The 114099-nt window shown below is 64.3% G+C and carries 103 protein-coding genes and 2 tRNA genes; 60 read left to right on the top strand and 45 right to left on the bottom strand.

Translation table 11 applies throughout. The features are described 5' to 3' along the window. Window positions 1-2: 2 nt before the first annotated feature. The 12 genes from AC1RR3_RS27875 to AC1RR3_RS27820 all read left to right on the top strand — a co-directional run bounded on the left by AC1RR3_RS27875 (window position 3) and on the right by AC1RR3_RS27820 (window position 12172). Window positions 3-818 (top strand): sugar phosphate isomerase/epimerase family protein, encoded by an 816-nt coding sequence (locus AC1RR3_RS27875; RefSeq protein ID WP_492826657.1) that lies wholly within the window; start codon window positions 3-5, stop codon window positions 816-818. 30 nt (window positions 819-848) lie between these two features. Next, window positions 849-2486 carry an ABC transporter substrate-binding protein gene (locus tag AC1RR3_RS27870; protein WP_492826655.1) on the top strand — a complete coding sequence of 546 codons (1638 nt, stop codon included), beginning with the start codon at window positions 849-851 and terminating at the stop codon, window positions 2484-2486. Between the two features lie 3 nt (window positions 2487-2489). Next, window positions 2490-3473, top strand: a complete 984-nt coding sequence (locus AC1RR3_RS27865; RefSeq protein ID WP_492826653.1) for an ABC transporter ATP-binding protein — start codon at window positions 2490-2492, stop codon at window positions 3471-3473. Beyond that, window positions 3470-4462, top strand: coding sequence for an ABC transporter ATP-binding protein (locus AC1RR3_RS27860; RefSeq protein ID WP_492826651.1), 993 nt, complete (start codon window positions 3470-3472; stop codon window positions 4460-4462). Before AC1RR3_RS27865 ends, AC1RR3_RS27860 begins: the two co-directional genes overlap by 4 nt. After that, a complete protein-coding gene (locus AC1RR3_RS27855; protein WP_492826808.1) occupies window positions 4462-5391 on the top strand; it encodes an ABC transporter permease in 930 nt (309 codons plus the stop codon). The genes AC1RR3_RS27860 and AC1RR3_RS27855 overlap by 1 nt, the downstream gene beginning before the upstream one ends. After that, the gene (locus AC1RR3_RS27850) at window positions 5388-6248 is read left to right on the top strand and encodes an ABC transporter permease (protein WP_492826649.1); all 861 of its coding nucleotides are present in this window, start codon (window positions 5388-5390) and stop codon (window positions 6246-6248) included. The genes AC1RR3_RS27855 and AC1RR3_RS27850 overlap by 4 nt, the downstream gene beginning before the upstream one ends. Window positions 6249-6522: 274 nt before the next feature. Beyond that, window positions 6523-8373 (top strand): dihydroxy-acid dehydratase, encoded by a 1851-nt coding sequence (ilvD, locus tag AC1RR3_RS27845; protein WP_492826648.1) that lies wholly within the window; start codon window positions 6523-6525, stop codon window positions 8371-8373. A 342-nt stretch (window positions 8374-8715) separates the two neighbouring features. Further along, complete coding sequence (locus AC1RR3_RS27840; protein ID WP_492826806.1) at window positions 8716-9039, top strand: hypothetical protein; 324 nt, start codon at window positions 8716-8718, stop codon at window positions 9037-9039. A gap of 290 nt (window positions 9040-9329) precedes the next feature. Further along, window positions 9330-9419: transfer RNA gene (locus tag AC1RR3_RS27835), tRNA-Ser, on the top strand. 201 nt (window positions 9420-9620) lie between these two features. Beyond that, the gene (locus tag AC1RR3_RS27830; protein WP_492826646.1) at window positions 9621-9905 is read left to right on the top strand and encodes a hypothetical protein; all 285 of its coding nucleotides are present in this window, start codon (window positions 9621-9623) and stop codon (window positions 9903-9905) included. A gap of 177 nt (window positions 9906-10082) precedes the next feature. Continuing rightward, complete coding sequence (locus AC1RR3_RS27825; RefSeq protein ID WP_492826644.1) at window positions 10083-11240, top strand: hypothetical protein; 1158 nt, start codon at window positions 10083-10085, stop codon at window positions 11238-11240. A gap of 188 nt (window positions 11241-11428) precedes the next feature. Beyond that, window positions 11429-12172 (top strand): DUF7168 domain-containing protein, encoded by a 744-nt coding sequence (locus AC1RR3_RS27820; protein WP_492826642.1) that lies wholly within the window; start codon window positions 11429-11431, stop codon window positions 12170-12172. Between the two features lie 285 nt (window positions 12173-12457). Here the strand turns inward: AC1RR3_RS27820 and AC1RR3_RS27815 are convergent, their stop codons facing one another. Beyond that, window positions 12458-13984, bottom strand: coding sequence for an alpha/beta hydrolase (locus tag AC1RR3_RS27815; RefSeq protein WP_492826640.1), 1527 nt, complete (start codon window positions 13982-13984; stop codon window positions 12458-12460). Between the two features lie 212 nt (window positions 13985-14196). On the opposite strand from AC1RR3_RS27815, the gene AC1RR3_RS27810 reads away from it, so the two are divergent. From AC1RR3_RS27810 to AC1RR3_RS27780, 7 genes are all read left to right on the top strand, one after another. After that, the gene (locus AC1RR3_RS27810; protein ID WP_492826638.1) at window positions 14197-16305 is read left to right on the top strand and encodes a tyrosinase family protein; all 2109 of its coding nucleotides are present in this window, start codon (window positions 14197-14199) and stop codon (window positions 16303-16305) included. 47 nt (window positions 16306-16352) lie between these two features. Then, window positions 16353-18617, top strand: coding sequence for a LodA/GoxA family CTQ-dependent oxidase (locus AC1RR3_RS27805; RefSeq protein WP_492826636.1), 2265 nt, complete (start codon window positions 16353-16355; stop codon window positions 18615-18617). Then, window positions 18614-19030, top strand: a complete 417-nt coding sequence (locus AC1RR3_RS27800) for a hypothetical protein (protein ID WP_492826634.1) — start codon at window positions 18614-18616, stop codon at window positions 19028-19030. The genes AC1RR3_RS27805 and AC1RR3_RS27800 overlap by 4 nt, the downstream gene beginning before the upstream one ends. Before the next feature lie 2 nt (window positions 19031-19032). Then, on the top strand, window positions 19033-20157 hold the full coding sequence (locus AC1RR3_RS27795) for an NAD(P)/FAD-dependent oxidoreductase (RefSeq protein ID WP_492826632.1): 1125 nt from the start codon (window positions 19033-19035) through the stop codon (window positions 20155-20157). Next, window positions 20154-22355 carry a multicopper oxidase family protein gene (locus AC1RR3_RS27790; protein WP_492826630.1) on the top strand — a complete coding sequence of 734 codons (2202 nt, stop codon included), beginning with the start codon at window positions 20154-20156 and terminating at the stop codon, window positions 22353-22355. Before AC1RR3_RS27795 ends, AC1RR3_RS27790 begins: the two co-directional genes overlap by 4 nt. A 29-nt stretch (window positions 22356-22384) precedes the next feature. Further along, the gene (locus tag AC1RR3_RS27785) at window positions 22385-23032 is read left to right on the top strand and encodes a DJ-1/PfpI family protein (protein WP_492826628.1); all 648 of its coding nucleotides are present in this window, start codon (window positions 22385-22387) and stop codon (window positions 23030-23032) included. 116 nt (window positions 23033-23148) lie between these two features. Continuing rightward, on the top strand, window positions 23149-23340 hold the full coding sequence (locus AC1RR3_RS27780; protein ID WP_492826626.1) for a hypothetical protein: 192 nt from the start codon (window positions 23149-23151) through the stop codon (window positions 23338-23340). A 46-nt stretch (window positions 23341-23386) separates the two neighbouring features. Here AC1RR3_RS27780 and AC1RR3_RS27775 read toward each other — a convergent pair whose 3' ends face one another. Beyond that, entirely contained in the window at window positions 23387-23611 is a 225-nt protein-coding gene (locus AC1RR3_RS27775; protein WP_492826624.1) for a hypothetical protein, read from the bottom strand. Window positions 23612-23855: 244 nt separating this feature from the next. Here AC1RR3_RS27775 and AC1RR3_RS27770 point away from each other — a divergent pair, with 244 nt between their 5' ends. Continuing rightward, entirely contained in the window at window positions 23856-24173 is a 318-nt protein-coding gene (locus AC1RR3_RS27770) for a DUF1476 domain-containing protein (RefSeq protein ID WP_492826622.1), read from the top strand. 18 nt (window positions 24174-24191) lie between these two features. On the opposite strand, the gene AC1RR3_RS27765 is transcribed toward AC1RR3_RS27770, so the two are convergent. Continuing rightward, entirely contained in the window at window positions 24192-24686 is a 495-nt protein-coding gene (locus AC1RR3_RS27765) for a GNAT family N-acetyltransferase (protein ID WP_492826620.1), read from the bottom strand. Further along, on the bottom strand, window positions 24676-25254 hold the full coding sequence (locus tag AC1RR3_RS27760) for a TIGR00645 family protein (protein WP_492826618.1): 579 nt from the start codon (window positions 25252-25254) through the stop codon (window positions 24676-24678). Before AC1RR3_RS27760 ends, AC1RR3_RS27765 begins: the two co-directional genes overlap by 11 nt. Before the next feature lie 210 nt (window positions 25255-25464). Between AC1RR3_RS27760 and AC1RR3_RS27755 the strand changes: the two genes are divergently transcribed. Beyond that, window positions 25465-25695 carry a hypothetical protein gene (locus AC1RR3_RS27755; protein WP_492826804.1) on the top strand — a complete coding sequence of 77 codons (231 nt, stop codon included), beginning with the start codon at window positions 25465-25467 and terminating at the stop codon, window positions 25693-25695. A gap of 28 nt (window positions 25696-25723) precedes the next feature. Here the strand turns inward: AC1RR3_RS27755 and AC1RR3_RS27750 are convergent, their stop codons facing one another. Then, window positions 25724-25852 (bottom strand): hypothetical protein, encoded by a 129-nt coding sequence (locus tag AC1RR3_RS27750; protein ID WP_492826616.1) that lies wholly within the window; start codon window positions 25850-25852, stop codon window positions 25724-25726. Between the two features lie 807 nt (window positions 25853-26659). Here AC1RR3_RS27750 and AC1RR3_RS27745 point away from each other — a divergent pair. Then, window positions 26660-27586 (top strand): septal ring lytic transglycosylase RlpA family protein, encoded by a 927-nt coding sequence (locus AC1RR3_RS27745; RefSeq protein ID WP_492826614.1) that lies wholly within the window; start codon window positions 26660-26662, stop codon window positions 27584-27586. Between the two features lie 47 nt (window positions 27587-27633). On the opposite strand, the gene AC1RR3_RS27740 is transcribed toward AC1RR3_RS27745, so the two are convergent. Continuing rightward, window positions 27634-31626 carry an IPT/TIG domain-containing protein gene (locus AC1RR3_RS27740; protein ID WP_492826612.1) on the bottom strand — a complete coding sequence of 1331 codons (3993 nt, stop codon included), beginning with the start codon at window positions 31624-31626 and terminating at the stop codon, window positions 27634-27636. Between the two features lie 522 nt (window positions 31627-32148). Here AC1RR3_RS27740 and AC1RR3_RS27735 point away from each other — a divergent pair. From AC1RR3_RS27735 to AC1RR3_RS27720, 4 genes are all read left to right on the top strand, one after another. After that, entirely contained in the window at window positions 32149-32694 is a 546-nt protein-coding gene (locus AC1RR3_RS27735; protein WP_492826610.1) for a phage tail protein, read from the top strand. 115 nt (window positions 32695-32809) lie between these two features. Further along, window positions 32810-33337, top strand: coding sequence for a phage tail protein (locus AC1RR3_RS27730; RefSeq protein ID WP_492826608.1), 528 nt, complete (start codon window positions 32810-32812; stop codon window positions 33335-33337). A 37-nt stretch (window positions 33338-33374) separates the two neighbouring features. Then, window positions 33375-33917, top strand: coding sequence for a phage tail protein (locus AC1RR3_RS27725; RefSeq protein ID WP_492826606.1), 543 nt, complete (start codon window positions 33375-33377; stop codon window positions 33915-33917). A gap of 22 nt (window positions 33918-33939) precedes the next feature. Continuing rightward, window positions 33940-34473 (top strand): GNAT family N-acetyltransferase, encoded by a 534-nt coding sequence (locus AC1RR3_RS27720; RefSeq protein ID WP_492826604.1) that lies wholly within the window; start codon window positions 33940-33942, stop codon window positions 34471-34473. On the opposite strand, the gene AC1RR3_RS27715 is transcribed toward AC1RR3_RS27720, so the two are convergent. Continuing rightward, window positions 34470-35426, bottom strand: coding sequence for an alpha/beta fold hydrolase (locus tag AC1RR3_RS27715; RefSeq protein ID WP_492826602.1), 957 nt, complete (start codon window positions 35424-35426; stop codon window positions 34470-34472). The genes AC1RR3_RS27720 and AC1RR3_RS27715 overlap by 4 nt on opposite strands. 153 nt (window positions 35427-35579) lie before the next feature. Between AC1RR3_RS27715 and AC1RR3_RS27710 the strand changes: the two genes are divergently transcribed. The 9 genes from AC1RR3_RS27710 (at window position 35580) to AC1RR3_RS27670 (ending at window position 45337) form a co-directional block, all read left to right on the top strand. Next, window positions 35580-36842, top strand: coding sequence for a D-alanyl-D-alanine carboxypeptidase family protein (locus AC1RR3_RS27710; RefSeq protein WP_492826600.1), 1263 nt, complete (start codon window positions 35580-35582; stop codon window positions 36840-36842). Between the two features lie 2 nt (window positions 36843-36844). Next, window positions 36845-37531 (top strand): dTMP kinase, encoded by a 687-nt coding sequence (gene tmk / locus AC1RR3_RS27705; protein WP_492826598.1) that lies wholly within the window; start codon window positions 36845-36847, stop codon window positions 37529-37531. Continuing rightward, window positions 37528-38574 carry a DNA polymerase III subunit delta' gene (locus AC1RR3_RS27700; RefSeq protein ID WP_492826596.1) on the top strand — a complete coding sequence of 349 codons (1047 nt, stop codon included), beginning with the start codon at window positions 37528-37530 and terminating at the stop codon, window positions 38572-38574. Before tmk ends, AC1RR3_RS27700 begins: the two co-directional genes overlap by 4 nt. Window positions 38575-38684: 110 nt before the next feature. Then, on the top strand, window positions 38685-40682 hold the full coding sequence (metG, locus tag AC1RR3_RS27695; protein ID WP_492826594.1) for a methionine--tRNA ligase: 1998 nt from the start codon (window positions 38685-38687) through the stop codon (window positions 40680-40682). Window positions 40683-40695: 13 nt separating this feature from the next. Beyond that, window positions 40696-41472: a TatD family hydrolase gene (locus tag AC1RR3_RS27690; RefSeq protein WP_492826592.1), complete on the top strand. Its 777-nt coding sequence runs from the start codon at window positions 40696-40698 to the stop codon at window positions 41470-41472. Window positions 41473-41485: 13 nt separating this feature from the next. Further along, window positions 41486-42283, top strand: coding sequence for an MBL fold metallo-hydrolase (locus AC1RR3_RS27685; protein WP_492826590.1), 798 nt, complete (start codon window positions 41486-41488; stop codon window positions 42281-42283). 144 nt (window positions 42284-42427) lie between these two features. Further along, window positions 42428-43015: a TRAP transporter small permease gene (locus AC1RR3_RS27680; RefSeq protein ID WP_492826588.1), complete on the top strand. Its 588-nt coding sequence runs from the start codon at window positions 42428-42430 to the stop codon at window positions 43013-43015. Window positions 43016-43017: 2 nt separating this feature from the next. Continuing rightward, window positions 43018-44331 carry a TRAP transporter large permease gene (locus AC1RR3_RS27675; protein WP_492826586.1) on the top strand — a complete coding sequence of 438 codons (1314 nt, stop codon included), beginning with the start codon at window positions 43018-43020 and terminating at the stop codon, window positions 44329-44331. A 28-nt stretch (window positions 44332-44359) separates the two neighbouring features. After that, window positions 44360-45337, top strand: coding sequence for a TRAP transporter substrate-binding protein (locus AC1RR3_RS27670; protein ID WP_492826584.1), 978 nt, complete (start codon window positions 44360-44362; stop codon window positions 45335-45337). A gap of 10 nt (window positions 45338-45347) precedes the next feature. Here AC1RR3_RS27670 and AC1RR3_RS27665 read toward each other — a convergent pair whose 3' ends face one another. The 5 genes from AC1RR3_RS27665 to AC1RR3_RS27645 form a co-directional block, all read right to left on the bottom strand. Further along, on the bottom strand, window positions 45348-46754 hold the full coding sequence (locus AC1RR3_RS27665; RefSeq protein ID WP_492826582.1) for an autotransporter outer membrane beta-barrel domain-containing protein: 1407 nt from the start codon (window positions 46752-46754) through the stop codon (window positions 45348-45350). A gap of 247 nt (window positions 46755-47001) precedes the next feature. Next, window positions 47002-48651, bottom strand: coding sequence for an acyl-CoA synthetase (locus AC1RR3_RS27660; protein WP_492826580.1), 1650 nt, complete (start codon window positions 48649-48651; stop codon window positions 47002-47004). Window positions 48652-48671: 20 nt separating this feature from the next. After that, complete coding sequence (locus tag AC1RR3_RS27655; protein WP_492826578.1) at window positions 48672-50561, bottom strand: TRAP transporter large permease; 1890 nt, start codon at window positions 50559-50561, stop codon at window positions 48672-48674. A 15-nt stretch (window positions 50562-50576) separates the two neighbouring features. Further along, window positions 50577-51596 carry a TRAP transporter substrate-binding protein gene (locus AC1RR3_RS27650; protein ID WP_492826576.1) on the bottom strand — a complete coding sequence of 340 codons (1020 nt, stop codon included), beginning with the start codon at window positions 51594-51596 and terminating at the stop codon, window positions 50577-50579. A 667-nt stretch (window positions 51597-52263) separates the two neighbouring features. Continuing rightward, a complete protein-coding gene (locus AC1RR3_RS27645) occupies window positions 52264-53244 on the bottom strand; it encodes a LysR family transcriptional regulator (protein ID WP_492826574.1) in 981 nt (326 codons plus the stop codon). Between the two features lie 143 nt (window positions 53245-53387). Here AC1RR3_RS27645 and AC1RR3_RS27640 point away from each other — a divergent pair, with 143 nt between their 5' ends. From AC1RR3_RS27640 to AC1RR3_RS27615, 6 genes are read left to right on the top strand one after another with little or no spacing between them, the layout of a single operon-like run. Then, on the top strand, window positions 53388-54962 hold the full coding sequence (locus AC1RR3_RS27640) for an ABC transporter substrate-binding protein (RefSeq protein ID WP_492826572.1): 1575 nt from the start codon (window positions 53388-53390) through the stop codon (window positions 54960-54962). A 31-nt stretch (window positions 54963-54993) separates the two neighbouring features. Continuing rightward, window positions 54994-55938 (top strand): ABC transporter permease, encoded by a 945-nt coding sequence (locus tag AC1RR3_RS27635; RefSeq protein WP_492826570.1) that lies wholly within the window; start codon window positions 54994-54996, stop codon window positions 55936-55938. A gap of 2 nt (window positions 55939-55940) precedes the next feature. Further along, window positions 55941-56840, top strand: coding sequence for an ABC transporter permease (locus AC1RR3_RS27630; protein WP_492826568.1), 900 nt, complete (start codon window positions 55941-55943; stop codon window positions 56838-56840). Window position 56841: 1 nt separating this feature from the next. Then, window positions 56842-58269 carry an amidase gene (locus tag AC1RR3_RS27625; RefSeq protein ID WP_492826566.1) on the top strand — a complete coding sequence of 476 codons (1428 nt, stop codon included), beginning with the start codon at window positions 56842-56844 and terminating at the stop codon, window positions 58267-58269. Then, entirely contained in the window at window positions 58266-59273 is a 1008-nt protein-coding gene (locus AC1RR3_RS27620) for an ABC transporter ATP-binding protein (protein WP_492826565.1), read from the top strand. The genes AC1RR3_RS27625 and AC1RR3_RS27620 overlap by 4 nt, the downstream gene beginning before the upstream one ends. Then, on the top strand, window positions 59266-60249 hold the full coding sequence (locus AC1RR3_RS27615; protein WP_492826563.1) for an ABC transporter ATP-binding protein: 984 nt from the start codon (window positions 59266-59268) through the stop codon (window positions 60247-60249). The genes AC1RR3_RS27620 and AC1RR3_RS27615 overlap by 8 nt, the downstream gene beginning before the upstream one ends. Before the next feature lie 35 nt (window positions 60250-60284). Here AC1RR3_RS27615 and AC1RR3_RS27610 read toward each other — a convergent pair whose 3' ends face one another. Next, window positions 60285-61946 carry a carboxylesterase/lipase family protein gene (locus AC1RR3_RS27610; RefSeq protein ID WP_492826561.1) on the bottom strand — a complete coding sequence of 554 codons (1662 nt, stop codon included), beginning with the start codon at window positions 61944-61946 and terminating at the stop codon, window positions 60285-60287. Between the two features lie 320 nt (window positions 61947-62266). Between AC1RR3_RS27610 and AC1RR3_RS27605 the strand changes: the two genes are divergently transcribed. Beyond that, window positions 62267-63463, top strand: a complete 1197-nt coding sequence (locus tag AC1RR3_RS27605) for a M24 family metallopeptidase (RefSeq protein ID WP_492826559.1) — start codon at window positions 62267-62269, stop codon at window positions 63461-63463. Window positions 63464-63477: 14 nt separating this feature from the next. On the opposite strand, the gene AC1RR3_RS27600 is transcribed toward AC1RR3_RS27605, so the two are convergent. Next, the gene (locus AC1RR3_RS27600; protein ID WP_492826557.1) at window positions 63478-64371 is read right to left on the bottom strand and encodes a LysR family transcriptional regulator; all 894 of its coding nucleotides are present in this window, start codon (window positions 64369-64371) and stop codon (window positions 63478-63480) included. 112 nt (window positions 64372-64483) lie between these two features. Between AC1RR3_RS27600 and AC1RR3_RS27595 the strand changes: the two genes are divergently transcribed. Further along, entirely contained in the window at window positions 64484-65077 is a 594-nt protein-coding gene (locus AC1RR3_RS27595; RefSeq protein ID WP_492826555.1) for an isochorismatase family protein, read from the top strand. 35 nt (window positions 65078-65112) lie between these two features. Next, on the top strand, window positions 65113-65874 hold the full coding sequence (locus AC1RR3_RS27590; RefSeq protein ID WP_492826553.1) for a pirin family protein: 762 nt from the start codon (window positions 65113-65115) through the stop codon (window positions 65872-65874). Between the two features lie 36 nt (window positions 65875-65910). Here AC1RR3_RS27590 and AC1RR3_RS27585 read toward each other — a convergent pair whose 3' ends face one another. The 3 genes from AC1RR3_RS27585 to fsrB form a co-directional block, all read right to left on the bottom strand. Continuing rightward, on the bottom strand, window positions 65911-66738 hold the full coding sequence (locus AC1RR3_RS27585; protein ID WP_492826551.1) for a hypothetical protein: 828 nt from the start codon (window positions 66736-66738) through the stop codon (window positions 65911-65913). A 121-nt stretch (window positions 66739-66859) separates the two neighbouring features. Further along, window positions 66860-67078, bottom strand: a complete 219-nt coding sequence (locus AC1RR3_RS27580; RefSeq protein WP_492826802.1) for a DUF6894 family protein — start codon at window positions 67076-67078, stop codon at window positions 66860-66862. A gap of 213 nt (window positions 67079-67291) precedes the next feature. Further along, window positions 67292-68581 carry a siderophore utilization protein FsrB gene (gene fsrB / locus AC1RR3_RS27575; RefSeq protein ID WP_492826549.1) on the bottom strand — a complete coding sequence of 430 codons (1290 nt, stop codon included), beginning with the start codon at window positions 68579-68581 and terminating at the stop codon, window positions 67292-67294. 431 nt (window positions 68582-69012) lie between these two features. On the opposite strand from fsrB, the gene AC1RR3_RS27570 reads away from it, so the two are divergent. After that, window positions 69013-69567 (top strand): helix-turn-helix domain-containing protein, encoded by a 555-nt coding sequence (locus tag AC1RR3_RS27570; RefSeq protein ID WP_492826547.1) that lies wholly within the window; start codon window positions 69013-69015, stop codon window positions 69565-69567. A 99-nt stretch (window positions 69568-69666) separates the two neighbouring features. Continuing rightward, on the top strand, window positions 69667-70059 hold the full coding sequence (locus tag AC1RR3_RS27565; RefSeq protein WP_492826546.1) for a cupin domain-containing protein: 393 nt from the start codon (window positions 69667-69669) through the stop codon (window positions 70057-70059). A gap of 23 nt (window positions 70060-70082) precedes the next feature. Here the strand turns inward: AC1RR3_RS27565 and AC1RR3_RS27560 are convergent, their stop codons facing one another. From AC1RR3_RS27560 to AC1RR3_RS27545, 4 genes are all read right to left on the bottom strand, one after another. Next, window positions 70083-70748, bottom strand: coding sequence for a methionine ABC transporter permease (locus AC1RR3_RS27560; RefSeq protein WP_492826544.1), 666 nt, complete (start codon window positions 70746-70748; stop codon window positions 70083-70085). Continuing rightward, a complete protein-coding gene (locus AC1RR3_RS27555; protein WP_492826542.1) occupies window positions 70738-71853 on the bottom strand; it encodes a methionine ABC transporter ATP-binding protein in 1116 nt (371 codons plus the stop codon). Before AC1RR3_RS27555 ends, AC1RR3_RS27560 begins: the two co-directional genes overlap by 11 nt. Before the next feature lie 248 nt (window positions 71854-72101). Continuing rightward, the gene (locus AC1RR3_RS27550) at window positions 72102-73577 is read right to left on the bottom strand and encodes a DASS family sodium-coupled anion symporter (protein WP_492826540.1); all 1476 of its coding nucleotides are present in this window, start codon (window positions 73575-73577) and stop codon (window positions 72102-72104) included. Between the two features lie 143 nt (window positions 73578-73720). Continuing rightward, window positions 73721-74479, bottom strand: coding sequence for a PA4824 family protein (locus AC1RR3_RS27545; protein WP_492826538.1), 759 nt, complete (start codon window positions 74477-74479; stop codon window positions 73721-73723). Window positions 74480-74541: 62 nt separating this feature from the next. On the opposite strand from AC1RR3_RS27545, the gene nthA reads away from it, so the two are divergent. The 3 genes from nthA to AC1RR3_RS27530 are packed head-to-tail and all read left to right on the top strand — an operon-like array spanning window position 74542 to window position 76213. Beyond that, entirely contained in the window at window positions 74542-75180 is a 639-nt protein-coding gene (nthA, locus tag AC1RR3_RS27540) for a nitrile hydratase subunit alpha (RefSeq protein WP_492826536.1), read from the top strand. Then, a complete protein-coding gene (gene nthB / locus AC1RR3_RS27535) occupies window positions 75177-75836 on the top strand; it encodes a nitrile hydratase subunit beta (protein ID WP_492826534.1) in 660 nt (219 codons plus the stop codon). Before nthA ends, nthB begins: the two co-directional genes overlap by 4 nt. Next, a complete protein-coding gene (locus AC1RR3_RS27530) occupies window positions 75836-76213 on the top strand; it encodes a nitrile hydratase accessory protein (protein WP_492826532.1) in 378 nt (125 codons plus the stop codon). Before nthB ends, AC1RR3_RS27530 begins: the two co-directional genes overlap by 1 nt. A 214-nt stretch (window positions 76214-76427) precedes the next feature. Here AC1RR3_RS27530 and queC read toward each other — a convergent pair whose 3' ends face one another. Further along, the gene (gene queC, locus AC1RR3_RS27525) at window positions 76428-77141 is read right to left on the bottom strand and encodes a 7-cyano-7-deazaguanine synthase QueC (RefSeq protein ID WP_492826531.1); all 714 of its coding nucleotides are present in this window, start codon (window positions 77139-77141) and stop codon (window positions 76428-76430) included. 126 nt (window positions 77142-77267) lie between these two features. On the opposite strand from queC, the gene mazG reads away from it, so the two are divergent. Together mazG and AC1RR3_RS27515 are read left to right on the top strand one after the other, a co-directional pair. Continuing rightward, a complete protein-coding gene (gene mazG / locus AC1RR3_RS27520; RefSeq protein WP_492826529.1) occupies window positions 77268-78104 on the top strand; it encodes a nucleoside triphosphate pyrophosphohydrolase in 837 nt (278 codons plus the stop codon). A gap of 12 nt (window positions 78105-78116) precedes the next feature. Further along, the gene (locus tag AC1RR3_RS27515; protein WP_492826527.1) at window positions 78117-78533 is read left to right on the top strand and encodes a hypothetical protein; all 417 of its coding nucleotides are present in this window, start codon (window positions 78117-78119) and stop codon (window positions 78531-78533) included. 13 nt (window positions 78534-78546) lie between these two features. On the opposite strand, the gene hflX is transcribed toward AC1RR3_RS27515, so the two are convergent. The 7 genes from hflX to dusB form a co-directional block, all read right to left on the bottom strand. Continuing rightward, window positions 78547-79938 (bottom strand): GTPase HflX, encoded by a 1392-nt coding sequence (hflX, locus tag AC1RR3_RS27510; RefSeq protein WP_492826525.1) that lies wholly within the window; start codon window positions 79936-79938, stop codon window positions 78547-78549. A gap of 11 nt (window positions 79939-79949) precedes the next feature. Beyond that, on the bottom strand, window positions 79950-80198 hold the full coding sequence (hfq, locus tag AC1RR3_RS27505; RefSeq protein ID WP_007591126.1) for an RNA chaperone Hfq: 249 nt from the start codon (window positions 80196-80198) through the stop codon (window positions 79950-79952). Between the two features lie 248 nt (window positions 80199-80446). Next, entirely contained in the window at window positions 80447-81817 is a 1371-nt protein-coding gene (ntrX, locus tag AC1RR3_RS27500; protein ID WP_492826519.1) for a nitrogen assimilation response regulator NtrX, read from the bottom strand. A gap of 17 nt (window positions 81818-81834) precedes the next feature. Beyond that, window positions 81835-84258 (bottom strand): sensor histidine kinase NtrY-like, encoded by a 2424-nt coding sequence (locus tag AC1RR3_RS27495; RefSeq protein WP_492826518.1) that lies wholly within the window; start codon window positions 84256-84258, stop codon window positions 81835-81837. 507 nt (window positions 84259-84765) lie between these two features. Further along, on the bottom strand, window positions 84766-86208 hold the full coding sequence (gene ntrC / locus AC1RR3_RS27490) for a nitrogen regulation protein NR(I) (RefSeq protein ID WP_492826517.1): 1443 nt from the start codon (window positions 86206-86208) through the stop codon (window positions 84766-84768). 9 nt (window positions 86209-86217) lie between these two features. After that, window positions 86218-87393 carry a two-component system sensor histidine kinase NtrB gene (locus AC1RR3_RS27485; protein WP_492826516.1) on the bottom strand — a complete coding sequence of 392 codons (1176 nt, stop codon included), beginning with the start codon at window positions 87391-87393 and terminating at the stop codon, window positions 86218-86220. Further along, window positions 87390-88391 (bottom strand): tRNA dihydrouridine synthase DusB, encoded by a 1002-nt coding sequence (dusB, locus tag AC1RR3_RS27480; RefSeq protein ID WP_492826800.1) that lies wholly within the window; start codon window positions 88389-88391, stop codon window positions 87390-87392. Before dusB ends, AC1RR3_RS27485 begins: the two co-directional genes overlap by 4 nt. A gap of 281 nt (window positions 88392-88672) precedes the next feature. Between dusB and AC1RR3_RS27475 the strand changes: the two genes are divergently transcribed. Further along, complete coding sequence (locus tag AC1RR3_RS27475) at window positions 88673-89869, top strand: bifunctional 2-C-methyl-D-erythritol 4-phosphate cytidylyltransferase/2-C-methyl-D-erythritol 2,4-cyclodiphosphate synthase (RefSeq protein WP_492826514.1); 1197 nt, start codon at window positions 88673-88675, stop codon at window positions 89867-89869. Between the two features lie 3 nt (window positions 89870-89872). Then, window positions 89873-90478 (top strand): CinA family protein, encoded by a 606-nt coding sequence (locus tag AC1RR3_RS27470; protein WP_492826512.1) that lies wholly within the window; start codon window positions 89873-89875, stop codon window positions 90476-90478. A gap of 41 nt (window positions 90479-90519) precedes the next feature. Here AC1RR3_RS27470 and AC1RR3_RS27465 read toward each other — a convergent pair whose 3' ends face one another. Together AC1RR3_RS27465 and AC1RR3_RS27460 are read right to left on the bottom strand one after the other, a co-directional pair. Beyond that, window positions 90520-91002 carry a GNAT family N-acetyltransferase gene (locus AC1RR3_RS27465; RefSeq protein ID WP_492826510.1) on the bottom strand — a complete coding sequence of 161 codons (483 nt, stop codon included), beginning with the start codon at window positions 91000-91002 and terminating at the stop codon, window positions 90520-90522. 35 nt (window positions 91003-91037) lie between these two features. Then, a complete protein-coding gene (locus tag AC1RR3_RS27460; RefSeq protein ID WP_492826508.1) occupies window positions 91038-91196 on the bottom strand; it encodes a hypothetical protein in 159 nt (52 codons plus the stop codon). Between the two features lie 100 nt (window positions 91197-91296). On the opposite strand from AC1RR3_RS27460, the gene AC1RR3_RS27455 reads away from it, so the two are divergent. The 6 genes from AC1RR3_RS27455 to AC1RR3_RS27430 are packed head-to-tail and all read left to right on the top strand — an operon-like array spanning window position 91297 to window position 96446. Then, window positions 91297-92004, top strand: coding sequence for a c-type cytochrome (locus tag AC1RR3_RS27455; protein WP_492826506.1), 708 nt, complete (start codon window positions 91297-91299; stop codon window positions 92002-92004). Window positions 92005-92012: 8 nt separating this feature from the next. Further along, complete coding sequence (locus AC1RR3_RS27450; protein ID WP_492826504.1) at window positions 92013-93269, top strand: cytochrome c; 1257 nt, start codon at window positions 92013-92015, stop codon at window positions 93267-93269. A 10-nt stretch (window positions 93270-93279) separates the two neighbouring features. Next, window positions 93280-93456 carry a hypothetical protein gene (locus AC1RR3_RS27445; RefSeq protein WP_492826502.1) on the top strand — a complete coding sequence of 59 codons (177 nt, stop codon included), beginning with the start codon at window positions 93280-93282 and terminating at the stop codon, window positions 93454-93456. Further along, entirely contained in the window at window positions 93453-94022 is a 570-nt protein-coding gene (locus AC1RR3_RS27440) for a cytochrome C oxidase subunit II (RefSeq protein WP_492826500.1), read from the top strand. The genes AC1RR3_RS27445 and AC1RR3_RS27440 overlap by 4 nt, the downstream gene beginning before the upstream one ends. Further along, the gene (locus tag AC1RR3_RS27435) at window positions 94009-95631 is read left to right on the top strand and encodes a b(o/a)3-type cytochrome-c oxidase subunit 1 (protein ID WP_492826498.1); all 1623 of its coding nucleotides are present in this window, start codon (window positions 94009-94011) and stop codon (window positions 95629-95631) included. The genes AC1RR3_RS27440 and AC1RR3_RS27435 overlap by 14 nt, the downstream gene beginning before the upstream one ends. Continuing rightward, window positions 95631-96446, top strand: a complete 816-nt coding sequence (locus AC1RR3_RS27430; protein WP_492826496.1) for a c-type cytochrome — start codon at window positions 95631-95633, stop codon at window positions 96444-96446. The genes AC1RR3_RS27435 and AC1RR3_RS27430 overlap by 1 nt, the downstream gene beginning before the upstream one ends. 120 nt (window positions 96447-96566) lie before the next feature. On the opposite strand, the gene AC1RR3_RS27425 is transcribed toward AC1RR3_RS27430, so the two are convergent. Both AC1RR3_RS27425 and lipA read right to left on the bottom strand, forming a co-directional pair. Next, entirely contained in the window at window positions 96567-97049 is a 483-nt protein-coding gene (locus tag AC1RR3_RS27425) for a type II toxin-antitoxin system RatA family toxin (RefSeq protein ID WP_492826494.1), read from the bottom strand. Between the two features lie 5 nt (window positions 97050-97054). Beyond that, a complete protein-coding gene (gene lipA / locus AC1RR3_RS27420; protein ID WP_492826492.1) occupies window positions 97055-98011 on the bottom strand; it encodes a lipoyl synthase in 957 nt (318 codons plus the stop codon). 130 nt (window positions 98012-98141) lie between these two features. Between lipA and AC1RR3_RS27415 the strand changes: the two genes are divergently transcribed. After that, window positions 98142-98744: a DNA-3-methyladenine glycosylase gene (locus AC1RR3_RS27415; protein WP_492826490.1), complete on the top strand. Its 603-nt coding sequence runs from the start codon at window positions 98142-98144 to the stop codon at window positions 98742-98744. Window positions 98745-98833: 89 nt separating this feature from the next. On the opposite strand, the gene AC1RR3_RS27410 is transcribed toward AC1RR3_RS27415, so the two are convergent. From AC1RR3_RS27410 to AC1RR3_RS27355, 12 genes are all read right to left on the bottom strand, one after another. Then, window positions 98834-101710 carry a valine--tRNA ligase gene (locus tag AC1RR3_RS27410; protein ID WP_492826489.1) on the bottom strand — a complete coding sequence of 959 codons (2877 nt, stop codon included), beginning with the start codon at window positions 101708-101710 and terminating at the stop codon, window positions 98834-98836. A 129-nt stretch (window positions 101711-101839) separates the two neighbouring features. Then, a complete protein-coding gene (locus AC1RR3_RS27405) occupies window positions 101840-102607 on the bottom strand; it encodes a PopZ family protein (RefSeq protein ID WP_492826487.1) in 768 nt (255 codons plus the stop codon). Window positions 102608-102913: 306 nt separating this feature from the next. Further along, window positions 102914-104305, bottom strand: coding sequence for a TolC family outer membrane protein (locus AC1RR3_RS27400; RefSeq protein ID WP_492826485.1), 1392 nt, complete (start codon window positions 104303-104305; stop codon window positions 102914-102916). A 205-nt stretch (window positions 104306-104510) separates the two neighbouring features. Next, on the bottom strand, window positions 104511-105173 hold the full coding sequence (locus tag AC1RR3_RS27395; RefSeq protein ID WP_492826483.1) for a protein-L-isoaspartate O-methyltransferase family protein: 663 nt from the start codon (window positions 105171-105173) through the stop codon (window positions 104511-104513). A gap of 136 nt (window positions 105174-105309) precedes the next feature. Further along, window positions 105310-105489 carry a hypothetical protein gene (locus AC1RR3_RS27390; protein WP_492826481.1) on the bottom strand — a complete coding sequence of 60 codons (180 nt, stop codon included), beginning with the start codon at window positions 105487-105489 and terminating at the stop codon, window positions 105310-105312. Window positions 105490-105722: 233 nt separating this feature from the next. Next, a tRNA-Asn gene (locus AC1RR3_RS27385) sits at window positions 105723-105797 on the bottom strand. A gap of 134 nt (window positions 105798-105931) precedes the next feature. After that, complete coding sequence (locus AC1RR3_RS27380; RefSeq protein ID WP_492826479.1) at window positions 105932-106300, bottom strand: hypothetical protein; 369 nt, start codon at window positions 106298-106300, stop codon at window positions 105932-105934. A gap of 209 nt (window positions 106301-106509) precedes the next feature. Further along, window positions 106510-108213: a flotillin family protein gene (locus AC1RR3_RS27375; RefSeq protein WP_492826477.1), complete on the bottom strand. Its 1704-nt coding sequence runs from the start codon at window positions 108211-108213 to the stop codon at window positions 106510-106512. A 28-nt stretch (window positions 108214-108241) separates the two neighbouring features. Beyond that, complete coding sequence (locus AC1RR3_RS27370; protein ID WP_492826475.1) at window positions 108242-108901, bottom strand: OB-fold-containig protein; 660 nt, start codon at window positions 108899-108901, stop codon at window positions 108242-108244. A 10-nt stretch (window positions 108902-108911) separates the two neighbouring features. Further along, complete coding sequence (locus tag AC1RR3_RS27365; RefSeq protein WP_492826473.1) at window positions 108912-110075, bottom strand: PspA/IM30 family protein; 1164 nt, start codon at window positions 110073-110075, stop codon at window positions 108912-108914. Window positions 110076-111125: 1050 nt separating this feature from the next. Further along, window positions 111126-111509, bottom strand: coding sequence for a RidA family protein (locus AC1RR3_RS27360; protein ID WP_492826471.1), 384 nt, complete (start codon window positions 111507-111509; stop codon window positions 111126-111128). A gap of 14 nt (window positions 111510-111523) precedes the next feature. Then, window positions 111524-113857, bottom strand: coding sequence for an acetamidase/formamidase family protein (locus tag AC1RR3_RS27355; RefSeq protein WP_492826469.1), 2334 nt, complete (start codon window positions 113855-113857; stop codon window positions 111524-111526). Between the last annotated feature and the right edge of the window lie 242 nt (window positions 113858-114099).

The following is a 114099-nucleotide window of genomic DNA, read 5'->3' as shown; positions in this document are numbered from 1 at the left end:
CCATGTCGAAGCCGGTGTTGGGCGCCGCACTATCCATCAAATCGATCCCCGCCCACCGCGACTGGCTTCTCGAACGGCAACGCGATCTCGAAATCCAGGACTTCTTCCGTGCCGATCTGCTCGACGGCGACTGGCGCAGTGCCGCCGGCGAGATCAAGCAGATGCTCTCGGGCCATACCGGCCGGGTCGGCATTCATGGCCCGTTCTGGGGCTTCAAGATCGACAGCCACGATCCCATGATCCGCCAGGCGGTGACCAAGCGCCTGCTCCAGGGCCTCGAGGCCGCGGAATTCCTCGGCGCGACGCAGATGGTGATGCATTCGCCGTTCACCACCTGGGACCACAACAATCTCGACCTCTATCCTGATAATCGCGCCAATATCGTCGAGCGCGTCAAGGCGACGCTGGCCGAGGTGATCGCGCGCGCCGAGACGATCGGCTGCGAGATCGTCATCGAGAATATCGAGGACAAGGACCCGCGCGACCGCGTGCGTCTCGCCAAGGCGCTCGAAAGCAACAAGGTCCGCGTCTCCCTCGACACCGGTCACGCCAACTACGCCCACATCTCCACCGGCGCGCCGCCGGTCGATTTTTACGTCGAGACCGCCGGCGACATGCTGACGCATGTGCACCTCCAGGATACCGACGGCTTTGCCGACCGGCACTGGGCGCCGGGCGAAGGCAACATTCCGTGGGTCGCCGTGTTCCGGGCACTGGGCCGGCTGACCTCCAATCCGCGGCTGATCCTCGAGCTGCGCAACCACGACGACGTCCGCAAGGGCGCTGCGCATCTCGCCGCGCTCGGTCTCGCTGAATAACCGACACCACACAGGGCAGGGGTCATCCTCATGAGCAAGCTCACGCGCCGTACCATCCTGAAGTCCGGCGGCGTTGTCGCCGGCACGCTGCTGCTGCCGCGCTTTGCGATCGGGCAGGCCGACAACCGTCCCTCGGTCACCATCGCGGTGCAGAAGGTGACGAATTCGAACGTGCTCGACGTGCTGCGCGAGCAGTCCAATGTCGGCGAGCGCGTGTTCTTCTCCTCGATCTGGGAAGGCCTGATCTCCAAGAACTGGCGCGGCAACTTGGAGGCCGTGCCGGGCCTTGCCACCGAGTGGCGCCGCATCGACGACCAGACCGTCGAGGTGAAGCTGCGCCAGGGCGTCAAGTTCCACAACGGCGACGAGCTGACGTCTGAAGACGTCGTCTTCACCTTCAGCCGCGAGCGCATGTTCGGCGAGACCGAGGCCAAGAGCCGCTCCACCATCCAGGCCTTCGAGAAGATCCCGATGCCGAAGCCCGGCAAGGAGCTGCCGCCCGACGTGCCCGCGGTCGCGCGCCGCATCTGGCCCGACCTCGTGCGCGTCGATGCCGTCGACAAGTACACGGTGCGCTTCTACAACGCGACGCCTGACGTCACCATCGAGGGCCGCCTGTCGCGCTACGGCTCCGACATCGCCAACCGCCGCGCCTGGGACGAATCCGCAAGCTATCTCGACTGGGCACGCAAGCCTGTTACGACCGGCCCGTACAAGGTCGTCGAGCTCAAGCCCGACGTGTCACTGACGCTGGAAGCCCATGACGAATATTGGGGCGGCCGTCCGCCGCTCAAGCGTATTCGTTTCCTCGAAGTGCCCGAGGTCGCGAGCCGCATCAACGGGCTGCTTTCGGGCGAGTACCAGTTCGCCTGCGACATTCCTCCGGACCAGATCGCGGGCATCGAGAAGAACACTGCGTTCGAAGTGCAGGGCGGCACCATCCTCAATCACCGCCTGACCGTGTTCGACAAGAACCACGCCCAGCTCGCCAATCCGCTGGTGCGCCGTGCCTTCACCCACGCGATCGACCGTCAGGCCATCGTCGACAGCCTGTGGGCCGGCCGCACCCGCGTGCCGAAGGGCCTGCAGTGGGAGTTCTACGGCGACATGTTCAACGCCGACTGGAGCGTGCCGGCCTTTGACCCGAAGCTCGCGCAGGATCTGCTGAAGCAGGCCAATTACAAGGGCGATCCGATTCCCTATCGCCTGCTCAACAACTACTACACCAACCAGGTCGCGACTGCGCAAGTGCTGGTCGAGATGTGGAAGTCGGTCGGCCTCAACGTCCAGATCGAGACCAAGGAGAACTGGTCACAGATCATGGAGCGCGCGCCCACCCGCGCCGTACGCGACTGGTCGAACTCCGCCGCGTTCAACGATCCGGTGTCGTCGCTGGTGGCCCAGCACGGCCCGAACGGTCAGCAGCAGCAGATCGGCGAGTGGACCAACGTCGAGCTCAACAAGCTCTCGGAGTTCCTGGAGACCTCGACCGACCGCGCGGCGCGCAAGAAGGCGTTCCATCGGATGCTGGAGATCGCCGAGCGCGAGGATCCCGCCTACACGGTGCTGCACCAGAATGCGACCTTCACGGCCAAGCCGAAGTCGATCAAGTGGAAGGCATCGCCCGCGTTCGCGATGGATTTCCGCGCCGGCAATTTCGAGGCTTGATCCGTGGTGCCGCTGGTCAGCATCGCAGGCCTCAGCGTCGCCTTTGGCGGCGTGCCGGTCCTGCGTGGCGTCGATCTCGCTCTGAGCAAGGGCGAGGCCCTCGGCCTCGTCGGCGAGTCCGGCTCCGGCAAATCAGTGACCTGGCTCGCCGCCCTCGGCCTGCTTCCGCGGCATGCGAAGGTCTCGGGCTCGGTACGGCTCGACGGACGTGACATCCTGGGCGCGCCCGCCGCCGAGCTCGACCAGGTCAGGGGCGGGCGGGTCGCCATGATCTTCCAGGATCCGGCGAGTGCACTCAATCCGGTGCTGACCATCCGCAAGCAGCTCTGCGAGGCGCTGGCGCTGCATCGCGATCTCCAGGGCGAGGCGGTGAAAGCCGAAGCGCGGCGGTTGCTGGATATCGTCGGCATTCCCGACGCGGCGCGGCGGCTGTCTGCCTATCCGCACGAATTCTCCGGCGGCCAGGTCCAGCGCATCATGATCGCAATGGCGCTCGCCGGAAATCCCGATCTCCTGATCGCGGACGAGCCGACCACGGCGCTCGACGCCACCATCCAGGCTCAAATTTTGGAGCTGCTCTCCTCCATCCGCCGCGAGATGGGCATGGCGATGGTCCTGATCAGCCACGATCTCGGCGTCGTCGCCGAAAACTGCGATCGCGTGGCCGTCATGTATGCCGGCCGCATCGTCGAAGAGGCGCCGGCGAACCAGATCTTTGCCGATCCCGTCCATCCCTATGCGCAGGGCCTGATCGGCGCGCTGCCGCCGCTCGACGGGCCGCGGCGGCGCTTGACTGCTATTCCCGGCACCGTGCCTGATCCCGCGCACATGCCTGGCGGCTGCGCCTTCGCGCCGCGTTGCGCGCTGGCAGCCGAGCCCTGCGGCCTCGCCGCGCCGAGCCTGGCGCCGATCGCAAATGACCGTGCGGTTGCCTGCATCCGTGCCGAGGCCTCGCGCCGCGCACTGCTCGGGATCGCCGCCGAATGAGCGCGCCGCTCGTCGAGGTGTCCTCGATCTCGCGCAGTTACAGCATGCGCTCCGGGATGTTCGGTCGCAGCACGGCCGTCCACGCGGTCGATGGCGTGTCGCTGACGATCCGCAAAGGCGAGACGCTCGGTCTCGTCGGCGAGTCCGGTTCGGGCAAATCGACCACGGGCCGCATCGTGCTCGGCCTCGAGCCGCCTGACAGCGGCGAGGTGCGCTTTGACGGCAAGCCGATGGCCGCACCCGGAACGGCCGCATGGCGTGCGCAGCGCGCGCGGATGCAGATGATCTTTCAGGATCCGCTTGGCGCACTGGACCGGCGATTGCCGGTCGCGACCCAGATCCACGAGCCCCTCGACATTCACAGGCTCGGCACGCCGGCCGAACGCGAGGAGCGGGTGCGCAAACTGTTGCGTGCCGTCGAGCTCACGCCGGCGCATGGCGCGCGCTATCCGGGCGCGCTCTCGGGCGGACAACGTCAGCGCATCGTGCTGGCACGCGCACTCGCCACAAAACCCGATTTCCTGGTCTGCGACGAGCCGGTCAGCGCGCTCGACGTCTCGATCCAGGCCCAGGTGGTGAACCTGCTGTGCGACCTCCAGGCGCAGCTTGGTCTCACGCTGCTCTTTATCAGCCACGATTTGCGCGTCGTCCGCCAGATCAGCAATGTCGTGGCCGTGATGTATCTCGGCCGCATCGTCGAGATCGGCAGTGCCGACGACCTCTTTGCGCGGCCGGAGCATCCGTATACGCAGGCACTGGTCTCGGCGTCGCCCGCGCCGGGCCGCCGCAGCGCCGGCCGCATCGTACTGGCAGGCGATCCGCCGAACCCGGCCGCACGTCCGACGGGCTGCGCCTTTCATCCGCGTTGCCCGCGCGCGATCGCGCGCTGCGCGAGCGAGGTGCCGACGCTCTCTACCGTCGGCGGCGACCGGCAGGTCGCTTGCCATCTCGCGACAGGGCCGCAGGCCGCGACGCGGGACGCGGCATGATGGGGCGCTATTTCGCCATCCGGATCGGACGCGCCGCACTGACGATCGTGCTCGTCGTCACCTTCGCCTTCGTCGTGCTGCGGCTGTCAGGCGATCCCGCGCTGATGATCCTGGGACCCGAGGCGCCGCCGGAGGTCATCGCCGCCTTCCGCAAGGCCTGGGGCCTCGATGATCCCATCTGGTTCCAGTATCTCGATTACTTCCACGCCATCGCCAAGGGCGAGCTCGGCCGCTCGATGCGCGACGGCAGGCCCGCGATCCAGCTCGTGCTGGAGCGGATTCCAGCCACGCTGGCGCTGACGCTGCCCGCCTTTTTCTTCAAGGTCGCGCTCGGCGTTCCCGCCGGCATCTACGCCGCACTGCATCGCGGCTCGGGAATCGACCGTGCCGTGATGATGACGGCGGTGGCCGGTTTCACCGTGCCGAGCTTCGTGCTCGCGCTTCTGCTGGTCCTTGTCTTCGCCGTGCAGCTCGGCTGGCTGCCGTCGGGCGGGCAGGACAGCTGGCGCCACGCCATCCTGCCGATTGCGACGCTGAGCCTCGGCGGCGCCGCCGTGCTGGCGCGCTTCACCCGCAGCGCCATGCTGGAGGTGCTGGGACAGCACTATATCCGCACCGCCTCCGCCAAGGGCGTGCCGTGGCGCAAGGTGGTGACCTCGCATGCGCTGCCAAACGCGGCGATCCCGACCGTCACGATCCTGGGCTTCATGGTGGGCACGCTGATCGCGGGGGCCGTCGTGGTCGAGAGCGTGTTTTCATGGCCAGGGGTAGGGCGGCTTCTTGTCGTTGCGGTTGCCAATCGCGACCTCGCCGTCGTGCAATGCATCCTGCTGCTGGTGGCGCTGACCATGGTCACGTCCAACCTGATCGTCGATTTCCTCTACGGCTTCCTCGATCCGCGGCTGCGCGCCAAGGGAGCGCATGCATGACCGACGCGACATTGAAAGACACGACTTTTCGCCGTCGCATCAGCCTTCCCGCAATCCCGGTCTCGGTGGCTCTCGCCGTCGCCTGGATCGTCGCCATGCTGGTGATCGCCGCTCTTGCCGAGAAGATCGCGCCCTATGGCTATACCCAGCTCGACCTGCGCAACCGCCTGTCCGCGCCCGGCAATGTCGCGCACTGGCTCGGCACCGACGAGCTCGGCCGCGACGTGCTGTCGCGGCTGCTCGTCTCGATCCGCATCTCGCTGCTGATCGCCTTCGGCGCCACGGCCATTTCCGCGATCGTCGGCACCACGCTCGGCTTCCTCGCCGCGCATTTTCGCGGGGTGGTCGAGCAATTCGTGCTGATGCTGTCCGACTTCCAGGCCAGCATGCCCTTCCTGATCATGGCGCTCGCCGTGCTCGCCTTCTTCGGCAATTCGTTGCCGCTGCTGATTGGTCTGATGGGATTTTTCGGCTGGGAGCGCTACGCCCGCATCGCCCGGGGCCTTGCCATCTCCGCCAACGCGCAAGGCTATGCCGCCGCAGTGCGCCAGTTGGGGGCGACGCCGTCGCGGATTTACCTCCGCCACATCCTGCCCAACATCGCCTCGACCCTGATCGTCTCGACCACGCTGGTGTTTCCCGAAGTCATCCTGATGGAATCAGGCCTGTCCTTCCTCGGCCTCGGCGTGCAGCCGCCGATGACCAGCCTCGGCAACATGGTCGGCTATGGCCGCGAATATTTGACCCGCGCCCCCTGGATCATGCTGGCGCCGGCGGCGACCATCGTCGTGACCACGCTGGCCGTCTCCGTGATCGGCGACTGGCTGCGCGACCGGCTCGATCCGACGCTACAATAGGTCTCTTGTCCCGGACGCGGTGCGGCGCGCAGTGCCACTCCGCAGAGCCGGGACCCATGCCTCCACGACTCCTGGGCCCCGGTTCTGCAGCGCACCGTTTCACGCTGCGCTGCGCCCGGGGAAAGGCGAGAGAGCCTGCGCCAGGGGCAGGGGAGCCCTGTCCGGTCCAAGTTCCCGTTGCGCCAGCCCACCCCGTGCGCTATCCGGCCGGAAAGGCCTGAGGCGGCTTCCATATTTTCCCGCCCGGCTGCCCAAACCGAGGACGGAAACCGCCATGCCAGCCTATCGCTCCCGCACCACCACCCACGGCCGCAACATGGCGGGCGCCCGCGGCCTCTGGCGCGCGACGGGCATGAAGGACGGCGATTTCGGCAAGCCGATCATCGCGGTCGTCAATTCCTTCACCCAGTTCGTGCCCGGCCACGTCCACCTCAAGGACCTTGGCCAGCTGGTCGCCCGCGAGATCGAGCAGGCCGGCGGCGTGGCGAAAGAGTTCAACACCATCGCGGTCGATGACGGCATCGCCATGGGCCATGACGGCATGCTCTACAGCCTGCCGTCGCGCGAGCTGATCGCCGACAGCGTCGAGTACATGGTCAACGCGCATTGCGCCGACGGCATGGTCTGCATCTCCAACTGCGACAAGATCACGCCCGGCATGCTGATGGCCGCGCTGCGGCTCAACATCCCCGCCGTGTTCGTCTCGGGCGGCCCGATGGAAGCCGGCAAGGTCAAGCTCCAGGGCAAGACCAAGGCCGTCGACCTGATCGACGCCATGGTCGCCGCGGCCGACTCCAAGGTCAGCGACGAGGACGTCAAGGTGATCGAGCGCTCGGCGTGCCCGACCTGCGGCTCCTGCTCGGGCATGTTCACGGCCAACTCCATGAATTGCCTGACCGAGGCGCTCGGCCTTGCGCTGCCCGGCAACGGCACCGTGGTCGCGACCCATGCCGACCGCAAGCGCCTGTTCGTCGAGGCCGGCCACACCATCGTCGATATCGTGCGCCGTTACTACGAGCAGGACGACGCTTCGGTGCTGCCGCGCAACATCGCGAATTTCACGGCGTTCGAGAACGCGATGACGCTCGACATCGCGATGGGCGGATCGACCAACACCGTGCTGCATTTGCTCGCCGCCGCCCATGAAGGCGAGGTCAAGTTCACCATGCAGGACATCGACCGCCTGTCGCGCCGCGTACCCGTGCTGTGCAAGGTCGCGCCGTCAGTCGCCGACGTGCATGTCGAGGACGTGCATCGCGCCGGCGGCATCATGGGCATTCTGGGCGAGCTTGATCGCGCCGGCCTGATCGATACGTCGGTCTCGACCGTGCACGCGCCGACCATGAACGACGCGCTGGAGCGCTGGGACATCAAGCGCTCCAAGAGCGAGTCGGTGCGTACCTTCTTCCGTGCCTCGCCCGGCGGCATCCCGACCCAGGTCGCCTTCAGCCAGGAGCGCCGCTACGACGAGCTCGATGCCGACCGCGAGAAGGGCGTCGTGCGCAATCTCGAGCACGCCTTCAGCAAGGACGGCGGTCTCGCCGTGCTGTACGGCAACCTCGCGCAGGACGGCTGCATCGTGAAGACCGCCGGCGTCGATGCCTCGATCCTGAAATTCTCCGGCCCCGCGCGCGTGTTCGAAAGCCAGGACGCGGCCGTCGAAGGCATTCTGGGCGGCAAGGTCGTGGCCGGCGAGGTCGTGGTCATCATCTATGAAGGCCCGCGCGGCGGCCCGGGCATGCAGGAAATGCTGTATCCGACCAGCTATCTGAAATCGATGGGCCTCGGCAAAGCCTGCGCGCTCGTCACCGACGGACGCTTCTCCGGCGGCTCGTCTGGCCTGTCGATCGGTCATCTGTCGCCGGAAGCCGCCGAAGGCGGCAACATTGGTCTGGTGCGCACCGGCGATATCATCGCCATCGACATCCCGAACCGCAGCATCACCTTGGAGGTCTCCGACGAGGAACTCGCCAAGCGCCGCGCCGCCGAAGAGGCGAAGGGCGATACCGCCTGGCAGGCGATCGGCCGTAAGCGCAACGTCTCGACCGCGCTGCAGGCTTACGCTGCGCTCACCACCAGCGCCGCGCGCGGCGCAGTGCGCGAGGTGAAGCGTCGCGCGAAGTAGGATCCTGTAGCCCGGATGGAGCCAATGGTCGGCGCAAAGCGCCGCCCGTTGGCGCAATCCGGGGCAGTAGTTTCGAGACCAGGCGAGAGCGCTCCCGGATTGCGCTGCGCTCCATCCGGGCTACGGCTTCAGGGCCGTGTGGCGCCTCCATGGTCAATGAATCCTTATCGATCGCGTGCTCTTCCGCGTTCGCATTAAGGATGCCTCGACGAAGTTCGGCACAGCAAGGTTTTACGGCGTATGATGCGTCGACCTTCGCAAATCCATTTCGGGCAACTGGGGCACCACATAATGTCGCGTACGCTTGCTGTTGTTTTCTCCACCGCCGTCGCTGCGATTTCGATGACGTCGGCGGCGTCGGCCGGCTGCTACAATTGCTACGCACCGCCGCCGTGCCAGACCTGCTACCAGCAGCAATACGTCGCGCCGCAATACCGCACCGTCGACGAGACCGTGATGGTGTCGCCCGGCGCAACCGTCGCGCACCGCACGCCGGCGCAGTACCGCACCGTGATGGTGCCGCAGACCGTGATGGTCGCGCCCCCGGGCGTCCAGTACGAGCGCATCCCGCCGCAATACGCCACGCGCCAGCGCACCGAGATGGTTTCGCCCGGCTATTCCTATTACGCCCCGGTGCAGACGGGCTGCGCGTCCTGCGGCTACTGAGCCCAAGGCAGCAACGACGAATTCCAGGCGGCGCTCCTCACGGGGCGCCGTTTTGCTTTTGATGGCAGCAAACGAGGCCCGGAAACGGAGGCGAATCCAAACCGGGCCTCGCAACCGGCGACGCCCTGGGAGATGTCGCCAGTGTCCGGATTGCCGAGACATCCAGGTTAGGGGAACAGGCTGACGCCCGCCTGACAGATCGGGGTTTGGGGCAGGGCGCCAACTTCGCGTTGCCATGCGCCGCCGACTGCGTTAAGCGACAGCCTTTCCGGGTTTGCAGTTCCGGCTTTGGAAGGGTGGCCGAGTGGTTTAAGGCACCGGTCTTGAAAACCGGCGTGCCCGCAAGGGTACCGTGGGTTCGAATCCCACCCCTTCCGCCAGCAACTCCTGATAAGCTGCTGATTGGTCTGACAATTCTGCCAATACATTTGGCCGTTCCTAGCAGGACGTGGAGGGCGGTCCGGTTTTGGCCGGATCATAACGGCCGCCTGTGGGTAACAAGGCTAACCTTCCATAATGCGTTCGCCTAATGCGAGTGCGTAGGCATCCTGAACGCATGACGCGAATCAAGGAGATTGCGGATGGGCGTTTACTTGGTGACCTGGGATTTGAATAAACAGAAGTCGAACTACAGCCAAGCTCGACAGAATCTGATTGATCACCTGTCGCGCTACCCCCATGTCAAAGACCGGGGCCTGGACTCGGTTTGGTTTATCCAATCTGCATCAACGGCAGACACCTTGGATTCCGACATCCGGCAGCACATGGATACAGACGACAGGTTGATGGTCACCAAGCTCGTGAACGGACAGCACCAAGGCTGGCTTTCGAAAGAGATCTGGGACTGGATAAACGCGCGCATCTGATTATCGAACGTTCCATGGCGACAGCCGTACGCCTTTCCTTTCGATTGCGCGCCCCGCCTCGGCGACCGCACGACCGGCCTTCTGTGAATAGCCGGGATAAGCGAACGATTGCCTCCCCACACGCATCAAGAGTGCCATCCTGTCGCCAATCGATTCGGGGCGGAGAGGAGACTGTTCATGGCGAAGGGGAATGATCCGGAAAAGAAGCTGGCAGCCGAGGTAGCTCGGCGTAAACGCACAGTTCGGCCCTTCCCGGCCGCGCCTTTCGAGGAAGCATGCGAATTCGCATCTCAAATATTTGAATTTGGCAGCGGGCAGCCAGTTCGAAGGTTGACGCTTTTCGACCACATCAAGAAAGCGCCGGAGAGCGGTCCGAGCCGGCAGTTGATCACCAATGCTGGTCGATATGGCCTGATCAAAGGCGGCTATGCTGCAGATATTCTTGAACTGACGCCCGACGGCTTGCGCGCCGTCGACCCGGAAATCGCCATCAGAGAAAGGGCCCGCGCTCGGATCAAGCTCGCAATCGACGACATCGAGATCTTCTCGAAGCTTCATGCACGTTTCGTCGGGAAGGCTCTTCCCGCGAAAGCTGCCCTCATTGATGCCGCAAAGGAGTTCGAAGTTTCGAATGACGCGGCAGAAGAAGCGATCGACACATTCATCGTGAATCTCCGCTTCGTCGGGTTGCTCAGAACCCTTTCCGGTGCGGAGCGAATAGTGTCAGCGGATCTTGCGCTTGATGGCCTGCCTTCCACGAGCGAAACCACTCCGCGCATCATCCGAGCTCCCCAAGGGGATCAAGCAGCTCCGCGCGAGCTGATCACAACTGAGCACGCTCACTTCGAGTCGACCTGCTTCTATGTCGCACCGATTGGTGCAGCCGGGTCCGAGCAGCGGAAGCATTCCGATCTGTTCTTGGGCTCGCTCGTCGAGCCGGCACTTGAGCCTTTTGGTTTGAAGGTGATCCGAGCTGACGCTATCGATAAGCCTGGCGTAATCACGAAGCAGGTCCTGGAATATCTCGTTCGTGCGCGACTCGTCATTGCTGATTTATCGTTCCACAATCCGAATGTTTTCTATGAACTTGCTATTCGGCACATGATGAGGCTGCCCCTTGTCCAGATCGTGCGTGTCGGCGACAGCATTCCTTTCGACGTGAACCAAATGCGGACGATAATTTTTGACACCACCGACATCTACTCGCTTGTGCCAAAAATCGAAACTTATCGTGCAGAAATCGCCTCTCAGGTTCGTCGCGCGCTCGAAAATGCGGATGCGGTTGACACCCCCATCTCGACCTATTTTCCTGGGCTGAAAGCAACCCTCAACTGAACCGCCGAGGTGGTCGATTGACCACATTCTGTCGTCACGCCCGGCGACCACAACGATATCGCTACCAGCGCTAGGAAAAGATTCTCTAGGTCTGGGTTCGAACTGTCAGATGGTGGTGGATTAGAGTTCGAACTTTCGTCCCACCTTCCGCCACACTATAGGTCGGGGCTTTTCCGGGCAGGTAATTGATGAATCAGACATCCAATCCCCCCGCGCTCGACAAGCTGAAGCTCCGTATCCAGGCGTTGCGTGCCAAGACGATCGCCAATGGCTGCACCGAGGACGAGGCGCTGTCGGCCGCCGCCAAGGTCGCCGAACTGCTGGATCGCCACGATCTGTCGCTCTCCGATGTCGAGCTGCGCGCGTCGGCGTGCGAACGGAGGGTCTTTGAGACCCATCGCAAGAAGCGGATTCCCCTGGACGACTGCATCGGCGCGATTGCTCATTTCTGCGATTGTCGGGTCTGGCGCGAGAAGAATGAGGCCGGCGACAATAGCTATGTGTTCTTCGGTCTCGGCTCCGATGTCGAGGTCGCGCATTATCTGGCCGAGTTGATCGACGGCGCCGTACGCGCCGAGCTCGGCCGCTTCAAGACCTCGGTCGACTACAGCAGGTTCCGGCACCAGGAGCGGCATCTGGCCAATGCCTCCTTCGCGCTCGGGATGGTGGCGTCGATCGCGGACAGGCTGGTTGCGATCAAGGCCAGTCGCGATCAGGTCAACGAAACCACCGGCCGCGGGCTGGTGGTCCTCAAGACCTCGGTGGTCGATGCGGAATTCGACAAGCTCGACCTGAAGATGCGGACCCAGCGCAGCACCAGCCGGATGGTGTCGATGACGGCCTATGAAGCCGGCGGCGCCGCCGGCGCGTCGCTGGCCATCAATCCCGGACTTGGCGAGGCGCAGTCAAGGACCACGCCCAAAGGAAGCTGAACGCACCAGGCTTTCGATTGATGGTGGAGCCGAGGATCACGAAACGTGATCGTCGAATCCGCGAGTCCCGTGGGCGAGTGACGAGGCGCCGATCGATTTCGGAATAATGGCATTATGCCCCTGTTTTGCCCGACGAGTCAAATGGGCTTTGCTGCACGCGTAAGCCGTTGATCCGAAACGCATCCGCTACTGTGCATGGGGTTGTTTCGATCATTTTTGACGGTCGTGTCCGAAAATTTCATGAAATTATCGGGCACCGCTCGTCTTCGGCACTGCGGCCAGGCCTCACTGGTACTTCCAATAGGCCGCAGGCTGCGGAGGTTCGGGGAACTTCCGCACCTGGGCCAGTCGCGGCAGCTTCATCCCGTTGATGAGGAGAAGCTTGAGGTCGTCCATCACGGCGCGATTGGTCGCAAACACCGTGTGGTTCAATCCGAGAATCTCATCCCCGATCGCGGTCACGTCGATCGTGTCCAGGTTTGGCAGGAGAACCGGACCATTGGCGGCAACCATCCCGGCTCTCGGGAAATCGGCCAGCTCGGCCGATGCGATCAGGGCCTTGTCGGCGGATGAGGCGTACAGCGTCGCTCCGTCAACAATCTTCTGGGCCAGCGGAAGTTGAATCATGAACTTGTCGCGGGCAACGTCGGGCGCGGCCATGACGAGCTGTCGTACCCTCACGGGATTGGATCGCGCCGCCAATTGATCGAGCGCCGGCAGCACGACGCGGTTTCCCATGCTGTGGGCGATGATGTCGATGTGCTCGATTCCGCTTTCATGCAGTTTGGTCAGCAGCTCGACGAACTCGGGTTGTGCGATATCTGCGCTGTCCTGGTCGTAGCCATAATCGCGCACCTTTCCCTTCGAACTCCAGGAGAAGAGCACCGACACGCCTTGATACTGGAGATCCCAGACGATCTGCGCGTTTCGATAGAGCGCGTCCTCGAATCCGGTATTGAAGCCGTGCACGAAGATGAGGGCGCGGTTTTCTGATTGATCGGCTTGCCTTTTGATCAGGTCTCTCCAGTCGTCATACGACGTTGCTGCGAGCCGCTTGATGGAGAAATGCTTCTGTTCATCTGTCGCCGATTTGTAGTCGAAGCTCAGAAAATGCCACTCGGAGGGCAGTTCGATCTTGCCCGGTTCATGGTCTTCCGGAATGCGAACGCCGGCCACGCCGTACGTCAATAGGCCCGAGCGTGGCGCATTGGTATCAAGCGTCGACACGTTGTTCGTTATCTTGATGTTCCGGTCCGTCGCATAGAAGAACTCAACCAGCCTGGAATCCTGATTGCAGGAGCTCGGAGCCGATTCACAGGACTGCACCACCACCGGCCGTTGATACCCGCTGGAATAGCGACGATGATAGCGGGTGGAGTGTTTCGTCGTGACCTTCGAAGGCGCATTCGCTGTCTTGGCGCCATAGACGTCCGCGCTCGTCATTTCGGCGGCCAGGATCCTGCTTCCATCCTGGATGCTGAAGTTCCAGGACGAGGCGCCGTTGGCATGTCGGACGTCTGCTGCGATGATGGTTTGTTTCGAGAGGTGTCGCTCTTCTCCAATTTCGACGTCTGTCACCTGTCCCAGCCGTGCAAGGATTGCGTATTCGGGCTGATCGGCTGGCCGGTAGCCTTGAGACGTCGTGGACCTCACTTTGGCGAGGTTCGCTGTCCGGATGCCCTCGACAAACGTCGAGATGTTCTGCGCCAGCGCATTTTGATCCGGGCCCGTGGCGGCAGCAAGGAGCGCGTCCGGCTGGAAGGCGAACAGGATCAGGAACGGCAGGGACGCGATAAAATGCGAAATCTTCATGACGTGACCTCTGTCTTGCCGAAGGAAGACCGCGCTCGGCTCATTCGGCAAGGAGCTCCTCGCTGGATGGATGGCGTATGAAATAGATCACGCTAGCTGACAAAAATATTCGCGCCCGCTTCGGCGTTAAGGTGCGTGTTTTCGTGACATCACCCAAAAGTTGTGGTTAGTCTCCGCCCGCCTTCTTCGTCTTGCTTGCCCCGGGGGCTGGAATGGACACCGAAGCACTGACCGTCGCTTACGCGCGCGTGAAGGCGATCCTGGATGAAGCTGCTGGCGATAGCACTGCTGATTATGGTGGCGCTGGACGGTTTTGGGACAAGGGCGCGCAGGCGCTGGAGGCGGCCGAGATCTTCGGCATCAAGATGGTCGCGCCGGTGCCGGAGGGCCACGCCTGCTGCATTCCGCCGCATGCGCGCAGCGATGCATCCGGACTGATCAAGGGATTGCGCGGCGAAGCGCCGTTCGATGGCGGCCGGTTCCCGGCGCTACCTTGGGGCGGCCACATAGTTGCGCCTGCCGACATCGACCGCATCGCCGACTGGATCGATGCCGGCTGTCCTGACGATGCGACCAGCGTTGCGGTCGAGCTTTCGCCCGGCAAGCCGGCGAAGCCCGCGACGGTGAAGGTCAGCGAGATTGCCGAATTTGCGGTGGACGCCGATGGCTACTCGCCGGCCGCGGGCGTCGGCGAGCCGCGGCGACGCATGAACATCGACTGCATGAGCGAACCGCAGCTCGAACGCCTGCGCCGCGGCTTTCGGCAGCTCTATGCGCTCAATCGCTGGCCCGAGGACCGGCGCAGCTACAACAACCAGGCGCTGATCCATCAAAACCATTGTCAGCATGGGTGGGAGCGCTTCCTGCCGTGGCACCGTGCCTATCTCTACGAGTTCGAGCAGAACCTCCAGGATTTCGAGCCGGGGTTGATGCTGCCGTACTGGGACTTCACCATGCCGGAATACCGGCCGGAGGAGCCGGAGAAGGGCCGCATCATCCCGACCGCGATGAAGGCCTATCTCACCGAGGAGGCGGCCGAGACGCTGCTGGCCGCGCTCGATCCCGCACCGACGCCGGCTCAGAAGAAGGCGCTCCTCGCGCTCGCAAGCGACCGCGTGTACTTCACCTCGCAGCACGGCTTCTTCTGCTACGTCATCAGCAAGATCGGTTATACGGCCGTTACGCCCGATCCCAAGAACGCCAACCGACAGCGCTTCATCGATGCGCTGCTGATGTCGAACTCGCTCTGGTATCCGCTGCGCTACCCTGCCGAATATGCCGGCGGCGGCACGATCAACCAGGTCATCAACTATCACTATCCCTCGGCCGACGACATCGCCCAGATCCTGAGCCTCAACAATTTCCGCGATTTCGGCGGCGGCAGCATCTACGACGCGGCGTTCGGCTTCCTCGACCAGAACCCGCACAACACCATGCACATCTGGACCGGCGGGCAGAATCCGGATGCCGGGCAGGCGGCCTATGTCTGCAAGGATGGTCCGACCGCGACGGGAGCGACGCCGCAGCCGGGCGCTGCGACCGAGCGTGTCCGGACGCTCGCGAACCGCCGCAACGATGCTGCGCAGGTCGGCGGCCGCCGCTTCCATGCCCGCTCCGATCTCTATTCGCAGCCGGGCCTCGGCGACATGTTCAGCAATCTGACCGCGTCCTACGACCCGGTGTTCTGGCCGATCCACGTCAACATCGATCGCATCTGGTGGGAGTGGCAGAAGCTCAATCCGAATGCACTGCCGGCGGATCTGGATTCCGTGCTGTCGCCGTGGAACTACACCATCCGCGACACGCTCGATATCGCGCCGTTCGGCTACGAATACGTCCGCAGCTCGCATTTCATGCCGGTCGGTTTAGAGGCCCCGGTCAGCCGCTTCGTGTCGCAGCCGATCACGGTGCCGCAAGGAGCGCGCAATTTCAAACGCGCGGAGATCCGCCTGCATCAGGTGCCGCAATTGATGCGCTCCTGCTTCGTGCGCGCCTTCCTGAACGAGCCGGGCGCCGACGCTTCGACGCCGATCAAGGGCAATCCGCATTACGCCGGCTACATCTCGATCTTCGGACACGGCGCCTGCTACGGCGGGCCCGGCCATTGCGATGTTCCGCCACCTCAGCCGCGACGTTTCGACCTGCGCGGACGCAGCCACAACGCGCCGCGCAATCACCGGATCGACGTCACGGCCGCCGCCAAGCAGGCGTTCAAGAAGAAAGGGCCCCTGCAGATCACGCTGGTGGTGATCGGCGGTGACTACCAGGAGGAGAGGGAGCTTCTGAAGCTGGAAGGCGTGTCGATCAATTTCCTGGATTGAGCAAATTCCTGGCAAGTGTCTTGGATCGAGAAGGTGGCGGGGAAGTCATGGCGACGTATCGAATCCATCCGGGCATCGGCATTGCGCGCCTGGGCAACAGCGGCACCGAATTCTACCTTGCACCGGAGACGCCCGCGGCGCTGCCGCTCGCCTGCGACAGTTTCGGCAATCCCTTGCATGGTCCGGACGGTGTCACGCCGGTTCCGGTCAAGACGTTCAAGGACGCGCAGGGGCGCGTGAAGCGACAAGCCGCGCGCTTCCAGATCTTCGTCTATGACGATGAGTCCCCCGAAGGCCGGCCGCTGGCGCTCGGCGACGCGATAGAAGGCGGCGGCAATCACGGCGTGCTGGTCGACATCCAATGGCGCGTCTATGTCGCGAACAAGAAGGCCTCCTGGTACCCGTTCACCGAGCTCAAGGGCGAGCATGGCTATGCGCCCGGTAGCGCGCGCCGCAATGCCGACATCACCGGCCAGGACCGCGATCTCCTGATCATCGATCCCGGCCCGCGCAGCGTGAACGCGTCCACCAACCGTCGTGCGCATTTCGATCGCTCCGGCGGTCCCGGCGGCTACGCCACCACGTTTCCGCCCAAGGGACTCCAGCCGTTCGATATCGACACGCTCGGCGAGATGATGACCGACAACAAGGGCCGTCTGATCGTGCTCGGCGGCCACGGCAATTCGGGCATGGACGTCAGCGGCAGCTTTGGTCCGAAGATCGAGGACTACGCCAACACCGACGGTTGGTATGACGATATCTCCGACGGCCCGGTGATGGCGCGGCTGATCATGTATTCGAAACAGGTCGGCCAGACCCGCTATGTCGACGTCGAGTTTCCGGCCTGGGTGGTGGTCGGCTATCCGCGCTTCGCGCCGCAGATCCTCGACATGATCACGATGGACGAGGTGCTGTACGATCTCTATGTACGCGAGTTCGCCACCGACACCGGCATCTATGGCATCCTCGGCACCTACGACGACCCGCAGCAGATCCCGTTTCGCGACGAGGCGGCGCTGCGGCACTGGCAGGCCGGTCGTCTCGCGTGGAATCGCAATTACCGTCCGTGGTTCTATCGCGACATCTGGCCGATCCTGTTCCGGCCGGATGAGTTTCGCTATCTGAACGACATCCTTCAGCAATCGAACTATCCGCACGACCAGGCGCAGCGCGGCACGTTCGATCCCAACAAGCTCTCGCAGACACCGCGGCGGGCCGCGCGGCCGACGGAAACCGAGACACCGTCGGAAGCGCCGCTGCGTGATGCGAGCCAGGGCGAGGCGGTCATGGCGGTGGCGGCGGTCGCAGGTCCAGCGCACCACACCAAGGCCGACGATCCCTACGGACCGATGCGCCGCTTCCTGTTCGATCTGTTGCGTCGTGCCGGCGAGGCCAACTCGTTCCAGGTGCAGGACCGCGCGTCGTCACGGGTCCATTCGCTGCCGCTGATGCCTTTGCTGTGCGGCGACAATCCGCTGACCAACGCGACGCCGTCGAAGTTCCTTCATCTCACCGAGTACCAGCTCTTCATCCTTGGCCAATGGGCGCGCGGCTGGTTCATCAATGAGAAGGAGGAGGGCTGGCTGCCCGCCCACTACTCGCCGTTCGAGCCTTACCCGAAGACGCCGCCGAAAACCGGTCTCGAGCTCGACCGCGGCGTGCTGAGCAACGTGCTGGGCGGAGCCTTTTGTCCGGGCGCGGAGCTCGGCTGGGTGATGCGTAATCCATCGATCTACTGGGCACCGTATCGCATCAACGCCGATCGCAGCGTCTCGGATTTTCTCCAGAGCGCCGCCCAGGCCAATCAGTCTGGAGGCAGCGTGATCGCCGACCCGACCTTCAACGTGGAGTCGCCGCTCAGCCAGGACAACGATTTCGAGACCGGCCTGCAGCCGGGCGATCTCACCAAATATATGGGCCTGCCCTGGCAGTCCGATTTCAATGAATGCACCACCCAGCCGATCAACATCACCTATGCCGACTGGAATAACATCTGGCCGGACAGCGACAATGACGAGCGGTTGCGCCGTGACGAGAAGACCTGGACCACCCTTTGGTGGCCGGCGCATCGGCCGTTGCAGTCGTTCGAGATCGCCTCGATCTCGAACGGAGGCCCCAGCTACGTCTGGACCACGTGGAGCCGTGGCGTCCCGCAGACGCCGGTCGGCGACCTCAAGATGGTCACCGAGTGGGCGCGGCTCGGTTTCATCGTGCGAAATCCCTATCAGCCGGGCGCCAAGTCGGCCGACGACCTCACTTACAAGTACATCAGCGTCGAGCGAACCGCCGACCCCAAAAGCGAGGCATCATGAGCGACAATCCCTTCGTCGGACAGTGGACCTATCGCAGCCTGCTCAACGATCCCGATGTCAACACCGTCTTCAACAATCTCGAATTCGGTCGCGGCACGATCGAGATCGTCGCGGCGCCGATGCAACTCCTGGCCGGGACGATCGGCGGCCCCGGCTGGTCGCTCGCCCTGAAGGGATCGCGCGCCTACGGCTCGCCGATGCAGGTGCGCTTCCAGGGCACCGGCGTCGTCAGCGGTGAGGAATGGATCTACGATTATTGGGGCTCACTGGTGCCGGCTTGGCCCAATGGTGTCGACCAGCGCCCGGCCATCGTCGGCTCGGTGATCCGCACCATCCCGCACAGCGGCGGCTCGCCGGGCACGGTGGCACCGGCCGGCGTGGTGGCGTCGTTCTACGCCGTCCGGGCCGACTGACCTTGGCCGCGTTCGACATCATCATTGCAGGCGCAGGGCCGGCCGGCGCGGCCGCTTCCCGCGCGCTTGCGATGCGTGCGCCAGAGCTTCGGGTGGCGGTGATCGCGCCGGAAGGCCAAGGCCGAGGACTAGCAAGAGGCGAGGTGTTGTCGCCGTTGGTCCAGCCGGTATTGCGTCAGCTCGGTCTGTGGCCCGCCTTTCTGGCGCAGGACTTTGCGCCGTCGCATCGGACGCTCACCTCGTGGGACGAGGCTGGCCTGACGTCGAGCGAATTTCTGCTCGAGGCGCGCGGGCCGTCATGGCGCGTTGACCGCGCCGCGTTCGACGGCTGGATCGCCAAGGAGGCCTGCCGCGCGGCCGAGCGCGTCGATGCGAAGGTCTCGCATCTCGAACGCGAGGCGGACGGCTGGTCGGTCGCCTGCGACGACGGCAACAGCCATTCGGCCCGACTGGTCATCGATGCGACGGGCCGCGCCCGCGCGCTCGCCGATCGCCAGGGCTTTCGGGCGAAGGCCCAGGACCGCCTGATTGCGGCCTACGCCGAGGCCGTAACAGCAGGACCGGCGGCACCGGAGCTGCTTGTCGAGGCCTTTGAAGATGGTTGGTGGTACTCGATGGCGCTGGGCGAGGGCAGGCGCGCCTTTGCCTGCATGACGGATTCCGATCTCGCCCGCGGCCTCAAGCTAAACACGCCGGACGGTTGGCGTGCGACGCTGGCGAAGACGCAATTCGTCTCGGCGGTCGCAAGCAAGATCGTTCAACTCGAGCAACCACGCCTGATCCCCGCCGGCGGCCGAACCGCTGCAAATGCGACAGGCTTCCGTTTCCTTTGCGCAGGCGATGCCGCAAGCGCTTTCGATCCGATCTCCGGCCATGGCGTCGTCAAGGCGATGCGCTCGGGCGTGTTTGCCGCCTATGCCGCCAGCGACTGCCTTGTGCTCGGAGACGGCGTCTCCCTCGATCGCTACGATTCGTGGGTCGCGCGCGAAGCGGCGGTCTACGCAACGACGCTGGGCGAGCATTACGGCAGCGTTTCGCGCTGGGCCGATCGGCCGTTCTGGCGGCGCCGACATGTCTTCACGCAACTCCTTGAGCAGTCTCCTGGAACAATAGGGCGAGCACCATGATGAAGAGCTTTGCGCGAATTGGTCTTGTCATCGCCGCGCTCGGACCGGGCGTTTCCGCATTCGCGGCACCGGCGCCCCGTGCTTTCGAGCCGCCGCCGACGCTGTCCGGGCAGGGCGATGTGGTGCGACTGGAGGCCGCCGTGGCGCCCGCCGTCGGCGGCTGCCGGCCGCAAGGGTCAATCGCGCGCAGCGGCTCGATCGTCTCCGTCGTGTTGAACTTTGTGCGCGGCCGCTTCTTTATCAACAATCCCGATCCGACGGATCCGCAACCGGGCGGCCTCGATCCGGTCGAGCTGCGCTCCTATGGCGGCTGCAAATCCGGTCCCGCGATCTTCGTCAAGCCGGGCGATACACTGCGTGTCGATCTGATCAACCAGCTCACAAAAGATGATCCGAGCTGTCTGCCGAATCCTCCGGCGGGGCTCGGCTTGCCGGCCCTGGTCGGCTGCTTCAATACCACCAACCTCCATACGCACGGCCTGCACGTCTCGCCTGCCGGCAATAGCGACAACGTCCTGCTCAACATCGCGCCGCAGACCAAGTTTCCCTACGAGATCAACATCCCGAACGACCATCCGGCGGGGACGTTCTGGTATCACGCGCACCGCCACGGCTCGACAGCCGTGCAGGTCGCGAGCGGCGCCTCAGGCGTGCTGGTCGTCAAGGGCGAGCGACCCTATACGCCGCCGACACTGCAGAACCCCAAGCCGATCGCCGATATCGACACGGTGCTGCATGACGACAACGGCACGCCGCTGAAGGAGCAGCTCTTCCTGTTCCAGCAGATTGCCTATGCCTGCTTCCAGAACCAGCCGAACCAGGCGGGCGGCCCGTGGCAGCAGATCTACACCACGCAAGGGCTCTACAACGCCAACAGTCAGCCAAATGTCGCCAACGCACCGTGGACGTGCCCGCTGCCGAGCAACGGCAATCCGGTCAGTCCGGGCGTCGTCGAGAATTTCGGCCTGCAACTGGACTCCTCCACGATCTGGGACACCAATGGTCGCTTCACCAGCGTCAATGGCATCGTGCAGCCGACGCTCACCGTACCGGCCGGCGAGATCCAGCGCTGGCGCTTCGTGCATGCCGGCATCCACGACACGGTCAACATTCAGCTGGTGCGTGCGACCCCGGTTGGCGCGACGAATCTGATCGCGACTTCGGCGCTGAGCGGCAATCGTCAACAGCAGAAGGCTGATCTTCTGGCCGCCTGCAACGCCTCGCCCTCGACGCTGATCCCCCAATTCGAGATTGCGACCGATGGTCTGACCCGGACCAAAATGCGGACTGTGCACGCCTCGCAAGTCGGCGGCGTGCTTGAATCGAACTACATGCAGCCCGGCTATCGTAGCGACGTCCTCGTCGTGTTTCCTTCGGACGGCGACTACTGCCTGCTCAACCAGGCCGCACCGCGGGCCGAGCGCGTCTCCAACGGCGGCGGCGGGCAGGGCCCCTCGACGCCGCAATTGCTGGCTTACGTCCATGTGCGCGGAGGCCAGCCCGTGACCGGCGATTTGCAGGCCTATGTCGGCAAGGCGCTTTACGATGCCAATCCAACACTGCCAGACGCCGTCCGCGCCGGACTGCGTGACGGCGATTTGCGGCCGTGGGCACCGTTCGAAAACCTAGCTCCGCCGGCTGCCGGCAGCCAGGAGCAGCAGGCTGCCTTCGCGATCAATTTCCCGGCCTTCACGGTCAACAACAAGTCTTATGATCCCGACGTGGTGAACTTCACGCGCGAGGTCAACACGACGGACGACTGGCTGCTCAGCGCGCAAGGCGAGCCGCATATCTTCCATATCCACGTCAATCCGTTCCAGGTGATCGACGTCGTCACCACCAACGCCAATGGTCAGCAGATATCGATCTACAATCCCGACGGCACCTGCAAACCTGACATCGTGTATGCCGACAAGCAACAACTGGCGAACCAGTATTGCGGCATGTGGCACACGTTCCGCGACACCATCATCGTCGAGAACAACTATCAGATCCGGGTCAGGACGCGGTACGACCGTTACATCGGCGAGTACGTCCTGCATTGCCATATCCTCGATCACGAGGACGCCGGCATGATGGCCAACATCGAGATCGTTCCCGATCTCAACGCGCCGGGCGGCGGCTTGGGGATGGCGGGCATGCGTCATGCCAGGCCGACGGCCACGCCGGCAGCTATGCCGGCAGGTCACAAACATTGAGTGCGGCCAGAGCGGGAAGAGTGCACGCGATGAAGATCGGAATCCCCGTCTACGACGGCGTCGACATGCTCGACGTCGCCGGCCCGTTCGAGATGTTCGACTGGGCGAATTTCGATGTCGAAATCATCGCCGCCAAGCCGGGATTGAAACGATTTCGCGGCCGGGGATTTCCGTTCGAGGTCAAGAAGTCGTTTGCCGAATGCACTCAGTATGATGCCGTCTGGGTCCCGGGCGGCGACCCGCCCGCGCTTACCGAGATCATCAACGACCCGCACCAGACCTACTTCCATTTTCTGGTCAAGCAGGCCGCGGGGGCGAGATACATGTGCTCGGTCTGCGAGGGAGCGATGCTGCTCGCGGGCTCGGGCCTGCTCGACGGCCACTTCGCGACGACCCACTGGGCCTTCCTCGAATGCTTCCCGTTGCACTTTCCAAAGGTGAAGGTTGCCGACGGTCACCCGCGTTTCGTGCTGGATCGCAATCGCCTCACGGGAGGTGGAATTTCGGCAGGCCTCGATGAGGCCCTGATGTTGATCACGCTGCTCGGCGGCACGGAGCTGGCCCGCGAGGTCCAGCAGAACACCCAATATTATCCGGACCCGCCTGTCCGCAGCGCGATTCCGCCAACGCCGAAATGTCCGCTCATTGGCGTCAGCCCTCCGGGACCGAAGCAATAGGGTCAGATCGACCGGCGAGCGAATCGCTAACCCGTTGATATTTCTGGGTGTCAGCGCGGTGCTGGTCTACCGGCTCAATGCATGGAACTTTGTGGCGACGCCGGCGTTGTCTTGTCATGACTGAAGACCTTTCCTTCCGACGCAAACCCCTGACCCCCGAACAGCGCCAGGCGCGCGATGCGGTACGCCGGATCGAGGCCGAAAAGGCCATGCGCGATCATGAAGAGGCGCAGAAGGCGTTTTACGCCAACAAGGAGCGGCTGAGGGCCGAGCGGCTCGCGCGCGAAGCCGCGGAGGCCAAGGGCTAACCGATTTGGTTCGGTGCGCCAACCTTCAAACGATCTTCCGGCTGGCCTAGTGCCGGTTTGATACCCGCGTCGCGCCCAGCGCCAGCTTGAGCGCCTGCACGGCGCCCGCGAGGGCGCCACGGGGCGATTGTGCCTCGATCGCTTCGGCCGCGAGGCGGCAATCATGGGCGACCTTAAGCAATCCGCTTCGGGCAAGGTCCATGGTGGCGAGGGCGGCCTGCTCCAGGCAGACGCGTTCAAGCCGTCGAAACTCGCGCAGCTCTCTGTTCATGAGTCAGTTCTCGATGTCCCCTCGTTATGCGGCGCTGAGTCTACTTAACGAATAGTAAATACCCCTCTTAGCCGAGTTGGCTGGCGCAGAGCTGGCGTGAACTCACCAAGCCTGCCGCGAGCGGCAGGCTTGACGGCGTTTGCCTTCCGCCCGAAGATTCAAATGATCCTCAACTGACGTGAATTACGGAGACGTTCGCTCCCAGCAAGTCCGATCCCATCAGCGCAACGCAATGGAGCTGACCATGACCACGTTCGACAAGCGCGAGCAGGGCTTTGAGGCCAAATTCGCCCACGACGAGGAGCTCATGTTCAAGGCCACGGCCCGGACCAACAAGCTGCTCGGGCTCTGGGCCGCCGAACAGCTCGGCCTCAGCGGCGATGCCGCGGCGAGCTACGCAACGGCGCTGGTGACGGATAATCTGGAGCGCCAAACGATCGACGATGTCGTGGGCAGGGTCTCGGGCGATCTCGCCACAAGGGGTGTGTCGCGCGAGCAGGTCGCCCGGAAGTTCCAGGAATGCCTGCATCAGGCCGTGCAGCAGCTCGGGACAAAAACCTGAGCGGCACGCGGTCGGGGCTCACAGCTCCATGTAGACGATCTCGATAGGCTCGCCGCCGAGGCCGTGAGAGAATTGTCCTCTGCCCGTGCTTCTGAAGCCGTATCGCCGGTAGAAGGCTTCCGCGTTGATCGTGGCTTCCAGGCGGATCGGCCCGCTATGACCCAGGCGCGCCTGGGCGACACCGATGTCGAGCAGTCGATGGCCGAGCCCGGAGCCGGCGGCCTCGGGCAGGACGAACAATCGGGTGACCTCGCCGGGCTCGGCGTCGACGAAGCCGACCAGGACGCCGTTGCGAAGGCAGACGGTCATTCGCCCCCTGGCGATAAGCTCCTCATAGAATTGGGGTGTCCGCTCGCCCATCCAGTTCTCGATCTGCGCCGGCGTATAGCGCCCCTGCGCCAGCCCCGCGATCGAGGCTCTGGTGACGTCGAACACCGTTTCAGCATCCTCCCGGCATGCCGCCCGGAAAGACACCTCATCATCGGCGGTGAGCGGGCGGCCTTCACTCGGCATGTTTGCGCATTCCGGAATCGCTGAGCTTGTCGACATAGGCGATACCTAGCGCCGAGACGATGAAGGTGAGGTGGATCAGCACCTGCCACATCACGCCAGTCTCGGTGAAGCCGGCGCGGTTCGAGCCGAGATTGCCGGCCTCGATGAAAGTGCGCAGCAGCGCGATCGACGAGATGCCGATGATGGCCATGGCGAGCTTGATCTTCAGCACGCTCGCATTGACGTGGCCGAGCCATTCCGGCTCGTCGGGATGACCCTGGAGGTCGAGCCGCGAGACGAACGTCTCGTAGCCGCCGACGATGACCATCACGAGCAGGTTGGAGATCATCACGACGTCGATCAGCGCCAGCACGCTCATCATGATCTGCTGCTCGGTGAGATCGATCGCGTGCCAGGACAGGTGCCAGAGCTCCTTGAGGAACAGCACGATGTAGACGCATTGCGCCACGATCAAGCCAAGATAGAGCGGCAGTTGCAGCCAGCGCGAGCCGAAGATGATCATCGGCAGCAGGCCGAGTCGGGGCGAGGGCGGGCGGGCTTCGGTGGTTGGTGCGGGCTCAACCGACATTCAGGCAGCATCCTCGCGCGCAATGATCTAGACTTCATGTAACCCGACAAGATGGCTGGCGGAAGACGCGAGGTGCGCTTGCCGGCTTCCAGGGATGGTGCGGTTTCGTGCTAGCGTGGGCCGTGGCCGTCGCGCGACGGCCCGGATCGGGGGCGGGACGTGCGGAGCGGCTTTGGCAATTGGCAGGTGAGGATCGCGCTCGCCGCAGCGATGATGCTCGGCGCCGGCGAAGTGTCGGCGACGCCGCTGACGCCGTTTCGCTACGAGGCGCAGGCGCAGCGCCATTGTCCGCATGACCGGGTGGTCTGGCTGGATTTCAGCAAGGGCGTCTATTACGGCAAGGGTCAGAAGCGATACGGCCAGGGCTTTGATGGCAGCTTCGTCTGCCTGAGCGAGGCCCGCGACGGCTTCTATCGTCGCTCGCTGTTGGGCTTACGCTGATCGCGTGACGGGCGTGCCGGGACGTCGTCTATTTCTGGCCTGGCAGATTCACAGGCACGTGCGGGGAGGTGCTGATGACCCGGGGGCTTCCGTCGGGATAGGTGCGGTCGCCGCGGATCAGCGACTCCAGAACAAGAAAGAACTTCTCGGCAAGCATTTGCGTCACCTTCGTTGGTGAGGGCCTCTTGAAATGAGTCGAGGCGTCGAATGCAGAAATTCAATCAACTAAATGGGAGCACGGCAATCCAAATCGGATCGCATGCTGCATCGCGGTGTAGTTGTGGTTAGAAATAAGGAAAGTGGTGGTGGTGGTGTTCAGCCGAAGGCCAGTGCCACGAGGCTCGAGCAGAGAAGAACCAAGCCGCCGGCGGTCAACGCCAGGAAACCATCGGATACGAGGTCATGTTTGCGCATGGGACACCTGCCGCTCTCGTTTTCGATGCTCGGTCGGATCGATTAAAATTGTCCGAACGTGCCGCCTTGAAAGAGGTGATGCTTGCCGCCGCGCGAGTGCCCTCAGGCCCTCGTACGGTAACCTTCAAAAGCATGGGCCAGGAAGATCCCCGCGCTTACCAGACCCATCAGTGCCGAAACCGTCTCGATCATCGTTAAATTCCAAATCCTGCCCTTGCATCCGAGAGAACGCGTGCGGCCTTGCACAGTCAAAAGAATTCCAGTGATTGTCGCGACAATGGGGGTGGAGTGAGGATTTGGCGCAACAGAATGTCCGGGAGTGGCACAGAGCAGGGGCTCATGCTCCGTAGATCAACGGGGAGAAACGAACGCGCCGTTTACCATCCCACCGGGTTCGCTGGGGGCTCCCCATTTCCGCCGTGTTCGGGTTGCGTTATCCTTACTGCGTTCGACGCGGTGGTGGGCCGCCTCGGATTGGATGACCGGACAGCGCTTTCCCCGTAGCCAAAGCGGGTTGGGTACGCCTCCGGCGAAATGGTATTTGGGGCGAATGGGGATCCGACGGTCAGATTCGGTTTTGCGGGCCGCGCGTGGTCTTGCGGCGGCAGCAACCTGCCTTGCCCTCGCCAATTGCGCCTCCTCGAACAAATTCGCCAGCCGGGTCGATCCGAAATACGGCGTGTCCTCGAGCCCTCGGGTTGTGGCTCTTGGCGATCCGGTCCCGAAGGGCGGCGGCACTTACCGGGTCGGCAAGCCCTACGTGGTGGCGGGCCGGACCTACGTGCCGGAGGAGGACGTCAACTACCGTGCCGAGGGCATGGCGTCCTGGTACGGCGATGATTTCCACGGCCGCCTGACCGCCAATGGCGAGGTGTTCGACATGGGCTCGCTGACGGCGGCACATCCGACCCTGCCGATGCCGTCCTACGCGCGGGTAACCAACATCTCCAACGGCAAATCGCTGATCGTCCGTGTCAATGACCGGGGGCCCTATCACGGCAACCGGCTCATCGACGTCTCGAACAAAGCCGCCGAACTGCTTGAATTCAAAGGCAATGGCGTCGCCAAGGTCCGGGTCGAATATGTCGGCCGGGCGCCGCTCGAAGGCTCCGACGACCGCCAGCTGATGGCCACCTTGCGGACCGGGATCCCGGCGCCGTCGCCCTCGATGGTCCGGGTCGCCTCGGCGCGGCCCTTTGTGCCGGAGCTGCCGTCATCCAATCGCGGTGCTATCAGGGGCGAAGTCCCGATGCCGGAGGGGCGGCCCTATAGCCTCGGCAACACGTCCGCCGACGTCGCCTCGATCAATGCGACCTCTGAGATGTCGGCCTCGAGCCGCAGCCGGGGCCGGGCGCTCCAGAATGCCCGGCAGGTGTCCTATGACCAGGACGGGCGCTATGCCTCCGACAGTGCTCCCGACGCTTCTGACGGTGCCGCCGAGGCCCGCGGTATCCTGAGCGGCCGCGGCCTCTACTAAGCCTGGACAATCGGTCAGCGGCAAAACCCGTCGCTGGTAGCAGATGATCAGAACGGGATGCGCGCGCGTCCCGTAAAGGTCCAGATCTGCGTGTTGCCGCCGATGCCGCCGAGTTCGGCGCCGAAGCCGACCGTGGAGCCACCTGCGAGCCGGGCACCGATGCCGCCGGTGACCCGCGCCGACCAGCCCTGGAGCAATGGCGTTGAAGCGAGCGGCAAGGCGCCGGCGGCAACGATCGCGGCTGCGTCGTCCTGGGTGAAGTAGTAATCGGCATAGACGCCGGCATAGGGCATCAGCAGCACGCTATCGAGCCACGGGATGGGATAGGAGACCCTGCTGCCGGCCGAGGCGCGGCCGCTGGAGAAGGTGCGGGCGGCCTGCGAAGTGCCGAGCGAGTCGACATAGGCGTTCTCGCGCTCCCACAGCGCGTAGACTTTGGCCGACGGCTCGATATTGAAATTCGCCCAATTGTAGCTGCCGGTGAAGCCGGTCGCGAACATCCAGCGATTGCCGTTGAAACTGCCCTGGGCGGTGCCGGCAACGCCGTTATAGCCGATGCCGGAATAGGTCACGGCCGCGTCGTAACGCAGCGTCGGGATGATCTTCCAGCCGAGATAGGCGCCGACGGTCCAGCCGTCGCCCTTCAGCTTCCCGTTGATGTCGGTCTCGGTGTAGCTGAAGTTCTCGTAGCCGCCGACCACACCGACCAGCAGGTCGGGCCGTGCCCGATAGGTCAGGCCCGAGAGCAGGTTGATCTGCTGGCCGTAGAGCGTGGCCTGGTTCGCGCCCTGGCCGATGTTGCCGGACGAGCCCCAGCGGTCGATGCCGGTGCCGCGCACGTCGATCCAGAACAGCCAGTCCTTGCGCTCCCTGAAGCGCGCAGCCGGTGCCTTGGTCGGCGCGGCGTGATCGATCGCGGCGAAGGCATCATCGATCCGCGAGCCGCCGCGCCCACGGCCGCCGGTCCTGCCCGCATAGGCGTCGGAGCCGTGAGATGCCTGATCGGATTTGGGCTTGTCGTCGTCATCGCCGTCGGGCGTGGCGGCAAAGTTGACGCGCATGCCACCCGCGCCCGGCGTGATGTATTGCCCGCCGTCGCTGAACCCTTCGGAGATCGCGGTGTCGATCGATCCGGAGATCGCCTGCCCCGAGCTCTGCGCCACGATCTTGGTGACGTTGACCTGGAGCGCGCGCAGCTTGGCGCTGTCGGCGGGAATGTCGACCGTCTGGTTCAGGGTCGGCGAGGTCGAGGCGTCGAAGGCAGCGCTGACATTATAGGCTGCCGTGATCGTGTGGCTGCCGACGGCGAGCGTTGTCGTCGCAAAGGTGGCGACGCCGGCCGAAAGCGTCGATGTGCCGATCGGCGTCGTGCCGTCGAAGAATGTCACGGTACCCGTCGGCGTCCCGCCGGTGCTGTGCACATTGGCCGTGAACGTCACCGACTCGCCGTAGCTGCTCGGGTTCTTCGAGGAGGTGAGCGTCGTCGTCGTCGCGGCGGACAGATAAGTGAACCTGTCTGCGGCCGAGGTGGGCGACGTGCCTCCGACCGTCGTGACGGTCACGTCGACCGTGCCGGCGCCAGCGGGCGACGTCGCCGTGATCGACGTCGCCGAGTTCACCGTGAAGGTCGCCGCATTGTTGGTGCCGAATTTCACTGCGGTGGCGCCCGTGAATCCGGTCCCCGTGATCGCCACGGACGTGCCGCCGATCGCCGATCCGGAGCTTGGCGAGATCGAGGTGACGGACGGTGCGGGCGTGTAGCTGAATTGATCCGATGCCGATATGGCGGATGTTCCGCCCGGTGTGGTCACGGTGATATCGACCGTGCCGGCGCCGGTCGGCGAGGTCGCTGTGATCGAGGTCGCCGAATTGACCGTGAAGCTGGTCGCGTTGATCGTGCCGAACTTGACTGCCGTCGCGCCTGACAACGCGGTACCGGTGATGGTGACCGACGTTCCGCCCGTCGTCGAGCCCGCATTCGGGGAAACCGACGTCACTGCCGGAGTCGCGGCGTAGGTGAACTGGTCCGCGGCTGAGGTGGCCGACGTTCCGCCCGGATTCGTGACCGTGACGTCCACCGTGCTTGTGCCGGCTGGAGAGGTTGCGGTGATCGAGGTCGCGGAATTGACTGTGACGCCGGTGGCACTGGCTGCGCCGAACTTCACGGCGGTCGCGCCGGTGAAATTGGTGCCGGTGACCGTCACCGACGTGCCGCCCGCGAGCGGACCGCCCGTTGGCGAGATCGACGTCACGGTCGGTGCGGCAAAATAGGTGAACTGGTCCGCGGCCGAGGCTGCGGAGGTCCCGCCAGGGGTCGTCACCCTGACGTCCACAGTGCCGGTCCCGGCCGGCGACGTGGCTGTGATCGTTGTCGCGTTGACGACGGTGACGCCTGTCGCCGACGATCCACCAAACACCACGGCTGTCGCGCCTGTGAAATTGGTGCCGGTGATGGTCACTGACGTGCCCCCAACGCCTGGCCCCGAGGTCGGCGAAATCGAAGTGACCGTCGGCGCCGGAACATAGGTGAATTGATCGGCTGCCGATGTTGCCGAGGTCCCGCCCACGGGCGTCGTCACCCTGACGTCCACGGTGCCGGCCCCGGCCGGCGAGGTGGCTGTGATCGTTGTCGCGTTGACGACGGTGATGCCTGTCGCCGACGATCCACCGAACACCACGGCTGTCGCTCCCGTGAAGTTGGTGCCAGAGATGGTCACTGACGTGCCCCCAACGCCAGGCCCCGAGGTCGGCGAAATCGAAGTGACCGTCGGCGCCGGAACATAGGTGAATTGATCGGCCGCCGAAATTGCCGAAGTGCCGCCCACGGGCGTCGTCACCCTGACGTCCACGGTGCCGGTCCCGGCCGGCGCGGTGGCTGTGATCGTTGTCGCGTTGACGACGGTGATGCCTGTCGCAGACGATCCACCGAACACCACGGCTGTCGCTCCCGTGAAGTTGGTGCCGGTGATGGTCACGAGCGTACCGCCACCGACTGGCCCCGAGGTCGGGGAAATCGATGTGACCGTCGGTGCCGCAACATAGGTGAATTGATCGGCCCCGGAAATCGCTGAAGTGCCGCCTGCGGTCGTCACTGTGATGTCGACGTTGCCGGCGGCATGCGCCGGCGAGGTCACCGTGAGGGACGTCGAGGAACTGACGCTGACACTTGTGCCGGCGGTGCCGTCGAAGCTCGCCGCCGTCGCGCCAACGACGAAGCCCGTGCCAGTAACCGTCACCGTGGTGCCGCCGGTGGCTGGGCCGGTCGAGGGCGTGACCGAAGCGACCGTAGGCACTGGAGCATAGGTGAATTGATCAGCTGCCGAAGTCGATGACGTTCCGCTCGGCGTTGTGACTGTGACGTCGACCGTGCCGGTACCGGACGGCGAGGTTGCGGTGATCGTTGTTGCGTTGACGACTGTAACGCCCGTCGCGCTCGCCGCCCCGAATTTGACAGCGGTGGCTCCGGTGAAATTCGTCCCGGTGATGGTCACTGACGTTCCGCCCGCCAGCGGACCGCTTGCTGGCGAGATCGACGTCACCGTCGGCGGGCTGGGCAGATTGATGGTGAACACATAGGCGGTGTTCGCGATCGAACTGCCGGTGCAGCCTCCGTTGAAATCGCTGCAGCCCGGCGTGTAATAGAGCGTGATCGTGTCCGGTCCGTTACCCGTCGCGCTGTTCAGCGTGATGTCGATCTCGGCCTGGCCGGCGTTCGCGCTTTGACCGTTTTGATTCGGGTTGGTCGGATGAAACGTATAGGTCGCCTTCGCCGTCGTTGGATTGTAGTCGGCCGCTGTGAGCTGCTGGTTGCTGCCATTGGTGCCGCTCGAATTGGCGATCGGCGCGTTGTAAAACGAATCCGTCCCCGCGACGGAATAAAGGCCCCATACAACGGAGTCATCGGCAGGGGCGGAGACCGTGCCCACAGTAAAACACAGGCGGTAGGTCTGGCCGACCGAGGTGAAGTTGACCGTTACGCCGGATGTTGAGTTGGTCGTTTGATCGCAAGCCGCGTTCGCCGCGGCCATTGCGCCGAGCATCAAGACGGCCGCGATGCAGATACGTTGAGCCGCCCGCCAGACAGAGCGCAATATCCGCGAAGGCATGGCACCACCATCGCGTGCCGGGACCACCAATTCCCCGATTATGTCTGGCACGGCCACCGCAATCGCGTGACTCACCGGCCCCCCTTGGCGGCAGCTCTCACTAGAGCATCCGCCTAAATCCCTGATTGTGAAATTATTCGCGTATATTGTTGCGTGCATTTGGACGAGACGCGCTGCACAACGCAAGCGCACAAGGCCCCCAAACTGCTGGAACCAAGTCGCGGGCACCACTTTCCGGCGAACCGTTGCAAGGCTGCAACAAAAGCGTGCTTGGGTGCAATCTCGACGGGAGCGCCTGGTGCGTCAATTTATGGTTGCGCTTGTGCTTGACTGTCAACGCAGGCTGATCAACAATCTCGACGAGTGGTCCGTAAGACATTCATTCTTTAATTTAAGTATTGCCGTCGTGGTCTGCATCATCGCGCGACGCGTCGCTAGTTTATTTGGGGAGGGGTCATGCCGTACCAGCCTGTTCTCGGCCAGATTATGCCTTTTGCGGGCGCAGTGATTCCCAGGGGCTGGGCGCTGTGTAACGGCGCGCTGCTGGCGATCCAGCAAAACTCCGCGCTGTTCTCGTTGCTCGGTACCTACTATGGCGGCAACGGAACGACGACGTTTGCGCTTCCCGATCTGCGTGGTCGCGCGATCCTTGGCTCGAGTGGCGGCGGTGGTTCATACCCGGTCGGCATGGTCAGCGGAACGAATTCGGTCACCCTGATTGCGTCGCAGCTCCCGGCCCACAACCATCTCATTCAAGTGTCCGCGACGGCCGGAGCCGGACGTGGAAACGTCCCTCCCAACAACAATGTTTTCGGGACGAACTCCCTGCCGGCGAACAATCCGACGATGATTTTCGCAGTGCCGGGCGCTGGCGACACGCCTCTGGCGGTCGGCACCAACCTGGTGAATGAGGGCCGTGGCCAGGCGCACAACAACCTGCAGCCCTATCTCGCGATCAGCTATCTGATTGCGATGCAGGGGACGTATCCGTCGCGAGACTGACCGTCGCGAGACTGGACTTGCGCGAACGACATCCCTCCGCATCGACGCTTCGAACTTCTACGCATGCACCCATCAAATTGAAAAAATGGCGTGTACAAGCAAAGGATCATAGGCGATGGCAGATCCGTTTATCGGCGAGATTCGACTGTTCGGCTTTCCACGTATTCCCAACGGTTGGTTGGCCTGCGCCGGGCAATCGCTACCGATTTCACAATATGACACGCTCTACGCCGTCCTCGGCACGACCTATGGTGGCGATGGTAACACCACCTTCAACCTTCCGGATCTTCGCGGCCGCGTTGCGATCGGACAGGGGCAGGGGCAAGGCTATCCGAACTATGCGCTGGGGCAGGTCGGCGGTGAGGAGCAGCACACGTTGGTTGAAGGCGAAATGCCGGCCCATAGTCATGCGCTGGTGTCCTCCACCGCGATTGGAACGGCTGCAACGCCCGGGCAGACACTCCATCTTGCCACGGCGTCAGCAGGTGAACTCTACGCGCCGGTCGCGAACGCCGGGACGTACGCCACGATGGCTGCCTGCGTCGCCCCGGCGGGCAACAATGTCGGGCATGACAACATGATGCCGACCGTCGTTGCCAATTATTGCATCTGCTACGCAGGCATCTTTCCTTCGTCCGGCTAGGCTGCGCGCATCAATATTCAGTCTCGAGGTAGACACCATGTCAGATCCGTTCCTTGGAGAAATCCAGGCCTTCCCGTTTCCTTTCGCGGTCGGCGGCTTCAACCAGGCTTGGCTGCCCTGCGGCGGCCAGCTCATGCCGATTCAGCGTTTCGCGGCGCTGTATTCCCTGATCGGCACCTATTACGGCGGCAACGGGACGACCAATTTCGCCCTGCCGAACCTGAACGGTTCGGTCGCGATCAGCCAGGGCCAAGGTCCGGGATTGCAGAACCGCGTCATCGGCGAAATCGTCGGCAGTGCTCAGGTGAACTTGATCGGCGACAACATGGCGAAGCACTCGCACGTCCTGCAACTCGGCAGCAAGACCGCGCAAGGCGCAACGGCAGGTCCCGGAGCGGCGGGGAGTACGGTGGCGATTGATCCTGGCTTCAACGGGTTCACGGCGCCTCCCGGCACGCTGACCTTGGCGCCGAACGCCGTCGCGCTCACCGGGCAGAACCTTCCTCACGACAACACGCAGCCCACCCAGGCGATCGTCTGGTGCATCGCCTATGCAGGAATTTTTCCGTCCTTCTCCTGAACCATCTTGAGTGCGCGACGGCATGATTGACGACGCGCCGCTCGACATCGTCCTGGACGATCCTGCACTGCGGCTGCGGGCCGCGGGCCCGATCGACGAGCCGTTCATCCGACGTCTCTTCGAGGAAGTGCGGACAGGGCAATTCACCGCGACCGGCCTGTCCGGGCCGATCGTCGGCCAGATCATCACGCAACAGTTTCGCAGCCAGGCGGCCGGCTATGCCGCGCAGTTTCCGGGCGCGATCTCGCTGATCGTCACGGATGATGGGATCGCGATCGGCCGGTTGCTGCTTCATCGCGAAAGCGAGCGCTGGCACATCATCGACATCGCGCTGCTGCCGGCCGATTGCGGTCGTGGCGTAGGCGCGACAATCTTCGACGCCCTCGAAGCGAGCGCACGGCAGCAGGGTGTCGGAGCGCTGACGCTCACGGTGCTCGCGGGCAACGTGGCCGCGCACAGATTTTACCTGCGGCACGGATTTGTCGAGACCGGGCAGGCGGGCGCCGCCCACATCGCGATGAGAAAGGAGCTGGCGATGAGAAAGGACCTGGCTTAGCGCGCGGCCGCTTCGCGCAGGAATTTGAGCAACGCAGCGTTGACCTCATCTGGCCGTTCCTGCTGCACCCAATGGCCCGCACCCTCGATGATGAGTTTTCGCGTGAGGTTGGGCAGCACGCGCTCGAGCTCGTTGACGCGCTTGGCACCGATCAGTCCGGTGATGACCGCGTCCTTCGAACCGGCAATGAACAGCGAGGGCTGGTGGATCTGCGCATCCTGCCAGGGCGCCGTCAGCTCCCAGTTGCGGTCGAGGTTGCGATACCAGTTCAGCCCACCACGGAAGCCGGACTTGCGGAAGGTCTCGGTGAAATAGGCGAGGTCTGCCTCGCTGAGCCAATCCGGCAGCGGCTCCTCCGGGGTGCCGTGGCCAAGGAAGCCCTTGCCTTCCTGCACGAACATGGCCGCGCTGGGATCGGCAAGCCCGCGACCGCCGAGCACGATGCGCATGGTGCGGGCGACGTCATGCTCGAACTCGGCTTCGGCGACGCCGGGCGTCTGGAAATACTGCCAGTAGAAATTGGTCACGCCGCCCTGGCGCAGCAGGTCGAGCGGCTTGCCGCGGCCGCGGAACGGCGGCGGCACGCTCATGCCCGCAACGGCCGTGAAGATGTCGGGCCGGAACAGCGCCGCATGCCAGGCAACCGGCGCACCCCAGTCGTGGCCGACCACCATCGCCCTGGTCTCACCGAGCGCCTGCACGAGGCCGACGATGTCTCCCACTGTGTCGAAGATCGAATAGGCCTTCACGTCAGACGGCGCCGAGCTTTGGCCGTAGCCGCGCATGTCGGGGGCGACGATATGGAAGCCGGCATCGGCGAGCGCCGATATCTGGTGGCGCCAAGAGTACGACAGTTCCGGCCAGCCGTGGCACAGCACGACCAGCGGACCCTGGCCGGCTTCGCGGACGAACAGATCAATCCCGTTGGCCTTGATCATGCGGGTGGAAGACATCGCTTTTCCGCCTTGTTTCAGGGGTTTGGTCGAAAAATATGAGGTGCCACGATAGGGGCGCGACGAGAATCGTGCAATCTCGGGTTCCGGCGGCCAGCCTCGTGTTGTTCGCGCCGGTTCCAACTGTTAGAACGCCGCTCTCAGGGCTTGGCCATGGCAATTCGTCTTTCTCCGCTCCACCGCAACCGGTTCACCGCCGGAGCGCTGGTGCGCGGGCTGATCGCTGCGGTTCTGGTGGCGGGCATCGGCTGGGGCGGGTCGCTGTACGCCGCCAACCAGAGCGTCCAGGGTGCCAAGAAGACGGAAGATGCCGGCTTTGACGGCGATGCTCCCACCGCGATCCTGATCGAGGCCTCCAGCGGCAGCGTGCTGTTCGAGAAGAACGCCGACGAGCTGCGCGCACCCTCCAGCATGATGAAGCTGATGACGGCAGAGGTCGTCTTCAACGCCATCAAGAAGGGCGACATGAAGCTGACCGACGAGTACCGGATCAGCGAGAATGCCTGGCGCAAGGGTGGCGCGCCCTCGGGCGGCTCGACCATGTTCGCCGCGATCAACAGCAAGGTCTCGGTCGACGACCTCCTGCACGGCGCGATCATCCAGAGTGGCAACGACGCCTGCATCGCGCTGGCCGAAGGCATCGCCGGCAACGAGAAGATCTTTGCCGCCGACTTCATGACCAAGCGCGCCCGCGAGCTCGGCATGCCCAAGTCGACCTTCGGAAATTCCAACGGCCTGCCTGACCCCGGCAACAAGATGACGGTGCGCGAGCTCGGCATCCTCGCGCGCCACATCATCCTGGACTTCCCCGAATTCTACAAACTGTTCGGCGAGAAGGAGTACACTTGGAACAAGATCCGCCAGCCCAACCGCAATCCGCTGCTCAATTCGATGGACGGCGCTGACGGCCTGAAGACCGGATTCACCAAGGAAGGCGGCTACGGCATGGTGGGATCTGCCGTGCAGAATGGCACGCGGCTGATCGTCGTCGTCAACGGGCTCGAAGACCCCGAGGATCGCGCCACCGAAGCCAAGAAGATGCTGGAATGGGGCTTTCGTAATTTCGAGACCCGTACCCTGATCGCGGCCGACCAGCCCGTCGGCTACGCCAAGGTGTTCGGCGGCGATAGTCGCTCGGTGAAACTCGTCGCGAAAGATCCAGTGAAGGTGATGGTGCACAAGAACGGCAGCGACAAGCTGATCGCCCGCGTCGTCTATAGCGGCCCGGTGCGCGCCCCGGTCGAGGCCGGCCAGAAGGTCGGTGTGGTCAGGGTCTGGCGCAGCGGCAACATCGCGGTGGAGACGCCGGTCTATGCCGCCGAGGCGATCGGCACCGGCTCGACCATGCGCCGCGCAATTGACGGCGCCAGCGAGCTCGTGATCGGCATGTTCCGAGCGGGCGCCGAGAAGCTCTGATCATGAGTGAGAGTGCAGGACAGCGGCGGTCCGGGCGCGGACGCTTCATCACCTTTGAAGGTGGCGAGGGGACGGGCAAGTCGACCCAGATCAAGAAGCTCGCCGACCGCCTCAAGGCGGCAAGGATGCGCACCCTCGTCACGCGCGAGCCGGGCGGCTCGCCGGGGGCCGAGATCATGCGTCATCTGGTGCTGTCGGGCATGGGCAAGTTGCTCGGGCCCGAGGCCGAGACTCTGCTGTTTGCGGCCGCCCGCGACGATCATGTCCGCACCGTGATCCAGCCTGCGCTCAACCAGGGCGCCTGGGTGCTGTGCGATCGTTTTGCCGACTCGACGCGCGCCTATCAGGGCAGCCTCGGCAGCGTCTCAGCCAGTCTCATCAACGCGATGCAGCGGGTCACGATCGGCGATCTCAAGCCGGACCTCACCATCATCCTCGATTTGCCGGTCGAGATCGGTCTGCAACGCGCCGCGGCACGCCGCGGCAGCGGTATGCCCGACCGGTTCGAGGCCGAGAAGCTCGGCTTCCATCAGGGGCTGCGCGAGGCCTATCAGAAGATCGCTGCGGACGAGCCCGCGCGCTGCGTGCTGATCGATGCCAATTCCGATCCTGATACGGTCGCCGGGCGCATCTGGGCGGCACTGCGCGAACGTCTGCTTCCGACGCCAGCCTCGGCGGTGTCGGTATGAGCCCGCGTCAGGCCGAGCGTGAGAGCGCGACTCCACATCCGCGCGAGACGAGCCTGCTGTTCGGCCATCGCGAGGCCGAGACGGCGCTGCTGACCGCCTATCGCAGCGGCCGCATCCCGCATGCCTGGCTGATCGGCGGGCCGCAGGGGATCGGCAAGGCGACGCTGGCCTACCGCATGGCGCGGTTCGTGCTCGCCCACGGCCAGCCGCTGGCACCCGCGGTACAGCGCGCCGAGACGCTCGCGATCGATCCTGATGACAACGTGGCGCGGCAGGTCGCGGCCGGCTCGCATGGCGGCCTGCTGACGCTGGAGCGCACCGCCAACGACCGCGGCGTGATGCGCACCGTGATCACCGTGGACGAGACGCGCGAGACGATCGGCTTTTTCGGCTCGACCGCCGCGGCGGAAGGATGGCGCGTCTGCATCGTTGACACAGTCGACGAGCTCAATCCGAATGCGGCGAATGCGCTGCTGAAGATCCTCGAGGAGCCGCCGCAGCAATCGCTGTTCCTGCTGGTGAGCCATGCGCCCGCGCGCGTGCTCGCCACAATTCAGTCACGTTGCCGCAAGCTGCGTCTGCGCCCGCTCGCCACGGACGATGTGATCGGCGCTGCGGCCACAGCAGCCGACCTTGCTCCGACCGACCTGGCATTGCGCGAAGCGGCGGAGGCCTCCGAGGGCAGCGTCGCGCGGGCACTGACGCTGCTCGGTGGCGACGCCCTCAAACTCCAGCAGCGCACGGCGGCGCTGCTGGCGCGACTGCCACAGGTCGATCCGCGCGAGCTGCATACGCTCGGCGATTCGCTCGGGACCAGCGACCGCGTCGCGCTGGCGGCCTTCATCGACGGCATCGATCGCTGGATCGCGGACCGCCTGCATGCGGACGAGGCCAATGCCAACCAGAACCTGCCGCGCCTTGCGCGCCTAGCTGAGGTATGGGAAAAGATCGTCCGCGCCGCGCGCGACACCGAAACCTACAATCTGGAGCGAAAGCCCTTGGTTTTCTCGGTGTTCGGCTGGCTGGCGGACGCGACGCGCTAGGGCATGATCCGGAAAAGTGTGCAGCGGATTTCCGAGAGGATCATGCGCAAAACAATAACCTGACGCAGGTTCGATTCCAAAATTTTGAGAAGCCGGTAAAGGAATTCATCGTGGCAGCGCGAGCTAAGAAAACCGTCAAAGCCAAGAGCAGCAAGAAGAAGGCTGCCAAGAAAGCCGTGAAGAAAGCCGCGAAAAAGGCTGTGAAGGCGCGCGCGTCCAAGGCCGCCAAAACGGTCAAGAAGACCAAGAAGGCTGTCGCCAAGAAGAGCGTGAAGAAGAGCGCTGCGAAGACGGCAAAGAAGGCCGGGAAGAAGGCTGCGAAGAAGCAGGTCGTCGCCAAGAAGGCTTCGAAGACAAAGACCGCCGGCAAGCCAGCCAAGGCTCCCGAGCAGAACAAGGCTCCAGCGAAGAAGGTGGCCAAGAAGGCGAGGGTGATCGCTCCCGCCGTGACCACCGCACCGGCTTCTGTTGCGACGCCGCCGAAAGCTGCGACGCCCAAGGTATCGAAACCCAAGGCGCCGCGCGCGCCGGAGCCCGTCGCGGCTTCGCAAGCGCCTGCGCCAGCGCGTGACAACGTCTTCTACATCTCGACCGCGATCGCCTATCCGAACGGCAACCCGCATATCGGTCACGCCTATGAGGCGATCTCGGCCGACGTGCTGGCACGTTTCGCGCGCCTCGACGGCAAGGACGTGTTCTTCCTGACCGGTACCGACGAGCACGGCCAGAAAATGGTTCAGACCGCGCAGAACGAGGGACTCACCCCGTCCGCGCTCGCGACCCGTAATGCCGACCGCTTCAGGGAGATGGACCAGCGCCTGAACGTGTCGTTCGACCGTTTCATCCGCACGACTGAAGAGCAGCACCACCGCTCCAGCCAGGAGATTTGGCGGCGCATGGAAGCGAACGGCGACATCTATCTCGACAGCTATTCCGGCTGGTACTCGGTGCGCGACGAAGCCTATTACGCCGAGGACGAAACACGCCTGAACGACGACGGCGTGCGCCTTGGCCCGCAGGGCACGCCGGTCGAATGGGTCGAGGAGAAAAGCTATTTCTTCCGCCTGTCGGCCTATCAGGACAAGCTCCTGAAGCTCTACACGGACAATCCGCAGTTCATCGGTCCGGATTCACGCCGCAACGAGGTCGTCAGTTTCGTCAGGGGGGGCCTGCGCGATCTCTCGATCTCCCGCACGACCTTCGACTGGGGCGTCAAAGTCCCAGGCGCCGAAGATCACGTGATGTATGTCTGGGTCGACGCGCTGACGAACTACATCACCGGCGTCGGCTTCCCCGACGAGGGCGATGTCAATTGGCGCTATTGGCCGGCGGACGTGCACATCATCGGCAAGGACATCATCCGCTTCCACGCGGTGTACTGGCCGGCATTCCTGATGTCGGCGGGCATTTCGCTGCCGAAGCGGGTCTATGCCCATGGCTTCCTGTTCAACAGGGGCGAGAAGATGTCGAAGTCGGTCGGCAATGTCGTCGATCCCTTCAATCTTGCCGACCAGTATGGCGTCGACCAGATGCGCTATTTCTTTCTGCGCGAGGTCTCGTACGGCCAGGACGGTAACTACAACCACGAGGCCATCGTCGCGCGCATCAATGCCGATCTTGCCAACGATCTCGGCAACCTCGCGCAGCGCTCGCTGTCGATGATCGCAAAGCAGTTCGGCGGCGTGCTGCCGGAGCCCGGCGCGTTCAGCGACAACGACAAAGCGATCCTGGCGATGGCCGACGGGATGATCGCCGCGTCACGCGAGGCGATGGCGACGCAGCAGATCCATCACTGGCTCAACGCCGTGTGGGCCGTGGTCGCGGAGGCCAACCGCTATTTCGCGGGCGAGGCGCCGTGGGCGCTGGCCAAGACCGATCCTGCACGGCAGAAGACGGTGCTCTATGTCACCGCCGAAGTCGTGCGCCAGATCGCGATCCTGGCCCAGCCGGCGATGCCGACCGCCTCCGGATTATTGCTCGACAGCCTCGGTATTCCCGCAGGCGAACGCAACTTTGCGATGCTCGGCGGTGACAGGCGGATCGCAGCTGGCTCGACGCTCCCCGCGCCGACGCCAGCGTTCCCGCGCTACATCGAGCCCGCGGCCTAAAGGCGTTCGGGCGATGCTGGTCGACAGTCACTGCCACCTGGATTTTCCGGACTTTGCGGAGGATCTCGACGGGATCGTGTCGCGCGCGCGTGCGGCCGGAATCGGCCGCATGGTCACGATCTCGACGCGGGTGCGAAAGCTGAACGAGCTTCTCGCCATCGCCGAGCGCTTCGACGATGTCTATTGCTCGGTCGGCACCCATCCGCACAACGCGGATGAGGAGGACGGCATCACGCCGGACGAGTTGATCGCGCTCACAGAGCATCCCAAGGTCGTCGCGCTCGGCGAGGCCGGGCTCGACTATTTCTACGACAACGGTTCGCCGGAGGCGCAGGCGAGGGGCTTTCGTGCTCACATCGCGGCGGCCCGCGCGACCGGCCTGCCGCTGGTGATCCACACCCGTGAGGCGGATGAGGATTGCGCGCGGATACTGGAAGAGGAAGTTGCCAAGGGATCGTTTGACGCCGTGCTGCATTGTTACACGGGCGGGCGCGAGCTGGCCCTGAAGGCAGTCTCGCTCGGGCTCTATATCGGCTTCACGGGCATCCTGACCTTCAAGAAGTCGGAAACCCTGCGTGCGCTCGCGGCCGAGCTGCCAGCCGATCGTATTCTGGTTGAAACAGACTCGCCCTATCTTGCGCCGGGCAAGTTCCGGGGCAAGCGCAACGAGCCGGCCTATGTGGTCGAGGTCGCCAAGGTGCTTGCCGAGACGCGCGGCGTGTCGCTTGATGAGATCTCACGCCAGACCACCGAAAACTTCTTCCGCCTGTTCTCCAAGGTGAAAGCGTGAGGTTGGGAGCCGCATGACACTGACACTGACGATCCTGGGCTGCGGCTCCTCCGCCGGCGTGCCGCGCCCGGCACTCGGCTGGGGCGCCTGCGATCCCAACAATCCCAGGAACCGCCGCCGCCGCTGCTCGCTGCTGGTCGAAAAGACGTCGAGCCACGGCACCACGCGCATCGTGATCGACACCTCGCCCGATCTGCGCGAGCAGCTCATCGATACCAATGTCGACCACATCGACGCGGTGTTCCTGACGCACGAGCATGCCGACCAGACCCATGGCATGGACGATCTGCGCTCGGTCGTGCTCCACATGCGCAAGCGCATTCCGGTCTATTTCAACCAGTCGACCGCCAAAGACATCATGGCGCGGTTCTCCTATTGCTTCATTTCGCCTGAGGGCAGCGACTACCCGCCGATCCTGCACCGCCACTCGATCGAGGCCGGCGAGAGCCAGACCATCGGCGGCAAGGGCGGGGACGTCACCATGACCGCCTTCCTGGTCCAGCATGGCCAGATTCCCGCGCTCGGCTACCGCATTGGCAACGCCGCCTACACGCCCGACCTGAACGACATCCCGCGCGAGAGCTGGGGCGCATTGGAAAATCTCGATCTCTGGATCGTCGACGGCTTGCGCTACACCCAGCATTCCAGCCATTTCAGCATCAACGACGCGCTGTCGTGGATCGAGCGCTTCAAGCCGAAGCGCGCGGTCATCACCAACATGACCGCCGATGTCGATTACGAGGTGATCCGGCAATCGCTGCCGTCAGGCGTCGTGCCGGCTTACGATGGGATGCGGTTGGAGACGCACTGAACCTGTCCAGTGGAAATTTGCCGCAGGGCGGCATGCTCCTTGCTTTCGCGGGCCTCATCGTGTTGGTCTAACGTCTGAAGGACAGACGTTGGCTGACGGCGCTAATCAAGCTTGATTGCGCCGCAGGATGAGGATGGGGGCCGCGTGGCAGGGAACGGCGACGACGCAAATTCTGTTGGGCCGGTCCGGCGCGCTCTGGATCTGCTTTATCTTGCCTCAGGCGTTGCCGCTGGCGCGTTTCTGGTCGCGATCTTCGCCATCATGATGGTGATGTCGGTCGGTCGCCAGTTTGCACTCAACATCCCGGCCGGAGATGATTTCGCATCCTGGTGCATGGCGGCGATGGCTTTTCTGGGCCTCGCCCACACCTTCAAGCGCGGCGAGATGATCCGCGTCGGTCTGCTGCTTGAGCGCCTGCACGGACGGACCAAGCAGGTCGCGGAGATCGTGGCGCTTGGGATCGCGACCGCCTTCATTCTCTACTTCACCCGACATGCCTTGCAGATGACCTACGACTCCTGGCGCTTCAACGACGTGGCGCAGGGCGTCGTCGCGCTGCCGCTCTGGATTCCCCAGCTCGGCTTTGGCGGCGGTCTCGTGATCCTGTCGATCGCGCTGATCGACGAGATGGTCAATGTCGTCGTCGGCAAGCGTCCGAGCTACGAGAAGGGTTCGCCCGAGGAGACGCCGGACGAATTCATCGAGCGCATCTCGCAGGGCGGCGGAGGTTGACCATGGCCAATCTCGGCATGATCGAGCTCTCCTTCGTCCTGCTCGGCGTCATGATCTTGCTGCTGGGAAGCGGCGTCTGGATCGCGGTTTCGCTCGGGCTTGTCGGCTTCGTCGCGATGGCGCTGACCACGAGCCTGCCGCTCGGCTCGGTGCTTGCGACCACGACCTGGAGCGCGAGCTCGTCCTGGACGCTGGCCGCACTGCCGCTGTTCATCTGGATGGGCGAAATCCTGTTCCGCACCAAATTGTCCGAGGAGATGTTCCGTGGCCTGTCGCCCTGGGTCCAATGGCTGCCGGGACGGCTGACACATGTGAACGTGATCGGCTGCGGCATCTTCGCGGCGGTGTCGGGATCATCGGCCGCGACCTGCGCCACCATCGGCAAGATCGCGCTGCCCGAGCTCGACAAGCGCGGCTACGACAAGGGCCTCAGCCTCGGCTCGCTCGCCGGCTCCGGCACGCTCGGCCTGTTGATCCCGCCCTCGATCCCCATGGTAGTCTACGCGGTCACGGCGAACGTCTCCGTGCTCCAGGTCTTTCTCGGGGGCTTCCTGCCCGGTGCGCTCGTGATGGTGCTGTATTCCGGCTACATCATCATCTGGTCGCTGCTGAACCCCGGCAAGGTTCCGCCTCGCGATCCACCGATGCCGTTTCGCCGGAAACTGCAGGAGTCCGCCAAGCTCATCCCGTGCCTGCTGCTGATCCTCGCGGTCTTCCTCTCGCTCGTGCTTGGTTTTGCGACCGCGACCGAATGCGCCGCATGGGGCGTTGCCGGCGCGATCCTGCTGGCGTGGTGGAGCGGCACGCTCACGCGCAAGAATTTTCTCGAAAGCATCATGAGCGCGACGCGGCTGACCTGCATGATCATGTTGATCCTGGCGGGCGCAGCCTACACCACGGCAGCAATGGCCTATACCGGCATCCCTGCTGCGCTTGCGACCTGGGTGCAGGGGCAGCAGCTCACACCCGGCATGCTCGCGCTGTATCTCAGCATCATGTACATCATCCTGGGATGCCTGATCGACGGCATTTCGATGATCGTGCTGACGGCTGTCATCGTGCTGCCGATGGTCAAGCAGGCCGGGCTCGATCTGGTCTGGTTCGGCGTCTATCTCATCATCCATGTCGAGATGGCGCAGATCACGCCGCCGGTCGGGTTCAACCTGTTCGTGCTCCAGAACATGAGCGGCCGCGATACGTTTACCGTTGCGCGAGCGGCTTTCCCGTTCTTCGTGCTGCTGCTGGTCGCCGTGTTCATCATCACCGAATATCCCCAGATCGTGCTGCTGCTGCCCAAGCTCGCTTTCCCCGACTGATCTCAATTCGACCGTGAGGAGAACTCCGATGAAGTCTCGTTTCATTCGCGCAGGCCTGATCGCCGGGGCCATGCTGGCTGCATCGCCCGTCTTGGCTCAAACCAAATGGAATCTGCCGGCAGCATACCCCGCCGACAATCCGCACTCGGAAAATCTGGTTGCGTTCGCCAAGGACGTCGAAGCCGCCACGTCCGGCAAGCTTCAGATCACGGTCCATCCGGGAGCCTCGCTCTTCAAGGCGCCCGACATCAAGCGTGCGGTTATGACCGGACAGGCGCAAATGGGCGAGGTGCTGCTGTCGATCCACGAGAACGAGGACCCGATCTACGGTGTCGACGTCGTTCCGTTCCTTGCGACGAGCTTTCCGGACTCGATGAAGCTCTACCAAGCCTCGAAGCCGCTGATCACGAAGAAGCTCGAGGCGCAAGGTCTCAAGCTCCTGTTCGTGGTGCCATGGGCGCCGCAGGGCGTCTATGTCAACAAGCCGCTCGCCACCATCGAGGACATGAAGGGCCTGAAATGGCGCGCCTACAACGTCGGGACCGCGCGCATCGGTGAACTGGTCGGCGCCCAGTCGGTCACGATCCAGGCGGCCGAGCTGCCGCAAGCGCTCGCAACGGGCGTCGTGAATTCGTTCATGTCGTCGGGCGGCACCGGCTACGATTCCAAGGCATGGGAGTCGCTGAAATATTTCTACGACGTGCAGGCCTGGATTCCGAAGGACTACACCTTCGTCAACAAGGCCGCGTTCGAGGCGCTCGACAAGCCGACCCAGGACGCCATCCTGAAGGCTGCGGCCACCGCCGAGACGCGCGGCTGGAAGGCCTGGGAAGAGAAAGCCAATTGGTACATCGATCAGCTCAAGGCCAAGGGCATGACGGTCGAGCCGCCCAGCCCTGCCCTGAAGACCGGCTTCCAGAAGGTCGGCGATCAGCTCACCGCCGACTGGCTCAAGAAGGCCGGTGCCGACGGCCAGGCCGTGGTCGATGCTTACAAGAAGATGTGAGGGCGCAAAGTCACCACGCGTAGCGCAGCACGGCCTTGCCGGTGTAGGAGCGCACCAGGCTCGACACTTCACTATCGAAGTTCGCTGAGGCGGACCACCCGTTCAGGTCGCGAAGTTCGAGCGCAACGCCCGTCAGCGCGGCGTTCGGCGCCAATGCCGTGCCGCCGACAATAAAACCCTGGCCGGGCAGGGATTGGAACGCGGCGGGGATCGACTGCCCCGCGCTGAAATCATGCGCCCAGGCGAGCCGTCCGCGCAGGTTCATCACGCTGCCAAATAGCGCAAAGGACGTGCTGGTGCGCAGGCCGAGTTCGGCGCGGGTGTCGGTGAAACTGTCGCTGGCGGGCGCCGGGGAAGACGGATCGGTGGCATAGGCCGGCTGCGCGGCATTGGAGGGCAGGCGGAACGTGGTGATCTGTGCGGCGGCATAGGGCGTGATACCGAGCCAGGGCATGCCCAAGCGGTAGCCGCCTTCGAGCCGGCCGGAATAGGCGTTGGCGTTGACGGCCACGTTGAGCTGGCTCGTGCCGGTCGGCGTTACCTGATAGTCGCCGGTGATGGCCTGCCAACCATAGCCGAGCGCAGTTGCGACATAGGCCGGTCCTATCGAATGCCTGACGAAAGCGCCGGCCTGGAACAGATCCGAGCGGCCGCTGGAGAAATTGTTGGCATAGCCAGTGCCGCCGCCGGCGAGCGCGCCCCCCATCCGCGTCTGCGGCGACAGCGAATAATCAGCGCCAACCACAGTGCCGAAGCTCCGGTTGGCGGAGGCGGTGCCGCCGGTCGACACTTGCGAACCGCCGAAGCCGGCAGCCCAGACATTCCAGTGCGCCGAAGCGAGCGAGGGTCTGCCGTAGATCGCGCTATAGGCTTCGCGGCCGATGCCGCCATGCGTCCGGTCGTTTCCGATATCGGCGTAGGCCGACAGCTCTGCATCGAGTTCGGCTGCGCCGATGCCGCGCCCGTCGATGGCGGGATCGAGCAGGGTCTGCATGAACTGCGTCATCGCCAGAAACGTGGCTTGCGCCGTCTCGCCCTGCGAGCTGCCATCGGAGCCGCCGCCAAAGGCCTGCCGCATGCCGAAGCGCGCCGCGCCGGCAAGTCCCGGTGGCTCAGCGTTCCAGCCATAGTTCGGCGGCATCCCGCCGGCGCCATTGCTGCCACCACCGAACAGCGCTCCGCCAAAGCCCGAGGCCTGCGGGCCGCCGACCATGGGGCCACCCATGCCGCCAAAATTGTTGCCGCTGCCGAAATTGTTGAAGCCGTTGCCCGGCCCATTGGGACCGGAAGAGCTAAAATTCTCGGCGCCCCCGAACGCGCCGAATTCGCGCATGACCTGCGCACCGGCCGCGTGCGGCAGCAGCAATCCGGCCGTCAATAGCAGCAGCGCCAGACACGCACGCGCGTCCGCGCTCACGACACCAACCGCATGAAGCGCCCCAACCGCGCCGGACGCCGGCCGCGCAGCCCGCGCGGCGAATCAGGTGGAAGCAGCGAATCCGACGATGCGGAATCGTAAATGCGTCTCTAATGTTTTCCAATCTTTTCTTCTCGTGTCTCCGTGTCGCTGAACACGCGCGATCGGTTTCAGCACGAATCACCGTGAGCGCGGAGAGACAACGTCAATCCGCGCTTCTACGTAGCTGCGGGATGTCGGCGTCAGCTCAGGCCGAGATCGCCTTCGCCGAGCCGACCTCGTTGCGCAGCAGGAATTTCTGGATCTTGCCTGTCGACGTCTTCGGGATCGGTCCGAACACGATCGCCTTCGGCGTCTTGAAGCCGCTCATATGCGACCGGCAGAAGGCGATGATCTCGGCCTCGGTCGCGCTGGCGCCGTCCTTCAGCTCGACGAAGGCGCAAGGCACTTCGCCCCATTTCGGATCGGGTTTCGCAACGACGGCGGCAAACAGCACGGCCGGGTGCTTGTAGAGGATGTCCTCGACCTCGACCGAGGAAATGTTCTCGCCGCCGGAGATGATGATGTCCTTGGAACGGTCCTTGATGATGACGTAGCCGTGCTCGTCGAGCACGCCGAGATCGCCGGTGTGAAACCAGCCGCCCTCGAAGGCTTCTTTCGTCGCCTTCTCGTTCTTGAGGTAGCCCTTCATCACGATGTTGCCGCGGAACATGACCTCGCCGATCGTCTCGCCATCGCGCGGCACTTGCTGCATGGTCTGCGGATTGATCACGGTGACGCCTTCCTCGAGCGGGTAGGGCACGCCCTGCCGCCGCTTCATGCGCGCGCGATCGGCCGCGGGCAACTCGTCCCAGCCGGGCTGCTCGGCGCAGACGGAGGCGGGACCGTAGACCTCGGTCAGGCCATAGACATGCGTCAGCTTGATGCCGATGGTCTCCGCGCCCTCGAGCACGGCGACCGGCGGCGCGGCGCCGGCGATCAGGCCGACCACGCGGCGCACGGCGCTGCCTTTCGGTGCGTCGGGTGCGTTGATCAGCGTGTTGTAGACGATCGGTGCGCCGCACATGTGGGTGACGCCGTGCTGCTTGATCAGCTCGAAGATCTTTGTCGGCTCAACCTTGCGCAGGCAGACATTGATGCCGGCGGCGGCCGCGATGGTCCAGGGGAAGCACCAGCCGTTGCAATGGAACATCGGCAGCGTCCAGAGATAGACCGGATGCTGGCCGAGTTGGCCTGCAAGGATGTTGCTGACGGCGTTCAGATACGCACCGCGATGATGGGTGACGACGCCCTTGGGATTGCCCGTCGTGCCCGACGTGTAGCTCAGCGCGATCGCGTCCCATTCGTCCTTCGGTGGGATCGCAGTGAAATCAGGATCACCTTGCGCGAGCGCCGCCTCGTATTCGATCTCGCCGATGCGCTTGCCACCCTTGAAGGCGGCATCGTCGACGTCGATCACGAACGGCTTGGGGCCGCTCATCCGCGCCAGCGCATCGGTGATCACGCCGGAGAATTCAGGATCGACCAGGATGATCTTCGCCCCACCATGATCGAGCTGAAACGCGATCGAGGGCGCATCGAGGCGGATGTTGAGCGCGTTGAGCACGGCGCCGGTCATCGGCACCGCAAAATGCACCTCGTTCATCGCCGGAATGTTCGGCAGCATTGCCGCTACGGTGTCGCCGACGCCGATGCCCTTGCCGGCAAGATAGGACGCAAAGCGCCGGCAGCGCTCATAGGTCTGCGCCCAGGTGAAGCTGCGGCCCTCGTAGACGGTGCTGATGTGATCGGAATAGACGGCGGCGCTGCGCGCGAGAAAGCTCAGCGGGCTCAGCGGCACGTAATTGGCTGGCGTCTTGTCGAGGCCGATCTCGTACTGGTTCTGCCGCGCGCTCATCGACATCTCCTCATAACGTCTCAAAGGAATCCGATCGATATCCAGGGGAAGATCGCGACGATGATCAATCCCAACAGCAGCGCCAGCAGATAGCCCCAGATCGGCCTGATGCCTTCGGCCGGGTCGACGCGTCCGATGGCGCAAGCCGCATAATAGCCGACGCCGAAGGGCGGGGCGAATAGCCCGATACCCATGGCCAGAATGATCACCATCGCATAGTGCACCTCGTGCACGCCGACGGCACGCGCAATCGGAAACAGCAGCGGCCCGAACAGCACGATCGCCGGGATGCCTTCCAGCACGCTGCCGAGGATGGTGAAGGCCAGGATGGACACGGCGATGAAGCTCGCGGCTCCCCCGGGCAATCCCGTCATGGCGGCCGCCAGCGAGCGCGAGAAGCCGGATTGCGTCAGGCCCCATGCCATGCCGGTCGCCGTGCCGATGATCAGCAGGATCGCACCCGACAGCGCCGCGGTCTCGACCAACATCGGAAACAGCCGCCGCCAGTCGAAGCGGCGATAGACGAGCAGGCCGACCAGAGCGCCATAGACGATGCCGATGGTGGAGACCTCGGTGGCGGTGGCGATGCCTTCGACCACGGCGTAGCGGATCACGAAGGGTAGCGCGAGCGCGGGCAGGGCGATGATGAAGGTTTTGCCGATCTCGCCACCCGTGGCGCGGCGGACATGGCTCATGTCCTCGTGGCGGTAGCGCCACCACACCAGCATGCAGAGCGTGACCGCGAGCACGACGCCGGGCAGGAGGCCGCCGGTAAAAAGCGCCGCGATCGAGACGCCGGTGACCGAGCCGATCGTGATCAGCACGAGGCTCGGCGGAATGGTCTCGGTCTGGGCACCCGTCGCCGCAAGCAGCGCGACGAGATCGCCGGGCTTGGCGCCGCGCTGTTTCATCTCCGGGAACAGCACGGGGGCGACCGCGGCCATGTCAGCCGCCTTGGCGCCGGAAATGCCGGACACGAGGTACATGGCGCCGACAAGCACGTAATGCAGGCCGCCGCGGACATGGCCGAGCAGGCTCGCCAGGAACGCCACCATGGCCCGCGCCATGCCAGTCATTTCGATCAGAAGCCCCAGGAATACGAACAGCGGCACCGAGAGCAGGATGAGGTGGCTCATGCCCTCGTCCATCCGCCCGACCAGCACCATGACGGGCGTGCGCGTGGTCAGCGCCAGATAGCCGAAGATCGCAAGGCCAAAGCCGAACGCGATGGGAACGCCGGCAAAGACGCAGAAGCCGGCAACGCCGACAAAGAAGATGACGAGGTTGAGATTGCCGAGCGGCCGCAGATAAGGCTGCGCCAGCCAGAACAGGCCGACGATGACGGCAACTGTTATCACCGCCGTCAGCACCATGCGGACATCGGCGGCGCGCAGCAGCCGCAGCAGTGCGAACACCGCCATCAGGCAGATGCCGGCCGGCAGTGCCGCGGCGCGCCACATGTTCGAGATCTGCAGCGCCGGCGTGGTGATGAAGCTTTCTTCGTAAGCGTAGTCGGCGGATGGCCAGATGATCAGCGCCAGAAACGCCAGTGCCGCGCAGGTCGCGACCAGATCGAGCCAGGCCCGCATGGCCGGCCGCGCGCTGGCGACAATTGCGGTCATGCGCATGTGCTCGGAACGGCGGAACGCGACCGCCGCGCCCAGCATGGCCAGCCACAGGAACAGGATCGAGGCGAGCTCATCCGACCAGATCAGCGGCCGGTGCACGCCATAGCGGGCAACCACACCGGCAAACAGGATCACGATCTCGGCGACGACCAGGATCGCCGCGGGGATCTCGACGGCAAGGCCAAGCATGCGCTCCAGCGAGGCCAGCAGCGGGGATCGGCGAGGGGGCTGAACAGCCACCTCGCCCACCACTTCGCTCACCTGAACCTGGACATGAGCCATGACGGCCCCAACGCGTTACGACAGCTTGCCGACGGCCTTCTCCAGCAAGTCCCAGGCCTGATCGCCATATTTGCCTTTCCACTCGGCATAGAAGCCGGCGGTCCGCAGCTTGTCGCGGAACGGCGCGACCGTCGGCTGGTTGAAGGTCAGGCCCTTGGCGGCGAGCTCCTGCTGGAGGTTTGCATTGAGCTTGGCGGTGTCCGCGCGCTCCCTCACGGCGGCGGCGTTGATGTTCTTGGCGACGATGGTGCGGACATCCTCAGGCAGCGCACTCCAGGCGCGGCGGTTGGCCAGGAACCAGAAGCCGTCCCACATGTGGTTGGTCAGCGAGCAGTACTTCTGCACCTCGTAGAGCTTGGCGGTCGAGATGATCGCCAGCGGGTTTTCCTGGCCCTCGACGATCTTGGTCTGGAGCGCGGAATAGACCTCGGCGAAATTGATCGAGGCGGGCGCTGCGTCGAACGCCTTGAACATCGAGGTCCACAGCGGCGACACCGGCACGCGGATCTTGAAGCCCTTGAAATCGTCAGGGCCGGTGATCGGCTTGCTCGACGATGTGGTCTGGCGGAAGCCATTGTCCCAGATCTTGTCCATGACCTCGAGGCCGGCCTTCTTGATCTCACCGCGGACGAAGCCGCCGAGATCGCCGTCCATGGCCTTCCAGACCGTGTCGTAGTCCGGGAACGCAAAGCCGATGCCGTTGATGGACGCGGCCGGCACCAGGGTCGACAGGATCAGGCCCGACAGCGTGAAGAACTCGACGCCGCCAGAGCGGATCTGGCTCAGCATGTCGGTGTCGGAACCGAGCTGGTTGTTCGGGAAAATCTGGAGGTCGAACTTACCGTTGGTCTCGGCCTTGATCGCCGCCGCCATCTCCTTGGCGCGCACGTTCAGCGGATGGGTGTCCGGGAGGTTGTTGGCGTATTTGTAGGTGAACTCGGCGCTCTGGGCGCGGGCCACATGGGGCGCGCCGATGCCGCCCAGGACCGCGGTCGCGGCGGAGGCCTTGAGAAGCGTGCGTCGGGAAAAGCTCATTGGGTCTGCTTCCTCGGAAGGTTTGTTTTTGTTGTGAGACGCAGACCTATACGGACGTCGAGTCAGAAGGTCATCTGCGATCTCGCGAGGCTTCGCTTATTGCAGCCGGACAACGCCACGGCAATATCGGCTTTCGCCACATGGGCCGGACTTAAAAAAAGCGAAAACAACCCCATGCACAGTAGCCGTCAGGAGCTGGGGCGATGTTTGAGGGGCGAACCGAAAACGGCGTCGGAGCAAAGGCGCGGTGGTAGGAAGTCTGCCTAAACAACTGATCTAATTAGATATAAATATATTCCATAATATACCTTATGCGAATCGTGGATATGGGCAGCCGGAGACGGCTGTCGGCTCTGGTTGGATCTGAATCAGTCACGCCCCTGTTCGAGTCCAGCTCATTCGAGTGGTCGAAATTCGTGCTCCGCGGTCGCGTTCCGGTGCAACCATCGCCCGCGTCGCGCCCCTCGATGCCCCGGCAAGACAAGACAGTGATCTCCCGTTCGTCGGCTGCGGCCGGATCACAGGGCCGCACTTCGACTTGCATGTAGATCGACCTGAGGCAGGGCCGACATCCGACTTTCTTGAAGTCTTGGCTGGGAAGCCGGCAAGGGGCACGACGTGCCCTCCTCTGTCAAACTCTGAAACTATCCCAAGGGCTCATCACGGTTCATCGGACTGCGGCCCGCGGCGGATGGTGCCCCTCTGAGGTTTCCAGAACGGTCTCGTTGCCACTGACCGACCTTGTCACGAGCCTGTTGCGGACCTTCTCCATCACGGCGCTCGCCGCGGCCGGGAGTTGCGTGCCCTTCAAGGTCACCAGACAGGCCTCGCGCTCCAGCCGGAGCCAGGGCTGTTCGAGCGGGACAATCCCGGCGGTGTCGATCTCTGACAGCGCACTGCGCGCAAGAATTGTCACCAAATTGGTTCGGCGCAGAAACGCGAAGGTCATGAAAAGCGAACTCGTCAGGATATGGGCCGCAGGTAACTCTTCACCCTTGCTGACATACACGTGGTTCAACTCGTCCTGCAGATTGGTACTCATCCGCGGGAGCAACCACCTGTATTGGGCGAGTTCTTTGAAGGATTGCGGCGGTCGAAGCTGGAGCGGGTGGTCCTTGCGGGTGACGATAACCAAGTCGTCAACCAGCAAACGGTTATAGGCCAGCGCGGAATCCAGGCTGGCCCGGGTGTGGTCCGACTTGACCCAGCCCAGCAGCGCACAGTCGATCTCGCGCGTCTTGATCCATTCGAAGAGCTCGTCCGTGCTCCCCTCGCGGACGGTGTAGCGGACATTGGGCTGCTTCTCGGCCAGCTCGGCAATCGCCTCGGGAAGGACCTGTGTCAGGAACGACGGTCCCGCGCCGATACGGACGTGACCGGACAGGCCGGCCCGCATGTCGGTCATCAACTGTTCGGCTTCATCCATCCGATAGATGATCGACTCCGCGCGACTTCTCAGCGCGATGCCCGCATCCGTCAGGGCTATTCCACGGCCTTTCCGGACATAGAGCTGAACGCTCAGCTGCTGCTGCAGCCGTGCCATCATTTTGGACAGCGCGGGCTGAGAAATGCACAATGTTTCAGCGGCTTGAGAAAGATTCAGGTGGTTCGCCACCACCAGGAAGTACCGCAGCTGCTGCAGCTCCACTCTATAGCCTTTCGGTTATAGTTATTTGCGTCGGCGGCCATTGTTGCATGGGGTCGATCTCGCTCCAATAGCAGGATGTTTGAAAGGCGTCGGCGGTTTGCCGGGGCGCGATCGAATTCTGACATTTGGCAACGGGAACGACCATGTTGAACGTGAACAGGCGCATATTCCTGCGCGGCGGAACCTCGCTGCTGGCACTCTCCGGGACGGTACTGTCGAGGCCGGCGCGCGCGCAGTCGACCGGCAATCCGGTTCGCGGCGGGATCCTGGTGATTGCCCAAGACGCCAATCCTCCCAGCCTTGACCCGCACAAATCGGCGGCGTTCGCGACGACCAACATCACCGAACAGATCTACGGCTGCCTGCTGCGCTGGGATGACAGCGGCACCAATGTCGAACCGGACCTCGCCGCCTCCTACGAGATGGTCGACGATCTGACCTACCGTTTCACGCTGCGCGATGGCGTGAAATTCCACAACGGTCAGACGCTGACCAGCGCGGATGTGAAATTCACCTTTGACCGGATCGCCAACCCGGACACCGGTTCGCCGTGGAAGTCGCTGTTTGCCACCATCCAGTCGGTCGAAACTCCGGACGCGCGCAGCGTCATCTTCCATTTGTCCGCCCCCTTCTCGCCCCTGCTGAACTACCTGGCGACGGTGAAATATTCGGCCATCGTCTCGCAGGCCGACGTGACCCAGCGTGGCGACCTGATCTCCGGCGGGGCCGGGACCGGCCCGTTCAAGCTCGCGAGCTTCGTCTCCAATTCCGTGCTGAAGCTGTCCCGCAACGAGGATTACTACGAGCCCGGCCTGCCCTACCTGGACGGGATCGAGTTCCGCATCATTCCGGATGAAGGCAGCCGGGTGGCCGCCCTGCGCAGCCGGTCGGCCGCGCTGACCTGGCTCAACACGCCCGAGGTGGTCGACCAACTTGCAAAAACCAAGGGGTTCGTCGCGCCCAAGCAGCAGGACAACAATGCCGTGCTGCTGATGGAGCTCGACCAGCGGGTGCCGCCCTTCAACGATGTCCGGGTTCGCCGCGCCTTCAGTCTGGCGATCGACCGCCAGCAGATCGCCGATATCGTCTGGCGTGGGCGGGCTGCACTTTCGGCAGCGATCCCGCCGTCGCAGGCGCCCTACGCCGTTCCAAGCGCCGAGGTGCTGGCACTCCCCTACCAGACCCCGGATCTGACGCAGGCCAAGGCGCTGATGGCAGAGGCCGGCCATGCGGCTGGGTTCGACACCGTCTTCGCAGTCTCTCCGCAGACCCTCAGCGACGTGGCGGTCGCACAGATCGTGCAGCAGCAGGTGGCGCGGATCGGCATCCGCATCAAGATCGAGCAGAAAGACTGGGGCAGCCTGGTCAAGGATTTCCAGGGCACGCTGAGCCCGATCAGCATGGCCGACCTGGCACCGGCACCCGACGCGGAGTCGAATCTGAGAATCCGCTTCGCCTCTGCGTCGAGCGTCAACCCAGGCAAGACCAAGGATCCGGAGATCGACGCCCTCTTCACCGCGGGGCGGGCGACCACCGATGTCGCCAAGCGGGTCGCGATCTACCGGGAGATGCAGCGCCGCATCGCCGATCAGGCCTATGCGCTGTTCCCCGCCGCGATCCCGCTGCAGTTCGAGATCTGGAGCGAGAAGCTGCGCGGCTACCACACAACCCCCTACGCACAGCGCGTGTTGTTGCGTCAGGCCTGGCTCGCCTCCTGAGCGAGCAAACCGGCATGCGATCGAGAGTCCCATGATGTTCGCCCATCTTTTGCGCCGCCTGGCTTTGCTGGTGCCCGTCCTGATCGGGATGTCGGTGGTCAGCTTCTCGCTCGTCCATCTCATCCCCGGCGATGTCGTGAGCGTCATTGCCGGGGGCGAGATCGCCTCGGATTCCGAAGAGGCGCGGAACATCCGCCGCAGCCTCAACCTCGACCAGCCACTGACCGTGCAATATTTCACCTGGATCAATGGAGTGGCGCACGGCGATCTCGGCAAATCGCTGGTGCATAACGTGCCGGTCTCGGGCGAGATTCTGGCGCATCTGCCGGTGACCCTGGCGCTGACGCTGATGTCGCTCGTCATCTCGGTGGTGATCGGTATTCCGGCCGGCGTACTCGCCGCCGCGCGACGGGGGCGAAGCTCGGACGCCGCGCTGCGGATCGTCTCGCTGGCCGGGATGGCGGTCCCCACCTTCGTGGCCAGCGTCACCGCCGTCCTGTTCTTCTCGCTGTATCTGCCGTCGGTGCAGCTTTTCAACAGCATTGATTTCCAGACTGATTTCTGGGGGGCGATCGAAGGGCTCCTGCTGCCCTCCGCCGTGCTGTCGCTGGCCGCTGCTGCGACGATCATGCGCTATACGCGCGGCGCGATGCTGGAAGTCATGCGCGAGCAATATATCGCCATGGCCCGGGCCAAGGGGGCCGGCCCCTGGCGGGTCCTGCTGAAACACGGGCTGCGAACGGCACTGCTGCCGGTGGTCACCGCCTCGGGTCTGATCGCGGCACAGCTGATCTCGGGCGTGGTGGTGGTCGAGCAGGTCTTCGGCCTGCCGGGGCTCGGCCAGCTGATGCTGAGTGCGATCAGCAGCCGGGACTACACGCTGGTGCAGGGTGCGGTGATCGTCGTCGGCGCGATGGTGGTGTTGATCAACCTCGCCGTCGACCTCGCCTATCACCGCCTCGACCCGCGGATCTGACCATGACGGACAACACGATCCCATGTACCGCCGCCCCGAACGCGGCGCGCGCACGGACAATGACGCGGCTTGCTCTGCAGCCGCTGGCCGCTTTCCGGCGTCAGAACCTGCTGGTGCAGGCCGGGGCCGCGCTGCTGTTGATCCTGCTGGCGTGTGCCCTGCTCGGGCCGTTGCTCCTGCCCTTCGGCCCGAATGATCTCGTCGGCATGTCGATGCGGCCGCCGTCTGCGGCGCATCCCTTCGGCACCGATCTGCTCGGGCGTGACGTGATGACGCGAACGCTTTACGCCGCCCGCAGCTCGATGATCGTGGCGGCCAGCGCGACCGCCTTCGCCCTTGTCCTGGGGACCAGCTGGGGCATGGCCGCGGGCTATGCCAGAGGCAAGGCGGACGTCGTGCTGATGCGCCTCCTCGACGTCTTGCAGGCCTTTCCGCCGCTGCTCCTGGCGATCGCCCTGGTTGCCGTGCTGGGGACCAGCCTGAGCAATCTGATCATGACAATGGGCGTGCTCTTCGTGCCGCCATTCGCCCGGGTGGCCCGTGGGGCAACCCTGTCGCTGCGCGAGCGGCAATTCGTCAAGGCCGCTCAGGTGCTGGGCGTTCCGGCCTGGCGCAACCTGCTCGTCCATGTGCTGCCCAATATCTCCACCCCCCTGATCATCGAGACCGCCTCGACGATCACCGCCGCCCTGCTGACGGAATCGGCCCTCTCCTTCCTGGGCATGGGCATTCAGCCCCCGACCCCGACCTGGGGCGGGATGATCGCGGACTCCACCTCGGTCATGACGCATGCCCCCTGGCTGGTGCTCGCCCCCGGAGCAGCCATCGTGCTCATCGTGCTTGGCTTCCTGCTGCTCGGTGACGGACTGCGCGACAAATTCGATCCCAAAGCGGAGAAGTGACATGAGCATGGAAAACGATATTCACTGGCAGCCGGCCTGGCGTCTGAACGAGCTGGTGGTCAGCGGTGAAAGCTCCGCCGAAGAGATCACTCGCCTGCTGCTGGCGCGGATCGCGCGCTACGACGGCGGCATCCATTCGTTCCTGACCGTGGCGGGCGAGATGGCCCTGGCAGAGGCGCGCGCCGTCGACCGCCGCATCGCCGCCGGGGAGAAGCTGGGCCCGTTGGCCGGCGTTCCGGTGACGATCAAGGATCAGTTCTTCACCCGGGGGCTGCGAACCACCAGCGGCTCGAAGGCTTTCGTCGATCACGTGCCCGAGTGGGACAGCAACTGCGCCGCGCGCATCCGTGCCGCTGGCGGCGTGATCCTGGGCAAGACCAATACGCCGGAATTCGGCATGTATTGGCGGACGGTGGGGCTGATTTCCGAGGAATGCCGCAATCCCTGGGACCGCAAGAAGACCTCGGGCGGTTCGAGCGGCGGCGCGGCGGCCGCGCTGGCCTCGGGCTTCGGGCCGCTGGCCATCGGCAGCGACTCCGGTGGCTCGATCCGTCTGCCATCGGCCCAATGCGGCATCTTCGGCTTTCTGCCGAGCTTCGGGCGTGTGCCGCGGCATGGCGGGTTGGGCTCCGCGGTGTTCTGTACCGCGGTTGGGCCGATGGCACGGGACGTGCGGGATGCGGCGACGCTCCTGCAGGTCATCGCCGAACCGATGCCGCAGGATCCGTTCTGCCGGATCGACACGCCGCCCGACTACCTCGGCAATCTGGAAGATGGCATCGAAGGCGTGCGTGCGGCCTGGTGGGACAACAGGTTCGCGCAGGGTTTCACCGATCCGAAGGTGCTGCGCGCGGTACGCGCCGCTGCCGAGCAGATTACCGATTTCGGCGCCGATCTGCGCGACGAGGCGGTTGTCCTTGCGACCGAGGGTCTCGATGAAGCCTGGCGCGTGCTGGAGTTCGTCGACCGGCACGCCACGCTGGGCGAGCAACTGATGCGCGACGAGGCGACCCTCAGCCAGCTCACGCCCTATGCCCGCGCGCGCTTCGAATGGGCCTCGGAAGTGACTGGCTCGCAATATTCCCTCGCGGTGATGCGCCGTGCGGAGTTCATTCGCCACATGGACGGACTCTTCGCCGAGACCGACCTGATCCTTGCGCCCACCATTGGCATCACTTCGCCCGTCATTGATCCGAATGACATGACCCAACGGATTCCGGCACTCGTCTCCTACACATTGCCGGTGAACGTCGCCGGCTATTGCGCGGCCAGCGTGCCCTGCGGTTTCGTCGGCGGCATGCCTGTCGGGCTCCAGATCATCGGCCGCCCGAACGAGGAGGCGCTGGTGCTGCGGGCCAGCCGCCAGTTCGAGAAGGCGCTGAACTGGAACGCGCATCACCCCCAGGCAGAACTGGACCTGGCTTCATGAAGGAGACGGGCGCACTTCTCGAGCTGCGCGATCTGCGCACCTACTTCCACACCGGCGATGCCGTGGCCAAGGCGGTCGATGGGGTCAACCTTACGATCCACGCGGGACGCATCATGGGCGTCGTGGGCGAGTCCGGCTCTGGCAAGAGCGTCACCGGCGCCTCGATCATGGGATTGATCCAGCGGCCAGGCCGGATCGAGCCCGGCAGCCGTATCCTGTTCAAGGGGCGCGATCTGGTGCGGGAGGATGAGCGGACGCTGCGCGGCCTGCGCGGCAACGAGATCGCGATGATCTTCCAGGAACCGATGACCTCGCTGAACCCGGTCTTCACGGTGGGCGATCAGATCATCGAGAACCTCCAGTTGCACCGGCGGATTTCCCGGCGCGCGGCGCGCCAGCGCGCGGTGGAGCTGATGGGTCTCGTCGGAATTCCCGCGCCGGAAAAGCGTGTCGACAGCTACCCGCACGAATTGTCGGGCGGCATGCGCCAGCGGGTGGTGATCGCGATGGCGCTGACCTGCGATCCCAGCCTGCTGATCGCCGACGAGCCAACGACCGCTCTGGATGTCACGATCCAGGCCCAGATTCTCGAGCTGATCGTCAAGCTGCGCCAGGAGCTTGGCATGGCCGTGATGTTCGTCACCCATGATCTCGGCGTCGTCGCCGAGATCTGCGACGAGGTCGCCGTCATGTATGGCGGACAGGTTGTCGAGACCGGCCCGGTGAAACAGGTGCTGTCTGCGCCGCGCCATCCTTATACGCAGGGGCTGATGGCGTGCATTCCCCGTCTGGGGATGGACCGCAACGCGCGCCTCAGCTCGATCCCCGGGATCGTGCCGAGCCCGAAGCTCTGGCCTGTGGGCTGCCGTTTCGCCGACCGCTGCCCGCAGGCGGTGGCACGCTGCCGCAACGCCGCGCCGCCGCAGGTGCGCAACGGTGAAAACGCGGCCTCCTGCTGGCTGCTGGTGTCCGATGCCGCCCTCGTGGAGAGCTCCGATGGCTGAATCGCTGTTGCAACTGCGCGGCCTGACCAAGCATTTCACCACGCGCTCGCCGAAGGGCAAGGCGGTGGTCCAGGCGGTGGATGATCTTTACCTCGACGTCTACGAGGGCGAGACCCTGGGGCTGGTGGGTGAATCCGGTTGCGGCAAGACGACGACGGCCCAGCTCATCGTCGGCCTGACCACGCCGACCCGGGGGCACGTGAGCCTCGAAGGCAACGACCTTGCGGAACTCGGCGGCAAGGCGCGCAAACTGGCGCGGCGACAACTGCAATACATCTTCCAGGACCCCAACGACTCCCTGGATCCGCGGATGAAGGTGCGGGCGATCGTCTCCGAGGGGCTGCGCGCGCAAGGTCGCATCGGGAAGCCGGAGCTGACGGACAAGGTCGCCGAAGTGCTGAGCCAGGTCGGCCTGCCCGTGGATGCGATGGACCGGTTCCCGCACGAGTTCTCGGGCGGACAGCGGCAGCGGATCGGCATCGCGCGGGCGCTGATCATGCGGCCACGGCTGATCGTCGCGGACGAGCCGATTTCGGCCCTCGACGTCTCGGTGCAGTCACAGATCCTCAATCTCATGGGCGACTTGAAGCGCGAGCTTGGCCTGACCTATGTCTTCGTGACGCACAATCTGGCTGCGGTGGGCTACATCAGCGATCGGATCGCGGTGATGTATCTGGGGCGGATCGTCGAGGTTGGGCCCGTGGACGACATCATGACCGCGCCCCAGCATCCGTATACGCAAGCCCTGCTCTCGGCGATCCCGGACCCCGACGTCTCGGCTGAGCGAAAGGCGCGGATTCGGCTTACGGGAGATGTGCCCGGCCCGATCGATCCACCCTCCGGCTGCCGCTTCCGCACGCGCTGCCCGCTCGCCGAGCCGAGATGTGCCGAGGAAATCCCGCCTCTCAAGCCGCGCGGCGTGGGGAAAGCGGGACGTGGGCACATGTCCGCCTGTCACCTCGTGAGCTCGCAATAGTCTGAGCCGCGGAAAGGCGTCATGCGGGCTTCAGCTCACTCGCTGACGCCGTAGAACGTCATCTGGTAGTCGCGGAACAGCGCGTTCCGGCGTTCGGCGGTCGTGCCCAGATATGGCGAGGCGCTGGTCGCGCTCGTCGACTTCTCACCGAACGACAAGTACGTGCCGTTGTTGGACCGGCTGCTCCGCGGCCAGGCCGGCAAGCCCTCTCCGTTGGGGTCGCCTGTCCTGACGAAATTGGCCCACATCGACGAAGCCTGTTCCGCCAGCTCGAAATCATAGGGCGTCCACGGCCGTTGACCGGGTTCATTGCGCAGCGAGTTGAAGGTGTACCAGAGGTCCGACGAATGCCACGCGCCGTAGTACTCGCGATCGCGTCCGGGCGTGGGATGATCGAAGTAATACACGTAGACCTTGCTGGCCGGATTTCTGGCGGTGAGCAGAGAACCCGCGATCCGGTTTTGCTCGAGCAGCAGGTCCGCCTGGGCCTTGAGATGCTGACGGTAGGCATCGCGCGTGGTCGAGGCCGGATAGAGTTTCTCGAACGCATATTTGGCATATAGCTCGTCGCCGAGGAGCTTCTTCCAATAGGCATGGAAGGCCGGGATTTCCATGACCTTGTCCGGTGCGCCGTCCAGCGCCGTTCGCTCGTCGGCGACCGTGCCGATGATGACGTCAACGCCGTTGAGCGCGCCCTCCTTCAGCAGATCGACCGAGTCCCCGGTCAGAACCTTGCCGTCGATGACCGCATACATGTTGCTGGTCACGGCATACATGTCGTCGATCTTTGCCGGATCCTTGTAAAACTCCTCCGCCGGAAGCTTCCTCAGATCGTCCAGCGTCTTGCCGGGAAAGGACTTCTCGAACACCGGGCCGGCCGCGGCCGTCTTTGCCTCGAGCGTCACGTAGTTCGGTTTCCCCGGCTGCGCCATCACGGTGGGGCTGGAGTGCATGATCGCGCGCTGGAACAGGCCCTTGGCCAGCGGCGTGGACAGAACGCTTCTGACATTGCGCGACCCGGCCGACTGGCCGGCAATCGTCACCTTGCCGGGATCACCACCGAACGCCCCGATGTTCCTGTTCACCCATTTCAGCGCTTCCACCGCGTCCAGGATCGCAAAATTCCCGGCGCCCTCCTCCTTCATTCCAGGCAGAGCGAGAAAGCCCATGATGTTCAATCGATAGGCTGCCGAGACGACGATGATGCCCTTGGCGGCGAGCTTTGCCGCGTTGAACTCGACCTCGGAATTGTTGCCGTGGCGGTTACCGCCGCCGTGGTAGTAGACCATCACCGGGAGTGACGCGCCGGCAGGTTTCGCCGGGACCCAGATGTTGAGATAGAGGCAGTCTTCGCTGTCCTTGGGATCCTTCGACGGGTCCCAATAATATTCGTTGAAATAGAACGTTCCCGGCGGATTGGCGCTGGCGAGCTGATAGCAGCGGTTCGGCCACGCGTTGCTCTCTCTGACACCTGACCATGGCACGACGGGCTGAGGCGCCTTCCACCTGTTGGCGCCGACCGGCGGCGCGGCGAACGGCACCGCCTTGTAGACGGCGACATCGGCAATGTCGGACGCGACGCCGCTGATCTTGCCGCCTTCAACCGATATGGAGGAATCGGACGTCTGGGCCACGGCGGACGACATGATCAGTCCTGTCAGAGCCACAACGGAGAGCATTCCGGTGAGCTTCATCATCCGTTCCTTCCCTTTGACACTGTCGACTCATTGCAGTCCGAGCCGAGTTTTGCCGGCTACATTGGACGAGCGCGACCGCGAGCACTAATGCCTTATCGGCATGGTTTGAAAACAAAACGGTATCTTGCGCCGGATGACCGGCCAGACGTTGGCAAGCTCACGCCTTGGTGAAGACGCGCGGCGGGCCAATGTCAGGGCTACCCAGAACCGCTCTCCCGGCCCACAATCAATCCAACTGACGAGCATCCGACTGCTAATAGGATGATCGCGGGGACAACATGAAGCGCGGTTCAAACCGCCATTAAACTGGGAGGTTCGTCATGCAGGAGAACGCCGCCCGCGCGATCGGCTCGCGCGCCATGCCATTCGATGCCGCCAAGCTCGACCGTCTCATGGAGGCTGCCGGCCTCGACGTCCTGATCGCGACCTCCAAGCACAATGTGCAGTACCTGTCAGGCGCCGAGCGCGCGATCTTCTTCGACTACATGGATGCGATGGGCGTCAGCCGCTATCTGCCGGTCCTGGTCTATCCCAAGGGCGCGCCGGACAAGGCGATCTATGTCGGCCACCGCCTGGAGACCCATCAGCGCGCCGTGGCGCCGCCCTGGGTGCCGCAGGTCCGGACCGAGTCCAACGGATCGGTCGACGCCATCACGCGGGCCGTGAGCGCCTTGAAGGACTCCGGCGTGCCGATGAAGCGGATCGGGGTCGAGATGGCATTCCTGCCGATGGATGCAGGAAGGGCGCTGGCCGACGCCCTGCCCGGCACCGAGCTCAAGGACGCGCTGCTGGTGCTGGAGCGTCTGCGCGCGGTCAAGTCCGCGGACGAGCTGGCCAAGTTGAAAACGGCGTCCGAAATGGTGATCGCCTCGATGCTGCAGGTGATCGCCAAGCACGGCCCGGGTACGACCAAGCAGCAATTGTCGGACGCCTTGCGCGTCGCCGAAGTCAACCGCGGGCTGACGTTCGAATATTGCCTGCTGGCCTGCGGCAGCAGCCATAACCGTGCGCCGTCATCGCAGCGCTGGGAGCAAGGCGACGTGCTGTCGCTCGACTCCGGCGGCAATTATCACGGCTATATCGGCGACCTCGCCCGCATGGCCGTGCTGGGCGAGCCCGACAGCGAACTGAAGGATTGCCTGGCCGAGATCGAGGCAGTGCAGCGTACCGCCTTCGCGGCGGTCCGGCCGGGCGCCATGGGCGGCGACATCTACGTCGCGGCCGAGCGGCAGCTTGCGAAGATCACCCAGCGCGACTGCACCGATTTCCTGGCGCACGGCATGGGCCTCGTCAGCCACGAGGCCCCTCGCCTGACCGCCAAGGGGCCGGTCCCCTACGACGATGTGGATGCAAGGCTGCCGCTCGAGCCGGGCATGGTGGTGTCGATCGAGACAACGATGAAGCATCCGAAGCGCGGCTTCATCAAGCTCGAGGACACGGTCGTGGTGACGCCGGCGGGATATGAGATATTCGGTGAAGGTGGGCGGGGCTGGACTCCCGGCGGCAGCGCGCTTTAGCCGGCAGACCAACTTCAGACACTCTTCAAAGCCTCTGCAAACTCCGCCACGATCGCCTTGGTCAGGCGGCCGCTGAACCTGTCCTTCTGCCACAGCGCGGTCATCTCGACCGGAGACGGCTCCCATCCGGTCATGACGCGGATGAGCGCTCCGGAATTCAGCGCCGCTTCCACCATGAACAAGGGCAGGTTCGCGACACCGAGCCCGGCGATCGCGGCGTCGACCAATATCGTCTGTCGGTTTGCCGCGTAGCCAATCGGTGGATTCACGGTGACAGCAGCACCGTCATGATGTCGTAGATCCCACTCGACCAGGTCGCGACGGATTGCGAGCGCGGGGATCTCATTCAGGTCCTGCGGCACCGTCAACGCTCTCCGTGCTGCAAGGAAATCTGGACTCGCGACCAGCACGCGCGGCAGGGAGGCGAGCTTCTTGAACATCAGTCCGGAGTCGGCGACCCGCCCCATCCGTACGACCAAATCGTATCCTTCCTCGATCAAGGACACCCTGCGATCGGCCAAGGTCATCTCGATCATCACGTCGGGGTGCCTGCCCTTGAAGCGGATCAACGCCGGCGCCAGAACGGCTGTCGCGATGTCCGGCGGCAACGACAATCGAACGGTGCCTGACAGCGTAACCCGCTCATCCCGGACCTCAGCCACGGCCTCTTCGGCAAGGCCAAGCGCGGGCCGGGTGCGGTCGAACAGCCGCTGCCCCTCCTCGGTCAGCGCGACGCCCCGCTTCGTTCGTCGCACCAACCGGACGTTGAGGGTCTTCTCAAGGGCGGACAGCCGCCGCGACAGGGTGGCCTTCGGAATGCCCGTCGCGCGCTCGGCCGCCGCCAGCCCGCCCGCTTCGACGATACGGGTGAACAATGCGAGGCCGTCGAAATCTGAAAAGGCTGCCATGTTCCATTTATGAAACACGAGGTGGGCATTTTTCAAGTCTGCCGGAAGTATCGTTCCATTCGTAGGTTCATCGGCGAGCGATAATGCTCGTTCGACCAAGGGATACCACGTCATGGCCAAGTATTTCACCCCAGAGGATTCCGCGCTTCTGCTGATCGACCACCAGGTCGGCACCATGCAGCTGATCAAGAACATCGATGTCGCGCGCGCCAAGCGCATGTCGCTGGCGCTGGCGAAGACCGCGAGCATTCTCGGCATCCCCACCGTCCTGACATCGAGCCAGGAAGATCGCCTGCAGGGTCCGTTGCTGCCGGAACTGAAGGACATTCTTCCCGACGCCTTTGCCAAGCGCGTGAAGCGCGAAGGCATCGTCAACGCCTGGACCGACGCCAACTTCAAGGCCGCCGTGGAAGCGACGGGCCGCAAGAACCTGATCATGGCGGGCGTCACGACCGACGTCTGCCTCGTCTTTCCGGCGATCGACGCGGTGACGGAAGGCTACAGGGTGCAGGCCGTCATGGATGCCTCGGGATCGCCGTTCGAGCTCTCGGAAGATATGTCCCGCCGCCGCATGCAGGACGCCGGCGTTGTCCTGACCGCGACCAACACCATGATCGCAGAACTGGCCCAGAACTGGGGCACGCCGAACGGCCAGAAGCTGATCCAGCTCCTGTTCACCGACGTGTTGCCGCCGATCCAGTCGTAATCGATCTCGGGCCGCCGGGGCCCAGGAGTAACAACATGTCTGTCGCATCGCCCATCAATGGGATCGGCATCGTGTCGCCGGAGACTCATCAGGTCAGATCACACGGGCCATTCCAGTTGCGCCGAATCCATCCGGGCATCGCTCTGAACCAACGGGACGATGCGGGCTTCGGCGGACTTGGGGTCATCGACCACGCCCGGCTTCAACCCGGTCTCGTCGTCAGGATGCACGAACACCGCAACGACGAGATCATCAGCTACATGCGGACCGGACGGATGCAGCACACCGATTCCGCCGGCACAAGCGAAGTCATTTCATCCGGCCGGCTCATGGTGATGAACGCAGGCCGCGGCTTCCATCATGAAGAGAAGGTCGTCGGCGACGAGCCGATCGAAATGCTCCAGATCTTCGTTCGGCCGGAAGCTGTGGATCTGGAGCCCAGCGTCCAGTTCGTCACGTTGGACGAGGCCGGACGAAACGATCAGTGGCGGCTGCTGACGGGGCCGGCGGGATCGGACGCGCCGACCTTCGTGCGGCAGGCCGTGTATCTCTACGATACCCACTTGCCGGCGGGGCGAAGCTGCGGCCTTCCGTCGAAGCCGGGTTTCGATCGCTGGCTCTATGTCTTCCGGGGTGGCGTCGTCGCAGGTGAGCAAAAGGCCGGGAAGCATACCGCGTTGATGTTCGCCGGCGACGGCGTCTCGCCGAAGGTGGAAGCGAGTGAGGACGCCGACCTTGTCGTCTTTCTCGTCGACCGAAACGCCCGATATTCGCGTGAGGGAACGATCAGCGGTTGAAGTCGGCGGCGGCTGGATTCCCGGCGGCAGCGCGCTTTAGCGCGGCGGCAGCAGATCGAGCTGGCTCTGCGCTTTCTTCACGGCCGCCGCGAACCAGCTCTGGCTCGGCGCTTCCTTGGCGAAGCACGCCGTGTAGGCCGTCATCGCATTGTCTTCGCGGGTCATGTCGCCCCGCGGGTCCTTTTTGTCGATGGACCTCGCCATCATCTGCTTCCAGACCTTCTCGCAGGCCGGGATCTCGGCCGTTTTCACGGCGTCGGTGACGGCGAGAAAGAAGACCTTCTCACCCTGGATCGCGACGACGTCGATTTCATGCGGAGCGCCTTTCAGGTCGCCGTTGCCACGCACGCCGAGCACGGCGACCGCGGCGCTTGCGGAGGCGGGCTTGGTGATTGGCAGCTCCGCATATTTGGCGAAGGCGGAGTCCTGGATCGCCTGATAGTAGAAGCGGTCCGACTTGAAGGCCGCACCGATCTCCTGTGGCATGCCGTCCTCGCGGTGCTCGCGGAGCCAGTGCTTGAGCAGCGGGGTCGTGGTCACGACGGCCTGCATCTTGTCGCCTTCGGAGGCGAAGCCGAGCCCATCGAGATGGCCGAAGCCCGAGTCGCCCTTGAAGAGCGTGTCGGCGTTCGACTGGCCCTCTGCCGGCAACCCCTTGATCGTGACGGGCCCTACCAGGCCGCGCAGCACGGCAGTCAGCTCCTTGAGCGCCGCATCGTGCTGCCTGGAGGTCTGGTCGCTCTCCGCAGCCTTCGAGAATTCTGCGATGTAGCGATCTCGCAGATCGAGATAGTGCTGCTCGGGAGTGGCTGCATTGGCGCTGGTGGCCAGGGCAAGCAGGCAGAGTAAGGCAAGGCACTTCATAGCGATCCCACGACGCAAGAGCTGTCTTTAGACTTTGTGCCTTTGTTTCGCGGGAAGGTTCATCCGCTGTGGGCGGGCCGTCGCAGGGCCCTGCTCCGCCGACGCAAGTGGATTGCGATGGTCAGCTGTTCTTCGAATAGACTGATTCGCGATGAACCTCCCGACCGTTCTCATCGATGACGACGATCCGGAGATCTGGATGTCCTCCCGGCCTCTTCGCGCGAACGTCTTCCGCCAGGCTCTTGCTATGGGCAATGGCGGCACCATCACTTCCAAACTCCAGACCTGACTTATCCCGAGCCGGAACGCCATCCTTCATGTCGAAATAGTAAGTGCGCAGCATCAGTATCCTCTCGCGTCCATCTGTCCTGGCGTGCTTCACCAACCTCTCGGAGAGGAAAGCAAACAGGAACCATCAAGCCCTGGGGACGCAAATCAAGTTAAACACGCAGCGAAGCTAGCGGAGGTTCCCAAGGGAGGATTTGATTCCGATCAAGCGTGTCCGCCTTGGCGATCACCGACCTTGGCGATCACCGGCGCGGGCGTGATCGCCCTACTCCGCCGGCGTCAGCTGCCGGTTCAGGCGCATCGCCGCAGTCTCCCGCACGCGAACGCGGGCGCGGCGCTTGCGCCACCAGATCACGACGCCGGTGACCGAGAGTGCGGCCACCACCAGGCCCATAATCGAGATCAGGATGCGGCCGAACAGTCCGACGATGCGGCCCGAATGCAGCGGAAACTGCGCCTGCACGAAGATGTCGGCGGCGGTGCCGACCCAGGGCAGCCGCTCGCCGAGCGGACGGCCGTCCTCGCTGTCGTAATAGAGCTGCGCCGGGCCGACGCCGCCGGCGCCGTGGTCGTCGCCGGGATGGAAATAGGCGGCGGCATAGACGCCGTGGGCCGGGCCATAGCTGAGTGCACCGACCGGGACGGTCCACCCCCGCGCCTTGCCGTCAGCCGCCGCGCGCGCGGCGATCTCGGCGAAATTCACCTTGGGCTCGATGGGATCGTCGAGATCGCGATAGGGCCGCTGCTCATAGGGCGTCGGCGTGTAGTTCGACACCATCTTCATCAGCGGCGAGAACACCTCGAAATAGAGGTTCAGCGAGAACGCGGTGAAGGCGATGATGAACAGCACACCCCAGGTCCACAGGCTGAAGGCGCGGTGGATGTCGAAATTGATCCGGTAGGCGCTGCCTGAGGTCTTGATGGTCCAGGCCGGCGCCCAGCGCGCCCAGAAGCCGCGTTCGAGCTGGCGCGTGACTTGCGGCGCCCGCGCCGCCTTGGCGCTGCGCCGCGACGGCAGCGTCAGATAAAAGCCGACGAAGCAGTCGATGGTCCAGATGATGGCGATGATGCCGAGCAGGCGCATGCCCCAGCGGTCGCTGCCCCAGAACTCCGGGATGTGCATGGTGTAGTGCAGCTTGTAGAGGAACGAGACGAAGTTCTCTCGCGTCACCGGCCACACGGCGCCCCAATAGCGCCGGCCGAGCTCGACGCCGGTGTTGGGATCGAGGAAGACCTGGTTGTAGTCCATCGCATAGCGCTTGCCGGTCGCAGGATCGATCCTGGGCATGATGAAGAACCACAGCGAGTGCCCCTCCTCCGGCGTCATGAAGAGGTAGACCACGCGCGCGCGGGGATCGCGCTGCTCGATCATCCTGGCGAGCTCGAGCGAGGGAATCGCCGGCCCCTGGCTGGTGACGTCGAACAGATGGCTGTTCAGGACGTCGTCGAGCTCATGGTCCCAGGAGATGATCGCGCCGGTGATGCCGGAGAAGAACAGGAAGCCGGCTGTCAGCAGTCCCGCCCAGCGATGCAGCCTGCCGAATATCGCTCTCATCGTCCGAATCTCATCAAGCAGGTCCGGCCCCCATTGCTGGACCGACTTCAGTTGAACTCACCAGCGGCAGGGGCAGCTTGCCGATGGCCCGACGCCCCGCCTAACGCAGGCGATTTCGGAGTGCGATAGGAACAGGGTTAGAATCTCTCCAGAGCCGTGCGCAGCATGTGCGACCAATGCGCTCATGCGCGGCGCAACGGGCATGTTCTCCGGCTTTGGAATCCTTCTAGACAAAAACGATCCATCGAACGAACGGGACCGGCGACTTTGAAGGCAAGCGTGGAGAACGAATCCTTTACCATGCCCTCGCCGCTCGATTGAGCCTGAGGAACCCTGGAGGTAAAATCTGTTGCGGAATATTTCATTCATTTGGCGGAACATGCCGCAACGTTTCGTGCCAGCGCGTGCTGGGCATCCGGGGTTCGACGTCCATGAGCGATTTGCGCGCTGCGACCAGGCAATCCACTGCGAGGACGGGGCTCATCGAGTTTGACGGCGCCAGGGGCACCGTCAGCATCCCCTGCACGATCGCAGACGTCTCCGGCACGGGCGCAAGACTGAAGCTCGACTGGTCACTGGCGTTTCCGAAACAGGCCACGCTGATCTTTGCCGACGGGTTGCGAAAGCCCTGCCGTGTGGCATGGCAGAAGCGGCGGCTGCTCGGCATCGCGTTCGCGGACGGCGTTGCGAGCGCTGACGAGCAGGCCCTGATGATGACCGAGGAAGAGCAGGCTCTGCACAGGCGGCATATCGGCGCGCAAGTCCGCGGCGCGCGCGAAGCGCGTGGCTATACTGAAAGCCAGATTGCGAACCTCATTGGCGTCTCGCCCGAATTCGTGTCGCTTGCCGAACGCGGCGAGACGAGCATTCCGCTGCACCAACTGACACATATTGCCGATCTGCTGCTGGTCGACCTCGACAGCCTCGTTGCAGGCCCGGCGTCGATCGGGGAGCCCGCGAACGACGCTGAACTCGCAGCGGGGTGAGGCTTTCGGGATATCCCTGCCCGACAGGTCGAAGTGGGAAACACTGTTCGCCTGCTGTAAGGTCACCCCGTGTCAGTGTCGGCGCGGGAGATGATTCACATGGCGGAGCCCGGCTTCGGTCGGTTCATGAAGGACCACCGGGAGTTTTTCAACGCGCTGGCCGAGGATGGCTGGCGGGCAATCCCCGGCTATGTCGGTGTCGAGGAGAAGATCCTGTCCGGCCGTTTCGATCACCCGAGTAAGACGGGCGCGGTGACGCGGCTGTCGCGCTGGGCCGCCGGTGCGTCCGTGGGGCATCCCGTCTCGCACGATTGGTGCGAGGAGGTGTTTCTGATTTCGGGCACGCTGTCGATCGGCACGGCGTCGCAGGAAACGCAACTGCTGGACGCCGGCACCTACGCGGTGAGGCCGGCCCATGTCGAGCATGGGCCGTTCTTCACCCGCGACGGCTGCCTGATGATCGAGTTTCTCTACTATCCGCCGGCTGAGTAGCAGCGGCATGGCCGCTTGTGTTGTCAGCGATGCCGCAGCCGGCGGTTGACCCTGCGCGCCAGATAATCGCCCGCGCTCTGGACGAGCTGCACGAGGGCAATCAGCACGACGACGACGGCCAGCATCATCTCCGGCATGAAGCGCTGATAGCCGTAGCGGATGCCGAGATCGCCGAGGCCACCGCCACCGACGGCGCCGACCATGGCGGAGTAGCCGAGCAGGCTGACCACCGCGAGCGTCAGCGCCAGCAGAAGGCCCGGCAGCGCCTCGGGGATCAGCACCTTGAGCACGATCTGGATCGGGGACGCCCCGAACGAGGACGCGGTCTCGATCAGCCCGCCATCGACCTCGCGGATCGCAGCCTCGACGAGGCGCGCGATGAACGGCGCCGATGCGATGGTCAGCGGCACGATCGCCGCCGTCGAGCCGATCGAGGTACCGGCGACGAGGCGGGTGAACGGGATGATTGCGACGACCAGGATGATGAAGGGCGTGGAGCGCGTCGCATTGACGATGGCGCCGAGCACGCGATTGACGATGGGCGCCGCGAACAGCTCGCCCTTCCGGCTGGTCGCAAGGAAAACGCCGAGCGGCAGGCCGAAGGCGGTGCCGAGCAGCGCTGCGGTGCCGACCATGTACAGGCTTTCGCCCGTGGCCTGGATGATGAGGTTGATGAGTTCAGGCGACATAGCCGAGACGCTCCGCCGGGAGTTGATATTGAGACAGCCAGGCGAGCGTCCGCATCACCGCGTCCTCGCCGCCGGGAATACCGAGGGTCAGAGATCCCACATGCTGGCCGCCGATCTCGTCGATGCGGGCGGCGAGCAGCGCGACATCAAGGCCGAGCTCGCGGGCAAGCCGCGCCACCACCGTGTCGCCGGCCCCTGCCCCGCGGACCTGGACGCGGACCACGGCCTGTCCGCCGGCGGACGGCGCCGCCACGATCCGGCTCGCCAACGACACCGGCAGGCTGTCGCCGATCACTTCGGCGAGGAAGGATTGCGTGATCGGATGCCTTGGATGGGTGAAGATGTCGGCGACATGGCCACTCTCGACCACATGGCCGGCATCTAGCACCACGACTTCCCTGGCGAGCTGACGCACCACGGACATTTCGTGGGTGATCAGCACGATGGTCACGCCCAGCTCGCGGTTGATGTTCGCAAGCAGATCGAGGATCGCACGCGTGGTCTGCGGATCGAGCGCGGAGGTCGCCTCGTCAGACAGCAGCACGCTCGGCCGCGTCGCCAGCGCCCGGGCAATGCCGACGCGCTGCTTCTGGCCGCCGGAGAGCTCTGACGGATAACGGTCGTGCTTGTCGGCAATGCCGACCAGCGCCAGCAACTCGGTGACGCGCTTTTTGATGTCCGCCTTTGACCAGCCGGCGATCTCGAGCGGCAGCGCGATGTTATCGGCCGCGGTGCGCGACGACAGCAGGTTGAAGTGCTGGAAGATCATGCCGATCGAGCGCTGCGCCAGCCGCAGCTCGCGCCCGGCCAGTGCCGAGACATCACTGTTATCGACGATGACGCGGCCCGTGGTCGGCTTCTCCAACCCGTTGATCAGGCGGACCAGGCTCGATTTGCCGGCGCCGGAACGGCCGATCACGCCGGTGATGGAGCCGCGCGGAATCGCAAAGTCGATATTCTCAAGCGCGCTGACGCCGGGCTTGCCGCGATACGCCGGATAGGTCTTCGAGATACCCTCGAAGCGGACCATCGCGTCCGGTTCGGCGGCAATCGCGGCCCGTGTTTCGATCGGCTCTCCGACCACCAGCGAGGGGTGCGCGTTCATGGAAGCAGCTTTCATGCACGATATTTAGCTCGTCCGCCCCAAAGGCGCACGAGACCAGGGTCGCATCAGCGACGGGAGGTGAAACAGCAGCAGATCGTCCGGGTGCGGCGCGCTGCACTGCAGCACACCATCACCCGAACCAGTCTTTCTTGCAATTTCAGATATTTGCGAGGAGATGGACGAAGTTTCCCCAATCCCTCCCCTGAGAAGAAAATTCCTTCGCCGGGGGGATCAGCCTCCGGCGGGGCTCACCCGACCATCTGCAACCACGGCATCACGATCACCAGCAGTCCGGCGAAATAGAGCACCCCGAAGATCAGCCCAAAGCCCCAGAACTGGCCTTTTCCGATATAGCCGCTGCCGAAATACATCGGCGCCGGGCCGGTTGCGTAAGGCGAGATCACGCCCATCAGGCCGAGCGAATACATGCAGAGCATCGCGAGCGTCGCAACCGGCAGGCCGGGGATGCCGGAGCCGACCGCGAGCACGACCGGCAGCACAGCGGCGGCATGCGAGGTGATGCTCGAGAAGAAATAGTGGATCCAGAAAAACAGTGCGACCAGCAGGATCATCGCAGTCGACGGCGACAGCCCCGCGAGCGGTTTTGCGTATTCGGTCGCGAACCATTTGATGAAGCCGATCTCGTTGAGGCCGGAGGCCAGCGTCAAGAGCGAGGTGAAATAGAAGAACACCTCCCAGGCGCTCTTCTCGCTGACGATGTCGGCGAACTCGATCACGCCGGTGACCAGCATCAGCGAGATCACGATGAAGACCACGGTGGTGGCGTTGACGAAGTTCGAGCCCAGCACGGGCACGTGGATGTCCGGGCTCGAGCCCGCGATCCACAGGAACATCGCAAGGATGATCAGCGCCAGCATGATCCACTCGTTGCGAGACATCGGGCCCATCTCTGCGAGCTCTTTCGCCGCCCATTCGGAAATCTCGGGGCTGTGCTTCACCTCCGGCCGGCACACCATATAGCTGAGCAACGGCACCAGGATCATCAGGAGGATGCCGAGCGGCGCAAAGCCGATGAACCACTGGCCCCAGCTCACATCGACGCCCACCGTCTTCTTGGCGATCGCGAGCGCCGCCGCATTGGGCGCGAGCGCGGTGAAGAACAGCGAGCTTGTGATTGCGGTCGCCGCGAACGCGGTCCACATCACATAGGTGCCGATCTTGCCGGCGGTTGGTCCCGGCTCGGAGCCGTAGATGCGCGGGATGTTGCTGATGATGGGATAGACGATGCCGCCGCTGCGCGCGGTGTTCGACGGCGTCGCCGGCGCCAGCAGGAAGTCGGACATTGCCACAGCATAGCCGAGGCCCAGCGTGCTGCGGCCGAGCTTTTGCACCAGCACCAGCGCGATGCGCCGGCCAAGCTGGCTCTTGCGATAGCCGATCGAGAACACAAAGGCGCCGACGATCAGCCACACCGTGCTCTCGGCAAAGCCCGCCAGCATCCAGCGCAGTGATTTGCCGGGATCAGGATCGATATAGCCGGCGACCCCTGCGACCGTCAGCCCGATGAACCCAACCGCGCCGACCGGCATCGATTCCAGGATGAGCCCGGTGATGACGGCGGCGAACACGGCAAAATAGTGCCACTGATTGACGTTGAGCCCCGTCGGCACCGGCCACAGATAGATCACCAGCCACACCGCGAGCGGTGCGATCAGCTTCCAGCGAAACCCTTTCGCCTCGGGTGCCTGCGAGCTAGCGGCCATGAGTCCTCCCCCTCCATTGTCGGAGCATCATATCGCCCGTTGGCCAGGCCGTTTTTGTCCCTGCGCGGCGTATACGGACTGTCTGCGGCACGATCAATGGCTTGCCGCGGGTTCTCCCATCAGGCGCTCGATTTTCCCGGTGCTCACAAATGCCCGGTGCGCCGGTGTTCCGGCTGGGCGCCCTCCACCGGAAACCGGATGGTGGTGCCGATGGTGATCCAGTTGGCGTTCTCGCCGGTGATGTTGCGGCCGTAGATCACGTCGACGGAGAAAATCTCGTTCGGCCGGTAGCGGACACCGGTCTGGAAGCGCGGCTGCACCACGCTCGATATTTCGGAGGCACCGGCCTGGCCATACGCCTCGATCGTCCATTGCAAGGTGTCGGTGAATTTCCAGTCGAAGCCGATGCCGTAGGTCAGATAATGGCGATCCACGGTGCGATCCCAGAGCCAGCCGCCATTGACGTTGATCCGCATGGTCTCGGACAGGCGGAAGGTTGCGGGGATGACGGCAAAGGCGGTCAGTGCTTCTCCGGTCGCCGCATCGAACGATCCGCCACCATAGGCCGACAATCCCCACCGGCCGATCCCGGTCGGGATGAAATTGGTCTTGGCTTTCGGAGCCACCGTCGTGCTCCAGTCGCCATCGCTGCGGGCCCGGATGGTCTGCAGGCTCAGCTCGATCGGCCTGAAGGGATCGACGACGCAGGAGGGATTGGCGACCGCGGAGAAATCCGTGTTGGTCGCAGCCGACATCCAGCTTTCGACCTTGCAGGAGCCGACCTCGGAGATGTCGGCAGCATCCACCGCATAGGCGCCATTCGCGGCGCGCGCATCCTGCGCCGCGAGTGCGACAAGAGCCGCGATTGCGGCGGTTATTCCGGTTTGTGCAGCCCATCCCATGGCCCGATGTTAGCAGAGTCTTCGCCTCGACAAGGCCCGGATTCTGGGACTATCTTCGAACCATGAGTGAACATCATCACGACCACGACCGCGACCACGATCACGACCATTCCGAGCTGTCCGAGACCGAGCTGCGTGTGCGCGCGCTCGAGACGATCTTGACCGAGAAGGGTTACGTCGAGCCGGCCGCGCTGGATGCCATCATCCAGGCCTATGAGACCAAGATCGGCCCGCATAACGGCGCCCGCGTCGTCGCCAAGGCCTGGACCGATCCGGCCTTCAGGCAGGCCCTGCTGGAGGACGGCAGCAAGGCGATCGGTACGCTCGGCCATGTCAGCCGCGTCGGCGACCATCTCGTCGTCGTCGAGAACACGCCTGAGCGACACAACATGGTCGTGTGCACGCTGTGCTCCTGCTACCCCTGGGAAATGCTGGGACTGCCGCCGGTCTGGTACAAGGCCGCGCCCTATCGCTCGCGCGCGGTGAAGGACCCGCGCGGTGTGCTTGCCGATTTCGACGTCAGCCTGCCGAAAGACATGGAAATCCGGGTCTGGGACTCCACCGCCGAGACGCGCTTCCTGGTGCTGCCGATGCGCCCTGCGGGAACGGAAGGCTGGAGCGAGGAGCAGCTGGCCGAGCTGGTCACGCGCGATTCCATGATCGGCACCGGCTTTCCAAGGACGCCCGGAGCGCCGTCATGAACGGCGTACACGACATGGGCGGCATGGACGGGTTCGGCAAGGTCGAGCCCGAGCCGAACGAGCCGGTGTTCCACGAAGAGTGGGAGTCGCGCGTCCTTGCGATGGTGCGCGCGATGGGCGCGGCCGGCGCCTTCAACATCGACACCTCGCGCTTCTATCGCGAGACGATCCCGCCGCATGTTTATCTTTCGAGCTCCTACTACAAGAAATGGTTTCTCGGGCTCGAGGAGATGCTGATCGAGAAGGGCTACCTCACCCGGGAGGAAGTCGCCGCCGGCCATGCGATGCAACCGGCCAAGGCGCTCAAGCACGGCAAGTTCGATCTCGGCCAGGTCGAGCGCATCATGGTGCGCGGCAAGTTCGCCCGCCCTGCTCCGGCGCCCGCAAGATTCAACATTGGCGACCGCGTGCGTGCCAAGAACATTCACCCCACGACGCACACGCGCCTACCTCGCTATGTGCGCGGTCATGTCGGCGTCGTCGAGCTGAACCATGGCTGCCACGTGTTTCCGGACTCGGCGGCGATGGAGGTCGGCGAGAATCCGCAATGGCTCTACACCGTCGTGTTCGACGGCAGCGATCTCTGGGGCGCGGACGGTGATCCGACCTTGAAGGTGTCGATCGACGCGTTCGAGCCGTATCTGGATCCGGCGTAATGAGCAGCACGGCTGCTGCCGCCGCGACGGCGGCCATTCCGAGCATTCCGCGCGACGACGACGGCCCGGTGTTCCGCGCACCCTGGGAGGCGCACGCCTTCGCCATGGCACTGACGCTGCATGACCGCGGCGTATTCACCTGGCCCGAATGGGCCGCGGCGCTCGCCGACGAAATCAAGCGCGCGCAGGCCGCCGGCGATCCCGATACGGGCGAGACCTACTATCTGCACTGGCTCGCCACGCTGGAAGGGCTGGTCGCGCGCAAAGGCGTCGCATCGACGGAGACCCTGCACCGCTACCGCGACGCCTGGGACCACGCCGCCGATCGCACGCCGCACGGCAAACCGATCGAGCTGCGGGACGAGGATTTTCGGTAAGCCAAGCTCGCGCCACGCCCGTCATTGCGAACCAAGGTGATCCCTTGCGGTTCACTTTCGTGTCCCGGACAAGCTGCAACGCGTCAGCGTTGCGGCGCAGAGCCGGGACCCAGATGGCAACACGACGCGTTACGGAAGCATGGGCCCCGGCTCTGCAGCGCACCGCTGAAGGAGCGCTGCGCTGCGTCCGGGGCACGAGAGGGAGCGAGACGCGCTACCTCCCCGCCACATATTCCCGCCACCCCTTCGCCCGCAGACTGCACGCCGGGCACTCGCCGCAGCCATAACCCCACGCATGCTGCGCGCCGCGTTCGCCGAGATAGCAGGTGTGCGACTGCTCGCGGATGAGATCGACGAGCCCCTCGCCGCCAAGGTCGTGCGCGAGCTTCCAGGTCGCGGCCTTGTCGATCCACATCAGGGGCGTATGCAGCTCGAATTGCCTGGCCATGCCGAGCGAGAGCGCGGCCTGCATGGCGCGGATGGTCTCGTCGCGGCAATCGGGATAGCCGGAATAGTCGGTCTCGCACATGCCGCCAACGATGTGGGTAATGCCGCGCCGGTAGGCCAGCGCCGCGGCGAAAGTCAGGAACACCAGATTGCGACCGGGCACAAACGTATTTGGCAGGCCGTCGGCACCCATTGCGATTGCTACGTCACTCGTTAGCGCCGTGTCCGAGATCGAGGCCAGCGTCGGGATCGACAGCGTGTGGCTTTCGCCGAGCTTTGCCGCCCAATCCGCGCGCAGGCCCTTGAGGCCGTCGAACAGGCGGTCGCGGCAGGCGAGCTCGACGGCATGGCGCTGGCCGTAGTCGAAGCCCAGCGTCTCCACGCGCGCAAAGCGGCTCAGCGCCCAGGCGAGGCAGGTGGTGGAATCCTGGCCGCCGGAGAACAGCACCAGCGCGGTTTGGGATGAAAATGTGTCGCTCATGGCCCGCGCTTTAGCATTGCGCGTGCGGCCCGCCAATCGGTGGAAATCGCCTCGTTCCGCAGCGTCGCGCTGGGAACGGCGGCCCGCTTTTGGCATAAGTCTCACGACCCAGGAGACTGCCCCGCAATGACCCCCTCCCGCGACATTTCCCGCCTGATCGAGATCATGGCGGCGCTGCGCACGCCGGTGACCGGCTGCCCCTGGGATCTCGAGCAGAATTTCGCGACGATCGCGCCCTACACGATCGAGGAGGCCCATGAGGTCGTCGACGCGATCGACCGCGGCGATCTCGACGATCTCCGCGAAGAGCTCGGCGACCTCCTGCTCCAGGTCGTGTTCCACGCCCAGATGGCCTCGGAGCAGAACGCCTTTGCGTTCGGCGATGTCGTCGAAGCCATCACCCGCAAGATGATCCGGCGCCACCCCCACGTCTTCGCCGACAGGGACGGCAATCTCGCCGCCTCCCACGTCAAGGAAGTCTGGGACCGCATCAAGGCCGAGGAGAAAGCCGAGCGCGCCGCGCGCCGGCCGCCGGAAGAAGCGCCAACGCACAAATCGCTGCTATCGGGCGTGAAGGCCGGTCAGCCCGCGCTGACCCGCGCCATGGAGCTGCAGCGCAAGGCCTCCACCGTCGGCTTCGACTGGAACGACCCGCGCGCGGTGCTGGCAAAGATCCGCGAGGAAGCCGACGAGATCGAAGCCGCGCTCGATCGCAACGACAAGCAGGAGATCGCCGAAGAGACCGGCGACCTGATGTTCGCGCTGGTCAACCTTGCCCGCCACGTCGACGCCGATCCGGAGGCCGCGCTACGCGCCACCAACGCAAAATTCGAAAGACGTTTTGCCTACATCGAGCGGGCGCTGGAAGCGCAGGGACGCACGCTGGAGCAGGCCTCGCTACAGGAGATGGACGCGCTGTGGGATGCGGCGAAGGCGGATGAGAAGCCGGTCGCTCCGGGTTGAGGAAAACTTCTTATGGTTGTACCTGAGCCTGAAGTTTGTCGCCAGATCGCGACCGAGCGGCCCTTTGGCAAGACAAGATGCGGCGTGATTCCAGGGCCGGTCACGCCACTGGAAGTCGCACGGGCTTTCGGACTTTCAGACGATGTTGAAATCTATACTACTGTCACGAGCGATGAAGCTACGGCTCTCGTAACCTACGTGTTGACTACATCGCTTACCCTTGGCGGAGAAGAGATGAAACCCTCGCGTGCAGCCGAACTCTGGCAACAATTCGCGGCGTTGTTCGACGAACCCGTACAATTTCTGACAAACTGCCGATCATCAGACTTTTGCCAATTTAGTCCCGCGACTGACGCCACCATTGATCTCGGTGTCCTCGTAATTGGTCTTGCCAACGGAGGGTGCTTGTGGGTGGAGGACTACGACTGACCCGCCAGACGGGCTAGATCGGATGCGGCACCGCGTCGAACCGGTTCACAACAATATCCCGCTTGGTCTCGTCCACCCGCACGGTCATGTCGAAGCGGCCGTCGTGCAGCTCCTTGACCAGCACCTCGGAATTGCGGTGCAGCCAGCTGATGCCGGCACCGTCGGCGGCGTCGATGGAGAGATCGAGCGTGTGGCGTTTGGCGGCGAGCCGTTCCTCGATCGCGGCGAGCAGAGCGTCGATCCCCTCGCCTGACACGGCGGAGACCAGCATGGCCGGATGATCCTCCGGCCGGCGCGCGGCGATGTTCAGAAGCTCTTCGCGCTGCTCGGAATCATAACGGTCGATCTTGTTCCAGACCTCGATGATGCGGCCGGAGTCATCAGGATTGATGCCGAGCTGGCGCAGCACCGCGTCGACGTCGCTCTGCTGGGCTTCGGCGTCTTCATGCGAGATGTCGCGGACGTGCAGGATGACGTCGGCCTCCAGTACCTCCTCCAGCGTGGCGCGGAAGGCGGCGACGAGCTGGGTCGGCAGGTTGGAGATGAAGCCGACTGTGTCCGACAGCATCGCCTTGCCGCCATGCGGCAGCGTGAGCGCGCGCAGGGTTGGGTCGAGCGTGGCGAACAGCATGTCGGCGGCCTGCACGTCGGCGCGCGTCAGGCGGTTGAACAGCGTCGACTTGCCGGCATTGGTGTAGCCGACCAGCGCCACGACGCGATACGGCACGCGCTGACGACCGGCGCGATGCAGCCGCCTTGTCGCTTGCACCTTCTTCAGCTCGCCCTCGAGCTTGGAGATGCGCTCCTGGATCAGGCGGCGGTCGGCTTCGATCTGGGTTTCGCCGGGACCACCCATGAATCCGAAACCGCCGCGCTGGCGTTCCAGATGGGTCCAGGACCGCACCAGGCGCGAGCGCTGGTAGTTGAGATGCGCCAGCTCGACCTGGAGCGAGCCTTCCTTGGTCTTGGCGCGGCGGCCGAAGATTTCCAGAATGAGCCCGGTGCGGTCGAGCACCTTGGCATGCAATTCCTTTTCGAGGTTGCGCTGCTGGATCGGCGCCAGCGCGCAATCCATCACCACGAGCTCGACGTCGAGGCTCTTGGCCAGCGCGGCGATCTCCTCGACCTTGCCCTTGCCGATATAGGTGGCGGGCCGGATCTGGCTGATCGGTGCGATGATGGCGTCGGCTATAACGAGGTCGATCGCACGCGCGAGGCCGGCGGCTTCATCGAGCCGGGCCTCCGCGTCACGTTGAACTAGAGTTGGAACATGGCTTTCCGACTGCGCGTCGGCACCGCCCGCGCGCACACGCAAGTAGGGGCCGATGACCAGCACCCGCCCCGTTTGCTTAGCCCCTGCCGACCGCGGACGGTCGGCATCCCCGTCGAAATTCCGGGGTTCCAATCAGATCACTCTCAAGCCGGCTGATCCTCGCCGCCCTCGAACAACTGGATCGGAGCGCCCGGCATGATGGTCGAGATCGCATGCTTGTAAACCAGCTGCGAATGACCGTCGCGCCGAAGCAGCAAACAGAAATTGTCGAACCAGGTCACGATGCCCTGGAGCTTCACTCCGTTGACCAGAAAGATCGTCAGTGGCGTTTTGGTTTTGCGAACGTGATTGAGGAAGGTGTCCTGTAGGTTTTGTGCGCGGTCTGCCGCCATTGTTTTTTTCTCGCTTTGAGTTTCTTTTTATTGCGCCGGATGCGCCTCGCTTTTGAGAATGCGGGGTCGCGTCCGGTTGCCATTCCTCATGAGATCCCCCTCGGAGGAACAGCTGTTCGATTAGAGGACAGGTCGGGTTATTAGGCAAGCCGCTTCACGCGGCAGGCCACGCCCTAATGCCCCGAAAAACTACGGAAATCGATGATTTTCCTCGTTAATCCCTCAGCCGCGGCCGCGACGTCGCGGCGTTAGCCGACGCCGAGCGCCTTCAACTTCCGGTGCAACGCGGAGCGTTCCATGCCAACAAACTCGGCTGTTCGAGAAATATTTCCTGAAAAACGGCTGATCTGTGCAATCAAATAGTCGCGCTCGAACACTTCACGCGCCTCGCGCAGCGGCAGCCCCATGATGTGCTCGCCATTGTTGCTGGTCGGCATCGCCGGCACCATCGAGCCGACGTCCTGCGGCAGCATGTCGGCGGTGATGATCACTTCCGGCCCGCCCGCGGCCAGAATCATGACTCTCTCAACGTTGTTGCGGAGCTGGCGCACATTGCCCGGCCAGACATGCGATTGCAGCACCGCCATCGCGTCCTGCCCGATCTGGCGCTTCGGCAGGCCGCTGCCGGCCGAAATCTGCTCCATGAAATAGTCGATCAATTCCGGAATGTCCTCGCGCCGCTCCGACAACGCGGGCACGCGGATGGGCACGACCGAGAGGCGATGATAGAGGTCCTCGCGGAAATGGCCGGCGGCGATCTCCTCTTCGAGGTTGCGCGCGGTCGATGAGATGATGCGCACGTCGACCTGCACCTTGGCGGTGCCGCCGACGCGCTGGAACGACTGCTCGACCAGCACGCGCAAAATCTTGTTCTGGGTCTCGCGCGGCATGTCCGCGATCTCGTCGATGAACAGCGTGCCGCCATGCGCTTCCTCGAGCGCACCAGGCTTGCGCGCGTGCTCGCCGTTGGACTGCTCGACGCCGAACATCTCGTGCTCCATGCGCTCCGGCGTGATCGCGGCGGCATTGATCACGACAAAGGGGCCATCGGCACGGCCCGAGGCCGTGTGCAGCGTGCGGGCGGTCAACTCCTTGCCGGCGCCGGCGGGACCGACGATCAGGATTCGGCTGTTGGCTTTCGCCGCCCGGTCGATGGTCTGGCGCAGCTGGTTCATGCTGGGCGAGCGGCCGACCAGCGAGCTTGCGCTCGGCGCGAGCTGCTTCAGCTCCTTGACCTCGCGCTTGAGCCGAGAGTTCTCCAGTGCGCGGTTCGCGACCAGGATCAGCCGGTCCGCCTTGAACGGTTTCTCGATGAAGTCATAGGCGCCACGCTTGATCGCGGCGACCGCGGTCTCGATGTTGCCGTGGCCGGAGATCATCACCACCGGCAGATCGGCATTGTCCTTCTTGACCTGCTCGAGCAGCTGCAAGCCGTCGAGCTTGGAGCCCTGCAGCCAGATGTCGAGGAACACCAGATGCGGCCGGCGGTTGGCGATCTCGGCCAGCGCCGAGTCGCTGTCGCGCGCGGTCCGGGTGACGAAACCCTCGTCTTCGAGAATGCCCGCAACGAGATCCCGAATATCGGCCTCATCATCGACAATCAGAATTTCACTTGCCATGGGTCGCGCCTGTCTTGTCAGATGCCTGTTGAGGCTTCGATCTTCGTTGAATCATTGGTCTTTTCTTCCGGCTCTTTGGTTTCGGCCGCCGGCTCTTTTGTTTCCTGCGCCATGTCCTTGACCGGGCCGCTGGCCTGTGCTTCGGCCGCGTCCTTTGTCTGCGACACCGTTTCCTTCACCGCATCCTTGGCGATCGGTGCCGGCTCGGTGCCCTCGGCCTTCGGAGGCGCGCCGGAGATCGCAAAGCGCATGCGCATCCAGGCGCCGCGCTGGCCTTCGCGGAAGTCGGAGGCATCCTTCAGCTCGATGCGGCCGCCATGGTCTTCCAGCACGCGGCCGACGATCGCAAGGCCAAGGCCGGTGCCCTTGGCACGTGTCGTCACATAGGGCTCCAGCAACCGCGAGCGTGCGACCTTGGGCAGGCCGATGCCGTTGTCGATGACGTCGATCAGCACGTCCTCGCCCTCACGCGAGACCACGACGTCGATGCGGCCTTTGCCCAGTTCCTCGGGCGGGACCTGCTCGATCGCCTCGGTGGCGTTCTTGACGATATTGGTGACCGCCTGCGAAATCAGCCGCCGGTCGAACTGGGCGCGCAGCGGATCTTCCCTGAACTCAGCCTCGATATCGATCTCGGGATGGGCGACCTTCATCAGGAACACTGCCTGCCGCACGGTGTCGGCGACGTCCTCGCCTTCCATCACGGGCTTGGGCATCCGCGCGAAGCGCGAGAACTCGTCGACCATGCGCCTGATGTCGTCGACCTGGCGCACGATGGTGTCGGTGCACTGTTCGAAGATCTGCTTGTCCTTGGCCTCGGTGATGTCCTTGCCGAATTTGCGGCGGATGCGCTCGGCCGAGAGCTGGATCGGGGTCAGCGGATTCTTGATCTCGTGGGCGATGCGGCGCGCCACGTCGCCCCAGGCCGAGGTGCGCTGCGCCGAGACCAGCTCGGTGATGTCGTCGAGCGTGATGATGTAGCTGTCGTGCGGCTGGTTCTTCTCGGCGCTGACGCGGACCGAGAGGTTGCGCTCCTGTCCGTCGCGCGTGATCGTGATCTGGCCCTGCACCAGGCGCTGGGTCCCTTCCCGCGCGGTCTTCATCATCTCGTCGAGCTCAGGCAGCACGTCGGAGAGCGCATGGCCGAGCGTCTCGACCTCGGAATGCCCGATCAGCTTCTCGGCGGATCGGTTGAGGATGCCGACGCTGCCCGAGGTATCGACGCCGATGATGCCGGCGCTCGCCGAGGACAGTACGGCCTCGATGAAACGGCGGCGACTGTCGATGAGGTCGCTGGCATTGACGAGTTCGTCGCGCTGGCTGCGCAATTCCTGCGTCATCTTGTTGAAGGTCTCGCCCAATTGGGCGAGATCGCCTTCCGACTGGTGCACCGGCACCTTCACGTGGAGGTCGCCGGTCGAGACGGTGTGGGCCGCGTTCATCAGCCGCCGGATCGGCGCCACCAGCGAGTTGGCGAAGTTGAGCCCGATCAGCACCGAGGCCATCAAAATGGTCAGCGCGATCACCGCGAACATCAGCGCGAAGGCGACCTGGATGCCGAGCCGGCGCGACTCGATCTGGGCATATTCGGCGACGCTGACCTCGGTCTGCTTGAGCTGGTTGACGACGTTCGGATCAAGCGGCCGCGCGACGTAGAGGAAGGTGTCGCTGAAGGCGCGCAGGCGGATCACCGCGGCGACGTAGCTCGCGTCCGGCAGCACCGCGATCTCGGGCTCGGATTCGTTGACGTTGCTGAGGAAGTCCGGCGCCGGCGGCGAATAGGCCAGCCGCATGCCGGTGTCGGCGGATTCCAGGATGTTGGTGTTCTTGTCGATGATCATCGCACCCGGCAGATTGCGGGAGCTGGCGCTGCCGGTCAGCAGCTCGCGGAACGAGCGGCGGTCCTGGTCGTAGAGCGGCCTTGCATGCGCGATGTCGTTGGCCATGCCGAGAATGTCGCCGCGGATCAGCTGCGCATGGTCCTGCATGTAGGCCCGCGCGATGTTCAGCGAGTTCTGGATGACCTCCTTGGTCGGCCCGGAGAACAGGCGGTCGAGGCCGCGCTCGAGGGTGACGTTGGCGACCACGGAGACCAGCACCGCCGGCAGCACCGCCACGATCGAGAACAGGCTGACGATCTGGACATGCAGCCGTGCCGCCGCCCGTCCTCGCCGTCGCGCCAGGATCAGTTGCCAGAGCTCGCGGACGATGATCCCGACCAGCAGCAGGATCGTGCCCGCATTGAGCAGGTAAAACGAACGGACAACCTCCGGCGTCGGGTCGATCTTGCTGAGGCCGGTCAGGACCAGAAAGGTCAGCAGGGCCGATAGCAATGCCAGCGCCACCGCAAACGGCGCCAGCCAGCGCCGCACCGACCAGCGCCGGGGCTCTTCCGCTGGGGTCGTGTCGAAGTGTGCGGCCGAGGTGTCTGCGCTGGTCATTCCGGCAATGGTGCTGCTGAAAACGGGGTCCGCGGCGGCGGCGGATACTGATGTATTCGTACCACATTGTTGCCGAATTGCGACAATTCCGCGGCGCACCTGCCGCGGCCGACCGGCGCATCCACAGGGCATACCCGCTCAACGGGAACGGAATCGGGCCGTTCCGGCTTGACCCGGCATGGACAGGTTCTTTCTTGCGATGATGGTTTCGGCCGTGCTGCTGCTGATCGTGGCCTCTGACCTCTTGGTCAATGGCCCTACCATGCAGGCACCAGGTGACGTCGCCATGTTGCCGACATCAACCCGACTGGTCAGATAGGCACGACGCCGCGCCGTGCGGCCAAATGTCGAATTTGAAGGGACCGGCGGAACATTTGGGTCTGATTCGGACTTCTGCTCACCGCGCCAGCCACAAAGGCCAGCGCGATCCGGACAGGCTCAGCTCCGCTTTGGTAGGGGGAGCTGAGCCACCGCCGCGCAAACGCGCTTGGCGTTTGTCGCGAGGAACTAGCCCCCGCTCCGATACACCTGGATATCGAGATCCCGGATCTTCTTCCGCAGCGTGTTGCGGTTGAGGCCGAGCAGGTCCGCGGCGCGAATCTGGTTGCCGCGGGTGGCGGCGAGCGCCGCCGTGAGCAAGGGCACCTCGATCTCCTTGAGGATGCGGTGGTACAGACCGGGCGGCGGCATGCCGTTCGGAAAGCCCTGGAAGTGCGAGGACAGATACGCCTCCACCGCGCCGCCAAGATTGTCGACGCCCTGCTGGACCGCGGCACCCGGGCTGACCGAGGGCGGCGCCAGCTCGCCGTCGATGACGGAAGCCGTGATCACGTCCTGCGGATAGAGCGCGGCGAGACGCCGGGCGAGGTTTTCCAGCTCGCGCACGTTGCCGGGCCAGCGGTGCTGCTTGAGACGCTCCAGCGCCAGCGTATCGAGCTTCTTCGGCGGCAGGCCGTCCTTCTCGGCGAGCGTGAAGAAGTGCCGCACGAGATCCGGCAGGTCCTCGATGCGTTCGCGCAACGGCGGCAGCCGCAGCGGCACGACGTTGAGGCGGAAGAACAAATCTTCGCGGAACAGCCCCTGCTGGATCAGCACGCGCAGATCCTTGTTGGAGGCCGCGACGATCCGCACATCGGTCTTGATCGGGGTGCGGCCGCCGACGGTGGTGTATTCGCCCTGCTGGAGCACGCGCAGCAAGCGGGTCTGCGCTTCCATCGGCATGTCACCGATTTCGTCGAGGAACAGCGTGCCGCCCTCGGCCTGCTCGAACCGGCCGGAGGCGCGGGTGTTGGCACCGGTGAAGGCGCCGCGCTCATGGCCGAACAGCTCGGACTCGATCAGGTCGCGCGGGATCGCCGCCATGTTGACGGCGACGAACGGGCCGTTGCGGCGCTTGCCGTAATCGTGCAGCGCGCGCGCCACCAGCTCCTTGCCGGTACCGGACTCGCCCGTGATCATCACGGTGAGGTCGGTCTGCATCAGGCGTGCGAGCACGCGGTAGATTTCCTGCATCGCCGGCGAACGGCCGACCAGCGGAATAGCCTCCATCTCGGCGTCTTCGTCCGGCGTCGAGACCCGTTCCTTCGGCTCGGCGAGTGCGCGGCCGACGATCGCAATCAGCTCCTTCAGGTCGAAGGGCTTTGGCAGATATTCGTACGCCCCGCGCTCGGAGGCGCGGATCGCTGTCATGAAGGTGTTTTGCGCGCTCATGACGATGACGGGCAAATTCGGCCGCATCTTCTTGATCCGCGGCAACAGGTCGAAGGCGTTTTCGTCCGGCATCACCACGTCGGTGATGACGAGATCGCCCTCGCCCTGGCTGACCCAGCGCCATAGCGTTGCGGCATTGCCGGTGAGCCTGACCTCATAGCCGGCGCGGGACAGCGCCTGATTGAGAACGGTGCGGATGGCGGTGTCGTCATCTGCAACGAGAATGCTACCTGCGGGCATTGTTAATCCTCATTTTGCCCCCTGTGATGCAGACGACGACTTCCCGGCAGAGCCGTCGCGACTGCTGTGATCGGCATGTTTCACCGATGTGGAATACATCGGCATCAGCACGCGGAAGGTGGTCTTGCGCGGCTGAGACTCGCATTCGATGATGCCCCCGTGATCGCCGATGATCTTGGCCACCAGTGCAAGACCCAGGCCCGAGCCGGTCTGCTTGGTGGTCACGAAGGGGTCGAACAGGTTGGGCAGAAGATCGTCCGGCACGCCTGGTCCGTTGTCCCTCACGCAGAATTCGAGCGGCAGGGATACCCGGGATTTTTGACCGGGGACTGACAGGCGCACGCCGGGGCGGAACGCGGTGGTGAGCTGGATCTCGGCATCGGGAACGTCGATCAAGGCTTCGGCGGCGTTCTTCACGAGGTTGAGGAACACCTGGATCAGCTGGTCCTGGTTCGCCAGCACCGGCGGCAGCGAGGGATCGTAATCCTCGATGAAGCGGATGTTGCGGGCAAAGCCGGACTGCGCCAGCCGCTTCACGTGGTCGAGCACCGAATGGATGTTGACGGGCCCGCGCACCACGGGGCGCTCGTCGCCGAACACCTCCATGCGGTCGACCAGCGTCACGATGCGGTCGGCCTCGTCGCAGATCAGCCGCGTCAGCATCCGGTCCTCGGACGAGGCCTGCTGCTCCAGCAGCTGCGCTGCGCCGCGAATGCCCGAGAGCGGGTTCTTGATCTCATGCGCGAGCATTGCTGCTAGCGCTATCACCGAGCGCGCTGCGCTGCGGTGGGTGAGCTGGCGGTCCATCTTGTCGGCGATGGAGCGCTCCTGGAGCATCACCACGATGTGGCCGGGCCGCTCGGTGAGCGGTGCGACGTGGAGGTCGACCTGGCGGTCGCCGCCCATGCGCGGCGTGCCGAGATCGACCTTGTATTCGTTGACCGGCGAGTTCGACGAGCGCACCTGGTCGATCAGCGCCAGCAACGGGCTGCCGAACGGCACCAGCTCTTTCAGCGACTGCCGCTTCAAGAACTGCGTCGAGATATCGAAGAAGGCCTCGGTCGCGATATTGGCGCCGACAATCTTGCCGTCCGGCCCGATCAGGAGCACGGGATTGGGCAAGGCATCCAAAATCGCGTCGCTGTCGGACGGAAGCGGCCGACGATGTTCAGCAGCTGAGCTCATGCAGCAGCGCTCCATGCGAAGTCGTCGAAGGCATCTTGCAGTGAATGGTGAACGAGGCGCGGATCTTCGGAGGTCAGGATCTTCTGACGCCAGGATTTCAGCTTCTCGGGCGGCGCACCGCTCGCATCGGCCGCGACATCGAGCGCCCAGCCGAGATGCTTGCGGGCGTGCTTGAGACCAACGCGCAGGCCGTAGAGCGTGCAGACGCCCTCATAAAGCGTGCGGACATAATGGAGCTGCGTTTCGAGCGACGGCGTGGCTTCCGCCGCCCCGCCCTTCAGGCGACGGCCGATCTGGCCGGGCAGCCAGGGCTGGCCCTGCGCGCCGCGGCCGATCATCACGGCATCGGCGCCGGAGGCCTCCAACGCCGCGAGCGCCTTCTCGTAAGAGGTGATGTCGCCATTGACGATGAGCGGGATCGAGATCGCCTCGCGCACCGCGCGGATCGCGTCCCAATCGGCCTCGCCCTTGTAGAACTGGCAGCGGGTGCGGCCATGAACGGTGACGAGCTTGATGCCGGCAGCTTCCGCGCGCCGCGCCAGTTCCGGTGCGTTAAGGCTGCGGTCGTCCCAGCCGAGCCGCATCTTCAGCGTCACGGGCACCTTCACCGCCGCAATCGTCGCGTCGATCAGGCTAACGGCATGGTCGAGGTCGCGCATCAGGGCCGAGCCGGACTGGCCGCCGGTGACGTGGCGGGCCGGACAGCCCATGTTGATATCGATGATGTCGGCGCCTTCAGCCTCGGCAATCCGGGCGCCCTCGGCCATCCAGTGCGCCTCGCAGCCGGCGAGCTGGACCACGTGCGGGCCGATTCCAGTGGCTTCGCAGCGCAACCGCGACATCCGATGACCGTTGGCGAGCTCATCGCTGGCGGTCATTTCGGACACGACCAGACCGGCCCCCAGCTCAGCGACCAGCTTGCGGACGGGCGAGTCCGTGACCCCCGACATCGGCGCCAGGAAGACCGGGGTGGCGATTTCAATACCGCCTATTTTCAATGGCTTGGAGCCTGATCCTGCCGGGCCGGTCACAGTGGTCTCGTTGACTAGGCAGGGCCTCATCGCGCCTGCCTGACCTATCTTGCGCACAATTCTTGTGCAGTCAAGCGTCATGCCTACACTTTAACCAGTTCTGCAAATCTTTCAAGTGCAGTGCAGCAAATTGCTGTTTCCCACAATCCGGGGAAACCCCCTTTTTTTGCGGGCCTGTCGTGCTAGAGGCTTGCCGGCAATTGCCCCACTCCCCGACTCCATCATGAGCAACTGAGTATTTGAGTCCTATGGCGAAATCACAACGCACCGCAGTCGTTCTCGTCGCGGCCGGACGCGGCCTGCGCGCCGGCGCGGGCGGGCCGAAGCAATATCGGACGATCGGCGGCGTGCCCGTGATCTATCGCGCCATGGAAGCCTTCAGCCGCCACCCCGATGTGTTTGCGGTGCAGCCGGTGGTGAACCCCGATGACAGTGCCATGTTCACGGCAGCGGTCGCAGGATTGAAGCACGAGGCGCCGACCAATGGCGGTGCCACCCGTCAGGCTTCGGTGCTTGCCGGTCTCGAGGCGCTCGCCAGGCACAAGCCTGATATCGTCCTGATCCACGACGCCGCGCGTCCCTTCGTCTCGGAAGGCGTGATCTCGCGCGCGATCGATGCGGCGGGCCGCACCGGCGCTGCGATCCCGGTCGTAGCCGTCACCGACACCATCAAGCTCACCGGCGAGAGCGGCGATGTCGAGGACACGCCGGACCGCGCGCGCCTGCGTATCGCGCAGACGCCGCAATCCTTTCGTTTCGATGTCATCCTCGAGGCGCATCGTCGCGCGGCGAAGGACGGGCGCAGCGATTTCACCGACGATGCCGCGATCGCCGAATGGGCGGGATTGACGGTTGCAACCTTTGAAGGCGATGTTGCCAACATGAAGCTCACCACCCCCGAGGATTTCGTGCGCGAGGAAGCGCGCCTGGCGAGCCTGCTCGGCGACATCAGGACCGGCACCGGCTACGACGTGCATGCCTTCGGCGAAGGCGACCACGTCATGATCTGCGGCGTCCGCGTGCCGCACAGCAAAGGCTTCCTGGCGCATTCCGACGGCGATGTCGGCCTGCATGCACTGGTGGATGCAATCCTCGGCGCGCTGGCCGACGGCGACATCGGCTCGCACTTCCCGCCGAGCGACGTGAAGTGGAAGGGCGCCTCGTCCGACCAGTTCCTGAAATACGCCATCGAGCGCGTCACCCAGCGCGGCGGCCGTGTTGCCAATCTGGAAGTGACCATGATCTGCGAGCGGCCGAAGATCGGCCCCCTGCGCGACACCATGCGCGCGCGCATCGCCGAGATCTCAGGCGTCGACATCTCCCGCGTCGCGGTGAAGGCGACGACCAGCGAGCGGCTCGGCTTCACCGGCCGCGAGGAAGGCATTGCGGCCACCGCAAGCGCCACCATCCGCTTGCCGTTTAACGAGAAGACCTGGAGCGCCTAGGTCATGGCCGGCAGCGACGCACGCGCCCTCTCCCGCTCGCTGCTCGATCTGTGCCGGATGCGCAAGCTGACGATCGCGACCGCCGAGTCCTGCACCGGCGGCCTCGTCGCCGGCGCGCTGACCGACATCCCCGGCTCCTCCGATGTCATTGATCGCGGCTTCGTCACCTATTCCAACGACGCCAAGCGCGCGATGCTCGGCGTTGAAGCAAGTACGCTCACCAATTTCGGCGCTGTCAGCAAGGAGACCGCAACCGCCATGGCGGTCGGCGCGCTGGAGCGTGCCGGCGTCGATCTCGCCGTCGCCATCACTGGCATCGCCGGCCCCGGTGGTGCCACGCCGGGCAAGCCGGTCGGTCTCGTGCATTTTGCCGTTGCCGCGCGCGACGGCCGCATCGTCCACCGCGAGCATCGTTTTGGCGCGATCGGCCGCACGGCTGTCCGTCAGCGTTCCGTGGTCGAGGCCCTGCGCATGCTGATGGACCTCGCCCGCGGCCCAGCCCAGGCCAAGCCACAACGCGCCGCCGCAAGCCGCTTGCGTCCCCGTGTGACGCGCTCGCCGCGCAGGCATGCGGCCAAGCGCAGGCCGCCGCGCTCGCCGCGCGGGTGAGCCCGTAACCCGGGTGAGCGAAGCGATACCCGGGACGCCTCCTACATCTCAGCCAGTTCTCTCAGCTCGGGGCCGGCGATGCGGAAGAACCGTTTCGCAGGTAGCGCGCGCCCTCCCAGCATCTCGTAGAAGCGCTGAAGCCGCAGGTCTTCCGCATCGACAGTCCAATCGATGCGCTCGTGTCCCTCTTGGCGAGCCATTTCGGCTAGTCGCGCCATGAGCTGTTTTCCCAAACCAGTTCCGCGTCGGTTGTGGCGAACGTAGAGCTCCTTCAAGAAGAAGCCTGACGTCAAGCCAGGTCCGGGATAGATAGCGCTGAAACATGCAAGACCGGCGATTTCATCGTTCTCACAAGCGAGCAGAATTCGTGATCCCGCAGGCCTCGACCTCAGCCCGTCAATGATCGCGTCCCGTGCTGGGCAGGCGACGCGATAGTGAGCTTGCATCTCAATCAGCGCATCGGCCACGCCGTCGAAATCGGTGTCAGCGATTTCCCTGAAGATCGTCAGAGCAATATGGTCCATGGTCGATCCCTGTGGTCACTCAAGACCCGCTAGCCTCACGGATATTTCGCGTTTTGCACGCAGTTGCGTTTCGTGTCGAGGTGAATGGCTAAGGTGCGCGCCAGACTGTGATGCCGCGCCTGCTTTTCAAAAAGCACGCAAATCTTGTCGAATCCGATCAGGATCGCAAATGTGCAGGCGCGACCAAACGTCATCGCCCCTGTCCTGCCTTGCGTGTGAAAATATTGGCGCAATAATGCTGCTCTACGTTGTGATCCGGAATCAACCTGATCAGCCTGATGGAGGGCGACGAAAGTGTTCGCTCGCGCCGCCGCCTCGGCCGCCGTCATCGTCACTTTGGCCGCTTTTGATGGTGTGGCCGCACAAACGGCCAATCAGCCGCCCGATACGATGGCGGCGCGGGTGGAAGCCTGCACGCCCTGTCACGGCAACAAGGGCGAAGGCACCAGCGATGTCTATTTTCCGCGGCTTGCCGGCAAGCCAGCTGGTTATCTCTACAATCAGTTGCTCGCTTTCCGCAGCGGCCGGCGCAAATACCCGCCGATGAACTATCTCTTGGAATTTCTGCCCGACCCATATCTGGAAGCGATGGCGGAGTATTTTGCGAGTGAGCATCCGCCGCTACCGCAGCCTGCGCCAAGCGAAGTCAGCAAGGACGTGCTGGCGCAGGGCGAGACGCTCGCCACCAGCGGCGACGCGGCCCGCGGCATTCCGGCCTGTGTGAGCTGCCACGGCCCGGGGCTCACAGGCATGCAGCCAGGCATCCCCGGCCTGCTTGGCCTTCGCGCCGCCTATATCAGCGCGCAGCTCGGCGCCTGGCGCTACGGCACGCGGACCGCGAAATCGCCCGACTGCATGCAGCTCGTCGCTGGCCATCTGACCGAGGCCGATGTCACCGCCGTTGCGGCCTGGCTCGCGACGCGCCCGGCACCCACCAACCCGGCCCCCGTACCGAAGGGCACCTACGCGCTGCCGTTCGGCTGCGGCAGCCAGCCCAACTGACGAGGCGGATGATGGGCTTAAAACTGTCGATCACGCTCTTGTCGGTCAAGCTCTTGGCCTTAGCCGCGCTCAGCACGGCTGCGCAGGCGCAGGACAAGACAAGCGACATCATCGCGCGCGGTGAATATCTCGCCCGCGCCGGCGACTGCACCGCCTGCCATACTGCGGCTGAGGGCCGCCTGTTTGCCGGCGGGCGCCCGATGCCGACCCCGTTCGGAACGATCTACACCTCCAACATCACGCCCGATCCGGAGACCGGCATCGGCAAGTGGAGCGCGGACGATTTCTACAGAACCATGCACAACGGCCGTTTCCCGGATGGCGGGCTGATCTATCCGGCGATGCCGTTCGCGTCCTACACAAAGGTCACGCGCGCTGACAGCGATGCGATCTTCTCCTATCTGCGCGCGATTGCGCCGGTGAACCAGAAGAACAAGCCGCACGAGCTGCGCTTCCCCTACGACAACCGCCAGCTCATCCTCGGCTGGCGCACGCTGTTCTTCAGCGAGGGCGAGTTCAAGCCGGATCCGAAGAAATCGGCGGAATGGAATCGCGGCGCCTATCTGGTCGAGGGCCTCGGCCATTGCGGCATGTGCCATTCGCCGATCAACGCGCTCGGCGGCACCTCGCAATCGGACGCCTTCAAGGGCGGCCTGATCCCGATGCAGAATTGGTACGCGCCGTCCCTCACCTCCAATCGCGAGGCAGGTCTCGGCGACTGGAGCATCAAGGACATCACCGACCTGCTCCAGACCGGCGTTTCCATGCGTGGCGTGGTCTACGGCCCGATGGCCGAGGTCGTGCACAACAGCCTGCAATATCTCAACGACGAGGATACGCGCGCCATGGCCGTGTACCTCAAGGGCATCGCGGAGCCCTCGCCCTCGCCGCCACCGAGCTCGGCGCTGCCGACCACCGAGAGCAGCCTGTTGGTCAGCCTCGGCAAGACCGTCTACGACAAGAACTGCGCGAGCTGTCATGGCGCGCAGGGCGAAGGCAAGCCGCCGCACTGGCCGCCGCTCGCCAACAACCAGTCGATCGAGATGCAGTCGGCGGTCAATCCGATCCGCATGGTGCTCAACGGCGGCTATCCGCCGGGCACCAAGGGCAATCCGATGCCCTATGGCATGCCGCCCTTCGCGGGCCTGCTCTCGGACAACGAGGTCGCCGCCGTGGTCTCCTACATCCGCACCGCCTGGGGCAATCGCGGCACGCCGGTCTCGGCGCGCGAGGCCAACGAGCTGCGCTCCGCACCGCTGAACTGAAAGGCGCGCCATGTTCAATTCCGATCCGCCGACCAGCCCGGCCGCCGCCGACCAGGCCGTCGAGGAGGTCGTCGCCCAGGGACCGTCAGGCGCGATCGTGGTCGCCGGCATCGCCACGGCCTGCGTCGTCGCGATGTGGCTCGCCTTCTACCTGTTCGTCTTCCTGCCGCGCGGATCGCTGCAATGAGCGCAGAGCAAGCCCACGGCAGCGCCAGCGCCGAGGTCGCGGCCCGCGTCGAGCGGCGCTGGGCCACCATTGCCGTGATCATCATCGTGATGATGGCGCTGCTGGCGGCATTCGCCGGAATCCATCGCGCGACCATGCCGCAGCCGCGCGTCGAGACCACCGATCCCTCGCGGATTCATCTCTCCGGTGAATTTGTCGAGAGCAATCTCGGCAGCGTGCTGGAGGCCAACGGCAATGTGACCGTGCGCGCGATCGGTCAACAATATTCCTTCACGCCGGCCTGCATCGTGGTGCCATCAGATACGCCGATCACATTGCGCGCCACCAGCGCCGACGTCGTTCACGGCATCCTGATCCAGGGCACCAACGTCAACACCATGCTGGTGCCGGGCTACATCTCCGAGCAGCTGATGCGCTTCACCAGGACCGGCGACTATCTGATGCCCTGCCAGGAGTTCTGCTCCTTCGGCCATGAGGGCATGTGGGGCAAGGTCAAGGTGATCGACAAGGCTGACTTCGCGAGTCGCGCGAAGGGCGGCGGGAGGCTGAGCTGTGTTGGTCAATAGGAAGCTCATCCTCGCCCATTTCTGGCTGGCTTTTGCGGTGTTCGGCTTTGCGCTGACGCTCGGCGCCTGGCAGATGTTCATCCGCAGCCCGATCGGCACCTGGTTGTCTAACCCTGAGCTCTACTACCGCTCGCTGACAGCGCATGGCACGGTGATGGGCTACGTCTTCCCAACCCTGGTCGCGATGGGCTTTGGCTATGCCATCAGCGAGTCCGCGCTGGAGCAACGCCTGGTCGGCGTCCGCTGGGCCTGGACCGGATTCTGGCTGATCGTCGCCGGCAGCATCATGGCGGTGATTCCGATCGCGCTCGGCCGCGCCTCGGTGCTCTACACGTTCTACCCACCGCTGATCGGCAACGTCTTCTACTATCTCGGGGTCGTCCTCGTCGTGGTCGGCTCCTGGATCTGGGTCGCGCTGATGTCGGTCAATCTGCGCGTCTGGCGCAAGGCCCATCCCGGCGCACCGGTGCCGCTCGCCATGTTCGCCAATGTCGCGGGCTCTTATCTGTGGGCCTGGACCGCGGTCGGCGCGGCGCTGGAGCTGCTGCTCCAGATCATTCCGGTGGCGGCGGGGCTGAAGGCCACGATCGACGCCGGCCTCGCCCGCATCTTCTTCTCCTGGACGCTGCACGCCATCGTCTATTTCTGGCTGATGCCGACCTACATCGCCTATTACACCATCGTGCCGCGCGCGATCGGCGGCCGGGTCTATTCCGACAGCATGGCGCGGATCTCCTTCATCCTGTTCCTGGTGGTGGCGATGCCGATCGGCATGCACCACACCTTCGCCGATCCCATGGTGGGCGCCGGATTCAAGTTCATCCATTCGGCCTTCACCGCGCTGGTCGCGTTGCCGACGCTGCTGACGGTGTTCACGATTTGCGCCTCGGTCGAGATTGCCGCGCGCCTGCGCGGCGGCCGCGGGATGTTCGGCTGGATCAGGGCCCTGCCCTGGGACAATCCGATGATGCTGGCGCTGGCATTCTCGTTCGTCATGCTCGGCTTCGGCGGCGCCGGCGGCCTCATCAACATGAGCTATCAGCTCGATGCCTCGATCCACAACACGCAATGGATCACCGGCCATTTCCACCTGATCTTCGGCGGCGCCATCGTCATCATGTATTTTGCGATCGCCTATGATCTGTGGCCGCATCTGACCGGGCGCGAGCTGATCGACATCCGCCTGATCCGTACCCAGCTCTGGCTGTGGTTCGCCGGCATGATCGTCACGACCTTCCCGTGGCACTGGGTCGGCATTTTGGGCATGCCGCGCCGCATGGCCTATTTCGACTTCGGCGATCCCGCGATCGCGCCGCAGGCGCTCTCCGTCACGTTGTCGGCGATCGGCGGCTTCATCCTGCTGACGTCAGGCATCATGTTCATTGTGATCCTGGCGCGCGGCATGCGGACGCCTCAGGTTGATGCCGGTCCCTATCGGTTCGCGATTGCTGTGCACCAGCCGGCCACCGTTCCGGTTGCGCTCAACACGCATGCGCTGTGGGTGGCGCTGATGATCGCCCTCACCCTCACCAATTACGGCTATCCGATCCTGAATCTGGCACTGAGTGAAGGCACCTCGGTGCCAGCAGTCTATGTGGGAGCGCAGTGATGAGCGCCCGCGACCTCTTCACGTTCAGCAACCGACATTTCACAATCGGCGTCGGCGTCATCGCTGGAATCCTCGTCGTGACGGCGGTTGCCGGCTTCATCGTGCTGCCCTTCGCGCAGCCTTGGGTTCAGTTCGCCAATGTCTGGGACGCGATCTGCAGCGCCGCCGGCGTGCCGCAGCGTGCGGCGAACGTCACGGCGCCCGAACAGACAAGACGCCTGTCGGACGTCGTGCTGACCTCGCACACGCTGTCGCGTCCGAGCCAGGAGGCGATCGGCCGCGGCGCCACGCTGGCGCAGCGCTGCGCGATCTGCCACGGCCCAACCGGCATCAGCCGCGCGGACTCGCCGAACCTCGCCGGTCAGTATGCGGCCGTGATCTACAAGGAGCTGCACGATTTCCGCGCCGGCGCGCGCACAAACGCCGTGATGTCGCCGTTCGCGGTGAACCTGACGGATCAGGAGATCGCCGATCTCTCGAACTACTATGCGTATTTGCCGCGGCTGCCGGCCTATCACCCGACGACGCAGCTGCCGAAACCCAATATCGTCATCTATGGCGCACCGATCCGCGGCATCGCGCCCTGCGGGGCCTGCCATGGCAGCCTCGACAACAAGACCGGCAGCCCGTGGCTGGAGGGACAGTCCGAGGCCTACATGAAAGCGCAGCTCCAGGCCTTCGCCTCAGGCGAGCGGCGCAACGACATCAGCCAGCAGATGCGCAACATCGCGCGCGCGATGACGCCGCAGGAGATCGAGCAGGCCGCGGCTTATTACGCGTCGCAGCCGCCGGACGTGGTGAAGGCGGTGGATTGAGCCCCGCTGTCATTGCGAGCGCAGCGAAGCAATCCAGACTCTTTCCGCGGAAGGATTCTGGATTGCTTCGTCGCAAGGGCTCCTCGCAATGACGGCGGAGAAAGTGTGCCCAGTCGAAGGCTACGTCGACGCGAGCTTCGGCCGGCCGTAGATCGCATCCGCCCGCTTCTCAAACGCCGTTGAGAACCGTGCAAACGCGGCATCGAACATCGAGCCCATCAGCATCGCCAGCATGCGGCTCCTGAACTCATAGGCGAGGAAGAAGCCGACGTCGCAGACGCCATTGCCCTCCTCCTGGCTTTTGGGCTCGAAGGTCCAGCGGTTTTCGAGGTTGCTGAAGGGACCTTGCAGATACTCGACCAGGATTTTCAGATTGGCGCGATCGAGCGTCACCCGGCTGGTGAAGGATTCCTTCACCAGCTTGAACGACACCGTCATGTCGGCGACCAGCACCTCGGTGCCGTCGGGCTTTTCCATGCGCTGGCGCACCTTGAGCGCGCTGCACAGCGGCACAAATTCCGGGTAGCGCTCGACGTCGGCGACCAGATCAAACATCTTGGGTGCGCTGTGATTGACACGGCGCTTGCTCGAAAATTTTGGCATAGCGTTCAGCGGGCAGTCGCGGCCCGTGCGGCCTTCAGTCTCGCGAAATCCTCGCCGGCGTGATGCGACGAGCGGGTGAGCGGGCTCGCCGACACCATCAGGAAGCCCTTGGTGTAGGCGACCTTTTCGTAAGAGCTGAACTCGTCCGGCGGCACGTAGCGCATCACCGCATGGTGCTTGCGGGTCGGCTGGAGATATTGCCCGATTGTCAGGAAGTCGACGTCGGCCGAGCGCAGATCGTCCATCACCTGCTGCACCTCGTGGCGCTCCTCGCCGAGCCCGACCATGATGCCGGACTTGGTGAAGATGGTGGGATCGAGCTCCTTGACCCGCTGCAGCAGCCGGATCGAGTGAAAATAGCGCGCGCCGGGCCGCACCGTCAGATAGCGCGATGGCACGGTCTCGAGATTGTGGTTGAACACGTCGGGCCTCGCCGCAACGACGACCTCCAGCGCGCCCTCCTTGCGCAGGAAGTCCGGCGTCAGGATCTCGATCGTGGTCGAGGGGCACGCGGCCCGGATCGCGCGGATGGTCTGGGCAAAATGCTCGGCGCCGCCGTCGGCGAGATCGTCACGGTCCACCGAGGTGATGACGACGTGGGCAAGGCCCAGCTTGGCCACGGCCTCGGCAACATTCTCAGGCTCGGCTGCATCCAGCGCGTTCGGCATGCCGGTCTTGACGTTGCAGAAGGCGCAGGCCCGGGTGCAGGTGTCACCCATGATCATGAAGGTGGCGTGCTTCTTGTCCCAGCACTCGCCGATGTTCGGGCAGCCCGCCTCCTCGCACACCGTGTGCAGGCCATTGGCGCGCACGATGTTGCGGGTGTCGGCATAGCCGCGGGTGTTGGGCGCGCGCACACGGATCCAGTCCGGCTTCGGCGGCGAAGCGGAATCGGGGCGATTCACCTTTTCGGGGTGGCGCGGGCGCAGCGGGTTCGTGATGGTATCGACAATAACGACCATGGGGTATCCGGTCTGTTCAGGTCCTACCTAGTCGGTCTGGCCCGGCATCGCAACCCGGCTCGCCCCGCTTCAGGGAACATGGCAGATATGGGCAATATCCTGCTCTGTTCTCAAGCGATTCTCACCTCGAATGGCTCCAAACTCGAAGACCTCTCCACAACGGCTCGGCAAGGCCCTGAAGCGCAGCTTTTTCGGCCGCGGCGTCCGCGAGGTCGCCCACGACCTGATCGGCGCGACTATGCTGGTCGATGGCGTCGGCGGTCTTATCGTCGAGGTCGAGGCCTATCATCATACCGAGGCTGCCGCGCACTCCTATAACGGCCCGACGCCGCGGAACCAGGTCATGTTCGGCCCGCCCGGCTTCGCCTATGTCTACCGCTCCTACGGCATCCACTGGTGCGTCAACTTCGTCTGCGAGGCGGAAGGCTCGGCCGCCGCCGTGCTGATCCGCGCGCTGGAGCCGACGCATGGTTTGGCCGCGATGCGGCGGCGGCGCCACGCAGTCGATGTGCGTGCGTTATGCTCGGGCCCGGGCAAGCTGACCGAGGCGCTCGGCATCACCATCGCGCACAACACCCTGCCCCTCGACCGGCCGCCTATCGCGCTGCATGCGCGGACCGAGGATGTGGAGGTGGCAACCGGCGTCCGGATCGGCATCACCAAGGCGGTCGAGCTGCCCTGGCGCTATGGCGTCAGGGGCTCGAAATTCCTCAGCAAGCCGTTTCCGAAGTAGTTGTCGTTCCGGAGCGCGTCGAAGACGCGAACCCGGAACCTCGAGATTCCGGGTTCGATGCTGCGCATCGCCCCGGAATGACAGCGTGGCTACGAGGCCTGCTTCAGCCGCTCCAGCGCCTCCAGCAGCTTGGCCTTGCGGGCCAGCGCCGCCTCACGCTTTTCGCGCTCCTCCTCGACGACTTCTTCGGCCGCGTTGGCGACGAACTTTTCGTTCGCGAGCTTGGATTCGGCGCGCTTGATGTCGGCCTCCGCCTTGCCGATCTCCTTGTCGAGACGGGTGCGCTCGGCGGCAACATCGACGATGCCCTTCAGGGGCAACGCAGCCACCTCGCCGCGCACGAGCAGCTGGACCGCTCCGTCGGGTGCGCTGTCGGTGAAGGAGATCTCGGACAAGCGCGCCATCCGCTTGACGACGTCAGTCCAGCGCGGGGCACGCTCCCTGGTCTCGGCCGAGGCGCCCACGAGCACCAGTGCGGTCAGCGTCGCCGGCGCAATGTTCATCTCGGCGCGCACCGAGCGGATCTGGGTGACGAGGTCGATCACCCAGCCAATCTCGGCTTCCGCCTTGGGATCGCTGAAATCGGCATGGTCGAAGATCGGCATGATCAGCGCCGGCGAGATCAGCGGATCGGTCGGGCCGGCGGCCGCCGCGAGCATCGCCAGTTGCTCCGGCGTCGGCTCGGACGACTTCAGCGGCCACTCTGCCAGCGCGAGCAGGCCGTCGCGTTTGGCCGTCACCTCCCACAGCTCTTCGGTGATGAAGGGCATGAAGGGGTGCAGCAGCTTCAGGATCTCGTCGCGCGCCCAGGCCACCATGGCGCGGGTCTCTGCCTTGAGCGGGCCATCCGCGCCGAGGAGCGCAGGTTTTGCGAGTTCGACGTACCAGTCACAATAGATGTTCAGGACGAACCGATACATCGCACTCGCGGCTTCGTTGAAGCTATGCGCTTCAAGTGCCTCCGTCACCTCGCGCGTGGCCTCCGCAGACTTGTGCGCGATCCAGCGATTCAGCGGCTCCTTGGCCTTCGCCGGCTCAAAACCTTCCGGAACGACGCAGTCGTTCATCTCGGCGAAGCGGCAGGAATTCCACAGCTTGGTCGCGAAATTGCGATTGATCTCGACCAGCTGCGACGACAGCTTGATATCATGCGTGTGCGCTGCCTCGCGTGCCAGTGCGAAGCGAAGAGCGTCGGCACCGTACTCGTCGATCAGGTTGAGCGGATCGATGACGTTGCCTTTCGACTTCGACATCTTCGCGCCCTTCTCGTCACGGACGAGGCGGTGGATGTAGACCGTCGAGAACGGCGCCTCCTTCATGAAGTGAAGGCCCATCATCATCATGCGGGCGACCCAGAAGAAGATGATGTCCCAGCCTGTGACCAGCACATTGGTCGGATAATAGCGCTTCACCTCCGGCGCATCTTCGGGCCAGCCGAGCGTCGAGAACGGCCACAGTGCCGAGGAGAACCAGGTATCGAGCACGTCCTCGTCACGCGTGATGAAGCATTCGCGCTTGTTGCGGTCGAGCGCCATCTCGCGGCCCTGCTCGGCCGTGATGACCTCCTGCTCGACGTAATAGCCGAGCGCGTGGCTGACAGCCTCTTCCTCGGTCTCGGCGACGAACACCTTGCCATCCGGACCATACCAGGCCGGGATCTGATGGCCCCACCAGAGCTGGCGCGAGATGCACCACGGCTGGATGTTCTCCATCCACTCGAAATAGGTCTTTTCCCAGTTCTTCGGCACGAAGGTCGTTTCGCCCGAACGCACCGCTGCGATCGCGGGTTTTGCCAGCGTCTTGGCGTCGACGTACCACTGGTCGGTCAGGTACGGCTCGATCACGCTGTTGGAGCGGTCGCCATGGGGCACCATGTGGGTATGCGGCTCGATCCGCTCGACGAAGCCGAACGATTCCAGCCGCTCGACGATGCGCTTGCGCGCCGCGAAGCGGTCGACCTTGTTGAACTCCTCGGCGAATTGCGAGGCGCCTTCGGGCAGGCCTCGCAGGTAATCCTCGTTGTCGACGAGATCGAGGCAGCCTTCCTTGTCGAGCACGCTGATGCGGCGCAGGCCATGGCGATTGCCGACCTCGAAGTCGTTGAAGTCGTGCGCCGGCGTCACCTTGACCGCGCCCGAGCCCTTCTCCGGATCGGAATACTCGTCGGCGACGATCTTGATCTTGCGGCCGACCAGCGGCAGGACGACGTTCTTGCCGACCAGCTTCTGATAGCGCTCGTCCTCGGGATGCACGGCCACGCCGGTATCACCGAGCATGGTCTCGGGCCGCGTGGTGGCGACGACGATAAAGGTCGAGGCATCCTCAGGGTTGAAAATCTTGCCCTCGATCGGATAGCGCAGATACCAGAGGTTGCCCTTGACCTCGGTCTGCTGCACTTCGAGATCGGAGATTGCGGTGAGCAGCTTGGTGTCCCAGTTGACCAGCCGCTTGTCCTTGTAGATCAGGCCGTCGCGGTGCAGCTCGACGAACACCTTGACGACGGCCTTCGAGAGGCCCTCGTCCATAGTGAAGCGCTCGCGTGACCAGTCGCAGGACGCGCCGAGGCGCTTGAGCTGGTTGATGATGGTGTCGCCGCTCTCGGCTTTCCACTGCCAGACCCGCTCCAGGAACTTCTCGCGGCCCATCTCGCGGCGGCCGGGCTGCTGGCGCTCCATCAGCTGCCGCTCGACCACCATCTGGGTGGCGATGCCGGCATGGTCGGTGCCGGGTTGCCACAGCACGTCGCGGCCGCGCATCCGCTCGAACCGGCACAGGATATCCTGGAGCGTGTTGTTGAGGGCGTGGCCCATATGCAGCGAGCCCGTCACGTTCGGCGGCGGGATCACAATGGTAAAGGGCACCGCGTCGCGGCGGTCGGGGCGGCCGGCCTTGAAGGCAAGGCTGTCCTCCCACACGACGGACATGCGGGCTTCGATATCGGCGGGCTGGTAATTTTTCTCGATCATGGGGTCGCTAGAAAGCCGCGCGCGGGGGGCAAGTCAACGAAAAGGTCAGCGGCAAACGGGCTTTCCGGCCCGGTTGGCAGACCGAATGTGACGCACAAGCAGGGCTTTATGAGGGCTCAGTGGCCCGCTCTACCTGCCGCCGCGCGAGACCCGCTCGATTTCGGCCTTCACGATGCGTTCAACCAGACCCGGCAAATTGTCGTCGAGCCAGGATTTCAGCATCGGGCGCAGCATCTCCTTGACCAGATCCTCCAGCGTCCGCGCGTTGCTGCTGAGCACCGTATGGGCCAGGGAGTTAAAGGCGGATTCGACGGCGGAGACCGTCGTCTGCGCCAGGATCGGCTGCTGCGGCGGCAGCGGCGGGTCATCGAAGTCCACCGGCGCGTAAGACGGCGGCGGCGGCGCCGGGCGCGGCGGCGGCGATTCGGCGAATTCGAGATCGTCGCGCGGCTCGACCCTGCGGAAGCTCGGCGGCGGAGGAGCCGGCGTCGGGTCGACCGCCATCTCGTCGGTCAATTCGAGCACATCGGGTTCAGGCTCGGGCTCCGGCTCAGGCGCACGGACCTCCGGTGCAGGCGTGGCAGCGTCGAGCCCGGCCAGCAGCGCGTCGATATCGTCCTGATTATTGGATGCATCCGCCGCAGGCGCCGGTGGCGCTGGAGCCGGCTTTGCAGCCGGCGGCGGTGCGGGCTTCTCGGCGGCAGGCTTGGCGGCAGCAACCTTGGAGGGCGGGATGTCGTTCATCGCCTGTGGCTTTGGTGCAGGCGCGGCGGGCGCTGGCGCGGGCTTTGCGGCCTCGGCCGGCGGCGGCTTGGCCTCATCGTCGGCAATGATGCGCCGGATCGAGGCCAGAATCTCCTCCATCGAGGGTTCTGTGACCTTTGCAGGCTGCGTCATCTCCGACTCCACATCATCAACGCCCTCGCATGCGTTGTTTTACACCAAGCACGACAGGATTGGCCGGTTCCGCAACGGACGCCCCGACATTTTCGCCGCGGCAGCCCGACTTGTCCCCAGATCACGGCTCAACGTGCGGCGGTGCGCCCCTGCCCTCGGCACTCAAGCTTTACGCACACGACATCGGATGCAGGGCGAATCGACCCGCATCTTCTTGGCAAGGCTATGTCAGGGATTTTGACGATTGCAAGCAAAGCACCGGTCAGCCTCGGCTGTTTGCGAGGCCGACCGGTTGACTACGGGACTTCAGCGCCCGTCAGGCGTGCGCACGCCGGCCCAGCTGTCGCGGATCTGCTGGTAGTGCACGCTGGGATCGTAGACCGTGGTGTTGAGACCGAGCACCTGCGGTGCGAGACGGCCAACTGCGTTGAGCACCGAATAGGACGCAACCACGCGATCATGCTGCGCGGTCACCAGAGCAACGCGGGCGTTGACCAGCGCCTGCTGGGCGTTGAGCACGTCGAGGGTGGTGCGCTGTCCGGCCTTGGCCTCTTCGCGCACACCGTTCAGCGCGATCTCGGAGGCCGTGACCTGTGCCTGTGCGGACTGCACCTGCGCCTTGCCGGCTTCCAGCTGGCCCCAGGCCTGCACCACGTTGGCGCGGGTCTGATCGCGGGTGGTTTCGAGATTCAGGCGCTGTTGCGCCAGGTTCTCTTTCGATTGGCGGATCAGCGCATATTCAGCGCCGCCCTGATAGATCGGCACGGAGGCGGTCGCGATGGCGGAAGCGGTCGTCGTCCGGAAGACCGTCAGGCTCTGCTGGTACGCCTGGGTGATGCCGGCCTGGACCGTGACCGTCGGCAGCAGCGCGCCTTCGTTGATCTTGACCTGGAGATAGTTGACGTCGATGCCGTACATCGAAGCCGTGACGTTGGGGTTCTCCACCAGGCTGAGATTGACGGCGGATGCGATCGTCCCGGGCAGGAAACGATCGACCGGCGAGCCCGGGGCAAGATTCGTCGGCTCGTTGCCGATGATCCGGCGGAAGTTCGCCCGCGTCGTGGTGAGATTCGATTCGGCGGTCAGCGCCTGCGTCCTGCCGGCAGCGAGCTGGGCTTCGGATTGCGCCACGTCCGTGCGGGTGACTTCGCCGACATTGAAACGATCGCGCGTTTGCTTCAGCGTCTGCTCGAGAACGCGCACGTTGCTGCGCTGAACTTCGAGCGTCGCCGCATCACGCAGGTAATCCATGTAGCTCGTGGCAGCCTGCAGCAGGACCGTCTGCTCGAGCACGCGCAGCGCCTCGCGGGATCCGGAGACCTGGCTCTCAGCCACGCGCGTTCTGTTGGCGGTCTGATTGCCGTTGTAGAGCGTCTGGTTGATGGTCAGGCTGGCGCTGTTGGGGTTAAGCGGCGGGTCGCTATGGATCGGCAGGCCCTTCTGTGCCTGTTGGATATCCTGATACTGAGACCCGGAGCTGAGGGTCACATTGACCTTGGGGCGATAGCCCGACAGCGCCTGCGGCACGTTCTCGTCGGTCGAGCGCACCTGTGCTCGCTGCGCGTTGAGCTGCGGATTGTTCTGATAGGCGCGCACCAAGGCGGCCTCGATCGTATCCGCCAAGGCAGGCGTAGGCCCCGCAAGCGCCAGCAACAGGACCGAAACCGCAGCTCCGGTGAAGAGCTTCACCCCATGCATCCCAAAAATTCCGTTCATTCTAGCGCCCGGCTCGTGCCCGCGAGCTGGGTTACCGTCTACCACTGGAGTCGTTGCCCCGCCGCAACATAGGACGCGGTCAAGCGCGACGGAACTACCTGAGAGTAGTTCCCGGTGGAAACTCTTCACGTGCAGCATCCCGGCCACACTTCTGATTCAGAACGGGATTTTAACAGGCTTTGGGCCGTCAGAAGACGAAGGCGGCGGCCCGTTCCAGCCCGGGAAGCACCGGGGCAGCGGCATCGAACAGCGCCCGATGGCCGAATTCGCCATGGGTGTGGGTCACGATCATGGCCCGCGGCGGCCTGGATTCGGCAGATACCCCCACCAGGCGCCCGCCGTCCTTGAGCTGCCCGAGCAGCCCCTCCGGCGTCAACTCGGTAGCGCCATTGAGGATGATCACGTCATAGGGCGCGGCAGATGCATCGCCCGCGGTGCAGGCAGCGGCCTTGCAGGTGACGTTGGTGAGCCCGAGGCTGGCGAAGGCGTCCTTGGCCTTCGCGACCAGGGCCGAATCACATTCCGTCGCGGTGACCTGGCGCGCGATCTTCGCGGCCAGCGCGGCGAGGTACCCCGTAGCGCAGCCGACCACCAGCACGCTGTCGCCCTCGCCGATTTCGGCGGCCTGAAGCAGCTTGCCGGTCAGCTGCGGCTTGATCAGGAACCGCTTGGCGCCGCCCTCGCTGACATCGAGATCGAGGTCGAGATAGGCCAAGGCCTGCCGGCTGGCCGGCACGAAGGCCTCGCGCGGAATACTGAGCATGGCGTCGAGAATACGGCGATCGGTGACGTCATTGGTGCGCACCTGGCCATCGACCATTTTGAGGCGCGCGGTCGAGAAACCGGACATTGGCGGACCCTGAAATGCGGACGATGCCGCTGCGATAAGTTGGCGGCATCTTTGGAACATGCCCGGCCAAAACGCAACATGGCCGTTGGCCTCTGCAGGCCAACGCATTCGCAACTCACCGCATCGAGGGGAAGGACTATTCGATCGTCACCGCAAGGCGGCCGATCAGGGCCGCGACCTCGTCCAGCCGCGCCGAATCGGGCGTCTCGACCGCACGCTTCAGGCAGGCGAGGCATTCGTCGTCGCTAAGCTCGGGAACGTCGGCCGGCAGAATCGAGGGAGCCAGCTGGGCACGGTCGATCTGGATGTGGGGCATTGGAATCAGCTCCGTAAAAATCCGGCAGTTGCGAAGCTCAATTTGAATTAAGTCGATTTGGTGCCGTCCGCCCGGGGGCGAAGCCGCGCTCGTACACATCTGCTTGAATGCGATTCTGCTGCTTGAATGCGATTCTGCGGTGGATTGAGCGGAGTGGGGTTGAGAGCCTGCTCAAACGACATCGCACGTCACATCAGGACGCGCCTGCAAGCCACTGAATTTACGGTGAAATTTGGCTCCCCGGGCTGGATTCGAACCAGCGACCATCCGATTAACAGTCGGATGCTCTACCGCTGAGCTACCGAGGAAAAGGCGAACCGTTCGTTCGCGCGCGGCTGCGTATAACAAAGCCGCTTGCGCTTGCAAAGGACGAATTCGTCATCTTCCGCAACGCATCTGAGGAAGGGCCCTGCGGCCCCTCCTCCGGCCGTGAGCGCCAAAATTATTCGGCGATGAAGGACGTGGTCTTGGTGCCGGGATCGTAGCGCAGCCGCAGCGCGGTGATCTTGCAGAGGTTGACGTTCTTCCACAGCACGGACTCGTCGTAGTTCTGCCAGTCGACGCGGATGTTCCAGACGCAGCCCTCGTCGTCCTCGTCGAACTCGACATAGGTGGTCGCCTGGTTCTGCAAAACCTTGTCGAGCTCGTTGTCCCACTCGTCGAGGCCATCGTCCGGAGCATTGAAGCCCAGGAATTTGATGGCATAGCCGGTTTCGTTGACGACGTTGACGTTGCGGGCGTCGGCCGCGAAGGACGGCGCTGCGGCGATCGCTAGACCGATCGCGAGTAGTCCGGAGAGAAAATACTTCATTTGAAAATCCCCGATCGAAAGAGGCTCCGGCGCCTGGCGTCGATCGGCGCAGGCGCCGCGGCAACAAATGGCGTTGCCTCAGAGATTCGTCCGAAGCACGATCGAAAGGTTCAACACGCGATCGACCGTCGCTCCGGAGTTGTGCGCGACGCGAGACGCGCACGGGGATTTCTTATCGATTCGAATTCTCCGCAGCAATGAACCGGCATTCATAGATCGGCGGAGTTTGTTTTCTCCGGCGCGGGCACGGCTGCCGGCGGGACCGCCGCGCCGTTGGCCTTTCCGGTGACGGCGCCGACCAGCGCCTTCACCGGATCATCGCCCGGCGCAAAACCGCTCTGGCGCAGGATCTCGTCGATCATCGGACGCAGCGCATGCACCTTGAGCAGCTCGCCGGCGAGCCCCTCGCCGAAGCCGACATTGCCGCCGCCGGCGCCATTACCGCCGAACGCACCGCCGGTGTGCAGGATGCGAACGTCCTTGAGGTTTCCGATCGGCTTGACCATCTCGGCCAACGCCGAGGGCATGGTCTCGATCCGCTTCTTGGCGAGCTCGAAATCGATGACGTTGGCGCCGAGCTTGTTCTGCGCCTCGTTCTTGAGCGTGATGATTGCGGCCTCGGCCTCGCCGATATTCCTGACACCGACGGCCTTGATCTTGTTGGACTCGGCTTCCGCCGTCGCCAGCGTCTTGGTGGCCTCGGCGCGGTCGAGCGCCGCCTTCTTCTCGGCTTCGGCCGCCACGATCACCTCGGTCGATTTGCGCTCGGCCTCGGTGCGCGCGGCGAGCACCTGGGTGAGACGGGCACGATCGGCGACCTCGACGGCACGCGCCGTCACGACCTTTTCCTCCGCGGAAACGGCGAGTGCCTCGGCGGTCTTGGCTTCGGCGACGGCTTCCGAGGTCTGCTTGCTCTTGGAGGCGATCTGGATCTCGTTCTCCTGCGTGGCGATCTGGATCTCGCGCTGCGCGTCGGTCTTGCGCTTGTTGATGGCGAGATCCGACTCGATCACCGCGGTTTCCTTGACCTGCTTTGCGCCCGCCTCCTTCTCGGCAACCGCGCGGTCGGTATCGATGCGGGCGTTCTCCTCGGTCAGGCGCGCGGTCTGGGTCGCCGTTGCAACCTCAGCGCGGGTGCTCGCGGTCTTGTTGGCGATGTCGCGTTCCTGGGAGAGCTCGGCCTCTTTCTTGGTGCGTTCGATGGTCAGCGTCTGCTGCCGCGCCTCAAGATCCTTTTGCGCAATCGCCACCTCGTTGTCGCGCACGATCGAGTTGCGGTCGCGCCGGCGCGTCTCGGTGACGGTCTTAAGCTGGGTCAGACCTTCGGCATCGAAAAAGTTTTCCGGATTGAAGAATTTGACGTCGGTCTGGTCGAGTTTTGTCAATGACACCGATTCCAGCTCGAGACCGTTCGACTTGACGTCGGACTCGACCGTCGCCTGCACGTGCTTGACGAAATCGCTGCGCTTCTCCTGCAGCTCCAGGATGGACATGGTGGCCGCCACCGAACGCAGGCCGTCGACGAATTTTGCCTCGACCTGGTTGCGCAGGGCTTCGGCATCATTCGTCAGCGCGCCCAGCGTCTGGCTGGCGAGCGCAATGCTTTCATCGTCGGGGCGGACGCGGACGTAGAACTCGGCGACGATGTCGACGCGCAGGCGGTCCTTGGTGATCAGGGATTCCCGCTCCTTGCGCTCGACGGTGAGCCGCAGCGTCTTCAGATTGACGCTGGCATAGGAGTGGAAGATCGGCAGGATCATGGCGCCGCCGTCGAGCACGACCTTCTTGCCGCCGAGGCCGGTGCGCACGAAGGCCTCATCGCGGGTGGCGCGCTTGTAGAGGATGGTGAAGACGATCCCGAGGACGACGATCAGCGCGACGCCGATCATGGCCGGGACTGCGATGTCGAACATGACTTTCTCCGCTAATGAGCTGGGCTGGCTAACTGCTTAGAGTCGGCTTGGACCGTTTGAGTTCATCGTCGGCCTTGACCGCCACGAAGCGCGTGTCGACGCGATCGACCAGGAGGACGAGGGTTCCCTGCGGCAGGGGCGATGATGACGGCGCGGCAACCGCCCAGACGAAATGGCGGTTGCCATGGATATCGGCGACGCTGACGCGGCCGGGCGGGCCCTGGTCGAGTGGGCCGACCACGACCTCACCGACGCGGCCGACGAGATCGCCGAGGCCGATGGCGTAACTCTCATCTTTGGGAATGACCCGCGCGATAGTCCTGCTGGCGACGCGAACCAAAGGCACCGACACGACGACCGCCCCGACCGAGGCAAGCGCTGCCGGCAACGGACCGGCGACCATCCGCGCGACGTCCTGGATCAGGAAGCCGGTGATGGAGAAAGCGCCGAGCACCAGCAGCAGGAAGATCAGCAGCGGCACACCGCCGACATTGATCCAGGAAATGGCGTTGATGACGCCATTGTCGCTGGGATGACCGAAATCGATGTTGGTGCCGAGCATCTCGCTCAGCGAGGCCCCGACCAGCATCGAGACCACCTCGATCGAGCCGACGATGACGATCATGGCCGCCGCGATCGCGAACGGCCTGACCTCCGGCGACAAGACGTGTTCGAGCAATGCGCTCATGACACACGACTCAGGAGCGCGACTTCAACCGAGCCAACCTCGCTGCAATCTCCTTGTCGCGATGCAACGTGCTGAGCTCGTCGATGTCGCTGGAATACGGAATCGCTGCGGGAACGCCGGTGGCGCGCGCCACCACCCTGCCCGCACGCAACGCCTTCGCCGCCGCCGAGGCGCCACCCTGTTTCCGGGGCGACGTCGAGGCCTGATGGCTTGCGGCTGCTTCGCTCTTTGCAAGATCAGCGCGGCGCTGCTCGGCATCCTGCAATGCCGACAGCACGGCGCGCAGCGAGGTGACGCACTGTTCGATCTTCTCGTTGTTCTCGTCGATGGCGCGGGAGAGCACCTCGAACTGCGCCTCCAGATCCATCTGTCGTGCGATGCCGGCGCGGGCGAGATCGTCGCGCCCGTCGGTGACCGCGCCCTCGATCTTGGCGGCGAGATCGGTCATCTCGCGCTCGATCTCGCTACGCCTGGCATTGAGCCGGTACTCCTCGGCCCGCGCGGACGCGAGCGCATCGCGCGCCTCCGCCTCGGCGCGTTCGATCTCACGGATGGCCTGTCCGACCACCCCGAGCTTGTTGTTGCCCTCCGCCTGCTCGATCGCATCATAGGCGATCCCGGCGATCAGGCGCCCGACCCGGGACAGGAAGTTGTCGGGGGCGGCAGCGATGGTATCCATGGCGTTCTCCTCCTCTGGCAGACTGTTCGGCGTGACGCCGTAGTGAACTTCGAAACCGTCGTCGGTTCGGATCAGGTGCGCGGGCGCGCTCTGTCCCCAGCCCTCGGCGTAACCGACATAGTCGAAGGGCACGCTGAAGCGCCCCTGCACGGTGGAAATCGAAATGGTGGCGGGGCCCTTGATCTTGGCGAGCTTGTCGTCGAGCGGCAGGCGGCGGCCCTGCGCTGCGCGATAATCGGCGCGGTCGCGCAGGCCCAGCGTCACCAGGCGCGACGGCAGCGCGGTTTCTTTCCGGATGGGATCATAGGCATGGGCGTGCAGCAGGACGACGTTGGAACCGACGTTATGGCTCCGCGCGACCTCGTCCAGGATCTCCATCATACGGTCATAGGCCCTGAACGTCGCCTCCATGGCGGCCTTGGCGGCCGGGTCAGGGGCAAGCCTGTAACGCAGCGCGGACTGCGCGTTTCGGGGCGACTGGCTCATGGAAAGCACTAAAGCACCATTTTGGTGCTTTAGGAAGAGGAGGTACGATCACGTTCCACTGATCCTTATGCACTCTGGAGGTTAGTCGTTGGCGCGGGGGGCCGCGTTCAAGCCGGGTGATCACCTCTGGATCACCGCCGATCAAGACTTCTTGCACGCGCGGGGGGGCAATTTGAGGTCAAAGTGCGAGCGATCGCACGACATTCAATTTGCGACACACCGCTCTCTCCACGTCATTGCGAGGAGCTCTTGCGACGAAGCAATCCAGAGTCTTTCCGTCGAGGGATTCTGGATTGCTTCGCTGCGCTCGCAATGACGGAGTGTGCGGCAACGCCGCTCTTCGTCAATTCGAATCTCGACGCGCAGACGCACCTATGCATCCTCGCGGCGTGGTTCGCCCGAGCTTTGCTTCATCGCGACACCCTCCGATGTCAGAGGGCGCAGGGAAGACCGGGTGCCGGCCGGGCACCCACGGTCCACTGTGCGAAACGTGTGCTTGGAAAAGCTGCACAGCGGCATACAGGTGAAGCCAAACATCCGGCCTTCCCTGCGCAGTGGTTTGACGGCTTATGCCGAGCTCTCCCCGGGGAGCGTTGCACTATTGCCCCCGTCGCCTTGCCGATGGCTGATGCGCGTGCCCGGTCGGGCCGCCACATCACTGCAAGACTTGGCGCACCACCCCGGGCGCCAGGACGACACGGTTTTGCCGTACGCAGATCACACCGGTCGTGTGCGCGACGTCCTTCGCTCACGGTTGCCCGCCCTGCGAAACCCTTCGCGCCGATGCAACTCACGTCCACCGCAGCTCACCCCGCGTTCGTGACGATCGCGATACGCCCCTCTGACAGGGGTGAGGTGGCGCATGAATACGCCAAAGCCGAATTTCGGTAAAGTGGAATATTTTCGCGTGCGCGGATTGACCCGTTATTTGTGTGTTTTGCCCGACAGGCAACACAAGGTCTCGTAGCCCGGATGGAGCGAAGCGTAATCCGGGAATCGTGCCCGTGGAAAAGAGGCCCCGGATTGCGCTTCGCTCCATCCGGGCAACGGGCTATCGCCTCACGGCCGCCGGCACACCAAGTCGATCTCGATCAGCGCATCATAGGCAAGCCCGGTGACACCGACACAGGTGCGGGCCGGCAGGCGATCGGGCGGAAAGAACGTGCGGTAGGTCTCGTTCATCGTCGCGTAGTCTTCCTTGAAGCGTGTCAGATAGATCCGCGTCATCACGACGTGCTCGAGGCTGAGATCGAGGCCGGCGAGAACCACCTTCAGATTCTCCATCACGGCCCGCGTCTGCGCGACGATGCCGTCGGGCAGCACGCCTGGGGTTTGCGGCGTGTCCGGCATCTGGCCGGTGACGAAGATGAAGCCATCGGTTTCGACGGCGTGGCTGAAGGGCGCGACCGGCTTCGGTCCGCCGCTGATCATGTGGAATTTCACGAAATCTGTCCTTGTTAAGTCGCGTCCTGAAACAGACGCTTGCTGAGGATGGCGTGGACGCCCCAATTGCCGTCAACCACCTGCGTGACGCCGAAATCGACGGCGGCCGACATCAGTGCGATCGCCTCGTCTTCGCTAAGGCCCTTCACGTTCATCAGAAAGCGCCGCATCTTGCGGAAGGCGTCCTTCATGGCCAGGTCGAGCGAAGACTTTGCGTAGACCTCGCTCTGGCCCTGTGCGCCAAACTCGGCGAGGTAGTTGGGATGGCTGAAGCCGGTCAGCACCCAGTCGGTCGCGGTCTCGATCAGGGGATAGGAGAGATCGGCAAACGGCTGCCCGGCGAGGTCCGCCTTCTTGTGCAGGATGACCTCGAACGTCCCCGTCATCGAACATTCGATCGCGGTGCCGCTCAATTCGCCATCGCCTTGCGTGGCGTGGGGATCGCCGACCGACAGCAACGCGCCGGGCACCGAGACCGGAAGATAGACGGTCGCCCCCTTCCCCAGCCGCCAATTGTCGAGATTGCCGCCGAAATAGGATGGCGGCACGGAGTCGATGAAATCGACCTCGCGCGGCGCCACCGCAATCACGCCGAAATGCGGACGCAAGGGAATGCGGATGCCGTCGAGCACGGCGTGGCGGCGCTTCACCGCGCCGGGCAAGACAGGAATGCCGGGATAGTCGTAAGTGGGGTGCACGACACCGAACGGATCGGTTTGCGGCTCCCAGCGATAGGAATAGAGCGCGCGGGCGTGCGGCGCATCGGCGTCGTCGAAGATTTCGTAGATCGTCACGACCTCGCGTGGCTTCGGCCCCGACAGAAACTCATCGTAATGATAGCCCCACCAGGCCGCGACAGAGGAGCCGAACACGCGGCCTGCATGTTTCGGATGACGGCTCGCGCGCGGCACGATGTCGAGGATCCGCACTTCCAGCACGTCGCCAGGCTGGGCATCCTTCACTGCCACGGGTCCCGTGCAGATGTGCACGCCAAAGCCTTCGCCGGCGCCGCGACCAAATACGCTGGCATCCATCGGGCCGGCGCCGCGGCGATCCACGTTCTTTCTCGCCTTGGTCCAGCCGAACACGCTTTCGGCGGCCGCATCGCCGGCGATCATCAGTTCGGGGTCGTCGGAGGCATGCTGCGTCAGCGTTTCGATGGTGATGGTATCGCCCGAGGTGATCTCGAGCTGTGGCTGTAACGAGCGGCTGAAATAGCCCCAGTGAACACGGTTGGCCTCGATCGGAAGATGATGGTGCCTGCGTTCGGCCGTGCTCGGCTCATCGGCGTCAGTACGGGAGACATTGCTGCGCGCCTCCACGCCCGCCTGATGCACGCGAAGCTGAGCCAGCGCCTCCTGCGGCCAGCCGCGCTGACCGGTGATCCCGTGCTGCGTCGTCGCCCGTTCCGCCTCCTGCTGGCGAAACTCGCGCGGCGGCAGGCCGAAGCGGTGGCGGAAGGCGCGGCTGAAATGGGCGGAATCGCCAAAGCCGTAAGCGTAGGCAATTTCCGAGATCGAGCGATGCGCTTCGGTCGGGTTGGAGAGATCAGCCCAGGCGCGCTGGAGCCGCCGTTCGCGGACGTAGTGAGTAAAGTTGTCGCCGACCGTCTCGAACAGTTTTTGCAGATAGCGCTCGGAAATCCCTTCCGCCTGCGCAACGCGCGCGGGCACCAGTTCGGGATCGTCGAGGCGGCGCTCGATGGTCTGGCAGATTCGGTGCAGCAGCGCGGCTTGCGTCGCACTCGATCCGGCATCGGATGTCGAGGCCGCCAATTGATGCGCGAGTGTCAGGAGCAGATCGACCAGCGACTGCGCGACCGAATTCCATTCGGCATCGCTCAACGTATCGAGCGTGCGCGCGGTGGCGTCCAGCAGGCGCGAGAACACATCGGCAAAACCGCTGGGTGGAACAACGCGGGGCTCGCCGAGCCGCGGCCTGCCCGAGAGGCGTCCGTGCAGAGCTTCCGACGTCACCGACAGCACGACGGCGCGCATGTCACGCTGGAACACGATGCTCCAGTCCCCGCTCCGCGGCAGCAGCACGAGATGGCCGACCGGAACGATGCGGTGGCCGCCGGCGCTCTTCAGCACCATGCCGTCCTCGATTGGCATCAGGGCGATCGGAATATCTTCGCTGGATTGCGAGAGCGGACCGATGGTCTGCGCGCCCGCGGCCATGCGCGTCAGCGCGACGCCCGCGGCATGGCGATGCGATGCGGTTGCATGTCCGTCAAGGAAGGGATGGCCGGTCGCCGGTTGCAGGCCCACCGCAGCCAACACGTCCCGCCAGGCTTCGGGGCGGTCGTCTTGCGCGTAGGACTCGCTCGTGAACGGCCGGAAGCTCATCGGATCAACCCAGATTGCAGTTGATCGAAGCAACCTCTGTGCCAGACGAACGCGGTCATCCGTCGCGGCGACGGGCCGCAAGTGAGGTTCGGTGGTCACGCGTTCATCCGGGAAATGGACTTTCCTTCAGAGTGTTAGACCCCGATGTCTGCATCAAGCACGCTGCGTAGATGGGGTAACGGGCCCCCCGGCCTTCCATCCAAGCCGCGCTCGCTACGGCGCAATTTGATGGCGCGCGTCGC

The sequence above is a fragment of the Bradyrhizobium sp. GW821-FHT13H05 genome (genome assembly GCF_058804065.1).
This window is presented reverse-complemented; position numbering and strand designations above follow the sequence as displayed.

What these genes read in the sequence shown, in the direction of transcription:
- AC1RR3_RS27605 (WP_492826559.1), top strand. Translation starts at nt 62,267, where the DNA reads ATGCAGGAGAACGCCGCCCGCGCGATCGGCTCGCGCGCCATGCCATTC.
- AC1RR3_RS27415 (WP_492826490.1), top strand. Translation starts at nt 98,142, where the DNA reads ATGGCTCCAAACTCGAAGACCTCTCCACAACGGCTCGGCAAGGCCCTG.
- AC1RR3_RS27660 (WP_492826580.1), bottom strand. Translation starts at nt 48,651, where the DNA reads ATGAGCGCGCGGCAGAACCAGTACGAGATCGGCCTCGACAAGACGCCA.
- AC1RR3_RS27750 (WP_492826616.1), bottom strand. Translation starts at nt 25,852, where the DNA reads ATGCTTGCCGAGAAGTTCTTTCTTGTTCTGGAGTCGCTGATCCGCGGC.
- AC1RR3_RS27425 (WP_492826494.1), bottom strand. Translation starts at nt 97,049, where the DNA reads ATGCCAAAATTTTCGAGCAAGCGCCGTGTCAATCACAGCGCACCCAAG.
- AC1RR3_RS27640 (WP_492826572.1), top strand. Translation starts at nt 53,388, where the DNA reads ATGTTGAACGTGAACAGGCGCATATTCCTGCGCGGCGGAACCTCGCTG.
- AC1RR3_RS27630 (WP_492826568.1), top strand. Translation starts at nt 55,941, where the DNA reads ATGACGGACAACACGATCCCATGTACCGCCGCCCCGAACGCGGCGCGC.
- AC1RR3_RS27545 (WP_492826538.1), bottom strand. Translation starts at nt 74,479, where the DNA reads ATGGGATGGGCTGCACAAACCGGAATAACCGCCGCAATCGCGGCTCTT.
- AC1RR3_RS27460 (WP_492826508.1), bottom strand. Translation starts at nt 91,196, where the DNA reads ATGACGTTTGGTCGCGCCTGCACATTTGCGATCCTGATCGGATTCGAC.
- AC1RR3_RS27440 (WP_492826500.1), top strand. Translation starts at nt 93,453, where the DNA reads ATGAGCGCAGAGCAAGCCCACGGCAGCGCCAGCGCCGAGGTCGCGGCC.
- AC1RR3_RS27475 (WP_492826514.1), top strand. Translation starts at nt 88,673, where the DNA reads ATGGCGAAATCACAACGCACCGCAGTCGTTCTCGTCGCGGCCGGACGC.
- AC1RR3_RS27805 (WP_492826636.1), top strand. Translation starts at nt 16,353, where the DNA reads ATGGCGACGTATCGAATCCATCCGGGCATCGGCATTGCGCGCCTGGGC.
- AC1RR3_RS27355 (WP_492826469.1), bottom strand. Translation starts at nt 113,857, where the DNA reads ATGAGCTTCCGGCCGTTCACGAGCGAGTCCTACGCGCAAGACGACCGC.
- AC1RR3_RS27780 (WP_492826626.1), top strand. Translation starts at nt 23,149, where the DNA reads ATGACTGAAGACCTTTCCTTCCGACGCAAACCCCTGACCCCCGAACAG.
- AC1RR3_RS27560 (WP_492826544.1), bottom strand. Translation starts at nt 70,748, where the DNA reads ATGTCGCCTGAACTCATCAACCTCATCATCCAGGCCACGGGCGAAAGC.
- AC1RR3_RS27650 (WP_492826576.1), bottom strand. Translation starts at nt 51,596, where the DNA reads ATGAGCTTTTCCCGACGCACGCTTCTCAAGGCCTCCGCCGCGACCGCG.
- AC1RR3_RS27625 (WP_492826566.1), top strand. Translation starts at nt 56,842, where the DNA reads ATGAGCATGGAAAACGATATTCACTGGCAGCCGGCCTGGCGTCTGAAC.
- AC1RR3_RS27595 (WP_492826555.1), top strand. Translation starts at nt 64,484, where the DNA reads ATGGCCAAGTATTTCACCCCAGAGGATTCCGCGCTTCTGCTGATCGAC.
- AC1RR3_RS27755 (WP_492826804.1), top strand. Translation starts at nt 25,465, where the DNA reads ATGATGCTCGGCGCCGGCGAAGTGTCGGCGACGCCGCTGACGCCGTTT.
- AC1RR3_RS27515 (WP_492826527.1), top strand. Translation starts at nt 78,117, where the DNA reads ATGGTTGTACCTGAGCCTGAAGTTTGTCGCCAGATCGCGACCGAGCGG.
- fsrB (WP_492826549.1), bottom strand. Translation starts at nt 68,581, where the DNA reads ATGAGAGCGATATTCGGCAGGCTGCATCGCTGGGCGGGACTGCTGACA.
- mazG (WP_492826529.1), top strand. Translation starts at nt 77,268, where the DNA reads ATGACCCCCTCCCGCGACATTTCCCGCCTGATCGAGATCATGGCGGCG.
- AC1RR3_RS27710 (WP_492826600.1), top strand. Translation starts at nt 35,580, where the DNA reads ATGGCAATTCGTCTTTCTCCGCTCCACCGCAACCGGTTCACCGCCGGA.
- AC1RR3_RS27635 (WP_492826570.1), top strand. Translation starts at nt 54,994, where the DNA reads ATGATGTTCGCCCATCTTTTGCGCCGCCTGGCTTTGCTGGTGCCCGTC.
- AC1RR3_RS27825 (WP_492826644.1), top strand. Translation starts at nt 10,083, where the DNA reads ATGGCGAAGGGGAATGATCCGGAAAAGAAGCTGGCAGCCGAGGTAGCT.
- AC1RR3_RS27565 (WP_492826546.1), top strand. Translation starts at nt 69,667, where the DNA reads ATGGCGGAGCCCGGCTTCGGTCGGTTCATGAAGGACCACCGGGAGTTT.
- AC1RR3_RS27820 (WP_492826642.1), top strand. Translation starts at nt 11,429, where the DNA reads ATGAATCAGACATCCAATCCCCCCGCGCTCGACAAGCTGAAGCTCCGT.
- AC1RR3_RS27395 (WP_492826483.1), bottom strand. Translation starts at nt 105,173, where the DNA reads ATGTCCGGTTTCTCGACCGCGCGCCTCAAAATGGTCGATGGCCAGGTG.
- AC1RR3_RS27830 (WP_492826646.1), top strand. Translation starts at nt 9,621, where the DNA reads ATGGGCGTTTACTTGGTGACCTGGGATTTGAATAAACAGAAGTCGAAC.
- ilvD (WP_492826648.1), top strand. Translation starts at nt 6,523, where the DNA reads ATGCCAGCCTATCGCTCCCGCACCACCACCCACGGCCGCAACATGGCG.
- AC1RR3_RS27870 (WP_492826655.1), top strand. Translation starts at nt 849, where the DNA reads ATGAGCAAGCTCACGCGCCGTACCATCCTGAAGTCCGGCGGCGTTGTC.
- AC1RR3_RS27370 (WP_492826475.1), bottom strand. Translation starts at nt 108,901, where the DNA reads ATGAGCGCATTGCTCGAACACGTCTTGTCGCCGGAGGTCAGGCCGTTC.
- hfq (WP_007591126.1), bottom strand. Translation starts at nt 80,198, where the DNA reads ATGGCGGCAGACCGCGCACAAAACCTACAGGACACCTTCCTCAATCAC.
- AC1RR3_RS27600 (WP_492826557.1), bottom strand. Translation starts at nt 64,371, where the DNA reads ATGGCAGCCTTTTCAGATTTCGACGGCCTCGCATTGTTCACCCGTATC.
- AC1RR3_RS27450 (WP_492826504.1), top strand. Translation starts at nt 92,013, where the DNA reads ATGATGGGCTTAAAACTGTCGATCACGCTCTTGTCGGTCAAGCTCTTG.
- AC1RR3_RS27655 (WP_492826578.1), bottom strand. Translation starts at nt 50,561, where the DNA reads ATGGCTCATGTCCAGGTTCAGGTGAGCGAAGTGGTGGGCGAGGTGGCT.
- AC1RR3_RS27390 (WP_492826481.1), bottom strand. Translation starts at nt 105,489, where the DNA reads ATGCCCCACATCCAGATCGACCGTGCCCAGCTGGCTCCCTCGATTCTG.
- AC1RR3_RS27405 (WP_492826487.1), bottom strand. Translation starts at nt 102,607, where the DNA reads ATGACGCAGCCTGCAAAGGTCACAGAACCCTCGATGGAGGAGATTCTG.
- AC1RR3_RS27730 (WP_492826608.1), top strand. Translation starts at nt 32,810, where the DNA reads ATGGCAGATCCGTTTATCGGCGAGATTCGACTGTTCGGCTTTCCACGT.
- AC1RR3_RS27430 (WP_492826496.1), top strand. Translation starts at nt 95,631, where the DNA reads ATGAGCGCCCGCGACCTCTTCACGTTCAGCAACCGACATTTCACAATC.
- AC1RR3_RS27675 (WP_492826586.1), top strand. Translation starts at nt 43,018, where the DNA reads ATGGCCAATCTCGGCATGATCGAGCTCTCCTTCGTCCTGCTCGGCGTC.
- ntrC (WP_492826517.1), bottom strand. Translation starts at nt 86,208, where the DNA reads ATGCCCGCAGGTAGCATTCTCGTTGCAGATGACGACACCGCCATCCGC.
- AC1RR3_RS27530 (WP_492826532.1), top strand. Translation starts at nt 75,836, where the DNA reads ATGAGCAGCACGGCTGCTGCCGCCGCGACGGCGGCCATTCCGAGCATT.
- AC1RR3_RS27725 (WP_492826606.1), top strand. Translation starts at nt 33,375, where the DNA reads ATGTCAGATCCGTTCCTTGGAGAAATCCAGGCCTTCCCGTTTCCTTTC.
- AC1RR3_RS27445 (WP_492826502.1), top strand. Translation starts at nt 93,280, where the DNA reads ATGTTCAATTCCGATCCGCCGACCAGCCCGGCCGCCGCCGACCAGGCC.
- AC1RR3_RS27485 (WP_492826516.1), bottom strand. Translation starts at nt 87,393, where the DNA reads ATGAGCTCAGCTGCTGAACATCGTCGGCCGCTTCCGTCCGACAGCGAC.
- AC1RR3_RS27465 (WP_492826510.1), bottom strand. Translation starts at nt 91,002, where the DNA reads ATGGACCATATTGCTCTGACGATCTTCAGGGAAATCGCTGACACCGAT.
- AC1RR3_RS27775 (WP_492826624.1), bottom strand. Translation starts at nt 23,611, where the DNA reads ATGAACAGAGAGCTGCGCGAGTTTCGACGGCTTGAACGCGTCTGCCTG.
- nthA (WP_492826536.1), top strand. Translation starts at nt 74,542, where the DNA reads ATGAGTGAACATCATCACGACCACGACCGCGACCACGATCACGACCAT.
- AC1RR3_RS27670 (WP_492826584.1), top strand. Translation starts at nt 44,360, where the DNA reads ATGAAGTCTCGTTTCATTCGCGCAGGCCTGATCGCCGGGGCCATGCTG.
- AC1RR3_RS27585 (WP_492826551.1), bottom strand. Translation starts at nt 66,738, where the DNA reads ATGAAGTGCCTTGCCTTACTCTGCCTGCTTGCCCTGGCCACCAGCGCC.
- AC1RR3_RS27410 (WP_492826489.1), bottom strand. Translation starts at nt 101,710, where the DNA reads ATGATCGAGAAAAATTACCAGCCCGCCGATATCGAAGCCCGCATGTCC.
- AC1RR3_RS27760 (WP_492826618.1), bottom strand. Translation starts at nt 25,254, where the DNA reads ATGTCGGTTGAGCCCGCACCAACCACCGAAGCCCGCCCGCCCTCGCCC.
- nthB (WP_492826534.1), top strand. Translation starts at nt 75,177, where the DNA reads ATGAACGGCGTACACGACATGGGCGGCATGGACGGGTTCGGCAAGGTC.
- AC1RR3_RS27740 (WP_492826612.1), bottom strand. Translation starts at nt 31,626, where the DNA reads ATGCTCGGCGCAATGGCCGCGGCGAACGCGGCTTGCGATCAAACGACC.
- AC1RR3_RS27470 (WP_492826512.1), top strand. Translation starts at nt 89,873, where the DNA reads ATGGCCGGCAGCGACGCACGCGCCCTCTCCCGCTCGCTGCTCGATCTG.
- AC1RR3_RS27495 (WP_492826518.1), bottom strand. Translation starts at nt 84,258, where the DNA reads ATGACCAGCGCAGACACCTCGGCCGCACACTTCGACACGACCCCAGCG.
- AC1RR3_RS27715 (WP_492826602.1), bottom strand. Translation starts at nt 35,426, where the DNA reads ATGTCTTCCACCCGCATGATCAAGGCCAACGGGATTGATCTGTTCGTC.
- AC1RR3_RS27765 (WP_492826620.1), bottom strand. Translation starts at nt 24,686, where the DNA reads ATGCCGAGTGAAGGCCGCCCGCTCACCGCCGATGATGAGGTGTCTTTC.
- AC1RR3_RS27550 (WP_492826540.1), bottom strand. Translation starts at nt 73,577, where the DNA reads ATGGCCGCTAGCTCGCAGGCACCCGAGGCGAAAGGGTTTCGCTGGAAG.
- AC1RR3_RS27790 (WP_492826630.1), top strand. Translation starts at nt 20,154, where the DNA reads ATGATGAAGAGCTTTGCGCGAATTGGTCTTGTCATCGCCGCGCTCGGA.
- AC1RR3_RS27770 (WP_492826622.1), top strand. Translation starts at nt 23,856, where the DNA reads ATGACCACGTTCGACAAGCGCGAGCAGGGCTTTGAGGCCAAATTCGCC.
- AC1RR3_RS27700 (WP_492826596.1), top strand. Translation starts at nt 37,528, where the DNA reads ATGAGCCCGCGTCAGGCCGAGCGTGAGAGCGCGACTCCACATCCGCGC.
- AC1RR3_RS27840 (WP_492826806.1), top strand. Translation starts at nt 8,716, where the DNA reads ATGACGTCGGCGGCGTCGGCCGGCTGCTACAATTGCTACGCACCGCCG.
- AC1RR3_RS27800 (WP_492826634.1), top strand. Translation starts at nt 18,614, where the DNA reads ATGAGCGACAATCCCTTCGTCGGACAGTGGACCTATCGCAGCCTGCTC.
- AC1RR3_RS27720 (WP_492826604.1), top strand. Translation starts at nt 33,940, where the DNA reads ATGATTGACGACGCGCCGCTCGACATCGTCCTGGACGATCCTGCACTG.
- lipA (WP_492826492.1), bottom strand. Translation starts at nt 98,011, where the DNA reads ATGGTCGTTATTGTCGATACCATCACGAACCCGCTGCGCCCGCGCCAC.
- AC1RR3_RS27875 (WP_492826657.1), top strand. Translation starts at nt 3, where the DNA reads ATGTCGAAGCCGGTGTTGGGCGCCGCACTATCCATCAAATCGATCCCC.
- AC1RR3_RS27685 (WP_492826590.1), top strand. Translation starts at nt 41,486, where the DNA reads ATGACACTGACACTGACGATCCTGGGCTGCGGCTCCTCCGCCGGCGTG.
- AC1RR3_RS27400 (WP_492826485.1), bottom strand. Translation starts at nt 104,305, where the DNA reads ATGCATGGGGTGAAGCTCTTCACCGGAGCTGCGGTTTCGGTCCTGTTG.
- ntrX (WP_492826519.1), bottom strand. Translation starts at nt 81,817, where the DNA reads ATGGCAAGTGAAATTCTGATTGTCGATGATGAGGCCGATATTCGGGAT.
- AC1RR3_RS27690 (WP_492826592.1), top strand. Translation starts at nt 40,696, where the DNA reads ATGCTGGTCGACAGTCACTGCCACCTGGATTTTCCGGACTTTGCGGAG.
- AC1RR3_RS27815 (WP_492826640.1), bottom strand. Translation starts at nt 13,984, where the DNA reads ATGAAGATTTCGCATTTTATCGCGTCCCTGCCGTTCCTGATCCTGTTC.
- tmk (WP_492826598.1), top strand. Translation starts at nt 36,845, where the DNA reads ATGAGTGAGAGTGCAGGACAGCGGCGGTCCGGGCGCGGACGCTTCATC.
- AC1RR3_RS27590 (WP_492826553.1), top strand. Translation starts at nt 65,113, where the DNA reads ATGTCTGTCGCATCGCCCATCAATGGGATCGGCATCGTGTCGCCGGAG.
- AC1RR3_RS27615 (WP_492826563.1), top strand. Translation starts at nt 59,266, where the DNA reads ATGGCTGAATCGCTGTTGCAACTGCGCGGCCTGACCAAGCATTTCACC.
- AC1RR3_RS27810 (WP_492826638.1), top strand. Translation starts at nt 14,197, where the DNA reads ATGGACACCGAAGCACTGACCGTCGCTTACGCGCGCGTGAAGGCGATC.
- AC1RR3_RS27380 (WP_492826479.1), bottom strand. Translation starts at nt 106,300, where the DNA reads ATGAAGTATTTTCTCTCCGGACTACTCGCGATCGGTCTAGCGATCGCC.
- AC1RR3_RS27860 (WP_492826651.1), top strand. Translation starts at nt 3,470, where the DNA reads ATGAGCGCGCCGCTCGTCGAGGTGTCCTCGATCTCGCGCAGTTACAGC.
- AC1RR3_RS27375 (WP_492826477.1), bottom strand. Translation starts at nt 108,213, where the DNA reads ATGTTCGACATCGCAGTCCCGGCCATGATCGGCGTCGCGCTGATCGTC.
- AC1RR3_RS27850 (WP_492826649.1), top strand. Translation starts at nt 5,388, where the DNA reads ATGACCGACGCGACATTGAAAGACACGACTTTTCGCCGTCGCATCAGC.
- queC (WP_492826531.1), bottom strand. Translation starts at nt 77,141, where the DNA reads ATGAGCGACACATTTTCATCCCAAACCGCGCTGGTGCTGTTCTCCGGC.
- AC1RR3_RS27555 (WP_492826542.1), bottom strand. Translation starts at nt 71,853, where the DNA reads ATGAACGCGCACCCCTCGCTGGTGGTCGGAGAGCCGATCGAAACACGG.
- AC1RR3_RS27570 (WP_492826547.1), top strand. Translation starts at nt 69,013, where the DNA reads ATGAGCGATTTGCGCGCTGCGACCAGGCAATCCACTGCGAGGACGGGG.
- AC1RR3_RS27620 (WP_492826565.1), top strand. Translation starts at nt 58,266, where the DNA reads ATGAAGGAGACGGGCGCACTTCTCGAGCTGCGCGATCTGCGCACCTAC.
- AC1RR3_RS27610 (WP_492826561.1), bottom strand. Translation starts at nt 61,946, where the DNA reads ATGATGAAGCTCACCGGAATGCTCTCCGTTGTGGCTCTGACAGGACTG.
- AC1RR3_RS27855 (WP_492826808.1), top strand. Translation starts at nt 4,462, where the DNA reads ATGGGGCGCTATTTCGCCATCCGGATCGGACGCGCCGCACTGACGATC.
- AC1RR3_RS27745 (WP_492826614.1), top strand. Translation starts at nt 26,660, where the DNA reads ATGGGGATCCGACGGTCAGATTCGGTTTTGCGGGCCGCGCGTGGTCTT.
- AC1RR3_RS27735 (WP_492826610.1), top strand. Translation starts at nt 32,149, where the DNA reads ATGCCGTACCAGCCTGTTCTCGGCCAGATTATGCCTTTTGCGGGCGCA.
- AC1RR3_RS27785 (WP_492826628.1), top strand. Translation starts at nt 22,385, where the DNA reads ATGAAGATCGGAATCCCCGTCTACGACGGCGTCGACATGCTCGACGTC.